The sequence below is a fragment of the Stenotrophomonas sp. GW821-FHT09E08 genome (assembly GCF_059416125.1).
Genome location: NZ_JBWKOO010000002.1, coordinates 1 through 110,787, shown reverse-complemented (window position 1 = coordinate 110,787; position 110,787 = coordinate 1). Strand labels below are relative to the sequence as shown.

The window sequence follows — 110,787 nt, the reverse complement described above, 5'->3', positions numbered from 1 at the left end:
CGGCTTCGTGATCTGGCGGCAGTACTTCAGCCACTTCTTCCCGATCGGGGTGATCCGCTTCTCGGTACTTGCCCATGCGCTGTTCGGCTGGGTGCTGGTGTGCGCGATCGTGGTGCACATCTACGCGGCGATCTGGATCAAGGGCTCGGTGCGGGCGATGACCCAGGGCAAGGTGACCTATGGGTGGGCGTACAAGCACCACCGGCAGTGGTTCCGGGACATCCTGCGCGGGCGACGGGGAGAGGGTTGACGGCAGGGCCTGCGGCCCTGCACCCGCTTCAAGCCAAGTCAACAGCAACAGCGGCTATCCGTGGGATGGCGGGATGGGTCCGGTTGCGGGGGACGCCGTAAACCCTTCCATGGGGGCTTGGCCGCGGCATCCATGCCGCAGACACCCCCGCAACCGGACCCACCCCGCCTTCGACAGAGTTCTGCGATCTGTCGGGACGGCGTTCTGCGTTGCTGTTGGTGGGTGTCGACCTTGGTCGACACAATGAACACGGCAATGATCGAAACCGACTTTTGTAGAGTCAAGCCATGCTCGACTGCTTTGCCTCGAACACGCTGGACGCCAGCGCCGACAACGGCGAGGATGGAGGCTGGTTCTTCCGGCTGGCCCTGCATGGCGCAACGCATCCTTGAACCCGGTGAAATCGAGACGCTGGCCTCGCGCGATGTTCCGCGCATCATCCTGCCCGATGCTGCGTCCCTGTTCGCCGATCGCGCGGCCCGCCTCCGCAGCCTGGCCACGCACAGTGCCATCGGCGGTTACCTGCAGTTGCTGGCGGCGTTGGCCGATGCGCAGCAGGCGCTGCTGGATGAATTGACGCCGCAGCAACGTGAAGCGCTGCAGGTACAGGCGCGCGCGCAACAGTCGAGCGCTGCGGCCGGCGCCGGCATGCCGCTGCGTCCCGCCAACACCCTGCAGCTCGATGACCGCTGGCGCGGTTGGTTGCGCACGCTTTGCCAACACTGTGCCGATGAATCCGGCCTGCCGGCGGAAACTCGCCAGGAACTGCAACGCGTTGCCGCTGCCGATGACGCGTGGCTGGATGCGCAGGCGCACGCGGTACTGGAGCGGGACGACGCGCCGTCGCTTGATGCGGTGGCTGCGCTGCTGGTGATGACGGCACTGCAGGTGTACTGGGCGGTATTGGCCGAGAGCTTCCGCCCGGCCGATCTGAAGCCGCTGGCCGATGCACCCGGGCTGTGCCCGCTGTGCGGCACCCTGCCGGTGGTGAGCGTGGTGCAGGCACGCCCACCCTATGCGTCCTATCGCTACCTGTCGTGCGCGTTGTGCGCCTGCCAGTGGCATTACGTGCGCGTGCAGTGCAGTCAATGCGGCACCGCCGGCAAGGACATCGCCTACCGTGCCTTGGCCGATCTGGATGGCGATGCCGGCCACGCCGTGCGCGAGAGCGCGGTGCGCGCCGAGACCTGCGACCACTGCCACAGTTACCGCAAGATCCTGTACCTGGAAAAAGACCCGATGCTGGAGCCGGTGGCCGACGATCTGGGCACCCTCGCACTGGACCTGCTGCTGGCCGAGGAAGGCTATGCGCGCGCCAGCCAGAACCCGCTGCTGTGGCAATCCGACGGCGACTGACCGATGTCACGCACGCCTCCTGCTCCGGCATCAGCCGCTGCCCTGCCCTCGCTGGATCGACTGCTGCGACTGCCGGCGTTGTCCGAACTGATTGAAAGTCATGGGCGCAGCCGCGTCACCCAGCTGCTGCGCGTGCATCTGCAGGCGCTGCGTGAGCGCATCGGTGCCGCGCAGCTCTCGGTCGAGGCACTGCAGCAGGCCATTGACGGCCCGGTGCTGGTCGCCGCACTCGATGCAGCGCTCGCCACCGATGCGCGGCTGGACCTGCAGCCGATGTACAACCTGACCGGCACCGTGCTGCACACCAATCTGGGCCGCGCCCTGCTGCCCGAGACTGCGGTACAGGCGGTGGCGCGTGCGATGACCGCACCGGTCGATCTGGAATTCGACATCAGCCGGGGCCGCCGCGGCGACCGCGATGCACGGGTGCAGGCGCTTGTCTGCGAATTGACCGGCGCCGAAGCCGCAACCGTGGTCAACAACAATGCGGCGGCGGTCCTGCTGCTGCTCAACAGCCTGGCCAACCGGCGCGACGTGGTGGTGTCGCGCGGCGAACTGGTGGAGATCGGCGGTGCCTTCCGCATTCCCGATGTGATGCGCAGCGCCGGCGCGCGGTTGCTGGAAGTGGGTACCACCAACCGCACTCATCCGGCCGACTTCGCCAACGCCATCGGCGCGCGCACTGCGCTGCTGATGGAGGTTCACGCCAGCAACTACGCGATCACCGGTTTCACCGCCAAGGTCGAGACCGCGAAGATGGCGGCGATCGCGCACGAGCATGGCCTGCCGCTGGTGGTGGACCTGGGCAGCGGCAGCCTGTGTGATCTGGCCCTGTTCGGCCTGCCGCACGAGCCGACCGTACAGGAAACGCTGGCGGCCGGCGCCGACCTGGTCTCGTTCAGCGGTGACAAGCTGCTGGGCGGACCGCAGGCCGGCATCATCGCCGGCCGCGCCGATCTGATCGCACGGATCAACCGCAACCCGCTGAAGCGCGCGCTGCGCATGGACAAGATGGGGCTGGCCGCGCTGGAAGCGGTACTGGCCCTGTACCGCGAGCCGGAGCTGCTGGCGCACAGGCTGCCGACCCTGCGCACCCTGTCGCGCACGCAGGACGACATCGATGCGCAGGCACAGCGTCTGTTGCAACCGATGCGCGACGGGCTGGCCTCGGAGCACAGCCTTGAACGCGCGGCGATGCACAGCCAGATCGGCAGCGGTGCGCAACCGCAGGCACAGCTGGCCAGTGCCGGACTGCGCGTCACCAGTACACGCCGTGGCGGACTGGATCGCCTGGCCAAGCGCCTGCGCCAGCTGCCACAGCCGGTACTGGGCCGCATCGCAGATGACGCATTGTGGCTGGACCTGCGCTGTCTCGAGCCTGCTGACGAAGCCGCCTTCCTCGCGCAATGGAGCACGCTGCAGGCATGATCGTCGGCACCGCCGGGCATATCGACCATGGCAAGACCAGCCTGGTGCGGGCGCTGACCGGCATCGATACCGACCGCCTGCAGGAAGAGCGCACGCGCGGCATATCGATTGAGCTGGGCTACGCCTATGTGCCCGTTGAAGCCGCCGCCGGAGAAGGACCAGCAGCCACGCTTGGCTTCGTCGATGTGCCCGGCCACGAGCGCTTCGTACACACCATGGTGGCCGGCGCCACCGGCATCGACGTCGCATTGCTGGTAATTGCCGCCGACGACGGTGTGATGCCGCAGACCCGCGAACATCTGGCGATCCTGCAGCTGTTGGGCGTAGACCGTGGCGCGGTGGCGCTGACCAAGATCGACCGCGTGGATGCCGCACGCCTCGCTCGGGTCGAAATCGAGATCGCTGCATTGCTGGCCGGCACGCCGCTGCAGGACGCCTCTGTGTTCGCCTGCAACAGCACGTCACCCGAAGACGCAGGCGTCAGCGCGCTGCGTACCCGACTGCACGCATGGGCCGCGGATGGTGCCAGCATGCGCCAGGCCGGGCTGCGCAGCGAACTGTTCCGCATGCCGGTGGATCGCGTGTTCTCACTGGCCGGCCACGGCACGCTGGTGACCGGCGCAGTGCATGGCGGCGTGGCTACTGTTGGCGAACATCTGCAGCTGATGCCGGCCGCCACTGAAGTTCGCGTGCGCAGCATCCACGCGCAGAACCAGGCCAGCGAACAGGCGGTGACTGGGCAGCGCTGCGCGCTGAACCTGGCCGCCATCGCCCGCAACGACATCACGCGCGGCGACTGGATCGCCGACCCGCGCGCGATGCTGGCCACCACCCGTGTCGATGTGCGCCTGCGGCTTTCCGCGCGGGAAGCCCCTCTGCGCGACTGGGCGCCACTGCATATCCACTGGGGCACGATGCACCGGCAGGCCCACGTGGTGCTGCTGGAGGACCATGACCACGGCGATGGTCAGTTGGTGCAGCTGGTGTTCGACGCACCAGTCTGCGCGATGTGCGGCGACCGCTTCATTGCCCGCGATTCGGGCGCGACCCGTACCCTGGGCGGTGGTGTCGTGCTCGATCCAGATCCCCCGCAGCGGCGTCGGCGCAGCCCGGCGCGGCTCGCGTGGCTGGGTGCGCTGGAGCAACTGGCGGCCGCCGCTGGATTTGGCCCGCTGCTGCAGCAGGCACCCGCCGGCATTCCCCTCGGCGCCCTGCAGCGCTACTGCCGGCGTGCCGCCGACCGGATCGACCTGCCCGACGACGCGCGCCGCATCACTACCCGCGAAGACACGGTGATCATTCTTGCCCCGCACTGGCAGGCGCTGCGCGAACAGGTGCTCACCTCGCTGCGCGGCTGGCATGAGCGCCGCCCCGACGAACCCGGCGTCGACAGTGGACGCCTGCAGCGCAGCACCCTGCCTGCGCTGGCAACCAGCCTGTGGAACGCCCTGCTGCAGGACCTGCTCGACGATGGCAGCGTGCAGCGCGCGGGTGCATGGTGGCGCTTGCCCGGCCACGATCACGCACCGCCGGAACGCGAACGCCTGCTGCTCGAACGCGTGCTGCCGCAACTGCACGCGGGCGGTTTCGATCCGCCGTGGGTACGTACCCTGGCGGCCGACATCGGCCTGCCCGAGGATGAGGTCCGCGCGGTCCTGCGCCGCGCTGCCGCGCGTGGTGAACTGTTCCAGGTGGTGCCCGACCTGTTCTATGCACCGGCCCGCATCGCCGAGCTGGCCGCGATCGTCGCGCAGCTGTCACAGGCCAGCGGCACGGTGGATGCGGCGGCGTTCCGCGATGCCATCGGCCTCGGCCGCAAGCGCAGCATCCAGATCTTGGAGTTCTTCAATCGCGTTGGCTACACTCGACGCGTCGGTGACCAGCATCGGCCGCGCGGCGACCTGCAGTGGAATGCAGCCCGCGACTGAGCCCACCGGCATTGCCGTACTTTCGGAAGGCATGCGCATCCGGGCATGCGGCTGGGCTTCAAACCCAGTAGGGGGCGTCGATCGTTCCCTGGTAGGTTCGACTCCTGCTGCCTTCCGCCATTCGTGTTTCCGCAGGAGATGTCGGCATGGCCACGCACGTGCAGTCCCCCGCTCCTTCAACGGCCGATGCCCCGCAACGACTGACGTCTCTCGCGCATGGCGGTGGCTGCGGCTGCAAGATCGCGCCAGGCGTGCTGACCGAGCTGTTGCGTGGGGTTCCCGCACTTCCCGCACCGGCCGAACTGCTGGTCGGCCGCGAGACCAGCGATGATGCCGCGGTGTACCGCCTGGATGACCATCAGGCGATCGTCGCCACCACCGACTTCTTCATGCCGATCGTCGACGACCCGTTCGACTTCGGTCGCATCGCTGCCACCAACGCATTGTCGGATCTGTACGCAATGGGCGCGCGGCCGCTGTTCGCGCTGGCCATCGTCGGCATGCCGATCAATACCCTGCCGCAGGACACCATCCGCGGCATCCTGCAGGGCGGCGAACGCGCCTGCGCCGACGCCGGCATCGTGGTGGCTGGTGGCCACAGCATCGATTCGGTGGAACCCATCTATGGCCTGGCCGCGATCGGCGTGCTCGACCCGCAACGACTCAAGCGCAATGCCGATGCCCGCCCCGGCGATGCGCTGGTGCTGGGCAAGCCGTTGGGCGTGGGCGTGTACTCGTCAGCCCTGAAGAAAGAAGTCCTGGACGCCGACGGCTACCAGCAGATGATCGAGTCGACCACCCGCCTGAACAGCGTGGGCGTGCCCCTTGCCGCGCTGGACGGCGTGCATGCCATGACCGACGTCACCGGTTTCGGCCTGCTCGGCCACCTGCTGGAAGCGTGCCGCGCCAGTGGCGTGGCTGCCGAGGTAGACAGTGCGCAGGTCCCGCTGCTGCCACAGGCGCTGGAGTTGCTGCAGCGTGGCTGCGTGACCGGCGCCTCCAACCGCAACTGGGCCTCGTATGGCGCCGAGGTGCGCTTCGCCGAGGGCCTGGCGGCCCATTGGCAGCCACTGCTGACCGACCCGCAGACCAGCGGCGGCCTGCTGGTGTCCTGTGCCCCGCAAGCGGTGGATGCGGTGCTGGCCTGCTTCCGCGATGCGGGGTTCGGCCAGGCGGCCGTGGTGGGGCGGTTGAGCGAGGGAGCGGCGGGCGTCAGCGTGCGCTGATGCGCTGAAACGACAAGGGCGCCCGAAGGCGCCCCTGCTGTATCACTGGATGCAACATCACTCGATGTTCTGCACCTGTTCGCGGATCTGGTCGATCAGCACCTTCAGCTCCACCGCGGCATTGGACGTGCGGCTGTCCACCGACTTCGAGCCCAGCGTATTGGCTTCGCGGTTGAACTCCTGCAGCAGGAAGTCCAGGCGGCGGCCGACCGGCTCGCGCTGCTTGAGCACGCGGCGGATCTCGACAATGTGGCTGCCCAGCCGGTCCAGTTCTTCATCCACGTCCAGCTTCTGCAGCCACAGCACCAGTTCCTGCTCGGCACGACCCGGGTCGACCGGGTGCGGCAGGTCGGCCAGTCGGGCAGCCAGCTTGGCGCGCTGGCCGTCGCGAATGGCCGGAATCAGGGTGCGCACTTCCGTTGCAATGCGCTCGATGCCGTCCACGCGCTCGCTGATGGCCGCGGACAACTTGCTGCCTTCACGCTCGCGGGCCTCGACGAAGCCGTCCAGCACCTGGTCCAGCAGGGCCAGTGCCTCTGCCTGCAGGGCAGCGGCATCGGTGGCCTCGCCACGGGTGACACCCGGCAGCTGCAGCAGATCGGTAAAGCTGACCTGCAGGTTGGGGAAATCGGAGGTCAGGCGGTGCGCCAGGCGACCCAGCTGGCCCAGGAGGGCCTCGTCCACCTGCAGGTTGGCGGCGGCTTCCGGCGCGCGCAGGCGCATCACCAGATCCAGCTTGCCGCGGCTCAGGCGTGCGGCAATGCGCTCGCGCAGCTGCGGTTCCAGCGCCCGCAGTTCATCGGGCAGGCGCGTGCCGACCTCCAGGAAGCGGTGGTTGACCGAGCGCAGCTCGCAGCCCAGCGTGCCCCACGGGGTGACCCGCTCGCCGCCGGCGTAGGCGGTCATGCTTCGAATCATGGATTGTGTCCGGTGCGTGCAAAGGGGGAATGGTACCCTAGCGCCCTCACCAGAGCCCCCTTGCCCGCCCCGTGAAGGCCGCGGGCGTGGCGGCGTACTCCCTCGCCATTACGGAACCCGCACCATGTCCGATTCCCGCCCCAGCGGCCGCCAGCCCGACCAGCTCCGCCCGGTCGTCATCCAACGCGGCTTCACCCGCCACGCCGAAGGTTCGGTGCTGGTGTGCTTCGGTGAAACCCGCGTGCTGTGCACCGCCAGCGTCGAGAACCGCGTGCCGGGCTTCCTGCGTGGCAAGGGCGAAGGCTGGGTCACCGCCGAATACGGCATGCTGCCGCGCGCCACCCACACCCGCAGTGACCGTGAAGCGGCCCGTGGCAAGCAGGGCGGCCGCACGCTGGAGATCCAGCGCCTGATCGGCCGCAGCCTGCGCGCCTGCGTGGACCGCAACGCGCTGGGCGAACGCACCATCACCCTGGATTGCGATGTGCTGCAGGCCGATGGCGGCACCCGCACCGCCGCCATCACCGGCGCCTACGTGGCCCTGGTCGATGCGGTGAACGTGCTGATGAAGCGCGGCGACATCAAGCGCAACCCGATCCTGGGCGCGGTGGCCGCCGTGTCGGTGGGCGTCTACCGCGGCACCCCGGTGCTGGACCTGGACTACGCTGAAGACAGCGACTGCGACACCGACATGAACGTGGTGATGAACGACGGCGGTGGCTTCATCGAACTGCAGGGCACCGCCGAAGGCCATGCCTTCCGTCGCGATGAACTGGATGCGCTGCTGGGCCTGGCCGAGAAGGGCGTGCGCGAGCTGCTGGACGCGCAGCAGTCGGCACTGTCGGCATGAAGCGGCGCCTTGCCCTGACCACGCTGGTGGTGGCCGACTACGACGAAGCCATCGCCTGGTACACCGGCAAGCTCGGCTTCGCGCTGCTGGAAGACATCGACCAGGGCCACAAGCGCTGGGTGGTGGTCGGTCCGTCCGACGGCAACGCCGCCGCCCTGCTGCTGGCACGCGCCAGCGACGAGGAACAGCGCAGCCGCATCGGCAACCAGACCGGTGGCCGCGTCGCCTTCTTCCTCAACACCGACGACTTCCACCGCGACCACGCGGCAATGCTGGCCGCTGGTGTCGAGTTCCTGGAAGCGCCGCGCGAAGAACCCTATGCAACGGTGGCGGTGTTCCGCGACCTGTATGGCAACACCTGGGACCTGCTGGAGCCACGTCAATGAAGAAACTGGTACTGGCCAGCCACAACGCCGGCAAACTGGTGGAGATGCAGGAGATCCTCGCCGACCTGCCGCTGCAGATCACCTCGGCCGCCGAGCTGGGTCTGGGCGACGTGGAAGAGACCGGCCTGACCTTCGTCGAGAACGCGCTGCTGAAGGCGCGCGCAGCCTGCGAAGCCACCGGCCTGCCGGCGCTGGCCGATGATTCGGGCCTGATCGTCGATGCCCTCGGCGGTGCACCGGGCCTGTACAGCGCGCGCTATGCCGGCCACCCGACCAACGCCGCAGCCAACAATGCCAAGCTGCTGGAGGCAATGGCGGACATTCCCGATGGCCAGCGCGACGCCCGCTTCTATGCGGTGATCGTGCTGCTGCGTCACGCCACCGACCCGCAGCCGTTGATCTGTGAAGGCCGTTGGGAGGGGCAGATCATCCGCGAACTGCGTGGCACGAATGGTTTCGGCTACAACCCGGTGTTCCTGGATACCACCCACGGCCTGACTGCCGCGGAGATGGAGCCGGCCCTGAAAAACGCCATCAGCCACCGTGCCCTCGCCCTGCAGCAGCTCAAGCAGCAGCTGGCCACCTGGCTTTGACGCCTTACTGATTCCCCAGGGAAGCCGGCCAGCGGCCGGCACTACCGAAGAAACCCATGCCGCACGCCCACGACCACTGCAACCACCTGCCCGGCGAAGCCTGCTCCGCTGACCACGACAGCCCGCCGCGACTGGTGCCGCCGCCGCTGTCGCTGTACGTGCACCTGCCGTGGTGCGTGCGCAAATGCCCGTACTGCGATTTCAATTCGCACCAGGCCAAGGGCGAACTGCCGTTCGACGCCTACATCGACGCACTGCTGCGCGATCTCGACCAGGACCTGCCGCTGGTCTGGGGCCGGGTGGTACACAGCGTGTTCTTCGGCGGCGGCACGCCCAGCCTGTTCCCGCCGGAAGCGATCGACCGCTTCCTGCAGCAGGCCAGCGCGCGCCTGCGCTTCGCGCCCAATGCCGAAATCACCCTGGAAACCAACCCGGGCACCGCCGAGCATGGCCGCTTCGACCGTTACCGCGCGGCCGGCGTGAACCGCCTCAGCTTCGGCATCCAGAGTTTCGACGATGCGATGCTCAAGCGCCTGGGCCGCATCCATGACAGCGGCGAGGCCGAACGCGCCGCGAAAATGGCGCAGGACGCGGGCTATGACAACTTCAACATCGACCTGATGTACGCGCTGCCGGAACAGACCCTGGCCGGTGCCGAGGCCGACCTGGAACGTGCGTTCGCGCTGCAGCCGGCGCACATCTCGCATTACCAGCTGACGCTGGAACCGAACACGGTGTTCTTCGCACGACCGCCGCAGGGCATTCCCGACGAAGACAACGCCTGGGACATGCAGGAGCACTGCCAGGCGCTGCTGGCGCAGGCCGGCTTCGGCCAGTACGAGGTGAGCGCCTACGCCCGACCCGGCCGGCAGAGTGCGCACAACCTGAACTACTGGCGCTTCGGCGACTATCTCGGCATCGGTGCCGGCGCGCACGGCAAGATCAGCTCCGGTGCAGAGGAACACGTGCTGCGGCGCTGGAAACTCAAGCATCCGCAGGCCTACCTGGACAGCGCGGGCACGCCAGCCTCGTTCGGCGGTGACGAGGTGATCGCACCCGAGCGGCTGCCCTTCGAATACATGCTGAACCTGCTGCGCCTGCATGAAGGCTTTGGCCTGCGCGATTTCGAGTCGCGCACCGGGCTGCCACGCAGCGTGCTCGATGCACCGCTGGCCGAGGCCGTGCAGCGCGGCTGGCTGGACGTGACCAATGGCCATGTGCAGCCGACCGAACTGGGCCGGCGCTTCACCAACGATGTGGTGAGCCTGTTCCTGGAGGAATGAGCTTCCTGGAGTAATGGGTAGTGCCGGCCGCTGGCCGGCAGTCCGGTAAAGACAGAGTTGCCGGCCAGTGGCCGGCACTACCGTTCATCCGCCGGGCGATGCCTGGCGAACGGGATGCACATTCACCCTAAAGTAGCGCCGACAGCGGCCGACACGGTAGATTCACCAGATCGATCCGCGGGAATCCGGGTACCGCCTGCCGATGTCAGCTGTCTTTTCCATCACCCCTGCCGACAAAGCCCGCCTGGCCGCGAGCGACCTGCCACCGCGGGTGCGCGAACTGCTGGGCGCGTTGATCGGCCTGTGCCGGCAAACGCTGGCCGCGCCGCTGATCCTGACCGTCGAAGCACTGGAGCAGACCCTGCTGCACGACGCCGACCGTGCACGCAATCCGCAGCAGCAATCTGAACTGATGGCCCAGCGCGACCAGCTGCACACCTTCTCCGGTCACTTCGCCGACCGCATGCTCGATGCCGTTGCCGACGCACTGGCACGCCTGCGCGAGCCGCCCACCGGCGCCACGACCAGCGCGGCTCCGCCACCGCTGCCGGGCATGCTGGGGCTGTCACTGGTAGCCGAGCATGATGTCGACCGCGACCTGCTGCTGACCGAGATGGTGCGGCGGGAAACCCTGCGTTCGACCAACACGCTGAACCTGCTGGGCCAACGCCTGGGCGTGCTGGCCGCAGCGCCGGCTTTCGAAGCCGACACCCTGCCACTGGCGCCGCAGGCGCTGTGCGCGATGGTGCGCAGACTGGCCGAACAGGATGCGCTTGGCGCCGAGGTGCAGCTGGCGCTTTACCGCAGCTTTGAACGGCAGGTGCTGGAGCGGCTGGGCGATGTACTCGACCGCGCCAATGCACTGCTGGCCCAGCACGGCGTGCTGCCGGGGCTGGTCTACACCCCCTATCTGGCGCGTTCCTCGAGCACGCGGCGGATCATCACCCAGTCGGTAGGTGGCGGCCGCACCACGCAGCCTGCCAAACGCGCCGCTGCGCCCCTGACCGGCTGGAACGGTTCGGCCCCTTCGGGCTCCTGGTCAAGCCTGGTACAGGACGCCTTCAACGAGGGCGGCGCTGCCGGCCCCGCCGCCACGCCGGGACTGACCTCGTCCACCGGCAGCGCACTGCATGAGCTGTTGCAGCAGGCACGCCATGCCAGCGCCGCACCCGCGGACAGCAATGCCGTATCCAGCGCTGCGGTGGACGCCGTACTCGCGCGCCTGCAGGCCCAGTCCAGTTCCGCCACCGGCGTGGCCGACCTGCAGGCCGCAGTTGTCGCCCAACTGCGCAGCGAACACGGCGCGCAGGCCCAGTTGGGCAGCCACGACCGCGACAACCTCGACCTGCTGCGCATGCTGATGCAGCAGGTGCAGCAGCAACAGCGCCCCGACCCGGTACCCGCTGCCCTGCTGGCGCGCCTGCAGGTACCGCTGGCGCGGGCTGCGATGGCCGACCCGGGCTTCTTCGTACGCGACGAACATCCCGCGCGCGAGCTGCTCAACCAGATCGCCGAAGTCGGTGCCAACTGGCTGGGCGACGATGATGTCGACCCGCAGCTGCTGCAGCGCATGGCGCAGAGCGTGCAGGGCCTGCTTGGACAGGATGCACGCGCGCCGGAAGCCTTCGCCGCTGCCAATGAAGATGTGCAGCAGCACCAGCGTGCCGCCGCGCATCGTGCCGAACTGGCCGAGCGCCGCCACGTGGAAGCCGCACGCGGCAAGGAACGGCTGGAACTGGCCCGGCGCCAGGCCAGCGCCCGCATCGATCAGTGCTGCGATGCGCAGGACCCACCGCGCTTCGTGCAGACCCTGTTGCGCCAGGCCTGGGCCGATGCCCTGACCCTGACCCGGCTGCGCCATGGCGACGACTCACCACAGTGGCAGGAGCGCCTGCAGCAGACCCAACGCATCGCCGCGGTGACCGCACAGCCGGTGGGTGCCGCTGCCGGCACCGATACGGTACTGGCCGCCGAGGTCGAAGCGGCCTTGCTGCAGGTTGGTTACCACGCCGAGGAAGCTGCTGCCGTCGCCCGTCGCCTGGCCACGCCCGGTGGTGAGGATGACAGCACCTCGCGTACCGAACTGAGCGCTCGCCTGAAGGCGCGCGCACGCCTGGGTGAACATGCCGGCACGACTGCCGGTACCGCGGCGACCGCACCGCGCAACAGTGCAGAAGAAGCGGCATACCAGCAGCTGTCGACGCTGCCGTTCGGCAGCTGGTTCGATATCGCCAACGACGACGGCACGCTGCGCCGCCAGCGACTGTCCTGGTACAGCCTGCTGACTGGCCACGCGCTGCTGGTCAACGCACGCGGGCAGAAGATCGCCGACACCGACCTGGATACGCTGGCCCGGCAGATCAGCGCTGGCCATGCGCAACTGGTCACCGAGGACAAGGGCCGGCTGGTCGACCGCGCCTGGCAGGCCAGCCTTGGTGCATTGCGCGCACTGGCCGCTGATCGCACGCAGGAGACCCACGCATGAAACCCGTCCCGCCGCAGGACACGCGCCGCGCACCGCGCCGCCAAGTCTCGGACCTGGTGCCGGTCACCGACCAGATGCGCGAATGCGTGGTCGGCCGGCTCGGCAATGTCTCCGAGACCGGCATGCTGATGCTGGCCAGCGCCCCGCTGCGCGAAGATGCGCTGTACCAGCTGCGCTTCCCGCTGCCGATGGGTGATGGTCGCCAGGAAGCGATCGACGTCGGCGTGCATCTGCTGTGGAGCGAGCCGGCGCACGCGCCCGGGCAGAGCTGGACCGGCTTCCGCTTCCTGACCCTGTCACGCGAACATCGGCAGCTGCTGCGCCAATGGGTAGGCGAGGACAGCGACGAGGGACCGGTTTCGACGGCCTGAGTGCCGGTTCCGGCACAGCGGTTTTTCGCGGTATGCGGCAGAATCTAGGGCCGTTTTCCGTGTCGAGCCACCGCAATGATCCAGCAAGACCCCGGCGCCCTGTATTCCGACCACCTGGCCGTGCTGTGCCGACGCGCCGAACAGGCGCTGGCCCGCGGCAGCCTCGACCATCTGGTGGTGCCCAGCGGCACCCTGCACTACCAGGTGTTCGACGACCGCGACTACCCGTACGCGGTGAACCCGCAGTTCAAGGCCTGGCTGCCGCTGACCCGCGTGCCCAACAGCTGGATCGTGTTCACCCCCGGCAAGCGCCCGGCGGTGATTTTCCACCAGCCGTTCGATTACTGGCACGTGGTACCGGACGCACCCAGCGGCTGGTGGGTGGAGCACTTCGACATCCACATCATCCGCAAGCCCGAAGAGGCGCTGGCGCTGCTGCCGGCCGACCCGTCGCGCTGCGCGATCCTCGGCGAGCCGCAGAGCGCGCTGGGCAGTTACGTGCCGAACAACCCGGCACCGGTGGTGAACTACCTGGAATGGCACCGCGGCAGCAAGACGCCGTATGAAATCGCGTTGATGCGCCGGGCGCAGGTGCTGGGCGTGCGCGGCCATCGCGCCGCCGAAGCCGCGTTCCGCAACGGCGCCGACGAGTTCAGCATCCACATGGCGTACTGCCAGGCCGTGGGCCAGGATGCCACCGAGCTGCCGTACGGCAACATCGTGGCGCTGAACGAACACGCCGCCGTGCTGCATTACACCGAGCTGGGCCGCAAGGCGCCGCAGCCGCTGCGCAGCTTCCTGATCGATGCCGGCGCCAGCGCGCACGGCTATGCCAGCGACATCACCCGTACCTACGCCGCACACGGCCACGACGAGTTCGCGGCGATGATCGCTGCCGTCGATGCCGCGCAGCAGCAGATGTGCGCGGCGGTGCGCCCGGGCTTCGACTACAAGCAGCTGCACGTGGACGCGCATCTTTCGCTGATGGGCGTGCTGAAGGACTTCGGCGTGATCAAGGTCTCGCCGCAGACCGCACTGGAGACCGGCGTCAGCGCCGCGTTCTTCCCGCACGGCATCGGCCACCTGATCGGCCTGCAGGTACACGACGTGGCCGGTTTCGCGGCCAGCGATGAAGGCGGCCGCATCGAGCGCCCGGCCGGCCACCCGTACCTGCGCCTGACCCGCGTGCTGGAACCGGGCATGGTGGTGACCATCGAACCCGGCCTGTACTTCATCGACATGCTGTTGAATGAAGTAAAGGACGCCGGCCATGGCGATGCGATCAACTGGGACCGTGTGGACTTCTTCCGTCCGTACGGCGGCATCCGCATCGAAGACGAAGTGCTCTGCACCGAGGGCGAAGCGGACAATCTGACGCGGCCGGAGTTTGCGGCGGCCAACGGCTGAGCCCCTCGTGGTTGGTCGCTGAAATCAAAAGCCGCGCTTGGCGGGGCGGGGTGGGTTCGCGGGGGACGCCGTGAATCCATCCCTGGAGGCTTGGCCGCGAACCCACCCCGCCCCACCTCTGACAGTTTCCTGCGCGCGTTCACCCACGGAAAAGAAAAAAGAAAAGCAAAAGCGGGTCGCTCGCTGCGCTCGCTCTGTGTCGACCAAGGTCGACACCTACCAATCGTCGTTCGTTCCAGCAACCGCCGTTACCAACAGCCGCAGGAATCTGTCAGAGGTGGGGCGGTGTGGGTGGTCAGGACCGTTGGCGCCATGGATGGCGCCATCGAGCCCCCACGGATGGGTTTACGGCGTGTCCTGACCACCCACACCGCCCCGCCATCCCACGGAATGCCGCTCTGGCATTGGCAGTTGCCGTTGATTGCAGCGGGTGCAGGGCTGCAAGCCCTGCCGAAACCCCTTACCCCGCCATCACCGCTTCGATCTCGTCGGCGCTGCGCGCCAGGCCCTCGGTCAGCACGCGATGGCCGTCATCGGTGATCAGCACATCGTCCTCGGTGCGGATGCCGATACCGCGCCAGCGCGGTTCCACCGTCGTGTCGTCCACGCCGATGTACAGCCCCGGCTCGATGGTGAACGCCATGCCCGGCTCCAGCAGGCGCGAATCGCCGGCCAGGCGGTAGTCGCCCACGTCGTGCACGTCCATGCCGATCCAGTGCCCGGTCTTGTGCCGGTAGAAGCGCTGGTACAGGCCCTCGGACAGGTTCTTTTCCAGCGTGCCCTTCAGCAGGCCCAGCCGCAGCAGGCCTTCGGTCAGGGTCTGCACCGCCGCCAGGTGCCCCATCTCGTAGGCCACGCCCGGCTTGGCCTGGGCCAGTGCCGCGGCCTGTGCATCACCAACCAGGTCGTGCAGCGCGCGCTGTTCGGCACTGAAGCGGCCGTTCACCGGGAAGGTGCGGGTGATGTCGCTGGCATAGCCACGGTACTCGGCACCGGCATCGATCAGCACCAGTTCGCCGTCGCGCGAACGTGCGTTGTTGTCGCGGTAATGCAGGATGCAACCGTTGCGGCCGGCACCGACAATGCTGCAGTACGCCGGCACCGCATCGCTGGCACGGAACACCCGCTCCAGTTCGGCCTGCAGTTCGTACTCGTGGATGCCCGCCCTCGCTGCCTTCATCGCCGCCAGGTGCGCGCGCACGCTGATCTGCGCGGCATGGTGCATCAGCGCCACTTCCGAACCGGACTTGAACAGGCGCTGCTCGTGCAGCAGATGGCCCAGCTCCAGGAACTCATGCGGCGGTTGCGCGCCGTGGCGCACCTGCGAACGAACACGGTTGACCCAGCCGATCAGCTTCAGGTCGAAGTCGGCATCGCGGCCGAAGTGGTAATAGACGCGCGAACGCCCTTCCAGCAGGCCCGGCAGGATCTCGTCCAGATCATCGATCGGATAGGCATCGTCCATGCCGTACTGCGCCACCGCGCCTTCCTGGCCGGCACGGCCACCGTCCCAGGCTTCGCGCTCGGCGTCGCGCTCGCGGCAGAACAGGATCGCCTCGCCATGGCGGCGACCGGGAATCAGCACCAGCACCGCTTCCGGTTCCGGGAAGCCACTCAGGTACTGGAAGTCCGAATCCTGCCGGAACGGGTAATGGGTATCCAGGCTGCGCACCTTCTCGGCCGCGGCGGGCAGCACCAGGATCGCGTCCTCGCCGGCCATGTCCATCAGCTGGCGGCGGCGACGCTTGTACTCGCCGGCCGCGATGCCGGTGCGCTGCTTGATATCCATCAATTCAGCCGCTGCCGGTGGCGCGAGGCCAGCACCACGTCACCGTGCAGCAACAGCACCGCCACGCGGATGAACTCCTCGATCTCCGACAGTGCTTCGTCGTCATCGTCACCACCGGCCTCGAAATCCTCGCTGGAGGCGCGGGCCAGGCTGGCCATGTCGTTCAGCGCTTCCTCGCCCTCTTCCGACAGCGCCGGGCGATGGCCGCCACTGCCCAGGCCGAAGCCGCCGAGGAAGCTGCGGGTCCAGGCGAACATGGCATCGGCCTGCGCGGCCACGTCGTCGTTGTCGGTCAGCAGCAGCTCGAAGGCGAAGTCGCGGTCTTCCAGCTGCTTGATGGTGGCCTGCAGCAGCTGAGCCAGCACGCTGTCGGCGGCCACCGGGGCCAGATTGTCGTCGGCCAGCACTCGCGCCGGCCAGTCATTGCCGGGGGCGCCGCCAGCGGCCAGCCAGCCACACAGCGCACCGTGCAGCTCGGCAGCGGTGGCACCCAGGCCCAGCGCCTGGCTGGCGCGGGAAACGTCGTCGACGGAGGGAAGTTCGGTCATCGTGCGGCTCGTTCGGATAAGGAAACCAGGAGCGCGCACGCGCGCGCCCGTGAGACCGCCTAGTGTAGCAACCTGACGGCCTCCTCCCCGTGGCCGCCGGGCCTTGCTGCGACAGCGCTTGACCGCCCTTGCCCCGCTTGCCTATCGTGCCCGCATGGAACCCGCCGATCCCCTTGCCCAGCTGCAGGACTTCGCCGCCCGCGTGGAAGCGTTGCTTGAACGCAACCAGCGGCTGGCCGAGGAGAACCGCAGCCTGCGCCACCAGCAGGAACAACTGGTGGCCGAGCGCTCCACGCTGCTGGCCAAGAACGAACAGGCGCGCTCGCGGGTGGAAGCAATGATCAGCCGGCTCAAATCCCTGGAGCAGCACACATGAGCGCCGAACCGGTCAGTGTCCGCATCCTCGATCGTGAATACACCGTGGGTGTCGGCGGTGATGAACGCGACAGCCTGATGGCGGCCGCACGCCTGCTCGATGCACGCATGCGCGAGATCCGTGGCAGCAACCGCATGGCTGCGGTGGACCGCGTTGCAGTGCTGGCCGCGCTGAACCTGGCCCACGAACTGCAGCTGCTGCGCGACGAGAACGCCCGCCAGGCGGTGGCGCTGCAGCAGACGCTGGCCGACCTGAACCGGCGCCTGGACCGTGCGATTGACGGCGGTGCGTGAGAAACGCGCATAACGCGTCTTCTCATATCTGAATTGGCACGGACTGTTGCCGACGAACGGCCTATCCAGATCCTGTGTGCTGGCTATAATGGCCACGCGTTCTCTGCGGTACTCGACGGCATGTGCAAACATTCGCCTTGTCCCTTAAGAACGACACCGGGAGCGCGACAGCGCCGGGAGTGCAGGTCCGCCTTGTAGCGGGAAGCCCGATGGTTCTCCAGCGTTCCCACTTGAGCCCCCGGGTTCAAGGTCGTTTCGCATGCATCGACATTGCGGAGAATGCAATATTCCAGCAAGGGCGGCGTCTTCGGGCGTCGCCCTTGTTCTTTCCGGCACAATGACGGCTGATCCTTGCCGCACGCTGCCATGACCGACCCGCGCCAGGCCCTGCGCCACGACCTGCGGCAACGCCGCCGCGACCTTTCCGCCGGTGAGCGCATCGCCGCCGCCGAATCCCTCGCCGATGCCCTGCTGGCCCTGCCCTTCGCCCCGCGCAAAGGTGCGGTGGCCGGCTACTGGGCGCTGGATGGCGAAATCGCCCTGCACCGATGGCAGTTGCAGCTACCCGACACACTGACCTACTGCCTGCCGATTCTGGCAGGCGACACGCTGCGCTTCGCGCCGTGGCGGCCCGGACAACCGCTGACCAGCAACCGTTACGGCATCCCCGAGCCGGATGTAGCCGTGGAAGACACCCTGGAACCGGCGCAGATGGCGCTGGTGGTAACCCCGCTGGTGGGATTCGACACACAGTGCCGACGGCTGGGCATGGGGGGCGGCTGGTATGATCGCAGCTTCGCCTTCCGCCACGACCGGCCGGCGCCGCCTTGGCTGGTCGGCGCGGCGTTCGCGGTGCAGCAGGTCGAGTCCTTGCCGGTGGCGTCGTGGGACGTGCCGGTGGATGCGATCTGCACCGAAGACGGCACCCTGTTCCCCTCCGCTGCCCCCGTGAACGCATGACCGCCCGCAAGCGCTACTGGCTGATGAAGTCCGAACCGGACGCCTTCTCCATCGATGACCTGGCCAAGGTCAAGGTCGAACCCTGGAACGGGGTGCGCAACTACCAGGCGCGCAATTTCATGCGCGATGGCATGCAGGTGGGCGACGGCATCCTGTTCTACCACTCCAACACCAAGGTGCCGGGCATCGTCGGCCTGGCCACGGTGGCCAGCACGGCCTACCCGGACGACACCCAGTTCGACCCGAAATCCGACTACCACGACCCCAAGAGCACGCGCGAGAACCCGCGCTGGATGCTGGTGGACGTGGCCTTCGACCGCAAGCTCAAGCAGGTGATCGCGCTGGACGAGATCAAGCTGCACGCCGAAGCGCTGGGCGAAGGCTTCCCGCTGGTTGCCAAGGGCAACCGCCTGTCGGTGTTCCCGGTGACGGCTGCGCAGTGGAAGCTGCTGCTGTCGCTGGAAAAGAAATCCTGATTCCCTGCCTGAGAGTTCTCCCATGTCCGAAGCCAAGCGCCTGGCCGCCGAGAAAGCCATCGAGTACGTTGAAGACGGCATGATCGTCGGTGTCGGCACCGGTTCCACCGTGGCCTATTTCATCGATGCCCTGGCCCGCATCCAGCACCGCATCAAGGGCGCCGTGTCCAGCTCCGAACAGAGCACCGCGCGCCTGAAGCAGCACGGCATCGAGGTGATCGAGCTGAACCACAGCGGCAACCTGTCGCTGTACGTGGACGGCGCCGATGAGTGCGATGCCAACAAGTGCCTGATCAAGGGCGGCGGTGCCGCGCTGACCCGCGAGAAGATCATCGCCGAGGCCAGCGAGCGCTTCATCTGCATCGTCGACCCGAGCAAGCAGGTGCCGGTGCTGGGCAGATTCCCGCTGCCGGTGGAGGTGATTCCGATGGCGCGCAGCCTGATCGCCCGCCAGATCCGCGACATGACCGGCGGCCAGCCGACCTGGCGCGAAGGCGTGGTGACCGACAACGGCAACCAGATCCTGGACATCCACAACCTGCAGATCACCGATCCGGAAAAGCTGGAGCGCGAGCTCAACCAGCTGCCGGGCGTGGTCTGCGTCGGCCTGTTCGCACGCCGTCGCGCCGATGTGGTGATCGTCGGCGGCGAGCCGCCGGTCGTGCTCTGACCTTTGCAAGGATCCTGACGATGTCGCTGTTGCGTTCGCTGCTGATGCTTCCGCTGCTGGCCCTGGCCGGCTGCGCCACCGATGCGGCCCGCCACTGGGTCGAGCTGGATGGTGCGCGCTACCAGGTAGAGCTGGCCACCAACGATGAAACCCGCGCGCGCGGACTGATGTTCCGCGACCAGATGGCCGCTGACCACGGCATGTTGTTCATCCACGACCGCGAGGAAATGCAGGCGTACTGGATGAAGAACACCAAGCTTGCGCTGGACATCCTGTACTTCGACAGCGAGCGCAAGCTGGTCAGCCAGCAGCGCGATGTGCCGCCGTGCTCGGCCGGGGACATGTGCCCGCCCTACCCCAGCGGAGGCCCGGCGCGCTATGTGCTGGAGCTCAATGCCGGCCAGGCGGAGAAACTCAAGCTGAAGGACGGCACTGAGCTGACCTTCGGCCCGGGCATCGAGTAACAGGGTTCTGCCGGGCTGCGCCCGGCATCCGCCGAATCAACATCAAAGGCAAAAGCTGGCTACCGAGAGATGGCGGGGCGGTGTGGGCCTGCAGGACACGCCGTAAACCCATCCCTGGGGGCTCGTAGGCGCCATCCATGGCGCCTGCGGTCCTGCAAGCCCACAGCGCCCCACCTCTGACAGTTGGCCGGCGGCTGTTGGTAGGTGTCGACCTTGGTCGACACGACAGTTCCAAGACGATGTTCTTTTCACGCGGTACCGCTTGAAACCGCCTGCGAATGACGCCAGTCTGTGGTCATGCAGGACCGGATCTCACTCCCCGACTGGGATGCACTGGCCGACCTCGAAGACGAGGCGCTGCCACTGTTGCCGACCGCGCTGCTGATCGCGCGCGACGAATACCCCGATCTGCAGCCGTCCACCTACGACGCGCTGATCCAGAGCCACGTCGATCACCTCCGCTCGGAAGTGGACAGCATCGACAACAGCCCGCTGAAGATGGCGGCGATCAACCGCCACCTGTTCGACGAGCTGGGCTACAGCGGCGACCACGACGAGTACTACGACCCGCGCAACAGCTACCTCAACCAGGTATTCGAGCGCCGCCTGGGCAACCCGATCTCGCTGGCGCTGGTGCAGATGGAAGTCGCGCGCCGGCTGGGAATCCCGCTCGACGGCGTGTCCTTCCCCGGGCACTTCCTGGTGCGCCTGCCGGTGGACGACGGCGTGCTGGTGATGGACCCGTTCAATGGCGGCCGCCCGCTGGACGTGGACGAACTGCGCGAGCGGGCCAAGTCACACCTGGGTGGGCAGATGCCCGACGACCAGGTGCTGGCGCAGATCCTCGACCCGGCCCCTGCGCGCGCGATCCTGATGCGGATGCTGCGCAACCTGCACGGCGTGTATGCCGAAGCGGGCGAATGGGACCGCGCTGCGCGCAGTGCCGACCGCCTGCTGAAACTGGCCCCGGAGCAGGACGACGCCCTGCGCGACCGTGGCCTGGCCTACCTGCAGCTGGAGTATCTGGCCGGTGCCCGGCACGATCTGGGGCAGTACCTGAAGCGTAATCCCGAGGCCAGCGATGCGCAGTGGCTGCGCGAAAAGCTGATCGACCTGGGTGGGCCGGTGCCGCGGCTGCATTGAGGGTGGCCGATGTGCGGACCAACGGTCCGCACCCACCGGTAGCGCCGGGCCATGCCCGGCGGCCATTGCAATCAATCGACCTCGACCATCTCGAAATCGGCCTTGGTCACCCCGCAGTCCGGGCAGGTCCAGGTCTCGGGAATGTCTTCCCAGCGCGTCCCCGGCGCGATGCCCTCTTCCGGCAAGCCTTCCGCTTCGCTGTAAAGAAAGCCGCAGACCACGCACATCCAGGTACGCAAGGTGGTGGGGGTGGCGTCGCTCATCGGATAATCGGGGCTGGATTCACGGGCCGCCATTGTCCCATCGCGGCCCACTCACCGGTAGCCATCGATGACTTCTGCTTCCCCGGCGCCCCGCGGCGTCTACCTGATCACCCCGGACGAGCCCGATACCGCGCGCCTGCTGGCCCGCACCGCGCCGTTGCTGGCCGCTGGAGCCACCTGGCTGCAGTACCGCAACAAGACCGCCAGCGACGCGCTGCGACTGGAGCAGGCCACCGCCCTGCAGGCGCTGTGCGCGGAACACGGCGTGCCGCTGATCGTCAACGACGACCCGGCGCTGGCCAAGGCGGTCGGCGCCGCCGGCGTGCATCTGGGCGGCACCGATGTCGACATCCCCAGCGCGCGCGCCCTGCTCGGCGCGGACGCCATCATCGGCGCGTCCTGCTACGACCAGCTGGCCAACGCCGAGAAGGCCGTGGCCGCCGGCGCCAGCTACGTGGCCTTCGGCGCGTTCTTCCCGACCACCACCAAGGTCACCAACAGCCGCGCCCATACCGACCTGCTGCGGCAAAGCGCCGCACTGGGCGTGCCACGGGTGGCGATCGGCGGCCTGACGCCGGACAATGTCGGTCCCATCATCGACGCCGGCGCCGATCTGGTCGCCGTGGTCAGCAGCGTGTTCGCCGCCGAAGACCCGGTGGCGACCCAGCGCGCCTACCTCGCCCAGTTCGCGTAATGCCCAGGAAATCCGCATGAACCACGACCAGTCCCACGCCTTGTTCTCCCGCGCCCAGCAGCTGCTGCCGGGCGGCGTCAATTCACCGGTGCGCGCGTTCAAGTCGGTCGGCGGCGAACCCTTCTTCGTCGAACGCGCTGATGGCGCCTACCTGTACGACGTCGACGGCAACCGCTATATCGACTACGTGGGATCGTGGGGCCCGATGATCGTCGGCCACAACCACACCGCCGTACGCCAGGCGGTTAAGAAGGCGATCGACAACGGCCTGTCCTTCGGTGCGCCGTGCGCAGCGGAAGTGACCATGGCCGAGACCATCACCCGCCTGGTGCCGTCCTGCGAGATGGTGCGCATGGTCAACTCCGGCACCGAGGCCACGCTGTCGGCCATCCGCCTGGCCCGTGGCGCCACCGGCCGCAACCGCATCGTCAAGTTCGAGGGCTGCTACCACGGCCATGGCGATTCGTTCCTGGTCAAGGCCGGCAGCGGCATGCTGACCCTGGGCGTGCCAACCTCACCGGGCGTGCCAGCCGGCCTGAGCGAACTGACCCTGACCCTGCCCTACAACGACTTCGAAGCGGCCACTGCCCTGTTCGAGCAGCAGGGTGACGACATTGCCGGCCTGATCATCGAACCGGTGGTCGGCAACGCCAACTGTATTCCGCCACGCGAAGGCTACCTGCAGCACCTGCGCGAACTGTGCACGAAGCACGGCACGCTGCTGATCTTCGACGAAGTGATGACCGGCTTCCGCGTCGCCCTCGGCGGTGCACAGGCGCATTACGGCATCACCCCGGATCTGACCACCTTCGGCAAGATCATCGGCGGCGGCATGCCGGTGGGCGCCTACGGCGGCCGTCGCGAACTGATGCAGCAGATCGCCCCGGCCGGCCCGATCTACCAGGCCGGTACGCTGAGCGGCAACCCGGTGGCGATGGCCGCCGGCCTGGCGATGCTGGAGCTGATCCAGCAACCGGGTTTCCACGCCGACCTGGCCGAGCGCACCGCGCGCCTGTGTGCCGGCCTGGAAGCGGCCGCCGCCGAAGCCGGCGTGGCCGTGACCACCACCTGCGTGGGCGCCATGTTCGGCCTGTTCTTCACCAGCGAGAAGGTGGAGACCTATGCGCAGGCCACCGCCTGTGACATCCCGGCGTTCAACCGCTTCTTCCACGCGATGCTGGACCAGGGCGTGTTCCTCGCACCGTCGGCGTACGAAGCCGGCTTCCTGTCCAGCGCGCACGATGATGCGGTGATCGAAGCGACGCTGGCCGCTGCGCGCGTGGCGTTCAAGGCCGCCAAGGGCTGAGCCTCGCTCTGGCAGGTGCCAACCTTGGTTGGCACTGCCGCATCTGGTAGGTGCCAACCTTGGTTGGCACGGAGCAGTCGAGCATGGCTCGACTCTACATAAGGCATCAACCGAAGACGAACTTGCCCTTCATCATCGCGAAGTGGCCGGGGAACGAGCAGAAGAAGGTGTAGTCGCCCCCCTTCTGCAGCCCCTGGGTAGAGAAGCGCACGCGCGTGGTTTCGCCGCCGCCGATCACCTTGGTGTGTGCCAGCACACGCTTGTCGGCCTTCGGCAGGTAGCTGTCGGCCAAGGTCATGCGCATGCCCGCCATTGCTACCGGCTGGTAGTCGGCGCTGCGGGTCAGCACCCAGTTGTGGCCCATCGCGGTAGTGGCCAGCTTGCCGGTGTGGCGCAGGGTCAGGTCGACGGCGGTGCAGTCGGCCGCCACCTTGATCTCGCGGCTGCTGAAGCTCATCTGGTCGGTGCTGTCGATGCTCACCGCGCACACCCGCGCCATCGCCGACGGCGCCAGCATCAGCGCGCCCAGTCCCACTACCACCATCCAAGCCTTCATCGTTGCATCTCCTGCGGATTCAAGCGCCATTCTAGGCAGGCGCCTGCGGCCCCGTCTGCGACCGTCTGTCGCATGACTGGTCCAGGGTTTCCCGCGTGTTCACTGCAATGGCATGCTCGGCCAATGCGGATCGACCTGTTGCTGCTGGATGTGGATGGCGTGCTGGTGCAATACCAGCGCGCGCAGCGCGTGCTGCATCTGGCGCGGGTGCTGGATGTCGCGCCGGAAACCGTGCAGGCCGCGCTGTACGACAGCGGGCTGGAAGCCGCGCATGACAATGGCACGCTGGACGGTCCGGCCTATCTGGCACGGCTGGGCACGCTGCTGGGCAGCACCGTCGATGTGGCGACATGGACTGCCGCGCGCCAGGCCGCCAGCCATCCGCAGCACGCGGTACTGCAGCGGCTGCAGGCCCTGCAGCTGCCGCTGGCCGTACTGACCAACAATGGCGCGCTGATGGTACAGGCGTTGCCCAGCCTGCTGCCGGAACTGTTCCCGGCCCTGCAGGGCCGCGTGTTCTGCAGCGCGGATTTCGGTCTGCGCAAACCGGCGCCTGCGGTATTCCTGCGCACGCTGGAAGCACTGGACGTGGCGCCTGCGCGCACGCTGTTCGTCGATGATCTGTTCGCCAACGTGCGCGGCGCACGTGCCGCCGGCCTGCACGCGGAAACCGTGCGCGATGGCCGTGGGTTGGGCAAGGTGTTGAAGCGTTACCAGATTGCGTGAACCAATGTAGAGCCGAGCATGGGCTCGGCTCTATAGTTATCGCCGCTGGCTTCAGCGCGCGGCGATGAACGCAGCAATCGCTGCGCGCAGGCGCTTGAGGCCTTCGGCCACTTCTTCGTCGGTGATGTTCAGCGACGGCACGAAGCGCAGCACGTCCGGGCCTGCCTGCAGGGTCAGCAGGCCCTGCTCGGCAGCGTGATCGAGGATCGCACCAGCCTGGCCGGCGAAGTCCTTGCTCAGCACCGCGCCCAGCATCAGGCCCCGGCCACGCACGTCGCTGAACACGCCAAACTCGTCGTTGATGCGGGCGAAGCCATCGCGCAGCGCCTTCGACTGGCGGCTGACGTTGGCGGCGATCTCCGCCGAGGCCAGCTTGCGCAGTGCCACACGCGCGACGGCGGCAGCCAGCGGATTGCCACCGAAGGTGGTGCCGTGCGCGCCAAACTGCATGGTTTCAGCGACCTTGGGGCCGGCCAGCATCGCGCCGATCGGGAAGCCACCGCCCAGCGCCTTGGCCAGGGTGACCATGTCCGGCACCACGTCGTCCTGCCAGTGCGCGAACAGTGTGCCGGTGCGGCCCATGCCGGCCTGGATCTCGTCCAGCACCAGCAGTGCGTTGTGCTGGTCGCACAGTTCGCGCACGCGCTTGAGGAAACCGGACTTGGCCGGCATCACGCCGCCCTCGCCCTGGATCGGTTCCAGCATCACCGCCGCCACGTCGCCGGCGGCCATCGCGGTTTCCAGCTGCACCTCATCGTTGAAATCGATGTAGCGGAAGCCACCGGGCAGCGGCTCGTAACCTTCCTGGTACTTCGGCTGCGCAGTCGCGGTGACCGCGCCCATGGTGCGGCCGTGGAAGCTGCCACGGAAGGTGATGATCACCCGCTTGTCGGCCGGGCGGCCCTGGCTGGAGGCCCATTTGCGGACCATCTTGATCGCCACTTCGTTGGCTTCGGCGCCGGAGTTGCACAGGAACACGCGCTCGGCGAAGCGGCTGGCCTTCACCAGTTCCTCGGCCAGGTGCAGCGGCGGTGCGCTGTAGAACACGTTGCTGGTGTGCCACAGCTTGCCGGCCTGCTCGACCAGTGCGGCGACCAGGTCCGGATCGTTGTGGCCCAGGCCGCACACGGCGATGCCGGCGGCCAGGTCGATGAACTCACGGCCCTGGCTGTCCCACACGCGGGCGCCCTGGCCTCGCTCCAGTACCACCTGGCGGGGCTTGTAGACCGGCAGGTAATAGTGCGAAAGGGAGATCAGCGGATCGGTAGCGGCGGTCATGGCAGTCGGCAGGGTTCAGGAATCCCCATTCTCGCGCCGGAAACCCTGCGGCACAATGCGCCCATGCGACCGTTTTCCGCCCCCCAGCTGAACCCTGCCACCGAGACCGGCTGGCGCCGTCGGTGGTTCGACATCATCTACCGCCACGACACCCGTCCCTCGCGTAATTTCGACCTGATCCTGGTGGTGGCGATCATCGCCAGCATCCTGGTGGTGATGATCGACAGCGTGCAGCACCTGCATGCCGAGTGGTCCACGTGGCTGTACGTGCTTGAGTGGGGCTTCACGATCATCTTCACTGCCGAGTACCTGCTGCGGCTGGCAGTGGTCAAACGGCCGCTGCGCTACGCGACGAGTATCTGGGGCATCATCGACCTGCTGTCGATCCTGCCCGCCTATCTGTCGATGTTCATTCCCGGTGCGCAGAGCCTGCTGGTGGTGCGCGCGCTGCGCATCCTGCGCGTGTTCCGCATCCTCAAGCTGACCCGCTACATCGAGGAAAGCGGCGTCCTGATGACGTCGCTGTGGCGCAGCCGGCGCAAGGTGCTGGTGTTCCTGTTCACGGTGATCACCATCACCATCATCGCAGGTGCGCTGATGTACGTGATCGAGGGGCCGCAGTATGGCTTCACCAGCATCCCCACCAGCATGTACTGGGCGGTGGTGACGATGGCCACGGTCGGCTTCGGCGACATCGTTCCGCAGACCGTGCTCGGCCGCTTCGTCACGTCAGTGCTGATCCTGATCGGTTACAGCATCATCGCCGTGCCCACCGGCATCTACACCGCCGAACTGGCCAGCACCATGCGCGAGGCCGAGCTGGCCGCGCGCCGTGATGCGCGTGGCTGCCCGGACTGCGGACTGGAAGGGCACGAACCGGATGCGCGCCATTGCCGCAAGTGTGGTGGCCAGCTGCCGGATGCGTTCAACCATTGAGGTATTCGCCGGGCATGGCCCGGCGCTACCTGATTACCCGGTAGATCCACGCACTGCGTGGATGCACCGGGCTCAATCCAGGAACAGATCCGGCAACAACGGACGCGACGGATCCACCGCGTAACCCGAAAGATCGGTGATACCGGCCTGCGCCAGCACTTCATCATCGATCAGGAACTGGCCGTGGAAGCCCGTCGCTTCGCGCACCAGCACCGCATGCGCGGCATCGGCCATGATCTGCGGCGTGCGGCAGCCGGCCGCATCCACGCCCGGAATCATATTGATAGCATCGGTGGCGATGACCGTGCGCGGCCACAGCGCATTCACCGCCACGCCCTGCTGACCGAATTCCGCGGCCAGCCCCAGAGTGACGAAGCTCATGCCCATCTTCGCCAACGTGTAGCCGGTATGTGGTGCCCACCACTTTGGGTCCAGGCTCGGCGGCGGTGCGAGGGTGAGGATGTGCGGGTTCGGCGCCTCCAGCAGGTAAGGCAGGCAGGCCTGCGCGCACAGGAAGCTGCCGCGCGAGTTGACCTGCTGCATCAGGTCGAAACGCTTCATTGGCGTATCCAGCGTGCCACGCAGCCAGATCGCACTGGCGTTGTTGATCAGGATGTCGATGCCACCGAAGGTATCGACCGTGGCCGCCACCGCCGCCTGCACCTGCTCTTCCTCGCGGATGTCGCACTTCAGGGCCAGACCCTGGCCACCAGCCGCCGTTACCGCTTCGGCCGCGCTATGGATGGTGCCCGGCAGCTTCGGATTCGGCACCGATGACTTGGCCGCGATGGCGACGTTGGCGCCGTCGCGCGCGGCGCGCAGTGCGATGGCCAGGCCGATGCCACGCGAGGCACCGGTGATGAAAAGCGTTTTGCCCTGCAGACTGCCCACGTTCCACACTCCAGCGTATGCAATGAGTCGCTAGTATGCCGCGCCGACGCGGAGTTCACCCGGCCTTGACGATACTCGGGCCTCCAGACAACGCACGAGGTCCACGCCATGCGCCGTTCCCGCCTGTTGCTGCCTGCCCTGGGGCTTGCCCTGCTGACTGCCTGCCAGGGCCGTTCGCCGGAACCCGGCAAGGAGCCGCCCGCCGGTGACGCGCCCAGTGCGGAGAAGGCCGCCGCCGACGGCAAGATGCGCTGGAGCGAGGCGGTGGTCTGGGATGGCGATCTCAACGCCTGCCGCCAGGGCGAGAATGCGGCCACCCGGGATTGCCTGCGCGATGCGATGCGCGCCGGTGGCGCCAGCGCCGATGCCATTACCGCCGCCGAGCAGTTGTCCACCGGCGGCGAGCTGGCCTATGTGACCGCCTGGCACGAGAACGAAGGACTGGGCATTGCCACGGTCGAGTATCCGTTCCGCGCCAACACCAATGAAGGCACGCGACTGGTCGATGCCGGTGGCAAGCGCATCGACGTGGATGCCGTGCAATTGGACGACACGCTGCGCGCCGATCCTGCCGTACAGGAACTGCTGAAGACCAACCCGCAGGCCACGCCGTTCGCGCCAGCACAGTCGGCCGGTGCTTCGCCGCTGGAGAACGGCGGCATCCGCCTGCTGTACCGCACGCCGCTGCGCGACTGCCACGCCTGCCCGGATGTGGGGCAGTTGCAGATCGCCTACGACTTCGACGCCAAGCGTAACTTCATCGGCCAGCAGGTGGTGCCGGCAACGCCGTAAGCAGGTAGCACCGGGCCATGCCCGGCGGACACAACGCTCAATGCCGCCGGGCATGGCCCTGCGCTACCGATAGGCGCGTACCTGCTTCTGCAGCAGGTGCGGCACGATCAATCGATGTACCGGCGCCACCGGCAGCATGTAGACCCGGCCGAACGCGTTATGGGTATGCACCACGGTGGCCACTTCCAGCACGTCACCCTGCCACTGCAGAGCCAGCTGCACGCGCAGATGGCGGTCGTCGTCTTCCAGCACGATGGCATCGTCATCCATCGACTGCAGGGTGAAGATGCCCAGCCGCTGGCCCGGTTGAGGATCCGCAACAACCTGCACTGCCCGCAACGAACCCAGATGCTTCATGCCGAGCAGACGCATGCCGTGGTTGCGCAGCGCCATCAGCCCGTCGAACCAGCCGGGAATGGTCGTGGCCATATCGCGGTAGGCCTGCAGGGCCGAGCGTCCATCGCGACGGGTCGTCGCCTGGCAGGCGTGCACGAAGTCGGCACCGGCCAGCTGTGAGCGCAGGACGCTGCCCGCACTCGGGGGGCGGGTCAACAGCTGCGCACGGCTCACGGCTTCGGCCCCTGCCCTTCGTTGTCTTCCCAATGCAGGATGCGGCGGGTAACGAAGCGGTAGACCGGCTTGCCGGTGGCGAACCACAGCTCGCGCACCCACGAGGTGCGCTTGAGCACGCGCTTCTCCACCGGGGTGAGCGACTCGCGGCAGTACATGCGCTTGTGCTTGAGCAGGTGGCGCAGATCCTCGCGGGCCAGCAGCCGCATCCAGCGCGAGCGCGGGTTGCCGATCACCGCCAGCTGGAAGTCGATCAACGCCGGCCGACCATCCTCGGTGACCAGCCAGTTGGCTTCCTTGGCCAGGTCGTTGTGGGCAACGCCGTTGCGATGCAGCTGCTGCAGCAGCCGACGCGCCGAGCGGAACCAGGCCAGATCGCCGCGCGGCGGACGCTGGTACATGGCATCGCCGGCCATGAAACTGCGGTCCAGGTGGCGGCCATTCCAGGCCAGCAGCTGCGGCACATCGGCCATGCCGTGGATGTGCTGCAGCGCGCGTGCCTCGCGGCGGGCCAGCCACCAGGCCGGCAGCCGCAGCCACAGCGGTGTGGCGCCCAGATCACGGCGCACGAAGGGGCCATCGGGCCCTTTCACAAGAAGGATCTGGCCGAAACTGTCGGCCTTCAAAGCATGCGGTGGAGCGTCTGGCGTATGCGGCATGGGCCCATTCTAGGCGATGGCGCCGGTTGCAAACGGTCACGAAGCGGCTGGGAACCAGTCACCTTCACGCCCCTATAATCGGGCAATGGACTCTTCATGGATCGACGCCACGCTCGCGTGGATTGCCGCTCACCCCGTGCTGGCGGGTGCCGTTATCTTCCTCATCGCCTTCTGCGATGCGGTCATCATTCTTGGCGCCATCGTGCCGGCGCTGCCGTTGCTGTTCGCGGTGGGCGTGTTCATCGGCCTGGGCCAGATCTCCGGGCCGTACGCGGTTGCGGCTGCAGCCCTGGGCGCCTTTGCCGGCGACGGCATCAGCTACTGGATCGGGCGCCGCTGGGGTGACCGCCTGCGCGGCGTCTGGCCGTTCAGCCGCTACCCGCAGCTACTCGACCGCGGCGAGAACCTGTTCCGCCGCAATGCGTTCAAGAGCATCCTGATCGCACGCTACGTCGGCGCGATCCGCCCGTTCGTGCCAGCCATTGCCGGCATGATGAAGATGCCAGCCAGCCGTTACGTGCAGGCCAGCGGCATCGCCAGCATTTCGTGGGCGGTGCTGTTCCTGGCGCCGGGCTGGATTCTTGGCGAAGCCTATGACGCAGTCGCGGCGGTGGCCGGGCGTCTGGTAGTGGTGGTCGGCCTGCTGGCGGTGATCCTCAGCCTGGTCTGGGCCATTGTGCTGTACGGCTACCGCTGGTCGGCCGCGCGCATGGACAACTGGCTGGCGCGCCTGCTGGACTGGTCCAACCGCCACCCGACCCTGGGCCGCTACACCGTCGGCGTGCTGGATCCCAAGCGCCGTGAATCGGTGCCGCTGGCGATGCTGGCGTTGATGCTGCTGGTGCTGGGCTGGGGCTGGTTCGCGCTGCTCACCGTGGTGGTCGCGCACGGTGAACCGCTGGCGATCGACCTGCTGGTGCACCAGGCCATGCTGGCGCTGCGCAACCCGCTGGCCGACTACCCGATGGCAGCACTGGCTTCGCTGGGCGCCTGGCAGGTACTGCTGCCGGCCACGGCGGCGGCGATGGGCTACCTGATCTGGCGCCGGCGCTGGATGGCAGCCGCGCACTGGCTGGCCGCACTCGCCTTCGGCCTGGCGCTGACCATGCTGCTGGGCGCCACCGTGGATGTGGTGCGCCCGGTCGATGCCAGCAGCGGTTTCGGCTTCCCGTCGGTGTCGGTGACCATGGCCACCATCACCTTCGGTTTCTTCGCGGTGCTGATCGCCCGCGAGATGCCCGGCCGAACCCGCGTCTGGCCGTACCTGGTGTCCGGCATCGTGGTCAGCCTGATCGGCTTCTCGCGCCTGTACCTGGGCGCGCATTGGCTGAGCGATGTGATCGGCGGCATGCTGTTCGGCACGTTCTGGCTGCTGGTGCTGGGCATCGCCTACCGCCGCCGCTTCAACCGCTCGTTCTGGGTAAAGCCGGTGGCCTGGTTGTTCTATGGCGTGTTCGCGGTAGCGGCGATGTGGTACGCGCCGCGCCACATTCCGGTGAAGCTGGAACGCTTCGAGCCGACCCTGCCGGCCCCGCAGGCGATGGATGCGCAGGCCTGGTGGCAGCACGACTGGTCCACGCTGCCGGCGCGCCGCAACGAATTCGACGACGACCAGCGCTGGCCGCTTGACGTGCAGGTGGCCGGGCCGCTGGCACCGCTGCAGGCACAGCTGGAAGCGCGCGGCTGGAAGCGGCAGGAACAGGCCGGCTGGCAGCAGGCGCTGCTGATGCTGGACAAGAACATCGGTGCAGATGAACTGCCGGTGTTGCCGGCAACGCTGGACACCCGCGTGGAAGCACTGCTGATGGTGCGCCAGGGTGCGAAGCCGGATGAGCGCTATGTGCTGCGCCTGTGGCCTGCACCGGCACAGCTGCAGCCGGGCAACACGCCGTTGTGGCTGGGCAGCGCGCAGACCCTGCGCTACGAGCGCCACTTCGAGTGGATCGGCATGTGGCACCCGCTGCGCGGCGTCGACCCGGCGTTGAACGCGGTGAAGGACGCCGTGCAGGACCTGCCGCAGCGCGAAGACGTGCACAGCGAAACCGGGCTGCCGGTGCTGCGGTTGAAGACCACGCCGTGATGGAGCCGCCGGGCATGGCCCGGCGCTACCGCCGCGCCCTGGCAGATGCCAACCTTGGTTGGCGTTTTCCGGTTACGGCATCCAGCCCAGCAACTGCTGCAACCGCTGGTGCGGGTCATCCATCTGCAGCAGCTGCAGGCGCTGCTGCTCGCTCAGCGGAAGCAGTTCGGCCAGCCGCCAGCCGACCCAGCTGGCCTGGTCCAGCAGTGCCGGGCTGGCGGGCGCATAGATCTCGCCCGCCTGTTCGATGATGTGCCCCAGCACCGTGGCCAGCAGCGCATGCTGCGGCTTCAGTTCGTCGTCGGGATCTTCCTCGCACCAATGCACATCGGCCACCACCAGGCCGTTGTCGCGCACGCGGGTGCGCTCGACATGGAAGCGGCGGGTGCCGCGCAGGCGCAGCTGCAACACGCCGTCGGCGCCGACATCGAAGTCTTCGATGCGTACCTGCACGCCATACGCCGCAGGCGTCGCCGGTGCCCCCACTTCCTGGCCATCGAGGATCAGGCAGACACCAAAGCCCTCGCCGCTTCGGCCGCTGTCGCGGACCAGATCCAGGTAGCGGCGCTCGAACACACGCAGGCCCACCGCTGCACCCGGCACCAGCGTGGTGTGCAGCGGAAACAGCGGCAGCGAATCGTCGGCGCTCATCGGGCCTGCAGGGCGGCGAGGAAGCGCCGCGGCGCGCCGTCGAAGCCACCGTTGGACATGAACACCACGTGGTCACCGCTGCGCACGCTGGACTGCAGCTGCGCCAGCAGTGCGTCGGTATCCGGCACCGCATGCGCTTCACCACGCACGGCGGCGATCACTGCCGCCGCGTCCCACGCGAGCTCAGGACGATGCAGGAACACCACTTCATCGGCAAGCGCCAGCGACGGGGCCAGCGCATGCGCATGCGCGCCCAGCCGCATCGAGTTGCTGCGTGGCTCCATCGCGACCACGATGCGCGCATCGCCGACCTTGGCACGCAGGCCTTCCAGCGTGGTGGCGATCGCAGTCGGGTGATGGGCGAAATCATCGTAGACGGTGATGCCATCGTGGCTGCCGATCACTTCCATGCGGCGCTTGACGCTGCGGAAGTGCGCCAGCGCCGGAATCACCTCGGCCGGGGCCACGCCCACCGCATGCGCGGCAGCCAGTGCGGCCAGGCCGTTGAGCACGTTGTGGCGGCCCAGCAATGACCACTGCACATCACCCAGTGCCTGCCCGCGATGGTGCACGCGGAACGCGCTGCCATCGGCGGCCAGCAGTTCGGCGTGCCATTCCAGCGAGGGATCGAAACCAAAACGCTCCACCGGGGTCCAGCAGCCCATGGCCAGTACTTCAGCCAGGTGCTGGTCCTCGCCGTTGACGATCAAGCGGCCGCGAGCCGGCACCGTGCGCACCAGGTGGTGGAACTGGCGCTGGATCGCCGCCACGTCCGGAAAGATGTCGGCGTGGTCGTATTCGAGGTTGTTGAGAATGGCCACCAGCGGCCGGTAGTGCACGAACTTGCTGCGCTTGTCGAAGAAGGCGGTGTCGTATTCATCGGCCTCGACCACGAACTCGCGGCCCTTGCCCAGCCGGGCCGAAACGCCGAAGTCCTCGGCCACGCCGCCGATCAGGAAACCCGGCGAGCGGCCGGCGCTTTCCAGCAGCCAGGTGAGGATGGTGGTGGTGGTGGTCTTGCCGTGGGTGCCGGCGACGGCCAGGGTATCGCGCCCCGGCAGGACCTGCTCGGACAGCCACTGCGCCCCGGAAATGTAGCGCTGGCCGGCATCAAGCACGGCCTCCACGGCCGCGTTGCCGCGCGACAGCGCGTTGCCGATCACCACCTGGCCGGTGCCGGCCGGCACGCTGTCGGCGCGGTAGCCCTGGTCCAGGGTGATGCCCAGCTGCTCGAGCTGGGTCGACATCGGCGGGTAGATGGCCTGGTCACTGCCGCTGACCGTATGGCCCAGTTCCCGCGCCAGGGCGGCCACGCCGCCCATGAAGGTGCCGGCGATTGCAAGGATATGTACGCTGCTCATGACCGAGGATTGTGACTGATGACGGCTGTATAGGGCCAATGTCCGACCGGGGGTAAGACAAGTCCTACACAGGATGTGAGAAAACTCCAATCTTCTGTCAGGGAAATCCCGATAGCGATGTTCTGTGAACCCGGACACAATTCGAACTGCCAGCCGCAGTACCCGAACCGGTCCTACTCCCCAAGAGGCCATCCCCAAGGGAGCTCATGCTGCGGGGCCCTGAGCAAGCCCTCTGCTGGCGCCTATGAAACGACACAGGCCTGATCCTCGCGGACCAGGCCTGTGTTTTATTGCGCCCGGGGCCGGCAAGGTGCCGGCCCGGCCGGTTCAACCCTTGATCGCCGCCAGGATGCGGGCTTCGATCTCGTCCAGCTCACCGACGCCGTCGACGCGGGCCAGGGTGCCACGGGCAGCATAGAAGTCGACCACCGGGGCGGTCTGGTCGTTGTAGACCTGCAGGCGCTGACGCACCGCTTCCGGACTGTCATCGGCGCGGCCCTGCTCCTTGGCACGACCGGCGATGCGGTCGACCAGCAGCTCGGTGGCCACGTCCAGCTGCACCACCGCGTCCAGCGGCTGGCCGATCTTGGCCAGCAGGCCGTCCATCGCATTGGCCTGGGCCACATTGCGCGGGTAGCCATCCAGGATGAAGCCCTTGGCGACATCGGCCTGGGTCAGGCGCGACTCCAGCATGCCCAGCAGGATGTCGTCCGAGACCAGGTTGCCGGCGTCCATCACCGCCTTGGCCTGCTTGCCCAGCTCGGAGCCGGCAGCGATTTCCGCGCGCAGCATGTCACCGGTCGAAATGTGGGCGATACCCAGCTTTTCCTTCAGGCGCGTCGCCTGTGTCCCCTTGCCCGAACCGGGCGGTCCCAACAGAACCAATCGCATTGACCTGACTCCAACGTGTTGAAAATTAAGAAGGTTCGCGTCCCGGACGGTCCGGTATCGCTGCACCGCAATAGCGCCACTTTACCGCATACGGGTAATGTCCCTGCAATGTCCCCTCCCCCGAGCAGGTAGAAGCATGCGCAACGGTACTCTCCTTTATGCCCAGTCCGGCGGTGTCACCGCGGTCATCAATGCCACAGCCGCAGCGGTGATCGAGCAGGCCCGGGCCAAGGGCATCAAGGTCCTGGCTGCTCGCAACGGCATCCTCGGTGCCCTGCGCGAGGAGCTGATCGACACCAGCAAGGAGAGCGCCGCGGCCATCCGCGCGCTGGCCCATACCCCGGGCGGCGCCTTCGGCTCATGCCGGGTCAAGCTGAAATCGCTGGACGCCGACCGCGCCCGCTACGACCGCCTGCTGGAGGTGCTGCGCGCACACGACGTGCGCTGGTTCCTCTACAACGGTGGCAACGACTCGGCCGATACCGCGCTGAAGGTCTCGCAGCTGGCCAAGGCCTCTGGCTACGACCTGACCTGCATCGGTGTGCCCAAGACCATCGACAACGACCTGGCGGTGACCGACACCTGCCCCGGCTTCGGCTCGGCGGCCAAGTACACCGCCGTGTCGGTGCGCGAAGCGGCGCTGGACGTGGCGGCGATGGCCGAGACCTCCACCCGGGTCTTCATCTACGAGGCAATGGGCCGCCACGCTGGCTGGCTGGCTGCGGCCGCTGGCCTGGCCGGCAACGGCGATGACGAAGCACCGCACATCATCCTGCTGCCCGAACGCGCCTATGACGAGGCGGTGTTCCTGGCCAAGGTCAAGGCCGTGGTCGACCGCGTCGGCTACTGCGTGGTGGTGGCCTCGGAAGGCATCGCTACCGCCGATGGTCGCTTCGTCGCCGACGCCGGTGGCGGCAAGGATTCGTTCGGGCACTCGCAGCTGGGCGGCGTGGCCGCGCATCTGGCTGGCCGGGTCAAGGACCAATTGGGCCTGAAGGTGCATTGGGCGCTGCCCGATTACCTGCAGCGCTCGGCCCGCCACCTGGCCAGCAAGACCGACTGGGAGCAAGCGCAGGCAGTGGGCAAGGCCGCGGTGCAGCTGGCACTGAAGGGCCAGAACGGTGTGATGCCGGTGATCGTGCGCAGCAGTGATGCGCCCTACCGCTGGAAGATCGAAGCGGCGCCGCTGTCGAAGATCGCCAACCATGAAAAGAAGATGCCCGCCGGTTTCATCCGCCGCGATGGCTTCGGCATCACCGCCAAGGCACGCGCCTACCTGTCGCCGCTGATCAAGGGCGAAGCGCCGCTGCCGTATGGCACCGATGGCCTGCCGAAGTACGTGACGCTGAAAAACGTGGCGGTGAAGCAGAAGCTGCCGGCCTTCGAGGGCTGAGTCGAAAAAGGGGACGGAGGGGATTAAGTCGCATCTGCCCCTCCGTCATCTCCAACAGCGTCAGCAATGGGCCGGATACGACTTAATCCCCTCCGTCCCCTTTTTATGGAGGCCTGCCATGGCATTGCGTGTTGTTCGACTGGGTACACCGCGTGCGCCCGGTGAGGGGCTGCGCATCGGCACTGTGCGGCGCCCGCCGCGCGGTGTGCCGCGCAGCGAATTTGCCCGGCAGGACTGGTACGACGTGTGGTTCCCGACGCTGTCACCCAGCGCGGAGCTGGTGAAGCAGGCGCATGAGGCGAAGACCGCTGCCGATTGGAATGCGTTCTTCCGCCACTACAAAGCCGAGATGAAGGCGCCTGATGCGGCGCATGCGCTGGATCTGCTGGCCGCACTATCGCAGCACAGCGATATCGCGGTGGGCTGCTATTGCGAGGACGAGGCGCAGTGCCACAGATCGGCACTGCGCGAGCTGCTGGTGGCGCGTGGAGCGAGGCTTGCGGATTGATCGCGGGGTTGCCGGCCAGCGGCCGGCACTACCCCAGGTCTCCCTCCCAGTAGATCCACGCCATGCGTGGATGCTCAGCCTCAATTGCAGGCCTTGCCTTCCATCTGCAGCTGCGCGGCGAACATCGTCACCTGCGGGATCTTGCCGGCGGCGGCCTGCTTCTTGGCTTCTTCCAGATAGATGCGCGACTGTCCCTGCCCATCCAGCGCCTGGGCGTTGTTCACCGGAAGGCGCCATACGCGCACCACCGCCTGCTGTGCCGGGCAGGCGGCATTCGGAACACGGATCACATCATTGAGTTTCCAACCCTTGTCCGCGCTTGGTTGCGCCTTGCTGTAGTCGACAAACCGGGCACGCGGCTGGCACTGCTCGCTGGTACGCACCGCCGAGAAACGATAGGGCTCGGCGGCCTGGCCGGTGAACGCGCCTTCCAGGCGGGCACAGGCTTCGGGAATCTGCCGCAGCGTATGCACGGCGCCGACCGCTTGTGGTGCACCCACCGCTCGCTGCAGTTCCGGTGCTTCCGCCGCGAAGGCAGGCATGGCCGGGGCCAGAACGGCAAGCATCAACAGGGACAGGCGCATGGGGATTCTCCGACGGGACTGCGCGCAGGCTTGCAGAGGCTGGCTTAACGGGGTGCAAAGAAGACCCTGCCGGGCGCCGCTCGACTCCACAGGTGGTGGCACGCATACTGCGGACACCAGGGAATGCTGAACACCGCCATACGTCGGACGACCACCAAGGTCGGTACGGGTTGGTTCCAGGCTGCAGCCCGTCGTCCCCCTCGTGGTGCCGTTCATCGCCACTGGATGCTTGTCCATCCATTCTGCGGAGGGGTCTAATGCTGGAACGTCACGGGCTGTCATTGGCGCTGGGCTGCGCCATTCTCGCGATCCTGTACGGAATCGTCTCGGCGCGCTGGATCCTGCGCCAACCCACCGGCAATGAACGCATGGTCGCCATCGCCACGGCCATCCAGGAAGGTGCGCGCGCCTACCTCAACCGCCAGTACCTGACCATCGGCATCGCCGGCGTCGTGCTGTTCGTGCTGGTCGGCGTCTTCCTGAGCTGGTACACCGCGATCGGCTTCGCGGTCGGTGCGGTGCTGTCCGGTGCTGCGGGCTACATCGGCATGAACGTGTCGGTGCGCGCCAACGTACGCACCGCAGAGGCAGCGCGCCACGGCATCAGCGCGGCAATGGACGTGGCCTTCCGCGGCGGCGCGATCACCGGCATGCTGGTGGTCGGCCTGGGCCTGCTCGGCGTGGCCGGCTACTACGCGCTGCTGCTGCGGCTGGGCCTACCGATGGAACAGGCACTGCATGCGCTGGTCGGCCTGGCCTTTGGTTCATCGCTGATCTCGATCTTCGCGCGCTTGGGCGGCGGCATCTTCACCAAGGGTGCCGATGTCGGCGCCGATCTGGTCGGCAAGGTCGAAGCAGGCATTCCCGAGGACGACCCGCGCAACCCGGCGGTGATCGCCGACAACGTCGGCGACAACGTGGGCGACTGCGCGGGCATGGCCGCCGATCTGTTTGAAACCTATGCCGTCACCGTGATCGCCACCATGTTGCTGGGCAGCCTGATGCTGACCGAAGCTGGTGCCAATGCGGTGCTGTATCCGCTGGTGCTGGGTGGTGTTTCGATCATCGCTTCGATCATCGGCGCGCTGTTTGTGAAGGTGAAGCCCGGTGGTTCGATCATGGGAGCGCTGTACAAGGGGGTGATCGTCTCCGGTGTGCTGGCAGCGATCGCGTTCTACCCCATCACCACCGGACTGATGAGTGACAACGTGCACGGGCCGATGGCGCTGTATGGCTGTGCGCTGATCGGCCTGGTATTGACCGGCCTGATCGTGTGGATCACCGAGTACTACACCGGCACCCAGTACAAGCCGGTGCAGCATGTTGCGCAGGCCTCGACCACCGGCCACGGCACCAACATCATTGCCGGCCTCGGCATCTCGATGAAGTCCACCGCGCTACCCGTGATCGCCGTCTGCGCGGCGATCTGGGGCGCGCACGCACTGGCCGGGTTGTACGGCATCGCCATCGCCGCCACTGCAATGCTGTCAATGGCGGGCATGATTGTCGCACTCGATGCCTACGGGCCGATCACCGACAACGCCGGCGGCATCGCCGAGATGGCCGAATTGCCTTCGGAGATCCGCGACATCACCGATCCGCTCGATGCGGTGGGCAACACCACCAAGGCGGTCACCAAGGGCTATGCCATCGGTTCGGCAGCACTGGCCGCGTTGGTACTGTTCGCCGACTACACCCACAACCTGCAGGCAGCCAATCCCGGCCAGGAGTTCCGCTTCGACCTCAGCGATCACACGGTGATCATCGGCCTGCTGATCGGCGGTCTGATTCCCTATCTGTTCGGTGCGATGGCGATGGAAGCCGTTGGGCGCGCAGCCGGCGCGGTGGTGGAGGAAGTGCGGCGCCAGTTCCGCGAGATCCCCGGCATCATGCAGGGCACTGCCAAGCCGCAGTACGACCGTGCGGTGGACATGCTGACCCGCTCGGCGATCCGCGAAATGATTGTGCCCTCGCTGTTGCCGGTCGCGGTACCGGTGGTGGTCGGCCTGCTGCTGGGGCCACGTGCGCTGGGCGGGTTGCTGATCGGCACGATCGTGACCGGCCTGTTCGTGGCCATTTCGATGACCACCGGCGGTGGTGCCTGGGACAATGCCAAGAAGTACATCGAGGATGGCCACTTCGGCGGCAAGGGCAGCGAAGCGCACAAGGCCGCGGTGACCGGCGATACCGTGGGTGACCCGTACAAGGACACCGCCGGCCCGGCGATCAACCCGCTGATCAAGATCATCAACATCGTGGCGCTGCTGCTGGTGCCGTTGCTGTAGATCCACGCCATGCGTGGATGGCAGGCATGACGGGGTCAGAGCCCTTTCCTGCGGAAAGGGATCCGACCCCGATGGCGGTCACCGCCCGCGCAGGAAGAACGACACCGGCACCATCACTTCCACCGAGTCGCCGGCCACTTCGGCCGGCGGCACCGGCAACGGACTGGCGCGCCGCACGGTGTCCAGCGTCTCCTGGTCGAGCAGTTCGAAGCCGCTGCTGCGGCCCAGCTTCAGGCTGGAAACCGTGCCATCGCGGGCCACTGCGAAGCGCACATAGACCACGCCCTGCTGGCGCAGCCGCTCGGCCTGGCGCGGATAGCGCCGATGCTTCTGCAGATGCCCGAGCAGGCGCCCTTCCCAGGTTGCCTCGGCGCGACTGCGTTCGCCGGCGGTGGTCTGCGCTGCGGTGTAGCGTGCGGAAGCGTCAGCGGCGACCTGCGGCGGTGCGCTGGTCTGAGCGACGTTCGCCTCTGCGGAATCCGGCGATGGTGTCGGCTCCGGCGCACGCGCCGGTGGCAGGTCGCCCTGCGTCTGCACCGGCGCCTTCGGCAGCTCACGCAGGGCCGGTTTCGGCGCCTGCCGCTGCTGTTGCTGCTGCAGTGGCCCGGTGGCGACCTCGCGCGGCGGCACCGGCGGTGCCTGCGCCATCGGCGCCAGTTCCAGCATCAGCGCCGCAGGCGGAGCCACAGCCGTCAGAGCTGGCGCACGGGCCGCCCACCAGCAGGCCGCGCCGATCAACAGCGCATGCACCAGCAGCACGATCGCCAGGCTGGTCGCCCAGCGCCGCAGTCCACTCATCGCGTGCCCTGCTCCAGGCCGACCAGCGCCACCTTCAGGTATCCCGCCGCACGCAATGCATCCAGCGTCGCCATCAGTTCGCCGTAGGGCACACGGGTATCGGCGCGCAGGAAGATGCGCTGCGCGGTGTCATCGTGGGTAGCTGCCTGCAACGCAGCCGCCAGTCCATCACGCGCCACCGCCTGCTCGCCGACGCGCAGAGACAGATCGGCCTGCACGGTCACATACACCGGTGCCTGTTCCAGCGGCGTGGCACTGGCGCTGCTGGCCGGCAGCTGCACCGGAACCGATACGGTGGCCAGCGGTGCAGCCACCATGAAAATGATCAGCAGCACCAGCATCACGTCGATGAAGGGCGTGACGTTGATCTCGTGCGCTTCTTCCGGCGCGTCGTCACGGTCGGACGCGGTCCTGATCGCCATCGTCGCGCCTCAGTGCACCGCACGCAGCGGTGCCGCTGCGTTACGCGGAACGGCACGATCGAGGTCACGCGACACCAGCTGCTGCACCGCCGCCGACAGATCGCCGAGCAGGCCACGCAGGCCGGCCAGCACGCGGCTGAAATGGTTGTAGACCAGTACTGCAGGAATCGCTGCGACCAGACCCAGCGCGGTCGCCAGCAAGGCCTCGGCAATACCGGGTGCAACCACCGCCAGGTTGGTGGTGTTGCTGTGCGCGATGCCGATGAAACTGTTCATGATGCCCCACACCGTGCCGAACAGGCCGACGAACGGCGCCACCGCGCCGATGCTGGCCAGCACGCCGATGCCGCGTCGCTGCATGCGCGCGGTCTCCAGTTCGATGCGGTCCAGGCGCGAGGCAATGCGTTCCTTGATGCCGTCGCGACTATCCAGTTCCTGCGACAGGCGCAATTCGGTGCGCGCTGCGTCCAGCATGGCGAATGCGGTGCCCTGTTGCACACTGGCGTCGGCGCTCTCGCCGGGCAGGCTCGGCGCCTGCAGCAACAGCGCGCGCGCCGCCCGCAGCTGCCGTGCCTGGCGGGCCAGCTCCCAGCCCTTGGCCAACAGGACGGTCCAGGTGGCCAGCGATGCCAGCGCGAGCGCGATCATCACTGTCTTCACCACCACGTCGGCGGCCAGATACATGCCCCAGGGCGTCAGTGCAGGGGCAGCCACGGGGGCCAGGTCAGCAGGCAGCATCGTCTCGTTTTCCATCAGCATCAGGGGTCGCTGCACGGCGGCGGGCCGTGCGCGGATCATTGGCGCCGTCGACTTCCACGACCGGATTGGGCTCCAGCCGTGGTGCCGGGCGGCTGAGCACGTAGCCGGCGCTGACCGCGAAGAACAAGCCCACGCCCAGCAGCAGCCGCCACGACGGGTGCGCGCCCCAGCAGAACAGGGCGAACCCCACTGCCATGCCGGCGCTGGCAAACGCCTTGCCCTTGCGCGATACCGCACCCTGCTCGCGCCACAGACGCAGCGACGGGCCATAACGCGGATGCGCCAGCAGGCGCTGCTCGAACTTCGGTGAACTGCGTGCGAAGCAGCCCACTGCCAGGATCAGGAAGATGGTGGTCGGCATCACCGGCAGCAGCGCGCCGATCACCCCGAGCCCGACCATCACCCAGCCCAGCGCGAACCAGAGCCAGCGCATCAGCCGTGCGCCTGCACGCAGAAGGTGTCCATCAGGCGAATTCCACTTCAACGTGGCCGTGCACGCTGCGGAAGGCGGCGTCCGCCGCATCGATCACCTGCTGCTCCTGCGCGGCGCTCAGCGGCACCGCATCCAGCGCAGCGGTGAACTCACGCCAGTGGCGTGCCGCGCCATCCGGGTGCGCGGCCAGGTGACGGGCGCCGAAATCGCGGTCCAGGCCGAGCTTGGCAGCCATCTTGTACAGCACGGTGCCGCCCAGGTTGGAGCCCTCGGCCACATACAGCCACCCCAATGCAGCGGGCAGCTCCAGATCGGACGGCAACGCGGCGATGTCGGCGCCCGGCAGGCTCTGCTCCAGGTCCTGCAGGTCGCGTGCTACCTGTGTAAGGCGGCGGCGCTCACCGAGGTCGGGCAGCAGTGCGTCCAGCGCAGGGTTGGCATACAGCGCATCGATGCTGCGGTGGAAGCGGTACTGCACGCGCAGGAAACGGGCAAAGTTGCCGCGGTCAGCGAAGATGTCGCCGGCCATGATGCGTTTGTCCAAAGCGCCGTGGCTGTCGCGGGTGGCGGCCTTGAGCCGCAGGCTGCGGCTGTCTTCAGGGGCGATGTGTGCGTTCATGGGGGAATGCCAAGGGGGTCGTCCTGCTGTAGACGTTCGCCACGGGGCTTTCCCCAAGCCCATGTGCACCGATAATGGGCCAGTCCCTTCTTCCACCCGGAACCGATGATGATCACCACCGAACCGCGCATGACCAACCTGTTCCTGCAGCTGGGCCTGGACGCCAGCGCCGAGGGCATCGCCCGCTTCATCCGCGAGCACCAGCTGGCCACCGATGTGGAGGTGGCCGAGGCGACCTACTGGAACGACGCCCAGCGCCAGTTCCTGTCCGAATCGCTGCAGGCCGACGCGGCGTGGAGCACCGTGGTGGATGAGTTGAACGAGTCGCTGCACGAAGATGCAGTGAAGACTGCCACCGGGCTGTAAGCAGACGCCGGGCATGACCCGGCGCTGGCGATTGCACGGCAGAAGCGGTGCGGACTAAGGTCCGCACCCACCGAGGGCGGTCGGGGCCCGATGGGGGCAGAGCCCTTTCCGCAGGAAAGGGATCCGACCCCACCACTCATCCGCGACCGATCAGTACTTCCAGGTCAGCGCCAGCCTCGCGGTACGGCCCGGGGCCGGCATCACGCCCAGCGCCAGCGGATCCAGGTAGTAGCGGTCGGTGACGTTGTCCACGCCCGCTTCCACCGACAGCTGGTCGTTGAAGCTCCAGCTGGCGAACAGGTCGACCAGGGTAGTCGGCCGGTACAGCTGCTGGATCGCCGACAGGCCCACGTTCCAGTCCTTGTCCAGCTTGCTGATCGGGCCGGCGTTGTGGACCACGCGGGTACCGAAGGTCAGGCGTTCGTCGAACAGGCGCGAGCCCAGGGTCAGGTTGACCATGTAGCGCGGCGGGTTCTGGGTGTTGGTATACGAGCCCTCGAAGCCGCCGTCCACGCAGTTGGGCGTATTGGCCAGCTCATCGTTCTTGCGCTGCGCACCATAGGCACGGCGCTCGGCGGCGATGTCCGGTGCGCAGGTCTTGGCCTTGAAGTAGTAGTGCGCGGACAGATCAGCAAACACCTTGCCGCTGTCATAGCTGGACTGGAACTCCATGCCCGAGACCTTGAACTGATCGACGTTGCGGATCAGGCCGGCCGACAGCGTGCGGTAGTCGCGGGTAATCAGGTCATCGATGCGGGTATCGAAGTAGGCCAGCTTCAGCGCCAGGCGGTCGCCGGCGGTGAACAGATCGTAGCGGATGGTACTGGCAACGATTTCCCAGCTGCGCGCACGCTCCGGCTTCAGCTCGCCGACCGGCTTGGCGGCGGTGAACAGGCCCAGCGTGGTCTCGAACAGGCTCGGCAGCTTGGTGCCTTCGGCGTACTTCACGTAGACCATGGTGTCTTCGCTGAAGCGGTAGGCCACGCTGGCGGTCGGCGAGAACGCGGTGTCACGACGGCGGATCGGTTGCGACCAGGTCCAGCTGACCGGCACCTCCAAGTCCTGCGCCTTGCCGGCGTCGTAGAAGTTCCAGCCACCGATGTCGCCCACCGTACCCTTCTTGTACGGTGAAGCCAGCAGCGATGCCTGGGTGAAGTTGCCGTTGGCATCCGGATACCAGTTCAGCAGCGCGATGCGTTTGGCACGCCACGACGGCAGCGCCGGGTTGCCGTTGAGCAGTTCGGTGTAGCGGTACTGGCCCTGCACCTCATAGGCATCGGGCGTGGCCAAGCGATTGCGGTCCTGCACGTCCACCCGGTTCCAGCGGCCGCCGGCCAGCAGTTCCCAGTGCTCATCGGGCTGCCACTTCAGCGAGGCCACGGCACTGTATTCCTTGCGCTCGGCGTTGCGCAGGAAACGGTTGTTGATCAGATCGTCGTGCATGACCGGCCCCGAACTGCCCGGCGCGATGTCTTCGTCGCTGTAGGACAGGCCGTAGTCGAGGGTGAACGCGCCGGCACGAGTGTCGAACTTCGAGGTATTGCTGGCATCCAGGCCGAAGCGCTTCTGTCGCAGCGGATTGCGGTAGGCATCCTTGTAGCCGGGGTCGCCACTGAAGCTGGGCGCGTCGTACCACTCGGTGCGTCGATCGAAGTACCACGGGGTGATGCCGGTGAGGCTGTTGTACATCACGCTGTCGGTGTCGGTGTAGGCGGCATTGACGCGCAGGTCGATCAGCTCGCTGTCCGGGTTGAAGCGGTAACGCAGGGTGTAGCTGTCCATGTCAACGTGGCCCGGATCCCACTGCGGGATGCGGTCGCGATCCACACGGATGATCTGCGACGCCATGATCTCGCCGGCGGTGCCTTCGTAGCGGCGATAGCCTGCTTCCAGCGTCTGTGCATCGTCGATGCGCCAGGTGCCCTTGAGCAGCGCCGACTTCGAGCGCGCCGAGGTATTGAAGACCTCGGTACGCGGCGGATTCAGCGGTGCCAGCGTGCGCCGGGTCTGCGGGAAATCGTCGTAGCCGTGCTTTCCGGAGAAGTAGTTTCCATTGTCACGGTAGGCATAGGCGGCGACCAGATCGAAACGATCCCAATGACCAGCCGCGGCGACGTTGAAGAACTGGCTGCCGGTGGCACTGCGATCGCTGCGCGGCGCGGCACTGTAGGAAGGCAGGTTGTTGGCACTGGCGTTGGCCAGGCCACCACGCACGCGTACGCCGAAGTCACGGCCTTCGCGCAGCACGTCGCCGATCTTCAGCGTTTCCATCTCGACCACGCCGCCGATGCCACCGGAGGCATTGGCCTGCAGACTCGGGCCCTTGGTGATGGTCAGGCTGGAGATCAGGTCCGGATCGAGGTAGCTGCGCTGCGACTGGCCTGCGTAGCCTCGGTAGGTGTCCATGCTCGACTGGCCACCGTCGATGATCACCGGCACGCGGCCCTGGCCCTGGATACCACGGATGTTGACGTCGAAACCGTTGCCCACGCGCGGATCACCGACGGTGACGCCGGCCACGCCCTTGACGATGTCGCCGTTGGAGGTACCGCGGAAGCGCTCCAGATGCGTGCGATTGAGCGTGGTGGTGGAGCCCACGCTGCGGTAGCTGTCGAGCAGCCGCGCCTCGTCGCTGGCCGCGCCACTGTCGACGCGGTCGCCGGCCACGCTCAGCGTGTCGGTGACGATCACGCCGCTGTCGGCCTGCGCTGGGGATGCCGCCTCCAGGGTGACCGCATCGGCGCCGACCCGGCGCACCGCCAGGCCACTGCCCTGCAGCAGGCGGGCCAGGGCCTCATCGGAAGACAGGTTGCCACTGACCGCGTGCGAGCTCACGCCCTGGGCCAGCGTAGCCGGATACACCACCTGCACCCCGGACTGGCGCATGTAGCTGCGCAGCGCTTCATCCAGCGGCTGCGCGGGAATGTCGAAACGCTGCATGGCCGCATGGCCGCTGGCGGCGTCCTGCGCCAATACGGACGATGGTGCGGCGCTGGCGAGGCCGGCAGCCAGCAACGCGATGCACAGGCGGGACGGGCGCAGCACGCGGCCCGGACGATGGGAGTCGAACATGGGGGAACCTGTCAGGTAATCGGAGCCGCAGGCGCGGCGTCATCCGCGGCGGGCGCGGATACGGCGACGTACGTGGCGGCGGCGGGTACGTTCGCGGGGTAAGACGGATGGGGTGGCGACAACCCCAAGAGGGATTTGCAGTTGAAGGTGTATCCCGGGTTGTCGCGGTGGGTGCCTACCGTTGGTCGGCGCACGGGCAATGGCGAGGATCTACGGGTGGACGATGGCGATCCCGAGCGGCAGGCGGGTGACCTGCAAACCTGCCGTTGCCGCCAGCGCGTCCAGCGCCTGTTCCGGACGATCGATGCGCAACGCCGCACTGACCGCCGGCAACCGCGACAGATCACCGCGTACAAAGGTCGGGCCGGCACGATAGCGCCCCACCCCTCGCACCGCGTCGGCGACGCTGGCCTGCTCCAGCAACAGCTCACCCTGCCGCCAGGCGCCGACGCTGTCAGCGGCCACGTCATCGAGCCGCGTCACGCCACTGCGCTCGCCATAGACCGCACGCTGCCCCACCTGCAGATAGGTCCAGCCACCGTCGGCCGGGCTGGCCACACGCACCCTGCCCTGCCCGACCTGGGTTTCCACCCGGTCATCGCCTCGCGCAACGGTGAACGCGGTGGAGATATCCTCAACCACGCCATTGCCGACACGCACGCTGAAACGCCGCTGCGCGTCCGGACTGACCTCGAACCAGGCGCGGCCACGCAGCAGCTCGATCTGGCGCGCATTCGCATCGAAGCGCACGGCGATCGCGCTGTCGGCATCCAGCACCGCGCGACTGCCATCGGGCAGCTGCACGTTCTGTACGACATGCGTGCTTCGATGGTCGGCCTGCGCACGCAGCCAGGCTTCCGGCCACACCACCAGCATCGCCAGCGCAGCAGCGGCGGCCATCGCCCACCGCAGGCGCTGCGGCCGGCGCCGCACGATCGTCGCGGCCTGTGGCGGACGCGGCCCGGCACTGCGCCACAGCACACGCTCGTGCTCGAAGGCACGACGATGCCCCGGCAGTGCCAGCCAGCACTCGAAGTCGCGCATGCGCGCATCACTGATGTCGCCCGACGCCAACCACGCGATCCAGCCCCGGGCCTGTTCGGCCAGGGCATCGTCGTTGGCGGCGGGCAGCGTGTTCGGCGGGCTCATCGGCTGGCAGAGAGGCGCATTCAAGCGCGGGCAGAGGAACTAGACCGCATGCACGGTCCAGTAATCAAGACGTTTCAGCGAAGGCCTGCCCCAAGCCGGGTCGATCATCGGCCGCTGCGCGCCCAGGCCAGGCGTTGCAGCGCGGAGCGCACGTGGTTTTCGACAGTGGTCACCGACACGCCGAGGCGGCGTGCGATCTCGGCCTGGGTCAGGCCCTGCAGGCGGTTGAGGCGGAAAATGGTGCGGGTCGGCTCCGGCAGGTGGCCTGCGGCATCCAGCACCCGCTGCAGTTCGTCCTGTGCCATCGCCTGCTCTTCGGTCGAGATCACCTCGTCCGGCCCCCACAGGTAATGGTCTGCAAGCAGGCGGTTGCGGCGGGTCGATTCACGGCCGTGGTCGGTGGCCAGGTTGGCGGCCAGCCGGTACAGATAGGCCCGTGGGTTGTCGATGGCCTGGCTGTCGTCGACCCCACGCGCCTTGAACCAGACCGCCTGGATCACGTCCTCGGCACCATTGTCTCCGCCGAGGATGCGCTGCACCCTGCGCAGCAGTGCCGGCCGCTCGCGGATCAGCAGTTCGGTGAGGGTGGCGGCATTGGAGGACATGCGCGAGGCCGGGAGGACAGACGGAAGGCGCCGCGCATGCTACTCCGCTAATGCGAATCAGTCACGTTCTCATCAATGGATGCACTCGGTCAGGCCGTCATAGGCGCTCTGCGACGTGCCCGGCAGCGGATCGTGCAGCGGATTGCGAGCCGCCAGCGCGGCATGGAAGGCCTCCACCCCGGTGCCCGGCATGAGCGGCAGCCGGCACAGCCAGGTCGGCTGCCGGGCCACGATCGTGCCATCGTTGCGGGAGACCTCCAGATCACTGGCGGCAAATGCCCACAGGCACTCCTGGATGGTGCCGCGCACCGCATCGACCGAGCAGCGCAGGCGCAGGGCACGGATGTCGCTGTACTCGCCCTCGCAGAAGGTGTCGCCACAGATGGCGTCGAAACCATGCTGCAACCGGCCTTCCAGGGCGAAGAAGCGGTCCCAGTTGGCCTCCTGGTGCGGGTAGTCGATCAGATCGACATAGGGAAACGCCTGTACCGACGGCGCCATCAGCAGCGCGCAGGTCAGGCCGATCGGCAGGGCAGACACTTTCATGCGGGAGCTCCTCGGGAAGAGGGTTCCAGCCTGCCTGCACCCGGCGTCCCGACAACCCCATCGGGCAACACCTCCCGCAAGGGTGGGCCACTGCCGTGCCGTGCTGTCGGCCCCGCCCCCTGCACAGCGCCCGGCAAAGGCATAAAATGGGGGGCTATCCGTCTATATCCCCCACCTGGAGCACGACCATGGGTCTGGAACTCGTCTCGCCCGGCAAGAACCCGCCGGAAGAAATCAACGTCATCATCGAGATCCCGAAGGACTCGGAGCCGGTGAAGTACGAAGTGGACAAGGAAACCGGCGCGATCTTCGTCGACCGTATCCTGTCGACCCCGATGCGCTACCCGTGCAACTACGGCTACGTGCCAAGCACCCTGTGCGGCGACGGCGACCCGGCCGACGTGCTGGTGGTGCTGCCGCTGCCGCTGGTACCGGGCTCGGTCGTGCGCTGCCGTCCGGTCGGCGTGCTGAAGATGAGCGATGAGGCAGGCAGCGACGAGAAGATCCTGGCCGTGCCGGTCTCGAAGATCTTCAGTGGCTACGCCCACGTGGAAGACATCGCCCAGGTGTCCAGCCACTGGCTGGAGCGCATCGGCCACTTCTTCGAGCACTACAAGGACCTGGAGAAGGGCAAGTGGGTCAAGCTGGACGGTTGGGGCGGCGCCGCTGAGGCCAAGCAGATCCTGATCGAGGCGCACCAGCGCCATCTCGACAGCAAGGCCTGAGCCTGAACCGGATCGCTCCGGCGCAGGCCGTCGGAGCGATGCGGGTCACGTTTCATGACTGCGGCACATCACACGTGCCGCCGTATTAGGTAAATTGCGTCACTTCACACGTCGTCGACATCCATCGTCGAGACAGCCAGGGGAATGTGTCGTGCGTATTCTGCTTGTTGGGGATGCAGCCAGCCTGCCGGCCGAGCTGACCGAATTCATTGCCGATCTTGGGGAAGACTGGCAGCCGCTGACCGCCACCGATGGCCAGACCGCGATGACCGCGGTGGCTACGCAGGGCGTGGATGCGGTGATTGTCTGTCCGCAGTTGCCGGACCTCAATGCAACCACGTTGCTCGGCCAGATCCGGACGCTGCGCCCGGAAACCATCCGTATCGCACTGGTGGATGCCCAGCATGGCAACCGTCCGCCGCCGGCGCGCCTGATCGGTGTCGCCCACCGCTTCCTGCCACTGCCGCTGGCGCCGGAAGTGCTGCTGGAGGCACTGACCAGCCTGGAAGAGCTGCGCGAGGTACTGGACAGCCCCCGTCTGCGCGGTGCCATCGGCCGCATCGAGAAGCTGCCGTCGCCGCCGCACCTGTACCTGAGCCTGACCCAGGCGCTGGAACACGACGACGATGCCGACAGCGCCGACGTGGCCAAGCTGGTTGCTGCCGATCCCGCGATTGCCGCCAAGGTGCTGCAGCTTTCGAACTCGGCGTTCTTCAGCCAGGGCCGCACCATTGCCGACCTGCGCACGGCGGTGACACGCCTCGGCCTGTCGACGCTGCGCGACCTGGTATTGGCCAGCGAAGTGTTCTCGGCACCGACGTTGTCCACGGCCGAACGCAACTCGCTGCAGCAACGTGCCCTGCTCGCCTCGCGGCTGGCCGCACGCCTGCTGCCCGAATCCAGTGCCGAACTGGGCGCAACCGCCGCGCTGCTGGCCGATATCGGCCTGCTGCTGCCGGGTGTACGCAACGAGCGCACCGAGCCGTCGCTGGCTGGCGACGCGCGCCCAGGCCACGCCGAAGCCGGCGCCTACCTGCTGGGCCTGTGGGGACTGCCGATGCCGATCATCGAAGCGGTGGCGTTCCATCTGCAGCCACAGCGTGCCAGCACCCGCAGCTTCTGGGTGACCGGCGCGGTGCATGTGGCACTGGCACTGGTCAATGGCGACCCGGTGGACGAGGACTACCTGCAGCGCGCGGGCGTACTCAACAAGCTGCCGCAGTGGCGCGAGCATGCCAATGCGTTGATGGGACTGATTCCAGGAGAGGCCTGAGTCTCTCCATCACACTGGCAGGACCAATAAAAGGCGCGCCTGCAAAGGCGCGCCTTTTATGCATCAACGCGCGCCGCAGGCGTCCTGCACGCAATGACGATACTGCAGATCGCACAGCACCTTCGACTTGCCTGCGGCCAGGCACTGCTGCCGGAACTCTTCGCAGTAGAGTCCACCACCGCAGACGCCACCGGTCTGGGCGAACACCGCCCCCACCAATGTTGCATAGATCAGTGCAGCAGTAGACAGTTTGTGCAACAGCGTGCTCTTCATCGCTCTCTCCATGTGCAGGCGTCCGGAAGTGGACCCCTTAACTGTGTTGATTACGACGCAGCAGGATCGTGACTTCGCTCACCTTCCAACATGCTTCGGAGTTTCCCTACAAAAAAAGAGGGCGGACCTTGCGGCCCGCCCTCCTGTTACTGCGATTGCACTTCGAACTATCAGAAGCGCTGGGTGTACTTCATGTACAGGAAGCGACCGACATCGAAACCGCCGTAGTAAGCGAAGCTCGAGTTCGGTGCCGAGTACATCAGCGGGCCCTTGTGCGCGAACAGGTTGTTCGCACCGAGGGCGATGGTGGCATCCCACGGTGCCTTCCAGCTGACCTGCAGGTCGTGGAAGGTATTGGAACCGGTACGACGCACCGGAGCCTTTTCGCCGTAAGCGTAACGATCCGGATCGGTGCAGCCGATCGAGATGCACGACTCACGCAGGCCCGAGTAGTAACGCGCGGTGTAGTTCACACCGAAATCACCGTACTGCCAGTTGACGCCCAGGTTCGAACGGACACGGAACACGGTGGTGTCGCCGGACTCACCGACGCGGCCCATCATGATGTTGTCGCCGGCGCTGTTCTGGGCCTGCTCGTCGTACTTGGCGGTGTAGCTGGTCTGCCAATCGATGTTGAACTGACCGATGGCCAGTTCCGGCAGGCGGTACTTGACGCCGACGTCGTAACCTTCGGTCTTCATCTTGCCGAGGTTCGCGGTGCCGTAGGTGATGCCGCTGATGTGGCCATCGGCCGCACGGGTCACGCTGCCGCAACGGGCCGAGTTACCCAGCACGTAGCAGTCACGCAGGATGCGGTCGACGCTGTCAGCGATGATCATGTCGCTGATTTCGTACTTGTACCAATCCAGCGACAGGTCCAGGCCCTGCACCCAACGCGGGCTCCACACCACACCGAAGGTGGTGCTCTTGGAGGTTTCCGGCTTCAGGTTCGGGTTGGCACCGGAGACGAACTGGTCGCCCGACTGGCACGGCAGGGTGGCGCACGGCACGTTGCCCTGGCCCAGCTGCACGTAGTTGGCCGGAGCACCGCCGGCCAGGCAGGCCGCGTTGCCAGCAACACTACCCGGAGCACCAACGGCGCACGGATCGATGTAACGCTCGAAGCTCGAGCTCAGGCCACCGTACAGATCGTTGATGGTCGGAGCGCGGAAGCCCTGGGCGTAGGTGCCGCGGACCAGCAGTTCATCCAGCGGACGCCAGGTCAGGCCGAACTTGCTGTTGGTGGTGCCACCGAAGTTGCTGTAGTCCGAATAACGGCTGGCAACGTTCAGGGTCAGTTCCTTGGCGAACGGCTTGTCCGCAAGGATCGGCACGTTCAGTTCCAGGAAGACTTCGTTCAGGTCGTACTGACCCTTGGTCGGCTTCTGGCCCAGGCCGGTGGACATGCCCGACTGCGCGAAGGCGTCCGGCACGTAGTTGCCTTCTTCCTTGCGGTGCTCGACACCCAGAGCAAAGCCCAGGTCGCCGGCCGGCAGGGTCACGATCGAACCGGCCAGGTTGGCGTTGAAGCTGGTGGTCTTGGTCTCACCACGGGTGGTGTAGGTCGGGAACAGGAAGTCCTGCAGTTCCTGGTTGGCCAGCGAGCCCTGACCATTTGCGCCGTACGGCAGCAACGGGTTCCACGGGCGGCAATCGCCCAGGATCGGCTTGGCCGCGGTGCCGCAGCGTGCCACGCCGCCAGCATCGATGAACGAGGTGCCCATCGCCTGCCCGGCGCTGATCAGACTCATGTCACCACGGTTGCGCTTGATGGTCTCGTTGCGGTTCCACAGTGCGCCGACATCCCAGTCGAAGGTCTTGCCGCCGAGCTCGAAGAAGCCGCTGATGGTCGGAGCGAAGCGCAGGGTCTTCATCTGGCTGTCGGTGGTGCGCGGCACTTCCCACAGGCGGCGACGGACATTGACGTCCTGGCCGACCGGGTTGAAGGCGCTGTCACCGGCCAGCGGCTGGTCCCAGGCGCTGGACTGGAACGGATAGCCTGCGATCTGCTGGAACGTCTGGCGCTCGTTGTAGAGCACGTCGGTGTTCAGGCTGATCGAATCGGTGAAGTCGTAGGTACCGTTGATGTACAGCGACTTGCGCTTGACACCGGTCAGCAGGGTCATCTGCTCGTTGGAGTTGGCGTACTCCGCCGGGGTCATGACGTGGTAGTCATTCGGGTTCTTCGGATCGCCACCCGGGTTCAGGGTCTTCCACACGGCGGTCTTGGAGTCGGAGCAATCGACCTGGGTCGGATTGCACCAGCTGCCGAACTGGCTGATCGGGCTGCCATCGGCGGCGACCGAATTCGGGCCCTTGGCGCCATCACGGCTGTACCAACGGTCCTTGGCCCACACCGGGTCCATCTTCGAGTACTCGGCCGACAGGGTCAGGCTGCCGCGCTCCCCGCGGGCGCCGAGGGTCATCGAGTACTGCTGGGTATCGCCGTCGCCGTCGCTGTACTGGCCGACGTAGACATTGGCTTCGCCACCATCGAAGTTCTTGCGGGTGATCACGTTGACCACGGCAGCGATCGCGTCCGAGCCGTAGATCGAGGAAGCGCCGTCCTTCAGGACTTCAATGCGCTCCACGGCCGACATCGGGATCTGGCTCAGATCCTGCAGGCCCGAGGTGGTCGCGCCGAGGCGCTTGCCGTTCATCAGCACCAGGGTACGCGCGGCGCCCAGGTTGCGGATGTCGACGTAGTAGCCGCCCACGTTCTCGCCGGAAGCCAGCGATTCAGAACGCGAGATGGCCGGGGAACCGGCCGAGGTCAGGTTGCCGAGCACGTCTGCGACGCTCGAGAAGCCCTGCTTTTCCAGGGATTCACGGGTCATCGTCAGGATCGGCTGCTGCGTCTCCATGTTGGCGCCACGGATACGCGAGCCGGTGACCGAAATGCGGTCCAGGTCGGTGGTGCCCTTTGCTTCCTGAGCCGAAGCAAAGGCCGGCGCCAGCGCCAGCGCGATGCCGGCCGGCAGCAAGCCGAACCGCACTGCGGGATTACGAACGTTCATCAATCTCTCCAAGGTACGTGTTAGCAGCGTGTTAAAACACCCCAGCACGTTACGATTGCGTTGCAGCGCTGTATTTGCGCGAACCAACCGGAGACTTTGCAGAATGTGGCGGGAGCAAGCCGCCGTTCTCCCTGAAGCGCGAAGCCGACTGGCCGTAGCGGGCACGGAACGCACGCGCGAAGCTGCAGCAGTTGTCGAAACCACTGGCCGCAGCGACCTCACCGACCATCATGTCGGTGTCGCGCAGCAGATCGGCGGCCCGCTCCAGGCGTAGCCGCGCCGACAACGACTGCGGGCTTTCCTCGTACAGGCTCTGGAAGGTCTTGGACAGGTACCAGCTGGAGAAATTGGTCAGCTCGGCCAGCTCGCCGATGCGCACCACCCGGTGGCTGTTGCCTTCCAGGTACAGGCGGGCACGCTGCATGCGGCCGAACACCTGGCGCTTGCGGCTGCGCGAGCGGCCCGGGCAGCGCTGCACGTTGTCGGCCAGTCCGCGCTGCAGGCCCGCCAGGTGCAGCAGCAGCGGGCGCAGCGCCTGGGCCGGCTGGCCGCTGGCCAGCGCATCGCGCCACAGCCGCAGGGCAACACGGGCGTCGCCGCGGTTCATCCGGCCACGACCGGCATACAGTCCGCAGTCGGCCATCTCGGTCAGCACGCGAAGGGCTTCGACGGTCAGGTTCAGGCCAATGCACAACCCGTTGCGACCTGCCTGCACCAGTGGACGCGATTCCTTCTCGAAGGCGATCCACTCGCCCTGGCGCAGGCGGAAACGCCCTTCCTTGGCTTCCACCCAGGAACTGCCACGTACCTGCATCCAGACAGTGAAGCTGCTGCCAGCGGTCTGCAGGCTGCCCAGCCGTGCCACACCGAGGCAGGTCGGGGCGACATCGTCGAGCGAGCGATCCAGGGAGACGGTTTGGCCGCGATCGGCCAGCGAGAGTTGACGCATGGGGGCACCACGGATTTGCCTAGTACAGGACTCCGTTTTGCCAAATCAGGCGGCACCGCGTCAGGAAAGTCCGACGAGATCGCCACGAATTCGCGGCGAGGTCCCGACGAAAAAATTACGAAGGCCCATTTCCCTTGAACAACAGCAACTTGGAGAAAGCCGGGAACAGCGCGGGCGGGCGTTCAGGCAACCGCATCACACCGATGTCGGCACCATCGCTGACCGCCATCGCCACGAACAGGTCACGTCCATCGGTACTGGCGCTGAGCCCGTTGCCGGCACTGAGCCGTTCTGCGTCCAGGCAGCGCTCCGGTTCCTCGCGACCGACCTGGATCCGCACCAGAGTCGTGCCACAGCTGGTCGATGTGCCCAGGTAACCGATGCTGCTGTTGCCGGCCACGGTCCAGGCCCGGTATCGCCAACGGCTGGGCCGGTCATCACTGATCTGCTGCACGCTGGCCGGCGACAGCGCCGCGTCCACCGACCACAGCCCGCCAGCGGCCAACCGCGTGAACAACACCCGGCCACTGTTGCGGTCGAATCGCGCCTGCGAAACACCATCGATGCTGGCCAGCAGGCGCCATGGCTGCACACTGCGATCGAACAGGCTCAGCCGGGTGCGCTGGTCGGTATCGCGCTCGACCACCAGCAGTTGTTCCGGCGTGGCTCCATACAAGGCCTGCAGGGGCTGCTCGGCCGGGACCGGCAAAGGGTGCAGGCGTTCATCACGCGGGGCGATTTCATAGACCACGGTCCGTCCATGCTGGTCGCGGCCGACCACCAGCAATTGCCGACTGTCGGCCGACCAGTCCGGCGCCTGCCGCGCTTCCGGCCGCAGGCCTTCAATGGGTCGCAGCGAATCAGGGCGCTGCATGTCCGCCCACCACAGCGCGAAGCTGCCGGAGCGATCGGAGGTGAAAACCAGCTGCCGCCCATCCGGCGCGGCCATCGGCTGCCCATCGCGGCCACTGGAAGCAAACAGGCGCTCCGGCGCGCCATTGCCCTGCATCGGCACCTTGAACACGCCGAACTGAGCGCGCCGGTGAACGAAGGCCAGCATGCCACCGTGGCGCGACACTGCCGGCCACTGTGCATCGTCCAGACCGGCATCACGCAGCGTATGCCGCTCGACATCCAGGTAGTAAAGCCGCGCTTCGCTGTCGACGCGGCGACCGAACACGATGGTGCGGCCATCGTCCAGCCAGGCCCAGCCACGCAGCTCGGCCGCTTCGTTGGTCAATTGTTCGGGCACACCACCACTGGCCGGCATGCGCCACAGATCACCCAACTGCGGATTGCGCACGAATACCAGCCACTGTCCGTCGGGCGAATAGCGCGGTGCGTAGTCAAAGTCATCCTGGTCGACGCTGTACTCCAGCGCGCGCCACTGGCCGCTGGCCAGATCCAGCACGCGGATGCCGCGATGTGCGTAGCGCCCGACCATGCTGCCAAACACCAGCCCGCGGCCATCGGGGGTCCAGTCGAAACTGAGCAGCTCGGTGCCATCGCAACGCGTGGCCTGGCGCACTGCACCGCCGGTGGCGCTGGCGACCAGCACCTGGCAGCCACCATCGGCAGAGAAACGCGCGAAGGCGATCTCGCGCCCATCCGGCGACCAGTTCGGGAAACGATCGACCGCGCCGGCCGGTGGCACCAGCAACTGCCGTGCCGGTGCGTTGCCGGAGGTCTGCACCTTGATCGCGCCACCGCCAGTGCCATCTTCGTTGGCGCCTTCATAGGCCACCAGCGAGCCATCAGGTGAGAGCGTGGGATAGGTTTCAAAGCCGCTGGTCGCAGTGATCAGCCGATAGGGTCGTTCTGGACTGCCAATCACTCGCGTGCCGTTCTCCACGGCGGCGTCCACCGCCGAACTGCTGGCCGGTGCCCGGCGAAGCAGCAGCGCGGTCAATACCAGCAACGCAACCAGCATCACCACCCCCACTAGCAGCAGCACGCGACGACGGACATGACGCCAACGGCGACGTTTCTCCTGCACATGCGCAGGCACCACGACAATCGCCGCAGTGGCTGGATGCACTTCCACGGGCTCGTCATCGGGCATCAGCGATGAGACCGGCTCGACATCGTCCAGCACCTGCACGGGCACCAGCAGGCGATAGCCGGTCTTGGCGATGGTCTCGATATAGGCCTGACCATTGTCGTCGTCGTTGCTGAAGGCCTTGCGCAGCTGCGTGACGGCCTGGGTCAGCACATCGTTGGTCGGCAGCGTGTCCGGCCACACTTCGGCAAACAGTTCATCGCGGGTGACGACACGACCCGGCTGCCGCAGCAACGCGCGCAGCACGCCCAACGCCTTCGGCGTCAGCCGGCGCGGGCGACGCGCACCGACGACCTCGACTTCGCGCGAGGACAGAGTGACGGTGCACTCTCCTATCCGGATCCGATCGAATCCGGGGGGCTGGAATTCGCTGCTGTTCATTTTCCGCTACACAGTGGAGACAGGTCCCGGGCAGTGTTCGCCTTCGATACCGTCCCGTCCTGGGAACAGCGAAAAGCCAGACTCCGCACAAAGCATCGGCGCATACCGCAAAAACAATGAAGCGCGCGAATACTAGCCTATGCCGGTTACCTCGCCTATCGCGTGGTCGACATCAGGCTCTCTCTCGCCGACGCATTCACATAATTCGCAACACCATTCGCGCCCTTTTGGGCGCGAAATTTTTATCTGGCGTTCATTTTCAAACGCGCCTCAGCATGGTCAATCCGACCAGTCGCGAAACCACCAAAGCCACGTACATCACGCCGGAAAACTGCTCCAGCATGACCAATGCGCGTGCCTGTGGATGCAGCGGCACGACGTCGCTCAAGCCCACCCCTGACAGCAAGCTGAAGCTCAGATAAAGCAACTCCATCCAGGTGCGCTGCGCCCCCCCGCCCGTGCCCTGGAAACTGCCCGGATACCACTGCTGGCACACAGAGAAAGCAAAGGCGAATGCCCAGGCCAGCAACGTGAACGTTGCACCGGCTGCGAACAGTTCATCGCGTGTGACCTTATGGTCCTGGAGCATGTAGGCGATCAACGCCCCGGCCGTGTAGAAGTACAGCAGGCTCTCCAGCAACTGTGCGGTGGTCAGCAGGGCGCTACGGTCCAGCAGCGCGCCAACCAGCGAGAACACCACTGCAGGGATCGCCAACAGCAGCGCCAACCAGGTGCCCAGCGGACTGCGCTGCACCACCCACAACGCCAGGCCGAGCACCGCCATGCCGAACATGCCCAGTGCCGCACGGCCACTGGCGGTGTCATCCAGCGCCGGATACAGCAGCACCGCCAGCAGTTGTGCGCCCAGCAGCCAGGCGGACGGAATGCGGCGGGCGATGGCCAGCCAGCGGGTAGTCAAGGCAACAGGCATGGCGTCCCTTCCCCGGGGTGATGGGCGGAGGATAACCGGGACGGATGTGAGGCTCCGGTAGCGCCGGACCATGCCCGGCGGCTTTCCTGGACCACCGCGTCGACGGGCATGGCCGGGCGCTACCCGCTCGGGATCAGCTCTGGTGGTAGACCTCGGCACCCGCGGCGCGGAACGCCTCCGACTTTTCCTTCATGCCCGACTCGGCGTACTCGCGCACGTCCTGGGTGATCTTCATCGAGCAGAAGTGCGGACCGCACATCGAGCAGAAGTGGGCGAGCTTGTGCGCATCCTTGGGCAGTGTCTCGTCGTGGAACTCCTTGGCTTTCTCAGGATCCAGGCCAAGGTGGAACTGGTCTTCCCAACGGAACTCGAAACGCGCCTTGCTCAGCGCGTTGTCACGCACCTGCGCACCCGGGTGCCCCTTGGCCAGATCGGCCGCATGCGCGGCGATGCGATAGGCCATGATGCCGTCGCGCACATCCTGGCGGTTGGGCAGCCCGAGGTGTTCCTTCGGCGTCACGTAGCAGAGCATGGCGGTACCGAACCAGCCGATCATCGCCGCGCCGATCGCGCTGGTGATGTGGTCGTAGCCGGGTGCGATATCGGTGGTCAGCGGGCCCAGCGTATAGAACGGCGCTTCACCACACTCGCGCAGCTGCTTGTCCATGTTCTCCTTGATCAGCTGCATCGGCACGTGGCCCGGGCCTTCAATCATGGTCTGCACATCATGCTTCCAGGCGATCTTCGTCAGCTCGCCCAGCGTTTCCAGTTCACCGAACTGCGCAGCATCGTTGGCGTCGGCAATGCAGCCCGGGCGCAGGCCATCACCCAGCGAGAAGGTCACATCGTAGGCCTTCATGATTTCGCAGATGTCTTCGAAGTGCGTGTAGAGGAAGTTCTCCTTGTGATGCGCCAGGCACCACTTGGCCATGATCGAGCCACCACGGCTGACGATGCCGGTAACACGCTTGGCAGTGAGCGGCACGTAGCGCAGCAGCACCCCGGCGTGGATGGTGAAGTAGTCCACGCCCTGCTCGGCCTGCTCGATCAGCGTGTCACGGAAGATCTCCCAGGTGAGTGCTTCGGCGCGGCCGTCGACCTTTTCCAGCGCCTGGTAGATCGGCACCGTGCCGATCGCCACCGGCGAATTGCGGATGATCCACTCGCGGGTTTCGTGGATGTGCTTGCCGGTGGACAGGTCCATCACTGTGTCACCACCCCAGCGGATCGCCCACACCAGCTTCTCCACTTCCTCGGCGATGCCCGAGGACACCGCGCTGTTGCCGATGTTGGCGTTGATCTTGGTCAGGAAGTTGCGGCCGATGATCATCGGCTCGCTTTCCGGGTGGTTGATGTTGTTGGGCAGCACAGCGCGGCCGCGTGCGATCTCATCGCGCACGAACTCCGGGGTGATGATCTTCTGGATCGAGGCACCAAACGCTTCGCCCGGGTGCTGCTGCAGCAGGCCGGCATCGCGGATCGCGTCCAGCCGCTGGTTTTCGCGGATGGCGACGAACTCCATCTCCGGCGTGATGATGCCGCGGCGCGCGTAGTGCATCTGGGTGACGTTGGCACCTGCGCGCGCACGGCGTGGCAGGCTGCGCGCGGGGAAGCGCACCGCATCAAGCTTCGGGTCATGCTCGCGGTCGCGGCCGAACGACGAGCTCAGGCCGTCGAGCTGCTCGGTATCACCACGTTCCTCCACCCAACCGCGCCGCAGCGCCGGCAGGCCGGCCGACAGATCGATGCGCACCTCCGGATCGGTGTACGGGCCCGACGTGTCATAGACGGTGACCGGTGCATTTTCTTCGCCACCGAACAGCGTCGGCGTGCGGGTCAGCGCGATCTCGCGCATCGGCACCAGCAGGTCCGGGCGCGAGCCGGGCACGTGAATCTTGCGCGAACCGGGAATCGGCCGGGTCACGGATTCGGAGAGTTGCTGGGCCTGTTGCTGCAGGGCGGAGAGCTGTGCGTTCATCGGGCATCGTCCAGAAAGGTCAGGGACGAAGCGGCGGCGCACTGCTGCCGCGCGCGGACGGTCCTTGGGCAGAGTCCGGGCACGGCTGCACTGCAAAGCTTCCCTACGCCGGTATGAGCCGGATCAGGTTCCAAGGGACTGTCTCAACCGTGGCCACCAGGCCGCGGTACCCCCGCTTCTTGGCGTGCATTAGAGCATAGAAACCACTGCATCTCCTGGCGATTCATCCACGCATGGCATGGCGCTGCTCCATCGGCATTAACAGAACCGTGACATCGCATTCAGTAACGTGCACGCGCATCGTGCCGCTGCGGCCGGTGTTTCCGTTGCCGTCTTCGCGGCCCCTGCCCGGCTCGTGCTGCATGCCGCCGGCCCCCTCGCAGCAAGCTCTGCTCGCTCCCCTCAATCCCTTGATCGGAGAAGCTCCTTCATGGTGTTTCGCGTTTCCATCGCGCTGGTTCTACTGCTGGTGCTGCTTGCCGGTGTTGCACCGGGGCCCTTCAATGCCGTGGTGCAATCGGCGCTGGCCGATGTCATCCGCAGCGTCGGCTGGCTGTACCTGCTGGTCGTATTCCTTGCGCTGACGTTCCTCATGTACCTGGCCTTCGGTCGCTTCGGCAACCTGCGAATCGGTGGCGAGGACGCCGAACCCGAATTCTCCCGCGCCAGCTGGATGTCGATGCTGTTCGCCGCCGGCATGGGCATCGGCCTGGTGTTCTGGGGTGCGGCCGAGCCGATTTCCCACTTCACCAAGCCTCCGGAAGGTCTTGCACCGCAGAGCATGGACGCGGCGCGGGCTTCGATGCGCTATGCGTTCTTCCATTGGGGCCTGCATCCATGGGCAATCTACGCGCTGATTGGCCTGGCGATGGCCTGGTTCCAGTTCAACCGCAATGGCCGTGGACTGGTCAGTGACATGCTGCAACCGATCATCGGCCGCCACCATCGCGGCTGGATCGGACGCGTGGTCAATATCGCCGCGGTCGTGGCCACCGCGATTGGCGTTGCCACCACGCTGGGCTTTGGCACCATCCAGATCGCTGCCGGCATGGAACGCGTGTTCGGCCTGCACGCGGGTGTGCCACTGCAGCTGACCATCATCGCCATCGCGTTCGTGCTGTACATGGCGTCCACAGCCAGCGGTGTCGAGCGCGGCGTGAAGTGGCTGTCCAACTTCAATCTTGCGCTGGCCGCGCTTCTTGCGGCCACCGTACTGGTGCTGGGCCCGACCGGATTCATCTTCGATACGTTCACCACCACTCTGGGGTCGTACCTCAACCAGCTGGTAACGATGAGCCTGCGCATGTCGCCGTTCTCGGGCAGCACATGGGTAGCGGACTGGACCATCTTCTACTGGGCGTGGTGGATTTCCTGGGCGCCGTTCGTCGGCTCGTTCATCGCGCGTATCTCGCGTGGGCGCAGCGTCCGCGAGTTCGTCATCGGCGTCGTACTGGCACCGACGGTGCTGGGCTTCTTCTGGTTCGCCGTGTTTGGTGGTACTGCGCTGTGGGCGCAGATCTTCGGCCATGCCGACCTGGTGCAGGCGCTGGGCAACGGCTATGAAACGGTGCTGTTCACCCTGTTTGACAGCATGCCGCTGCCTTTGCTGCTTTCCTGCATCGCACTGGTGCTGCTGATGATCTTCTTCGTGACATCAGCCGATTCGGCGGTGCTGGTACTGGCCAGCATGTCCACTGACGAGGCAGGCGATCCTCCGTTGAAACGCAAGCTGGCCTGGGGCATCGCGGTGGCGCTGATCGCAGCGGCGTTGCTGCTGGCCGGTGGCCTGGATGCACTGCAGGGCATGATCACGATTGCGGCGTTGCCATTCGCGCTGTTGATGGTGCTGGTGATGGTGTCGCTGTACCGGGTACTGGACCAGGAGTACACGCGCGAGCGGCGGCAGGCGCAGCGCCAGCGGCACATGATCGATGCGTGGATCGCACGCGAGATGGCGGCGCAGGAGGAAACCCAGGCGGAGGCCGCGCGCGCGCACGATCAGGATTGAGGTTGTTTTGCAGCCTGCGGCTGCACCGCTTTTTTCAGGCAAAGGCAACGGCCGAAGCCAAGGCGGCTCTGGGTTGTTGCTGGTTGGGCGGGGCGGTATGGGTGGGCAGGACACGCCGTAAACCCGTCCATGGGGGCTCGATGGCGCCATCCATGGCGCCAACGGTCCTGCCCACCCACACCGCCCCACCGCCGACAGTTTCCGTGTGACGATGGGTTTTCCACGCCATGCGTGGATGAGGTGTATCGGAAAACAGGAAGGGGTCGGATCCGTTTTCCTCTGGAAAACGGATCCGACCCCAACCCAAAGCGCGCGGCTGTTGCCGTTGCCTTTGCTCTTGATCTTCTTTTTTCTTTTCCTGCGGTGATGGGCACGGAAACTGTCAGGGGCCGGGCGGGTGGGCTGGGCGGGGGTGTCCGCGGCATGGATGCCGCGGCCAAGCCTCCAGGGACGGATTCACGGCGTCTCCCGCGAACCCAACCCGCCCGGCCAAGCGCGGCTTTTGCTCATAGCCCCCCGCCACGAGGGGCTCAGCCGTTGGCTGGAATCACAGTTCCGAGCGAATGCGCTCGCGCAGCGCCTGCAGATCCTTGGCAAACGCATCGATACCCGTCGCCAGCTTCTCGGTCGCCATCGGATCGGCGGCCAGGTCGGCTGCGAACTTTGCCGCGTCGATCGGCGTCACCTGCACCGCTTCAGCGGCACCGGCCACCAGCTTGCGCGGCAGCTCGCCGTGGTCGGCGTCGAGCTTCTCCAGCAGGTCCGGCGAAATCGTCAGGCGGTCGCAGCCGGCCAGCGCTTCGATCTGCGCAGTCGAACGGAACGAGGCGCCCATCACCACCGTCGGCGAACCGCGGCGCTTGAATTCGGCGTACACGCCGCGCACGAACACGACGCCCGGATCTTCATCGATGCTGGCCGGGGTCTGGCCGTTGGCCACGTACCAGTCCAGGATGCGGCCCACGAACGGCGAGATCAGGAACGCGCCGGCTTCGCTGCAGGCCAGCGCCTGGGTCGGGTTGAAGATCAGGGTCAGGTTGCAGTCGATGCCTTCGGCCTGCAGCACGCGCGCGGCTTCCACGCCTTCCCAGGTCGCGGCGATCTTGATCAGGATCTTCTCGCGCGGCACGCCTGCATCGGCGTACATTTGGATGAACTGGCGGGCCTTGGCCACGGTGGCAGCGGTGTCGTGGGCCTGGTCGGCGTCCACTTCGGTGGACACGCGGCCCGGCACCAGCGTGCTCAGCAGCGCGCCGACGCCGATGGTCAGGCGGTCGGCCACGGCATGCACCACGGCTTCGCGGTCGCCACCCTGCTGGCGGCCCCAGGCCAGTTCGCGTTCGATCAGCTCGGCGTACACCGGCAGGTCCAGCGCCTTCTTCACCAGGGTCGGGTTGGTGGTGCAGTCCACCGGCTGCAGGCGCTTGATTGCCTCGTAGTCACCGGTATCGGCAACGACCACGGACAGTTCGCGCAGCTGGGACAGTTTGGACGGGGTACTCATTACGGCTCCTGGTGCAGGGGGATCGAATCGCGCGCGGTGCGCAGCGGTAATCAGGGGCGGTCGTTGTGGACCGCAGTCACGCGCAGGCGCAGCTTGCGGCCGCCGGGCGCATTCCAGTCGATGCTCTGGCCGATGGCCAGACCAAGCAGGGCACTGCCGACCGGGGCCAGCACGGAAACCTTGCCTTCATCGACGTTGGCTTCGCGGGGGAAGACCAGAGTCAGGACGTGCTTCTCGCCCGACACTTCATCTTCGCACTCCACGCGCGAATGCATCATGACGATGCCTTCGGGAATCTGGTCCGGTGCCAGCACGGTGGCACGGTTGAGTTCTTCGGCAAGCGCGAGCGCGGCAGGCGTCTGGCTCAGCGCAGGGGATTCGAGCATGGCGTCCAGGCGGTCCATGTCGAAGGTAGAAACGGTGATCGACGGCGGCAGGCCGCTGGCGGTGTTCATGGTGAAGCTCCTTGGTTGAAAGCCATGCAAAAGGCGGCACCTGCTGGCGCCGCCTGTCTGTATTGTGGGGACAAATGCGACCGGAATCGACTCCCACCGATTCCGGGCCGGTGCTGCGGGGGATCAGCCGTTCAGCGCGGGGCCGGGCAAGGCGGTCGCGTCGCTGGTGGCATTCAACGCATCAAGGGTGAACAGCGCCTGTGGCAGGCGCTTGAACTGGTCGGCCAGCTCCATCAGGAAGTCGTTCATGGCCGAGCTGCGGCGCCAGATCATGGCGATGCGGCGGCTGGGGCGGCCTTCGCCGGTGAAGTCGAGCAGGCGGATGTTGTTCGAGCGCGGCACCGGCGGCTGCACCGACAGGCTCGGCAGCAGGGTGATGCCGACGTCGGCAGCGACCATCTGCCGCAGCGTTTCCAGGCTGGTGGCGCGGAACTCGGACTTCTCGTTGGCACCGAACAGGCGGCAGACTTCCAGTGCCTGGTCGCGCAGGCAATGCCCGTCTTCCAGCAGCAGCAGCTTCTGCGTGGCAAGTTCCTGCACGTCCAGATGTTCGCGGCGGGCCAGCGGGTGGCGCCCGGAAACAGCCAGCAGGAACGGTTCCTCGAACAGGAACTCGGCATGCAGCTGGTCGTCGATCACCGGCAGTGCCAGCAGCGCAGCGTCGAGCTTGCCTTCGCGCAGGCGGTCCAGCAGCACATCGCTCTTTTCCTCGACCAACAGCAGTTCCAGCTCCGGGAAGCGATCGCGGATGCGCGGAATCACATGCGGCAGCAGGTACGGACCGAGGGTCGGGAAGATCCCCAGGCGCACCGTACCCGCTTCCGGATCGCGGCTGCGACGTGCGGCTTCCTTCAGTTGTTCCACCTCGGACACGATCACGCGTGCCCGTGCCGCCGCTTCCTGGCCGGCCGGGGTCAGCATCACCTTGCGCGGTGCGCGTTCCACCAGCGGCAGGCCCAGCTCTTCTTCCAGCTTGCGGATCTGCGTGGACAGCGTCGGCTGGCTGACGAAGCAGGAGGCGGCAGCCCGGCCGAAATGCTTGTGGTCGGCCAGGGCTACCAGGTACTTCAGATCACGTAGGTTCATCCTTACACCCCAGGGGTAACGGACCGGCTGACGGCATGGTTACCCGACAGGCAGACAATGTTCCCGGTGATCTGGGAACGATGGATCAGGCAGCTTCAGCAACAGCACCACTGCTGCTGCTCACCGACGAGCGGATCAGGTGGTCGAACGCACTCAATGCGGCGGTCGAACCGGCACCCATGGCAATGATGATCTGCTTGTAGGGTACCGTCGTGCAATCGCCAGCGGCGAACACGCCCGGCAGATTGGTCTGGCCGCGATCATCGATGACCACCTCGCCACGCGGCGACAGCGCCACCACATCCTTCAGCCACTCGGTGTTGGGCAGCAGGCCGATCTGCACGAAGATGCCTTCCAGCTCGACGCGGTGGGCGTCGCCGCCGACGCGGTCCTTGTAGACCAGGCCGGTGACGCGGCTGCCGTCGCCCAGCACTTCGGTGGTCTGTGCGCTGGTCAGCACGGTGACATTGGCCAGGCTGCGCAGCTTCTTCTGCAGCACTTCATCGGCGCGCAGGCTGGAATCGAATTCCAGCAGGGTTACATGCGACACGATGCCAGCCAGATCGATGGCTGCCTCCACGCCGGAGTTGCCGCCGCCGATCACCGCCACGCGCTTGCCCTTGAACAACGGGCCATCGCAGTGCGGGCAGTAGGCCACGCCCTTGTTGCGGTACTGGTCTTCGCCCGGCACGTTCATCTGGCGCCAGCGTGCGCCGGTGGACAGGATCACCGAACGCGACTTCAGCACCGCGCCGTTTTCCAGCTGCACCTGCACCAGGCCGTCTTCACCGGCCGGCACCAGCGCGCTGGCGCGCTGCAGGTTCATGATGTCCACTTCGTACTCGCGCACGTGCTGTTCCAGCGCCGTGGCCAGCTTCGGGCCTTCGGTCTCCTTCACCGAAATGAAGTTCTCGATCGCCATGGTGTCCAGCACCTGGCCACCGAAACGCTCGGCGGCGATGCCGGTACGGATGCCCTTGCGCGCGGCGTAGATCGCCGCTGCGGCGCCGGCCGGGCCACCGCCCACCACCAGAACGTCGAAGGCGTCCTTGGCGGCGATCTTCTCGGCATCGCGCTTGCCGGCGTTGGTGTCCAGCTTGGCCACGATCTGCTCCAGGGTCATGCGGCCCTGGTCGAACACTTCACCGTTGAGGTACACGGTCGGTACCGACATGATCTCGCGCTTCTCGACTTCGTCCTGGAACAGGGCGCCGTCAATGGCTACGTGCTGGATGCGCGGGTTGAGCACCGCGGCCAGGTTCAACGCCTGCACCACGTCCGGGCAGTTCTGGCAGGACAGCGAGAAGTAGGTTTCGAACCTGTAGTCGCCTTCCAGATTCTGCACCTGCTCGATCAACTCGGCGGTGGCCTTGGACGGATGGCCGCCGACCTGCAGCAGTGCCAGCACCAGCGAGGTGAACTCGTGGCCCATCGGCAGGCCGGCGAAGGTCAGGTGGATGTCCTGGCCCGGGGTGCCGAGGTCGAAGGACGGCACGCGGCCCTGGCCATCGCGCAGCACCTGCAGCGAAATCTTGTCCGACAGGCTGTCCAGGGTCTGCAGCAGTTCCAGCATTTCCTGCGACTTGGCGCCGTCATCGGCGTGCGCGGTGATCTGGATCGGGCGGGTCACGCGCTCCAGATAGGTCTTCAGCTGCGACTGCAGGTTGGCGTCCAACATCGGGTCATCTCCTGGCTTCAGGCAAACAGGGGGCGTGGCACCGCTGTAGAAGGTAGCGGACCAGCAGGGGGTAGGGGTGAACCCAAGACAGCGACCGTGGAAGGGGCTGGCTGGCCAAGGCGGGCGAGCGTTGGCTGTCTTGGGTTCACCCCCACGCCGGCGGGGGGACCGGCACGGGGATGAAAGGCGCGCCGTGGCGTGGGGCCACGGCAGGCCGGTACTGCTTTAGATCTTGCCGACCAGGTCCAGCGACGGGGTCAGGGTCTTCTCGCCTTCCTTCCACTTTGCCGGGCACACCTGGTTCGGGTTGGCGGCGGTGAACTGGGCAGCCTTCAGCTTGCGCAGGGTCTCGGAGACGTCACGGGCGATCTCGTTGGAGTGGATCTCCAGGGTCTTGATCACGCCTTCCGGGTTGATGATGAAGGTGCCGCGCAGGGCCAGGCCTTCTTCCGGAATGTGCACGCCGAAGGCGTTGGTCAGCTGGTGGGTCGGATCGCCGACCAGCGGGAACTGGGCCTTGCCGACAGCCGGCGAGGTTTCGTGCCACACCTTGTGCGAGAAGTGGGTGTCGGTGGTGACGATGTAGACCTCGGCGCCGGCCTTCTTGAACTCGGCGTAATGGTCAGCGGCGTCTTCGATCTCGGTCGGGCAGTTGAAGGTGAAGGCGGCCGGCATGAAGATCAGGACCGACCACTGGCCCTTCAGGGTGCTGTCGGAAACCTTGATGAACTCGCCATTCAGGTAAGCATTGGCTTCGAACGGCTGGATCTGGGTGTTGATCAGGGACATCGTTTTTCCTCTGGGTGAAGGGGAGTGGGTGAATCGACAGGACCTAGGTTACCGGCTCGCTATCGATAAGAACAATCCATTGATTGCATCTATTTGATAGGTGCAGTCTATCAAAAGGCCATGAGCTGACACTGAACCTTGCCACCCTCATCCTGCAACTGCCTGTGTGACAAGAGAAATCTTCCCAAGGCATGGAAAGGGGCCGATAGCCCCTCCTTATTCCCTCCGGCGGAACCTGAACGGATCGCAGGTTTTTGTAGCGTCGAGCCACGCTCGGCTGGGTCTACCGCGAACAGCAGCCGAGCATGGGCTCGGCTCTACAATTGCGGAATGCCTTTCCAACCCGAACCCTCCCTGCGCCAGGTCGTGGCCGAGGCCAGTGCCCGCCTCGGCGGCGTAGAGGCCCGCCACGAGGCCGAACTGCTGCTGCTGCACGTGCTGGACCGCCCACGCAGCTGGCTGTTCGCGCATGCCACCGATCCGCTGGCCACCGCCGATCAGGCTGCCTTCGAAGCGTTGCTGGCACGCCGCGTGGCCGGCGAGCCGGTGGCCTATCTGACCGGTCGCCGCGGTTTCTGGACGTTGGATCTGGAAGTCGACCCGGCCACCCTGATTCCGCGACCGGAGACCGAACTGCTGGTCGAGCTGGCGCTGGAGCGCCTGCCGCCGGAACGCACGCTGCAGCTGGCCGACCTCGGTACCGGCAGCGGTGCCATCGCTCTGGCCCTGGCCAGCGAGCGGCCACAGGCCCAGGTGCTGGCCACCGATGCCAGCCCGGGTGCACTGGCTGTGGCTGCGCGCAATGCGGCCCGCCATGAGCTGCGCAACGTCTGCTTCGCCGAGGGCGGGTACGACTGGTATGCGCCGCTGCAGGGCGCGCGCTTCGACCTGATCGCCAGCAATCCCCCGTATATCGCCAGCGATGATCCGCACCTGGAACAGGGCGACCTGCGTTTTGAACCGGCCACCGCACTGTCTTCCGGCGTGGATGGCCTGGACGACATCCGCCGCATCGTCGATGGTGGCCAGGCCCACCTGCTGCCCGGCGGCTGGCTGCTGATCGAGCACGGTTGGGACCAGGGCGCCGCGATCCGCGCGCTGTTCGAGGCGGCGGGTTTCACCGATGTGCAGACAGTGCAGGACCTGGAGCAGCGCGACCGGATCACCCTGGGCCAGCGTCCGGCCTAGAATGGAGGTTCTCCTGCCCCGGCAGGGCATCACCCTGGAGCTGCAAGCATGCGTACGCTGTACCCCGCCATCACCCCCTACGACGTCGGCACCCTGAAGGTCGACGACCGCCACACGCTGTACTTCGAACAGTGCGGCAACCCGGACGGCAAGCCGGTGGTGATGCTGCACGGTGGCCCGGGCGGTGGTTGCAGCGACAAAATGCGCCAGTTCCACGACCCGTCCAAGTACCGCATCATCCTGTTCGACCAGCGCGGCGCCGGTCGTTCCATCCCGCACGCCGACCTGGTGGACAACACCACCTGGGACCTCGTCGCCGATATCGAGAAGCTGCGCGAGCATCTGAAGGTCGATCGCTGGCAGGTGTTCGGCGGCAGCTGGGGCTCGACCCTGGCGCTGGCCTACGCCGAAACCCATCCGCAGCGAGTGACCGAACTGGTCCTGCGCGGCATCTTCATGCTGCGTCGCTGGGAGCTGGAATGGTTCTACCAGGAAGGCGCCAACCGCCTGTTCCCGGATGCGTGGGAGCACTACCTGAAGCCGATCCCGTCGGTGGAACGTCATGACCTGATCTCGGCCTTCCACCGCCGCCTGACCAGTGAAGACGAAACCACTCGCCTGGAAGCGGCAAAGGCGTGGGCGGTGTGGGAAGGCGCGACCAGCTTCCTGCATGTGGACGACGACTTCATCAACAGCCACGAAGACCCGCATTTCGCGCTGGCCTTCGCACGCATCGAGAACCACTACTTCGTCAACGGTGGCTTCTTCGAAGTGGAAGACCAGCTGCTGCGCGACGCGCACCGCATCGCCGACATCCCGGGCGTGATCGTGCATGGCCGCTACGACGTGGTCTGCCCGCTGGCCAACGCCTGGGACCTCACCAAGGTCTGGCCGAAGGCGAAGCTGGAAATCACCCCGGCGTCGGGTCACTCGGCGTTCGAAGCCGAGAACGTGGACGCGCTGGTGCGCGCGACGGACAGCTTCGCCTGATTGCAGGTAGTGCCGGCCGCTGGCCGGCAACGCCTTACCGGTAGCGCCGGGCCATGCCCGGCGGCATTCCATTCCGCCGCCGCAATGCGGCTCGCCGGGCATGGCCCGGCGCTACCAACGCTCATCCACGCAAGGCGTGGATCTACCAATCCCCGGCCAGCAACGCGTCGGCCAGCACCTGCAGTTTCGGTGAATGCTGCCGCGAAGGCGGATAGATCAACGACAGCGCGCGGCTGCGGCCTTCAAACGGCTGCAGCACGCGCTGCAGGCGGCCATCGGCCAACGCGTCGGCCACCGCGAAATCCATCACCTGCACGATGCCGATGCCCGCAATCGCTGCCTCCACCAACGGGTCGCCGCAGTCAAACACCATCCGCGTCGGCGGCGTGACCTCGCGCAGCTGCCCGTCCTGCAGGAACTGCCAGTCCACCAGCCGGCCGCTGCGCAGGTTGCGCACCGCCAGGCAGGCGTGATCCTGTAGCGCCGCCACATCGACCGGCGCGCCGCAGCGGGCCAGGTAACCCGGGCTTGCCACCGTCACCCAGCGCAGTGGCTTCAACGGACGCGCCACCATGCGCTGATCAGCGATGGTGCCGGTGCGCAGGGCGGCGTCGAAGCCTTCCTCCACCAGATCCACCAGGCGGTCGCTGAGTACCGCTTCCACCTGCAGGTGCGGATGCTGCTGCAGCAACGGCCCAAGCAAAGGCACCAGCACCCTGCGCCCGAACATCGACGGCGCGCTGATCTTCAGCGTGCCTGAGGGCGTGCACGGACGGTCGGCCAACTGCCGCTCGGCATCGTCGAGGCCGGCCAGCAGCGGCGACACCTGTTCGACGAATTGGCGGCCGTCCGGAGTCAGTGCCACGTTGCGGGTGTTCCGCTGCAGCAGCTTCACTCCCAGGCTGGCCTCCAGCCGCCCGATCGCGCGCGACAGGCCGGATTGGCTCAGGCCGAGCTGGCCGGCGGCCACGGTGAAGCTGCGGGCTTCGGCCACCTGCACCAGCATGCGCACTGCGTTGAGGTCCATCGATGCTGCATTCATGCTGAAAATCATGACAGATATGGTCGCTTAGGGGTTTATTGATTGGGCTGCATCAATGAGACTGCGTTCCCCCACCGTGCCAGACCGCCGATGCCTCCCCTCAAATACCCGCGCTGGGCGCTGACCCTGCTCGCCACCGCCCAGCTGATCATCGCCCTGGATGCCACCATCATTTTCGTCGCCCTGCATGACATGGGGCGCGCGCTGCAGATCAATGCGCAGCAGCTGCAATGGGTGGTCAGTGCCTACACCGTGGCCTTCGGTGGCAGCCTGCTGCTGGGCGGGCGCGCCGCCGACCTGATTGGCCGCCGTCGCTTCTACCGGCTGGGCATGCTGCTGTTCGCGCTGGCCTCGCTGCTCGGCGCGCTGGCGCCGAATGCCACGCTGTTGATCATCGCGCGCGCCGCGCAAGGCGTCGGGGCGGCGCTGCTGTTCCCGGCCACGCTGGCGCTGATCAACACGCTGTACGCCGAAGGCCCGGTGCGCAATCGTGCGCTGGCGATCTGGAGCATGGCCAGCGCAGTTGGTCTGGCGCTGGGCACGCTGCTTGGTGGCGTGCTGACCCAGGCGTTCGGCTGGCCGGCAGTGCTGGCGGTGATCGTGCCGCTGGCCACCGCCTGCGCGCTTGCTGCCGGTGCGTGGCTGCCGGCCGACGGCCCGCGCGTGCACGGCCGTTCCTTCGACCTGGCCGGTTGCCTCACCGTCACCGCCGGCGGCAGCCTGCTGGTTACCACCTTGGTGCAGGGCCCGGAATGGGGCTGGACTGCGCCGGCCACGCTCATCTGCCTGCTGCTGTCAGCCGTACTGTTGACGGTGTTCGTGCAGATCGAAAAGCGCAGCCGTGACCCGCTGATGCAGTTCGCGCTGCTGCGCTTGCCCGGCCTGCGCGCGGCGCTCGGTCTGACCTTCGCCTTCATGAGCAGCTATGGCGTGCAGTACTACTTCCTGGCGCTCTACTTCCAGGATGGTTATGGCTGGAGCCCGCTGCAGGCCGGCATGGCCTTCCTGCTGCCGACATTGGTGTGCACCTTCGGCATCCGCATTGCCGAACGCATGCTGCGGCGCCGTTCGCCACGGCAGGTGCTGGCCTGGGGCTTCGCCGCCGGTGCCATCGGCATCACCGCGGTGGCGCTGGCGATGCCGCATGGCGCCAGCTACTGGCCGCTGCTGCCGGGCATCGTGGTGCTCAGCGTGGGCCAGGGCATGAGCTGGACGGCGATGTGGATCGTGGCCGGGCACGGCGTGCCGGGGCCGCAGCAGGGTGTGGCGTCCGGCATGGCCGCCACCGCACAGCAGATCGGCGGCGCGTTGGGACTGGCGGTACTGGTGATGGTGGACAACGCCGCGCGCGGCATGCAGGCGGCAACCAGCCCTGATGCGCTGCAGGGCATGGTCAATGCACAGTACGGCGCCGCGCTGTTCGCCGCGTTCGGCGTGGTCATCGCGCTGGGCCTGCGCCCGGCAACAGTAGTGGTAGTGCCGGCCGCTGGCCGGCAAACACAATGACCCAACTACCCTGAGGTTGCCGGCCAGCGGCCGGCACTACCAACCCGGGATGGATCCACGCGCGTTCAACCCAATGCCAGCAACTGCGGCTGCAACGCGCTGAAGATCCGCGCCAGCCGCTGCGCCCACGCCAGCTGCCCGGCGGCATCGGCGATCAGATCCTGGCGGATTTCCAGTTCCACATGCACCAGACCGCGGCCCTCGCCATGCACAGGTACCGCGTAGTCGCTGGTGCTGCTGACCGAATACGGTTCGTTGTCACCCACCACCAGATCGCCTTCCTCGCGCAGTGCCTGCAGCAAGGCATGGGCAAAACGCGTGTCCTGGTGGTACAGCACGCCGGCATGCCACGGTCGCTGTGCGCCGTTCATCGCCGGGGTGAAGCTGTGCATCATGACCAGCAGGGTGGGGCGACCGGCATCGCGGCGTGCGTCCAGTTCCGCGTCGATGCGTGCGTGGTACGGCGCGTGGACAGCATCAATGCGCTGCTGCCGCTGCGCCGCCGACAGCCCGGCGTTGCCCGGTACCACGGTGTGGTCGCTCACTTCCGGAATCAGCGTCGGCGAGGCCAGCGGGCGGTTGCAGTCGATCAGCAGCCGCGAATAGGTCTGTTCGATTGCCCAGGCATCCAGCCGTTCGGCCAGTGCGCGGGTGGTGCCGGCAATGCCGATGTCCCAGCCGATGTGGCGATCCAGTTCGACCTGCGGCAAGCCCAGGCCGGCGAGGGCGCGCGGCACCTGCTGGCCGGCGTGGTCGGCCAGCAGCAGGTACGGCGAAGCGCCCTGCGGCCGGTGGATCGTGTAGATCGCAGGATCACCGGCACCCAGCAGCGCCGGTAGTGAGTGCAGGTCGGCGTCAGCCACGTGGGCGCCCGTCCAGGTGATGCTCGATCATCCACAGGCCGGCCCAGAGCTTGGCGTCCAGCTCGTAGCCTTCGCCCATCTTCTGCACCAGCCACGCCGCCGCCTGTGCACGCGGGATCTCGTGCACGGTGATGTCCTCGCTGTCATCGCCTCCACCTTCGCCGATCCGGCGCAGGCCGGTGGCACGGACGAAGGCGATCTTCTCGCTGCTGGCGCCGGAGGACGTCGGGCCGATCATCAGCACTTCAGCGTGATCGGCGGTCCAGCCGGTTTCTTCTTCCAGTTCGCGTACGGCCGAGACCTCGATCGATTCGCCGGCATCGACGTCGCCGACCAGGCCGGCCGGCATCTCGATGGTGGGCGCCTGCAGCGGCACGCGGAACTGTTCGACGAACAGCATCTTGTCCTCCGGGGTAACGGCGATGATGATCGCCGCCAGGCCACCGGCGTGGGTGCGTTCGCTGTATTCCCAGGTGCCACGCACGACCATGCGCTGGTACTTGCCTTCGTAAACGACGCGCGGTGCTTCGGTGTTTCTCTGGCTCATGCGGGCTCGCTGGAAGTGGGGAAAGGGTCGGACATGCCGGCTGTGGTGGCAGCGCCGGGATCGTTCACGCCTGCGGCGTTGAACAGGCGGCGGCGGGTCAGCGGGCCGAAGCGCAGCGCCTGGCACAGGCCGCCCAGCAGTTCCGGGTCGGCTGACTGCCGCAGCAGGCCGGGCTGGCAGCCTTCCAGCGGCGCGTCCAGGGCAATGGTGGTCAGCTGCCGCCAGAGCTGGGCGTGCTCGCGCTGTTCGCGCAGGCGCACGGCCATCTGGGCGGCGCCGCGCAGGCGCAGGAAGGGCACTTCGTCCAGGCGTTCGTACAACGCGTCCAGGCTGCCGAAATGGGCCAGCAGTACCGCCGCCGACTTGGCGCCCACGCCGCTGATGCCGGGAATGTTGTCCACCGCATCGCCGCACAGCGCGAGGTAATCGGCGATCTGGTGCGCATGCACGCCGTGCCGCGCCTTCACCCCGGCTACGTTCCAGCGCTGGTTGCGTGCGTAATCCCACTGCTCATCGTGGTCCAGCAGCAGCTGCGACAGGTCCTTGTCGGCGGAGATGATCAGGCCGCGATGGCTGTGCCGGTGCTGGTGCAGCGCGCTGCCGATCAGGTCGTCGGCTTCGTAATCGTGGTGTGCCAGCACCACCAGGCCCAGCGCCGCACATAGGGCCTTGCAGTGCACGAACTGGCGCTTCAGCGCTTCCGGCGCCGGGTCGCGGTTGGCCTTGTAGGCCGCATACAGGCGATGGCGGAAGCCACTGTCCAGCGCCTCGTCGAAGGCGATGGCGATGTGCCGGGGGCGTTCGCGCTCGAGCAGGTCCAGCAGGAAGCGGGCGAAGCCGTGCACGGCGTTGGTCGGCCAGCCCTGGCTGTCCTGGAACTCGTCCGGCAGCGAATGCCAGGCGCGGAACACATAGATGCTGGCATCGACCAGATAAAGCGGCGGCGGCACCGGCGGAACACTTACGGCGCTCACTGCCCGGTCCAGTCCTGCAGCAGGGCGGCGGCATCGGGGCGCTCGCGCTCGGGCACTTCGGCCTTCGGCGTGCCGATGTGGATGAAGCCGGCGATGCCCTCGCCCTCGGCCAAGCCCAGATGGGCATGCACGGCTGGATCGAAGGCCATCCAGGCGGTCAGCCATTGCGCACCGAAGCCCAGCGCCTGCGCGGCCTGCAGCAGGGCGAAGCAGACGCAGCCGGCGGTCATCAGCTGTTCCTGCTCGGGCACCTTCGGGTCCGGGCGCGGGCTGGTCACCACCACGATCACCAACGGCGCATGGCTGAAACGCTGGCGGTCTTTCTCGAACACGGCGTCGCCCGCGTGCGGGTCGCGCTGGCGGCTGCGCTCTGCCAGGAAGTCGCCCAGAGTGTGACGTGCATCGCCAGCGATCTTCAGGAAGCGGAACGGCACGCGCTTGCCGTGGTCAGGCACACGCACCGCGGAGACCAGCATCCGCTGCAGAGTAGCCGGGTCCGGTCCAGGCTCGCCCAGTTGCCGCGAGGGCACTGAGCGGCGGGCATCCAGGGCGAGCAGGGCGGCGGGGTCGGGCATGGAGTCTGAACCGGTCATCACGGGTGTTTGATTATAGTCGGGGTGGTCAAAGACGCCGTTTGTGTCGCGTCCGGACCTTGAATATCAAACTGTGATGAACGTCATGCCACTGGCGGGAAAAGGACGGCCGCTTCCCCTCGCCTCGCAGGCCTTGCACGGCTTACGATATCTATCTTGCCGGGCCGCCGGTCATGAGGTTTGAAGTGAGGACTGTTTCACTGTCCGTGATGGGCTGGCCGGCCTACCATCGACGTACCGGTACATGGGGTGTACCGGTCGTCGCGATGTCCATGCTGTCTGTCGAACCAGAGAAGGTGGGGAGCCTTCCCGAATGATGAGCGCGCCCACACCGATGGGATCGCCGGGCCGTGACCCGGCACAGCTCCAGCGTGCCCGGGAGGTGGTCCTGCCTGCCCTGTGCCAGGCCTTCGGGGCCGCACTGGCGCGTTTCGACGATGCCCTGTTCGACCGTGCCGGCAATGCCGGCTCGTCGCAGCTGTTGTTCCTTGATGCGATGCGCGAACTGCGCCGCCGCCGCGAGGACATTGCTGCCGCCTTCGCCAGCCACCTGCAGCTGGCCTGGGATGCGTTGGCCAGCGGTGAGCCGCTGTCGGCCGAGGCGACCCTGTCGGGTCCGGCCGAGGACAGCCTCAGCCTGCTGGATGAACACGTACTGGAATCGCGGCTGGCGGTGCGCAACTTCGCCACCGTGCTGCTGCGCGACTTCAAGCCGGTGCTGGCGCGGCTGGATCGCCGCCTGGGCCGGCTGATCGGTAGACCCGAACTGGATGCCGACCACAACCCGATCAGCCCCGAGCACCTGGGCGTGGCCATCCACGAAGCCTTTGCCGGCTGCGAGCTGGCCCCGGAAGTGCATCTGGTGCTGATCAAGCTGTGCGAGCGCGACCTGCGCGCGCCGGTGGGCCGCATCTACGAGAAGCTGGACGAACAACTGGCTGCTGCCGGGGTGATGTCGCAGATGGGGGCGCAGCAGCGTCCGTTGTCAGCCGCGCCCGAGCCGCGCGTGCCTTCAGGCCTGGACGATCTGGTCGAGCAGCGTCAGGGCGTGGGCTTCGATGCTGAATCCGGCGATGACGAACAGGCCGCACCGGCGTGGGCGCAGCGCTTCGCCGCACGCTGGTCCGAGCGCCGCGGCCACATGCAGCAGCATCTGGCTGGCGAAGACGGCGGAACCGGCGAGGCCTACGTGGGCCAGCAGGGCATGCTGCTGGAAGCGCTGCACGAACTGCTGCAGCAGACCCGCCATGTGCGCGAGGATGCAACGTCGGCCGCACAGGTTGCAGTTGGCCAGCATCGCCCGTTGAGCCAGCGCGAGATGATGTCGGTGTTGTCGCTGCTGCAGGCCACGCCCAGCGCGACCCTGCGCGCAGCCATCGGTGAGGACGGCGAATCGCTGGCGCAGCGGCTGAAGAGCGAAGTCCTGTCCAGCGCCACCCGGCTTGGCGTCGACCCCGGCCAGAGCCGGCTGGATCCGCAGGACGAAGATGCGATCGACCTGGTCGGCATGTTGTTCGACGTGATGCTGGACGAACGCGAGCTGGAGGGCCGCTCGCGCGAACTGATCGGCCGTCTGGTGGTGCCCTTCGTCAAGGTCGCCATGCTTGATCGCCGCATGTTCGTGCAGAAGACCCACCCGGCGCGCAAGCTGCTCAACTCGCTGGCCGAGGCCTGCGAAGGCAACACCGGCGAGAGCCAGGCCGAGCGCATGCTGATGGCCAAGGTCGAGGAAATCATCGAGCGCCTGGTGGCCGAGTTCAACGAGAACCTGGCCATCTTCCTGACCCTGGAAGAAGAGTTCCGCGAATTCCTCGTGCAGCATCGCCGCCGCGTGGAAATTGCCGAGCGTCGCGCCGCCGAAACGCAGCGTGGCCAGGAAAAGCTGGAAATGGCTCGCAGCCGTGCCGGCGCCGAACTGGACCGCCGCATCGGCGATGCTTCCCTGCCGCCGGCCATTGCCGAGTTTCTGCGCCAGCCGTGGCAGCACCACCTGACCCTGGCGCTGCTGCGCGAGGGCGAAGAAGGCGCGTCGGTGGCCGAGGCATTGAGCCTCGGCGACGGCCTCCTGGAGGAAGTGGCCGAGGCACGCCGGCAGATTGTCGGCAAGCCGTGGCTGCAGGCCTGGCAGCCGGTGCTGGCCAAGGTGTTTGCCAGCGTCGGCGTGCACGGCGATGCGGCTACGGGGGCGATCGACGCCTTGCATGACACGTTGCAGGGCATCGCCGAGTCGCGCCCGGAACTGCAGCGCGCGCTGCCGGAGCTGCCGCAGGTCGCATTGCCGGCGCCGCCGGTGGCCGAGTCGCCCGCAGTGGAGTTGAGCGGCCAGATCGACGCCGATGACTTCGACAATGCCGACGCCGATCGCTTCCGTCGCATGGAGATCGGTAACTGGCTGGACTTCGTCGACAAGGACGGCAAGGTCCAGGCCGGCAAGCTGTCCTGGGTCAGCCCGATTTCCTCGCGCCTGTTGTTCGTCAACCGCCGTGGCGTGCGCTTCTGCGTGGCTTCGCCGGAGGAACTGGCGGTGATGGTGCGGTTGGGCCGCCTGCGTGCCCACGTTGACGACGGCGCCTTCGACAGCGCCATGCAGGGCGTGATCGATCGGCTGGACCCGGGCAACGCCACCCTGCACTGAGCAGTGACGGCCTGCTAGGATCGGGAAAACACACCGATCAGCGGGGACCTGCATGGCCGTGGCGTTGCTGGGGATCAAGGAGACCGCGCCGGGCGAACGGCGCGTGGCACTGACGCCGGAAACCGCGCGCAAGCTCGGCGCGCTGGGCGTCAGCGTCTGGTACGAAGCCGGTGCCGGCCTCGCTGCCGGTTTCACCGATGCTGCCTATGACGATGCCGGCGCGCGGGTCTTCGACGCCAGCCGTTGGGGCGAGATCGACATCCTGCTGTGCGTGCAGGCGCCGCCGGCGGCGGTGCTGGAGCAGCTCAAACCCGCCGCCAGCGTGGTCGGACTGCTGACCCCGGCCAGTGATCCGGCGCTTGCAGCATTGGCCGCTGACGACCGCCTGCACCTGTTCCCCCTGCAGCAGCTGCCACGCACCACCCGCGCGCAGGCGATGGACGTACTCAGTTCGCAGGCCGGCATGGCCGGTTACAAGGCCGCGCTGATCGCGGCCGAGCGCGCACCGCGCTTCTTCCCGATGCTGACCACGGCAGCCGGAACCGTGCGTCCGGCCAAGGTTCTGGTAATCGGTGCCGGCGTGGCCGGCCTGCAGGCCATCGCCACCGCGCGCCGGTTGGGTGCGCAGGTGGAAGGTTTCGACGTGCGTCCGGAAACCCGCGAGCAGATACAGTCGCTGGGGGCGCGTTTCCTCGACCTGGGCGTCAGCGCGGCAGGCGAAGGCGGTTACGCGCGTGCGCTGACCGATGAAGAGCGCGCCGAACAGCAGCGCCGGCTGGCCGACCATCTGCGTAGCGTGGATGTGGTGATCTGCACCGCAGCGGTACCGGGGCGACCGGCGCCGACGATCGTGACTGCCGCAATGGTGGAAGGCATGGCCACCGGCAGCGTGATCGTTGATCTGGCCGCCGAAAGTGGCGGCAACTGCGCGCTGACCCGGCCGGGTGAGTGCATCGAGCACCAGGGCGTGACCATCGATGGCCCGCTGGGGCTGGCCAGTCGCGGCGCGACCCAGGCCAGCGAGATGTACGCGCGCAACCTGCTGAATTTCGTCGCGTTGTTCGTGCGTGAGGGGCAGCTGGCGTTCGACTGGGACGACGAGCTGCTGGCGAAGACGCGCTGGCAGGCGTGACCCGGTAGCGCCGGGCCATGCCCGGCGAGCGCAGCGGAAGGCACTGGATCCGCCGGGCATGGCCCGGCGCTACCGTGTTACCGCGGCTTCGCCGGCGGCGGATTTTCCCGCACCCAGTCCTTGCGCTGTTCCGGCGTCATCTGTGACCAGCGCTCGCGCAGGGCGTCGCGCTGCGCAGGTGGCAAATCACGCATCTGGCCGAACAGGGCACGCGCCTGCTCGCGCTGCTCCGGGCTCATGTGTTCGAAGCGGCGTAGCCCACGGCGGGCCTTGTCGCGTTCCTCCGGACTCATCGATTGCCAACGCTGGCCATGCGAGAGCATGCGTTGGCGCTGGCCAGCGTCGGCGCTGTTCCAGCGGTCGCGCAGCGGCGCCAGCAGGGATTCGCGCTGGGCGTCGCTCAGTTGTTCCCATGCCGGCAGCGGTGCGGTCGGCACGGGACGCGGAGCAGGAGCGGGTGCGGCGCTCTGTGCCAGCGCCGGGACGGCCGGCAACAGCGACAGGGCCAGCAAGAGTGGCAGGGTATGCAGTCGGGACATGGGTTCACTCCATCGCCAGGTCGTTGTCGCCCAGCCACAGGTACAGATCAGGATTCTCGTCGTACAGCGCGCTGTTGTCTTCCACTGCCGCCAGCACCGGTGCTGGCGCAGGGCCCGTCAGCGTGCCATGGCCAGTGAACTGCAGGCCGATACCCAGTGCCACCACCAGCGAACAGGCGCTGGCCAGCCACCAGCGCCAGCGCCCGCGATGGGCCGCGCCGGCGCCATGGCGGGCCTGGCGCAGCCGTGCCAGCGTCGCCGGCGACAACGCCTGCAGCGACTGCGCGTGCAGGCTGCGCAGGGTGTCATCGGAAGGCAGGGGGCGGTTCACGGGTGGGTCTCCAGGTAGTCCTGCAGCGCTTGCCGGGCGCGTGCCAGATGGGTTTTTACCGCGCCTTCGCTGCAGCCCATGGCGCGGGCGGTGGTGGCCCCGTCCAGGTCCTGCAGCACGCGCAGGGTGAAGGCCTCGCGCTGGCGGGCGGGCAGGGTGCGCAGTGCCTGCACCAGCTGCTGGTACTGCTGGTGTTGCTCATGCGCCTGCGACGGGTCGGGGCCGGGGTCGGCCCAGTCGATCTCGCCGCCGTCGGCGTCCTGGTTGTCACGCCAGAACGGCAGGCGGAAGCGGCGCCGGCGCTGCAGGTCGATCACCCGCCGGCGCAGGATGCTCCAGAACAGCGGTGCCCATTCGGCGGCCGGCTTGTCGGCGTAGTCCAGCATGCGCAGCAGGGCATCCTGCACCGCGTCCAGCGCATCCTCGCGCTGGCGCAGGCCGGCCTCGGCGAAGCGGAACGCACGCGGGCCGACGCTGGCCAGGAACGCCTCCAGCGATGCCGGCAGGGCATCGGTCTCGGCGCTCGGGGGGAGGTGGCTGCTCACCAGCACAGGGTACGGTTCCTCGCTCGGGGTCACCATTGGCAACGCGTGAGCGCGGCTTTGGTTGACGCCGGGCGCGCGCCGGGTTCAGCCCATGGTTATGATGGGGCGACGAAGACAGAGCGGGAGCGTTGCCAGTGAGTGACGGGTTCGTAGCGCTGTACATCTTCATGCTGGCGGCCATTGCCGGCCACGTGATCATTTCGCGGGTGCCGGTGATCCTGCATACCCCGCTGATGTCGGGGTCCAACTTCATCCACGGCATCGTGCTGATCGGCGCGATGGTGGTGCTGGGTCACGCGCAGACGCCGCTGGAAAAGGCACTGGGCTTCCTGGCCGTGGTGCTCGGTGCCGGCAATGCCGCCGGTGGCTACGTGGTCACCGCACGCATGCTGGAAATGTTCAAGCCGAGTGCGCCCAAGCGCGACAAGGACGAACCGAAGGAGCCGCAGGCTTGAACATCAGCACCATCGAACTGCTCGATTGGCTGGTCAAGGCCAGCTACCTGGTCGCCGCCACGCTGTTCCTGCTCGGCCTTCAACGCATGGCCTCGCCGCTGACTGCACGCAGCGGCATCCGCTGGGCCGGGCTGGGCATGCTGCTGGCCACCGTGGCCACCTTCTTCCTGCCCGAGCTGCACAACGTGCCGCTGATCCTGGTGGCGCTGCTGCTGGGCGCCGGCCTGGCGTGGTGGTCGGCCGGCAAGGTCGCCATCACCGACATGCCGCAGATGGTGGCCCTGTACAACGGCATGGGCGGCGGCTCGGCCGCGGCCATCGGTGCAGTGGAACTGTTGCGCTACGCCTTCCTCGCCAACCGCGATACCAGCCACTGGAGCGCACAGGCGCTGGCCGACCTCGCTGCCCGCCAACCCTCGGGCATGGTGCTGCTGCTGGCGGTGGTCGGCGCGGCCATCGGTGCGGTGTCGCTGTCCGGCTCGGTGATTGCCTGGGCCAAGCTCGACGGTCGCCTCGACAAGCGCGTGACCTGGCCCGGGCAGCAGGTGATGAACCTGGTGGTGGCACTGGCGGTGGTGGTGCTGGCGATCATCGCGGCCAGCACGCTCAACACCTGGGCGATCGTCGCCTTCTTCGTGCTGGCGCTGGCGCTGGGCGTGCTGATGACGCTGCCGATCGGTGGTGCCGACATGCCGGTGGTGATCTCGCTGTACAACGCGTTCACCGGCCTGGCGGTGTCGTTCGAAGGATATGTGCTGGGCAACGAGGCATTGATCATCGCCGGCATGATGGTCGGCGCGGCGGGCATCCTGCTGACCCGGCTGATGGCCAAGGCGATGAACCGGCCGATCCGCAACGTGCTGTTCTCCAACTTCGGCGGCGCTGCGGCGGGCGAGGCGCAGGCGATTTCCGGTTCGCAGAAGCCGATCGAAGCAGCTGACGTGGCGGCGATGATGGCCTTCGCCGAACGCGTGGTGATCGTGCCCGGCTACGGCATGGCCGTCGCCCAGGCCCAGCACAAGATCTGGGAGCTGGCACAGCGGCTGATCGCACGCGGGGTGAAGGTGAAGTTCGCGATCCACCCGGTGGCCGGACGCATGCCGGGGCACATGAACGTGCTGCTGGCCGAGGCCGGCGTGCCCTACGACCTGATCGCCGACATGGATGACATCAACCCGGAATTCGCCAACACCGACGTGGTGCTGGTGATCGGCGCCAACGATGTGGTCAATCCGGTCGCGCGTACCGACCCGGCCAGCCCCATTTACGGCATGCCGGTGCTGGATGTGGTCAACGCCCGCAACGTGGTGGTGATCAAGCGCGGCAAGGGCACTGGCTTTGCAGGCATCGAGAATGCGCTGTTCTACGCTGACAACACCCGCATGCTGTACGGCGATGGTGCAGAAGCCGCGGCCTCGCTGGTCAGTGAGCTGAAGGGGCTCGACGGGGGGCATTGAGGGAACGGGGTCGGATCCCTTTCCGCAGGAAAGGGCTCTGACCCCACATCCAACATCCGCCATCCACGCATGGTGTGGATCTACGCGCTCAGCGTGCCAGCCAGGCGCCCACAGCCACACCCAGGGCCAGCCACAGCCATTCCATCGCGCCATTGGCGAGGGTGATCAGCGTCCAGGCCAGGTGCGGACCCATCCGCGTGGTCGCATCCCACAGGTCCAGCCCGATCGAGCCACCCATCCAGGCGCTGGCGATGGTCCAGTTGGCCACCGCAGCCACCAGCAACGTGCCCAGCACCACCAGGGTGATGCGCAACCGGCCCGGCCCCAGCGTGCCCATGCGCAGCATGAACACCAGCTCCAGTGCGGTCACCACGGCCATCCAGCCGACCTGCCGGCCGGTCATCAGCGCCAGCACCATCCAGGCAAGGGGAGCAACAAGCAGGCCCAGCAGCAGCATGAGGGGCCAGAGCCAGGTCACGGTCCTGGCACGCGCGGCATTGGAGGACATCGAAGCTCCCTGAAAGTCATCCACAGGATACTGTGGTTTGCCGCAGTGCACCGGCGAGGGTAGGGCGGCTGGGCTAGAATGCCGTCTTGCGTGGCCTTGGCCACGGCCCCATATCGGTCCCCATGTATTCCCGTAGCAGCGAACCTGTCCACTTCGAACGCGATTGCGAGGCCGTGATGGTCCCGCAGGGCGACACCGTGACCCTGCCCGCCGGCAGCTATGGGTACATCACCCAAGCGCTGGGCGGCAGCTATTCGGTGTTCGTGGAAGGCAACCTGTTCCGTATCGCCGGCAAGGACGGTGACGCCATCGGCAAGGAGGCGCCGGCACCGCTGGAGCTGCCGGCCGATGCGACCGACGAGCAGGTGGAGCAGTTGGTGTGGCAGCAGCTGCGTACCTGTTTCGATCCGGAAATTCCGGTGAACATCGTCGAACTGGGCCTGGTCTACGAGGTCGAGATCAAGCACCTGGACGAAGGACAGCGCGAGATCGACGTAAAGATGACGTTGACCGCGCCGGCCTGCGGCATGGGCGACATCCTGGTCGACGACGTGCGCAGCAAGCTTGAAATGATCCCGACGGTGGCCGAGGCCGACGTCGAGCTGGTGTTCGACCCGCCGTGGAACCAGCACATGATGTCCGAGGCTGCCCGGCTCGAGACCGGCATGCTTTGACCCACGGCCCGCAGTGACGCGGGCCCGGTACTACCCGCAACCAGAACAGGAAATCTCCGGTGTCCCAGTCCATTCCCAGCTTCGCCGTCACCCGTTCGGACCACCCGCGCAGCGCTGAAGAGCGCGCCCAGATCCTGGAGAAGCCGGGCTTCGGCCTGCACTTCACCGACCACATGGTGGAAGTGCGTTGGGACAAGGACACTGGCTGGCACAACGCCAACGTGCGTGCCTACGGCCCGCTGCAGCTGGACCCGGCCGCCGCGGTGCTGCATTACGGCCAGGAAATCTTCGAAGGCATCAAGGCCTACCGCCATGCCGACGGTTCGATCTGGACCTTCCGCCCGGATGCCAACGGCCGCCGCCTGCAGCGTTCGGCGCAGCGCCTGGCGCTGCCGGAACTGCCGGTGGAGATCTTCGTTGAATCGCTGAAGCAGCTGATCGCCGTCGACAGCGCCTGGGTGCCGTCGGCCGATGAGTCGAGCCTGTACTTCCGTCCGTTCATGATCGGCGACGAAGCCTTCCTCGGCGTGCGCGGCGCGCACAAGGCCGGCTACTACGTGATCGCCAGCCCGGCCGGCCCGTACTTCGCCAAGGGCGTGGCGCCCGTGTCGATCTGGCTGTCCACCGAGTACGCACGTGCGGCCAAGGGCGGCACCGGTGCCGCCAAGTGCGGTGGCAACTACGCCGCCTCGCTGCTGCCGCAGCAGAAGGCGCAGGCGCAGGGTTGCTCGCAGGTGCTGTTCCTCGACCCGGTCGAGGGCAAGTACCTGGAAGAACTGGGTGGCATGAACGTGTTCCTGGTCTACAAGGATGGCACCCTGGTCACCCCACAGCTGTCCGGCAGCATCCTCGAAGGCATCACCCGCGAGAGCATCCTGCAGCTGGCCCGCGACCGCGGCATGAAGGTCGAAGAGCGCAAGGTCAGCATCGACGAGTGGAAGCAGGGCGTGGCCTCCGGCGACATCGCTGAGGTGTTCGCCTGCGGTACCGCCGCAGTGGTCACCCCGATCGGCCAGCTCAAGGGCGAAGGCTTCTCGGTGGGCGACATCAATGCACCGGCTGGCGAAGTGACCATGTCGCTGCGCAAGGAACTGACCGACATCCAGTACGGCCGCCTGCCGGACCGCCACAACTGGCTGGTCAAGCTGGGCTGATCGCCCGCGTTGAACCTGTAGCGCCGGGCCATGCCCGGCGGCTCTTCTTGAAAGCCCGTCCCAGTGACGGGCTTTCTGCGTTGTGGCCCGCCCGTCGACCGCAGCAGACGGGCGCTTGACGCAAATAGGTTTGCAATGCAAACTTAATTCAAGCGACCCCGATGGAGCGTGTCATGCAGCAGCCGTCCGTCATTGATCCTTCCTCGCGCCTGCAGGCGTTGACCCGTGAATACTCGCGTTACTCGCGCAGTGCCGGTGGCCTGTCGGCGATCGCGGGCGGTGTTGCCTGTCTGGCATCCTTCCTTGCGGGCGCGCTGTTGCCGACCACCCTGACGCTGCGCGTCGTGCTGATCGCCGTACCGGTGCTGTGGATCGTCGGCAAGCAGTGGCTGGCGCGTCGCTACTACCAGCGTCTGGGCCAGGTCGAGGAGCAGGTGACGCCGGCCGAGCGCAACTTCCAGCGCTTCTTCATCGCCTTCACCGCCTTGGTGAGCGGGCTGGTGATCGGCAGCGTGCTGACCCGGCTGGCGCCGATGGGCGAACGCCCCTGGGACCTGCGCGCGATTGGCTACCTGGTCGTGGTGGCACTGTTGCCCTGGGTGGTGTGGCGCTGGCTGCGTACGCCGCTGGAGTTCATTGTGGGGGTATTCCTGCTGTGCCAGGCCGCGCTGGCCTTCACCGGGCAGGCGTATGGCTTCGGCGCGAGCACCGTCGTGTTCCCGCTGGCATCCATCGCACTGATCGTGGCCGGCTGGCGTGACCACCAGCGCTTCCAGCGGCTGCAGGTGGAGATGCGCGCGTTCATGGCGGCGCGGACGAACGTCGAATGACCCAGCTGCCTGATTCCCGAGCGCTGCTCCAGCTCGATCGCTTGATCCATGAGCCAGCACGCCTGCTGATCCTGTCGATCCTGGCAGGTGCCGAATCCGCCGAGTTCGGATTTGTCGAACATCTCAGCGGGTTGAGCAAGGGCAACCTCTCCAGCCATCTGAGCAAGCTTGAAGCGGCAGGGTTGGTCGCCATCGACAAGTCGTTCCGCGGCAAGCGCCCACTGACCACCCTGCAGTTGACGCCGATGGGCCGCACTGCCCTGGCCCAGTACCGCACGCAGCTGGCGGCGATCGTTGCCGGCATTCCCGATCCGGATCGAAAGGACTCCTGACATGACATTGCTCCCGCGCCTGTTTGCGGTTCTGGTTGTTTCCTTTTCTGCCCTCACAGGCGTGGCCGCGGCCGCAGATCCGCGCCAACAGGGAGCTGCGCTGACCACGCAGTTCTACGAAGGGCACATCGACGCCCTGTGGGAACGGATGACGCCGCAGATGCGGGCGGGGCTGCAGTCTCCGCAGAACCTGGTGACGCTGCGCGAGCAGGTGCTGGCGGGTTGGGGCGCAGAAACCGAGCTGGTCAGTGAGAAGGTCGAGAAGGTTGATGGATTCGACACCTATCTGCGACAGGCGCGCTTCGCCAGGAGCCCGGCCATCATCCAGGTGCTGTGGGCCATCGATGCCGACGGGCGGATCGGCGGCTTCTACATCCGCCCGCTCCAGGCCACGCCGCCACAGGCCGCGGCGAGCGGGTTCCTCGACTACCAGACCCGCACACGGCTGCAACTGCCGTTCGAGGATGAGTACTTCGTATTCTGGGGCGGGCGTAGCGTCGAACAGAACTACCATGCGGCCCATGCCGGTCAGCGCTTCGCGCTGGATCTGCTGGTGGTCCGCGATGGCCGCTCGCACCGTGGCGATGGCCTGCGCAACGATGACTACTACTGCTTCGGTCGCCCGATCCTTGCGCCGGCTGACGGTACGGTGGTGGACGTGATCGAGGGTGTGGCCGACAACGTGCCGGGTCAGATGAATGCCGCCCAGCTCACCGGCAACCGCGTCATTCTCGATCACGGCAACGAGGAGTACTCGGTGCTGGCGCACCTTCGCCAGGGCAGCGTGCGCGTCGCGCAGGGGCAGGTTGTCCGCAGCGGCGCGCACCTCGGTGACTGTGGCAACAGCGGCAATTCCTCCGAACCGCACCTGCACTACCAGCTGCAGGCCGGGCCGGTGTTCGGTGTCGGCGAAGCGTTGCCGGCACAGTTCTCCGATTACATCGCCGATGGCCAGCCGGTTGCACGCGGCGAGCCGGTCAAAGGGCAGCGCATCCGGCCAGCGGGCGTTCCGCGGGCGAAGTAGCCAGCGCGTCCGACGAGGGCCGGCCGGGGCACCGCCTGGATGCTGCGCGTCGTTGCGGGGGGGGCGTGGACGCCGATGTCGGCAAAGTCATCACAGGACACGTGATGACCCAGTCAGGTGCGTGCAGGGCACGAGAAAGTTCCTTCACCTTCACAAACCCTCGACCCGAAAAGTCTCAGAACGAACATTTCATCTTGCTGAAAAGACGCTGAAAATCTTGTGGTGTCCGGTTTTGGTCATTAGCGTCATCTGCACGGCGGATCGTTAGGGGGATCCGCTGACTCGCCGGACTTCGAACCTCGCCAATGCAAGCCAGCCCATGGTTCGGGCCGGTGCTTCTGCCGATTCCGGCATTCACACCACAAGAAAGGGAAATACGATGTCCCAGGTAACGCAACCGCGTGTGCGTCGAGTGTGGGTGGTCCTTGGTGCGTCCGTTCTGTCATCGCTGCTGCTGGCCACGCCTGCGCTGGCCGGTGACGTCCAGCTCAGCGGCCTGCAGTCCGCGCAGACCCACCAGCGTTTCATCGTGAAGTACCGCGACGGCAGTGCCCCGGTGGCCAATACCACCGCACTGGCCTCTTCACTGAAGAGTGCCGCCGCCGGCCTGGCCAGCAGCCAGGGCCGCGCGCTGGGCCTGCAGCAGGTCCGCAAGTTGGCCGTCGGCCCGACCCTGGTCAAGACCGATCGTCCGCTCGACCAGGCCGAATCCGAGCAGCTGATGCGCAAGCTGGCCGCCGACCCGAACGTGGAATACGTCGAAGTCGACCAGATCATGCGCGCCACGCTGACCCCGAACGACACCCGCTTCAGCGAGCAATGGGGCTTCGGCACCTCCAATGCCGGCATCAACATCCGGCCGGCCTGGGACAAGGCCACCGGCACCGGCGTCATAGTCGCGGTGATCGATACCGGCATCACCAACCATGCCGATCTCAACGCCAACATCCTGCCCGGCTATGACTTCATCAGCGACGCCGCGATGGCGCGCGACGGCAACGGCCGCGACAACAACCCGAACGATGAAGGTGACTGGTACGGCGACAACGAGTGCCAGGCCGGCTATCCGGGTTCCAACTCCAGCTGGCACGGTACCCACGTCGCCGGCACGGTGGCGGCGGTGACCAACAACAGCACCGGCGTGGCCGGTACCGCGTTCAACGCAAAGGTCGTGCCGGTGCGTGTGCTCGGCAAGTGCGGCGGCTACACCTCCGACATCGCCGACGCGATTGTGTGGGCTTCCGGCGGCAGCGTCAGCGGCGTGCCGGCCAATGCCAATCCGGCCGAAGTGATCAACCTCTCGCTCGGCGGTGGCGGCAGCTGCTCGACCACCTACCAGAACGCGATCAATGGCGCTGTCGGCCGTGGCACCACCGTGGTGGTCGCAGCCGGCAACAGCAACACCAACGTGTCCTCGTCGGTGCCGGCCAACTGCCCGAACGTGATCGCGGTGGCAGCCACCACCTCGGCCGGTGCGCGTGCCAGCTTCTCCAATTATGGCAACGGCATCGACATCTCGGCACCGGGCCAGGGCATCCTGTCCACCCTCAACAGCGGCACCACCACCCCGGGCAGCGCCAGCTACGCTTCGTACAACGGCACCTCGATGGCGGCACCGCACGTTGCCGGCGTGGTCGCACTGATGCAGTCCGTTGCCCCGAGCCCGCTGAGCCCGGCGCAGGTGGAGAGCATCATCAAGAGCACTGCACGTCCGCTGCCGGGCGCCTGCTCGGGTGGTTGCGGCGCCGGCATCATCGACGCCGACGCGGCCGTGGCTGCGGCGATCAACGGCGGTGGTCCGAACCCGGGCGGCAACGTGCTGCAGAACAACGTCCCGGTCACCGGCCTGGGCGCTGCCAGTGGCGCCTCATTGAGCTACACGGTCAACGTTCCGGCTGGCAGCACCCAGCTGCGCGTGGCGATCAGTGGCGGCAGCGGTGATGCCGACCTGTACGTGCGCCAGGGCAGTGCCCCGACCGATACCGCGTATACCTGCCGTCCGTACCTGAGTGGCAACAGCGAGACCTGCACCATCAACAGTCCGGCCGCCGGCACCTGGTATGTGCGGGTGAAGGCCTACAGCACCTTCTCGGGCCTGACCCTCAACGCCCAGTACTGAGCCCAAGCCCCTCTCCATGGGCACGCCCCGGCTCCGGCCGGGGCGTTTTCTCTTTGGGTAGGTGCCGACCTTGGTCGGCACGCTGTTCCTCAAACCGATTCGAAGCGGTTCGCGGCCACGTTCTTGCGCACGTGCTGCGGATCGAAGATCCGGCCGTTCATCGCGATGTACACGCCGGTCGGCAGCGACTGCACTGCACCGATCGCACAGCCGATGTTGAACTCGGCATCCGACCCGCGGAAACGTGCCGGGCTCAGCGCACCGGTCATCACGATGGTCTTCTCCGGAATCGTCGCCAGCACCTGGCCGGTCTGCACCATCGAATCGGTGCCGTGGGTCACCAGCACGTGGCGGGTCGGCTGCGCGGCGATGGTGGCGCGGATCAGCTCGCGGTCCTCATCGTTGATGTGCAGCGAATCCTTGCGCAGGATCGGAATCACGTTGAAGCGGAACGTCACGCCCAGCTCGCGCAGGATCATGCCGATCTGGGGGTCGCCGATCTGGTAGTCCGACTTGTCGTCGAAGTAGATCTTGTCGATCGTGCCACCGGTGGTGACGACCAGGAGCTCTTCCATCATGTGCATGCGCGAAACCAGGACAGGTACAGCGGCGCGGGGCCAGGAACATAGATGATACGGCCCGGCGGCCGCAGCGTCAGCGTCGCTTGCCGAAGCGGGCGCGCAGCCCCGGGAGGCTGGCGCTGAAGATCACCAGCAGCGCCAGCGCGATCTCGATCAGCGCCAGCCAGCGCGTCTGCGGGTGGCTCCAGGCGCTCATCACGCCATGGCTGAACCAGCCCAGCGCCAGCACCGAGGCCCAGAAGCCAGCCTTGCGCCAGCCCAGGCGCAGCGCCACGGCCAGTGCCAGCGGGGGGGCGGTGAACACCAGCTGGGTGGCCAGCCAGTGCTTGTCATTGATGAACCAGCCGGCGAACAGCGCCGCCAGCCCCATCAGGGCCAGCAGCAGGACCGTGCGCGGCGGGCGGTTCATCGGGCCAACCGCTGTGCGATGTCAGCCACGCGGCGTCCCAGCGCGCGGGCCAGAACGGCCTCGTCGTCGGTCGGCTGCGGGTCATCGGCCGCGCCGGCCACATGGCTGGCGCCATAGGGCGTGCCACCACTGGTGGTATGGCTCAACGCCGGCTCGGTGAACGGGATGCCGACGATCACGCAGCCGTGGTGCAGCAGCGGTACCTGCATCGACAGCAGGGTCGATTCCTGGCCACCATGCATCGAGGCGGTGGAGGTGAACACGCCGGCCGGCTTGCCGGACAGAGTGCCGTTGACCCATTCGGCGCCCAGCCCATCCAGGAAGTGCTTCACCGGCGCGGCCATGTTGCCGAAGCGGGTCGGGCTGCCCAGCAGCAGGCCCTGGCATTCGACCAGGTCCTGAACGCTAACGTAGGGCGCGCCATCGTCGGGTACCGGCGGCTGCGCGGTCTGGGTGACGGCGGCCACCGGCGGCACCGTGCGCAGCCGCGCTGCCATGCCCGGAACCTCGCCGATGCCCCGCGCGATCTGGCGCGCCAGCCGTGCCACTGAACCGCCCCGGCTGTAGTACAGCACCAGAATCTCGCCCATCGTGACCGCTTCTCCTCGTCGTGTGGCCACCAGTATGGCTATCCTGCGACCATTCCGCATCGGGTACCCTTTCGCCGATGGAACCTTTGGATACGCTCAACCTGTGGATGGAGCGCGCGCGGGATCGCGCACGCGCCATCAGCTTCGGCCGCTTCCTGTGGCATCGCTTCCTCGACGACCGCCTGTTCCAGGCAGCGGCGGCGCTGGCCTACACCACGGTGTTCGCGCTGGTGCCGCTGGCGATCGTGGTGTTCGGCGTGCTCTCGGCCTTCCCCGTCTTCGACCGCTGGAGCGACCAGCTCAGCGATTACGTCTTCTCCAACTTCGTGCCCAACGCCGCGCGCGCCGCCGAGGGCTACCTGCGGCAGTTCTCGGCCAGTGCCGGCCAGCTCACCGCGGCCGGCTTCATCGCGCTGGTGGTGTCGCTGCTGATCACCCTCAACAGCGTTGAGGAGACCTTCAACCAGATCTGGCGCGTGGGCTCGACCCGGCCCAAGCTGACCCGCTTCCTGGTCTACTGGACCGTACTGACCTTGGGCGCGATGCTCGCCGCCGCCTCGCTGGCAGTGTCGGCGCGGGTCTTTGCGATGCCATTGTTCGGGACCCAGGAGGGCCGCTGGCTGGCCGACCTGGCGCTGCGGCTGGCGCCGATCCTGATCGAATTCGTCTGCATCACGCTGATGTTCCGGGTGGTGCCGCACCACACGGTCAAATGGCGGCATGCGGTGCCCGGTGCGATCCTCGCCGCCGTCATCCTGGAACTGGTGAAGTGGGGCATTGGTGCTTACCTGGGCAGCTTCCAGTCGTACCAGAAGCTCTATGGCACGGTGGCCTTCGTACCGATCCTGCTGCTGTGGATCTATCTGTGCTGGGTGGCGGTGCTGCTGGGCGCGTCGTTGTCCTCGTCGATGGCAGCGTTCCGGTACCAGCCGGTCGAGCTGCGCCTGCCGCAGGGCTACGAGTTCTACGGCCTGCTGCGCCTGCTGGGACGCTTCCACCATGCACGCGCGAAGGGCAAAGGCCTGGCCGACGACGAGATCCTGCGGCTGGAGCCGATGCTGACCGATTCGCTGCTGCAGGACCTGGCCTGCAACCTGCAGGAAATCGGCCTGCTGCGCCGTGATGAGCGCGGTGAATGGCTGCTCGCGCGCGATCTGGAGCAGGTCAGCCTGTCTGACCTGTACGAATGCACCCAGCTGCGCATTCCAGTGGCCGAGCAGCACCTGCCGTACCGCGACGACACCCTGGGCCGCGCCGCACTGGCGGCCCTGGACGACCTGCGACTGCCCCTGCGCGAGCGCCTCAAGCGCAAGGTCAGCGACATCTACACCGATTCTGGAGACGCACCATGACCCACAAGACCTCGTTGCCGCTGATGCTCCCGCTGGCCCTGCTGCTGGCGCTGTCGGCCTGCAAGCCGGCGCAGGAGCCGACCCCGGCCAGCAGCCAGCCGCCGGCACAGGCACCAACGCCGACCACGCCGGCGCCAGTGGATGAGACCCCGGCCGAGCGCATCACCGCCGAGTTCCCGACGTTGAAGATGAAGGCGGTGGACGGCAGTGATTACGATCTGGCCGCGCATCGTGGCAAGTGGGTGGTGGTGAATTTCTGGGCGACCTGGTGTGCACCGTGCCGCAAGGAGATGCCGGAGCTGTCGGCGTTGCATGCGATGCGCAGCAACATCGAAGTGGTTGGTCTGGCCTACGAGGACATCGAGGTGCCGGAGATGCAGTCGTTCCTGACCAAGCATCCGGTGACCTATCCGATTGTGATCGTGGATCCGTTCGATCCGCCGGCGGACTTCGCCACGCCGCGAGGCCTGCCGTTGACGCATCTGCTGGATCCGCAGGGCAAGCTGGCCCACACCTTCCTTGGCCCGGTGACCGCCGCCGACATCGAAAAGCAGATCGCGGCGGCCAAGTAGGTTGCGTATCGGCAGGGCTGCGCCCTGCACTCGCCGAAACATTCAAGCAACGGCAACAGCAACAGCCAAAGCGCGATTTCCGTGTGGTGGCGGGGCGGTGTCGGAGTGCGGGGACGCCGCAAGTACGTCCATGTAGGCTTGGCAGCCGCATCCATGCGGCTGACACCCCGCACTCCGACACCGCCCCGCCTACCCACAGGTAACCCGCTTCTGCTTCGGCTGTTGCTGTTGCCTTGGTTCGTAGCAGGTGCAGGGCCGCAGGCCCTGCCGACCCACCCTAATCTTCGACCGGGAAGTCCTCGATCGGCTTCAGTACATCGTAGTGCTCGCGATGCAGCTTGCCCTTCAGCTTCGGCAGCTCCGGCAACGGTGCATCCACCCGGGTGTCCGGCAACCGGTCGAGCAGGTTGCGTACCAGGGTCAGCCGCCCCAGCCGCTGGTCGTTGAAATCCACCAGCGTCCACGGCGCATCCGCGCGATGGGTGGCACGCAGCATCGCCTCGCGCGCTTCGGTGTACGCGCTGTACTTGCTGCGTGATTTCAGATCCACCGGTGACAGCTTCCAGCCCTTCAGTGGATCGACATGGCGCTCGGCGAAGCGCTTCTCCTGCTGCTCCTGATCCACGCACAGCCAGTACTTGAACAGCAGGATGCCGTCATCCACCAGCAGTTGTTCGAACACCGGCGCCTGGCGCAGGAACTGCTGGTACTCGGCCTCGCTGCAATACCCCATCACTCGTTCGACGCCGGCGCGGTTGTACCAGCTGCGATCCATCAGCACGATCTCGCCGGCCGCCGGAAGATGCGAGGCATAACGCTGGAAGTACCACTGCGTGGCTTCGCGGTCGGTAGGCTTGGGCAGCGCCACCACCCGGCACTGGCGTGGGTTGAGGTGCTGGCTGATGGCCTGGATCGCGCCGCCCTTGCCTGCGGTGTCGCGGCCTTCGAACAGCACCAGCAGGCGCTGCCCGCTGTGCTGCACCCAGCGCGCCATCGCGGTCAGCTCCAGCTGCAGTGGCTGCAGCAGTTCGTCGTATTCCTTGCGCTTGAGCTTGGCCATCGTCACACCCTGCGGGGAGGAAGCCCGAGCGTAGCGCAGGGATCGCTCAGGCGATGTCGAGGCTCTGCCACCCATGCTCGCCGGCCAGCCGCTGCAGCAGCGCTGAAAGGTCGTGGGCAAATCCGGCCATGTCGAACAGGCCGCTGCCTTCGCGTGCCTGTGCCAGTTCTGCGCGCAACGCCGCCAGTGCCGCCGGGTCATTGCCCAGCGTGCTGGCGGTAGTGATGAACGCTGCATCGTCGGCGACATTCATCCGTGCCAGCCCCAGATGGTGGTTGAGGCTGCCGGCCACGCGCGAGGCGAAGGTCTCGCCGGGGCAGGTCAGCACCGGGCAGCCGGCCCATAGTGCGTCCGATGCTGTGGTGTGCGCGTTGTACGGGTTGGTGTCCAGGAACAGATCGGCCAGCTGATAACGTGCAAGGTACTGCGGATGCGGCAGCTTGGCCATGAACACCAGGCGTGCCGGGTCCAGGCCAGCGGCCTGTGCGGTGCTGCGCAGGCGGGCATCGGCCTGACCGGGCCCGGACAGCAGCCACAGCACGCTGCCGGGTACCGCCTGCAGCACGGCGAAGGCGCGGCCCATGCTGCGCGGATTGAGCTTGTAGCTGTTGTTGAAGCAGCAGAACACCACGCCGTGCTCGGGCAGGCCGCAGTCCGCACGCGTCGGCGCGGCTTCCAGCGCACGCGTGTTGTCCGAGGGCTGGAACGCACGCGGCAGGCGCAGCACGCGTTCGCTGTAATGCGGTTCCAGCGATGGTGGTAGCGCGAAGTCATCGCCAATCACCACATCCATCCACGGCGCACCCGATGTGCCGGGGTAGGCCAGCCAGTTCAGCTGCAGCGGGGCAGGACGCATCGCCAGCACTTCCGGCGTACCGCCGCCGCCCCAACCACGCAGGTCGAACAACAGGTCGATGCCCTGCGCGCGGATGCGGGTGGCGATGTCGGCATGGCGCAGGCCGGCCACGTCGTGCAGATGCGTCGCCGCCTGCAGGCGCTGGCGGATGCGGCTGCCGTCGTCGCGGTTCAGTGCGAACAGATGCAGTTGCAGCGCCGGGTCAAGGCGCAGTTGCTCCAACAGGGCTACAGTCAGCAGCCCGGTGGGATGGGCGCCAAAACCATTGGAAAGGAAACCGACGCGCAAGGGGCCGTGCCCGCGCGCCTTTACGGCAGGAAGGGGACGCACCCCCGAAGCAACCACCGCAGCACGTGCACGCGCACAGGCCAGCTGTTCGGCGGCGCTGGCGTCCTCGCTGAGGAAGGCGAACGGTTCGACAACACCCTGTCCGGAGGCCAACGCACCGCGCACCTGTGCGGCCAGCGCGTCCACGTCCTGCCAGTCGCACAGGCGGCGCTGCCAGGCCAGCCGCTGGGCGGCGATGTAGGGCTCGGCCGGCATCAGGGTGTGCGCGCGCCGATAGGCGGCCGATGCGCCCTCGGCATCATCGGCATCTTCCAGCGCGTGGCCCAGCCACAGCGCGATGCCTGGATGCTGCGGTGCCAGCGCCGAGGCTTGGCCGAGCAGCGTCGCGGCGTCGGTATGTGCGCCGGCCATCCACGCCACGCGGCCCAATCGCGCCAGCGCTTCGGGATGGTTCGGACGCAGCTGCAACGCGCGGCGCGCGGCCTGTTCGCCAGCAGCGATGTCGCCGGCTTCCAGTTCCAGGTCGGCCAGCATCACCCAGGCGACAAAGTCGCCGGGCTGGCGAGCGATCGCCTGTTGCAGTTGTTGCCGCTGCTGCCAGGCCGTCATCGTGCTCAGCTCGCCGACAGCTGGGCCAGGGCGTCGACCTGGTGTTCGTGGCTGAGCCGCTGCAGCAGCGGATCGAGATCGCCGGCGAGGATGTTCGGCAGGTCATACAGGGTCAGGCCTTCCACGCGGTGGTCGGTGATCCGGCCCTGCGGGAAGTTGTAGGTACGGATGCGCTGGCTGCGGTCGCCACTGCCGACCTGCAGGCGCCGCGACTCGGCCTGTGCCGCATCCTGGCGCTGGCGCTCGGCGTCCAGCAGCTGCGCCTTCAGGCGTTTCATCGCCTTGTCGCGGTTGGCGTGTTGGCTGCGTTCGGTCTGGCATTCCACCACCACGCCGGTTGGCACGTGGGTGATGCGGATGGCCGACTCGGTCTTGTTGACGTGCTGGCCACCGGCGCCGGACGAGCGGAACGTATCCACCCTCAGGTCCGCCGGATTGATGACGATGTCATCGACTTCATCGGCCTCGGGAATGATCGCCACGGTCGCCGCCGAGGTGTGGATGCGGCCCTGCGATTCAGTGGCCGGTACACGCTGCACGCGATGCGTGCCCGATTCGAACTTCAGGCGCGAGAACGCGCCACGGCCGACCACGCGCGCCACCACTTCCTTGTAGCCGCCATGTTCGCCGGGGTTGTCCGATTCGATCTCGACCTTCCAGCCCTGGCGTTCGGCATAGCGGGCGTACATGCGGAACAGGTCGCCGGCGAAGATCGCTGCTTCGTCGCCACCGGTACCGGCACGCACTTCCAGGAACAGGTTGCCTTCGTCGCGTGGGTCGCGCGGCACCAGCAGCAGTGCCAGTTCCTGTTCCAGCTCCTGCAGGCGGGCTTGGGCGGCGGCGATCTCCTCGTCGGCCAGTTCGCGCAGGTCGGGGTCGGCACGCATGCCTTCGGCCGCGGCCAGGTCGGCCTCGGCACGGGCTTCATCGGCGAGGGCGGTGGCGATCGGCTCAAGTTGGGCGAATTCGCGCGAAAGGTCGCGGAAACGGGTGTTGTCGGCGACCACATCGGGTTCGGCGAGCAGGCGTTCCAGTTCTTCGCGGCGCTCGGCCAGCGCTTCCAGCTTACGGCGCAGGGTCGGCGTCATCGGGTCTCACGGGTGGGTGGCGGTAACCCGGCGTGGCCGGGAACAGGCGCTCGGCGGCGCGGGTCAGGTCGGCGTCGCCACTCAGCGCGGCCGCGCGCAGCGCAGCGGTCGGCGGATGCAGCAGGCGGTTGGTCAGGCCATGGGCGAGCAGTTCCAGCACTTCGTCAGCCGGCTTGCCGTTGGCCAGCTGCTGGCGCGCGCGCTCCAGCAGTTCGGTGCGGGTGGCCTCGCCGAACGCGCGCAGCTGCCGCAATGGCGCCTGGTGGGCGCTGGCCTGCTGGGTCTCGACGAAGCGCGACACCTGCAGGTCGATGATCGCCTCGGCCTCGGCGGCGGCCTCGCGGCGGCCACGGCGGTTGTCTTCCACCGCCCGCTCGAGATCGTCCACGGTGTACAGGAAGGCATCGTTGAGCGTGGCGACCTCGGCTTCGATGTCGCGCGGCACGGCCAGGTCGAACAGCAGCATCGGCTTGTGCCGGCGCGTGCGCAGCGCCTTGGCCACCATCTCGCGATGGATCACCGGCTCGCGTGCGGCAGTGGCCGAGAACACCACGTCGGCCTCGCTCAGGTGGCGGTCCAGTTCGGTCAGCGGCAGGGCCACACCGCCGTGGCGGCTGGCCAGCTCCTGCGCATGGGCGAGGGTACGGTTGGCGATCAGCAGCCGCCGCACCTTGCCTTCACTCAGGTGGCGTGCAGCCAGCTCGATGGTCTCGCCGGCGCCGACCAGCAGCACGGTGGAATCGTCCAGGCGCGCGAACGCGTTCTGCGCCAGTCGCACTGCGGCCGATGCCACAGATACGGGGTTGGCGCCCACCTGGGTGTCGGTGCGTGCGCGCTTGGCCACCGAGAAGGTCTGCTGGAACAACCGATCCAGGCGCTGGCCAAGCAGGCCATGATCGCGCGCGGTAGACCAGGCATCCTTCACCTGTCCGAGGATCTGCGGTTCGCCCAGTACCATCGAGTCCAGCCCGGTGGCGACCCGGAACAGGTGGCGTACCGCTTCGGCATCGGCATGTTGGTACAGGTAGCCCTGCAGGTCGCCGGCCTGGGTGTGCAGCCATTGGTCCAGCGCCTGTGCCGAGTCGGCCACCGCGTACAGCTCGGTGCGGTTGCAGGTAGACAGCAGCACCGCCTCGGCGATCTGCGGGGTATCGCGCAGCGAACCGAGCGCGCGCGGCAACGCCTCACCGGCGAAGGCCGCGCGTTCGCGCAGTTCCACCGGTGCGGTCTGGTGATTCAGTCCGAGCACCCACAGGGTCATTGTTCAGTTGCTTGCGATAAGCTGCTGGCCATTGGACGACATTTTAAGGCCCCGATGCCGACGATGCCCGCATTGATTCGCATCCCCAGTGTTCTGCTGCTGTCCCTGGCCTGCGGCCAGGCCCTGGCGGCGGTGCCGGCCAAGGCCCCCGTGCGGGCCCCGGCCACTGAGGAACTGGCGCTGGAACCGGTGATGGCCGGTGAATTCGCGCTGCAGGCCGGCAAGCTGGCCGAGGCTGCGCGCTGGTACCTGCAGGCCGCCCAGCAGACCGACGGCGACGCCGGCCTGGCCGAGCGTGCGACCCGTATTTCCATGCTTGCCAACGATGATGCCAGCGCGGCCAAGGGCTTGGCCCTGTGGCAACAGCGGGCGCCGCGCTCGCTGACCATGCGCAGCGCCGCCGGCGCGCTGGCCATGCGCCAGGGCGACGTGAAGGCGGCCCGCAGCGAACTGCAGGCGCTGCTGGCCGACCCTGACGAGCGTGGCTGGAAGTTCGCCCTTGCGGCCTTGATCGGGGGCGGCCGCGACCCGGCGGTGCCGGCGCAGGTGCTGGGCGAGCTGGTCGACGCCAACGCTATTCCGTCGAAGATCGAGGCCTGGCAGGAGTTCGGTCGTCTCGCCCTGCGCATGGACAAGCCCGAGCTGGCGCGGCGCATGATCGATGAAGTGGTCAAGCGCTTCCCCGAGGAGCCGCGCGTGGCGCTGCTGCGCGCCAGCCAGCTGCAGCAGGCTGGCGAGACCGGCAAGGCGCTGTCGCTGCTGCAGGACGTCGAACCGAAAACCCGCCAGGACCCGGAACTGCGTAACGCGGTGGCCATCGCCTACGACAGCCTTGGCCAGCCGTCGGCCGCCGAGCGTGTGCTGGCGTTCGGGCCGCAGGACGTGCAGACCTGGGGCATGCGCGCTTCGCTGCTGGCCAAGCAGGGCGACAAAGCCGCGCTGTCCAACCTGTACAACGAACTGTCGCGGCAGGCGGCCAAGCCGGACCCGGCGCAGCGCCTGCTGCTGGGCAAGATCGCCGAGTATCTGAAGCGTTATCCCGAGGCGGTGCAGTGGTACCACAGCGTGCCCGGTGGCGATGAGCTGAGCGAAGCGCGCCTGCGCGCGGCCAACGCCCAGGCCCTGGCCGGGCGCCTGCCACTGGCGCTGGATGAAGTGCATGCGATCCAGTCAGATGCGGTGGTCGACGACGACGTGCGCCGCGACGCCTACCTGCTGGAAGCCGAGCTGCGCCAGCGCGCCGACGACAGTGCCGGTGAACTGGATGCGCTGGCCCGCGGTCTGGCAGCGTACCCGGATGACAACGGCCTGCTGTACGCCCGTGCGCTCACCTGGGAGCGCCGTGACGATATCCCGCGTGCCGAGGCCGACCTGCGCAAGATCCTGGTGACCGACCCGGAAAACGTGCCGGCCCTCAACGCGCTCGGCTACACCCTGGCCGACCGTACCGGTCGCCTGCAGGAAGCGTTGGAGCTGATCGACCGCGCCCGCGTCGCCGAGCCGGACAACGCGGCCATCGTCGACAGCTACGGCTGGGTGCTGTATCGCCTGGGCCGCAAGGAAGAGGCGCTGGTGCAGCTGCGCCGTGCCTGGACCCTGGCCAAGGACCCGGAGATCGCTTCCCATGTCGGCGAAGTGCTGTGGGTGCTGGGCAAGCACGATGAGGCCCGCCATTTCTTCGAAGAGGCGGCCAAGCTCGACCCTGAAAACCGCGCGCTGCTGCGCGCCCGCGAGAAATTCAATCCATGAGTGTTTCCCTGATCCGGCCGCTGCTGTTGGCGGTCGCGACCGTGGCGGTCACCGCCTGCACCACCGTGGGCACGCAGAAGACCCCGGCGCCTGCCGTAGTCGAGACGGTGTCGGCTGAAGCTGCGCAGGCCGAGACCGTGCGCGTGGCCGCCCTGCATGCGCAGCCGGACTGGGCCTTCCAGGGCCGGGTCGCGGTCAGCAAGGGCAAGGATGGCGGCAGTGGCCGCATCGACTGGAAGCAGGACGGCCGCCGCTATGTGGTCGAATTGAGCGCGCCGGTGACCCGGCAGAGCTGGAAGCTGACCGGCGATACCCATTCCGAGGCCGGCCGCCTGGAAGGGCTGGCCGGTGGCACCCGTGACGGTGAGGACGCCCAGCAGCTGCTGCTCGAGGCGACCGGCTGGGACATTCCGGTCAACCAGCTGCCGGAGTGGATCCGTGGCCTGGTGGCCGGCGATGCTGCCGGTCCGGAGAAGGTCGAGCGCGACGGTGAAGGCCGGCCGCGCCGCATGCAGCAGATGGGCTGGCAGGTGCAGTACCTGGAATGGTACCCCGCCGAGGCCGGGCGCCCGGCGCTGCCGCGCCGGATCGAGGCCAGCAATGGCGATGCCAAGGTGCGCCTGCTGGTGGACCAGTGGGGGCAGGGCGCGCCATGAGCGGGGCAGTCGACGATGCGGGCTGGTCCTGGTGGCCGGCCCCGGCCAAGCTGAACCTGTTCCTGCACATCATCGGCCGTCGTGCCGACGGTTACCACGAGCTGCAGACCGTGTTCCGCCTGCTGGACTGGGGGGATCGCATTGGCCTGCGCCTGCGTGAAGACGGCCAGGTTCGCCGTGAAGGCGAGGGCCTGGCCGGCGTTTCCGAGGCCGATGATCTGGCAGTACGTGCCGCACGCCTGCTTAAAGATGTGGCGAATGTCGCGCAAGGTGCGGACATAATCGTTGAAAAACATGTTTCTGCGGGTGGTGGTTTTGGCGGCGGTTCGTCCGATGCCGCCACCGTGCTGGTGGTACTGAACCGGCTCTGGCAGGCCGGTCTGGACGAAGACGCGCTGGCCGCGCTGGGGCTGCGCCTGGGTGCCGACGTGCCGGTATTCGTGCGTGGCCACAATGCCTGGGCCGAAGGGGTCGGTGAGCGCTTGCAGCCGATCACGCTGGCGCCGGCCTGGTATGTCATCGCCGAACCTGGGGTTCATGTCCCCACCCCGGCGCTGTTTGCTGATCCGGATTTGACGCGCGACTGCCCACAGGCGAAAATAGACGACTTCGCTTCCGGCGTTCTGGTCGGGAACGTGTTCGAGCCGGTGCTGCGCCGCCGCGAGCCTGCCGTAGAGGCGGTGCTTGCCGCGTTGAGCGGTATTGGCAGGGCACGTTTGACCGGATCCGGAAGTGGTTGTTTCGTCGAGTTCGATTCGCAGGCTGCCGCAGAGCAGGGGCGAGCGGAGTTGCCGAAGGAGTTGCGGGCAAGGGTGGCCGCGGGCGTTGCACGTTCGCCACTGCTGGATGCACTCGAGCAACACTGATTCATCAATGCAGGGGCGTCGCCAAGAGGCCCAAGGCACCAGGTTTTGATCCTGGCATTCGGAGGTTCGAATCCTCCCGCCCCTGCCAATGCGGCTGTGTCCGCGCCATCCAGCGCATCGACCGCGCGGGACGTGGAAACAACCGCGGTGTTGTAAGCAGCAGGGGCCGAAGCGGTCCTTGCCGCTACCGGATCCCCGCCACTCGTCCCCGCCCGAGACAATCATGATGCAAGAGTCCCCGAACCTGCTGGTCTTTTCCGGCAACGCCAACAAACGTCTGGCGCAGAACATCTGCAAGGAACTGGGAGTACGCCCGGGCAAGGCGCTGGTCTCGCACTTCTCCGATGGTGAAGTGCAGGTGGAAATCGAAGAGAACGTCCGCAAGCAGGACGTGTTCGTGATCCAGCCGACCTGTGCGCCGAGCGCGGAAAACCTGATGGAACTGCTGGTGCTGATCGACGCGCTGAAGCGCGCATCGGTGGCCAGCGTGACCGCCGTGGTGCCGTACTTCGGCTACTCGCGCCAGGATCGCCGCATGCGTTCCTCGCGCGTGCCGATCACCGCCAAGCTGGCCGCAAAGATGTTCAGCACCGCTGGCGCTGACCGCGTGCTGACCGTTGACCTGCACGCCGACCAGATCCAGGGCTTCTTCGATATCCCGGTGGACAACGTGTATGCGTCCCCGCTGCTGCTGGCCGACATCTGGCGCGCCTACGGCACCGAGAACCTGATCGTGGTGTCGCCGGACGTGGGTGGCGTGGTCCGCGCCCGTGCGGTGGCCAAGCGTCTGGATGACGCCGACCTGGCGATCATCGACAAGCGCCGCCCGCGCGCCAACGTCTCCACCGTGATGAACATCATCGGTGACGTCGAAGGCAAGACCTGCGTGATGGTCGATGACATCGTCGATACCGCCGGCACCCTGTGCGCCGCTGCCGCTGCCCTGAAGGCGCGCGGTGCGCTCAAGGTCGCCGCCTACTGCACCCACGCGGTGCTGTCGGGCCCGGCGGTGGACAACATCACCAATTCCCAGCTCGACGAGCTGGTGGTGACCGACACCATCCCGCTGAAGGACGCAGCGCGGGTGTGCAGCAAGATCCGCCAGCTGAGCGTGGCGGAAATGCTGGCCGAGACGATGCGCCGCATCGCCTTCGGTGAGTCGGTCAGCTCGCTGTACGTCGACTGACTTTTCGTCCCCGCCGGCAACGGCAGGGACACACCGGGCGCTTCTGGTCGCGGAAGCGCCTTCAACCGCCAAGCCGCAAGGCAAGGCAACAACCTGAGTAGTCGAAAATGTCGAAGACCCATGAAATCAAGGTCACCAAGCGTGAACTGCAGCGTAAGGGTGCGAGCCGCCGCCTGCGTCACGCTGGTGTGATCCCGGCGATCGTGTACGGCGGCAACGCCGAGCCGGTCGCCATCAGCCTGGACCACAACGAAATCTGGCTGGCCCAGCAGAACGAGTGGTTCTATGCCTCGATCCTGGACCTGAACCTGGACGGCCAGGTGCAGAAGGTGCTGCTGCGTGACATGCAGCGCCATCCGTACAAGCAGCTGATCATGCACCTGGACTTCCTGCGCGTGAACGAGAACGAGAAGCTGACCGCTTCGGTTCCGCTGCACTTCATCAACGAAGACACCTCGCCGGCTGGCAAGGCTGCCGACGTCGTGGTCGCCCACGAACTGAAGGAAGTGACCATCAGCTGCCTGCCGAAGGACCTGCCGGAGTCGATTGAAGTCGACCTGGCCGACCTGAACGCTGGCGACGTGGTGTACCTGTCCAACATCAAGCTGCCGAAGGGCGTGGAAATCCCGGCGCTGGCGCTGGGCAAGGACCACGACGACGCCATCGTCACTGCCAAGCACGGCAAGCAGGATGCTGCCGACGCTGAAGAAGCAGCGGCCGAGTAATACCCCGCGGCGCCTGTCCTTCGGGGCAGGCGCCGTATCTGGATGGAACGATGGCAGGATTGCGACTGATCGTCGGTCTGGGCAACCCCGGATCGGAGCACGCCCGGACCCGGCACAATGCCGGGTTTCATTTCGTTGAGGCCCTGGCGGAAAAAGCCGGTGCACGATGGAATGTGGACAGCAAGCTGTTCGGTGAGACCGCCAAGGTCGAGATCGCCGGGCAGACGGTGTGGCTGCTCAAGCCTGCCACCTTCATGAACCTCAGTGGCAAGTCGGTCACCGCCGCACAGCGGTTCTGGAAGATCGAGCCGGAAGAAACCCTGCTGGCACACGACGAACTGGACCTGGCGCCCGGCGTGGCGCGGTTGAAGTTCGACGGCGGCCACGGCGGCCAGAACGGCCTGCGCGACACCATCCGCCTGCTCGGCCACGGCAAGTTCCACCGCCTGCGCGTGGGCATCGGCCATCCCGGCCACAAGGACCGCGTGGTGGGCTGGGTGCTGGGACGCCCTTCCAAGGACGATGAAGTACTGATTTCGCGCGCCATCGACGATGCGATCGACGTGTTGCCGCTGGCGGTGCAGGGCGATTTCAGCGAAGCGATGAAGCGCCTGCACACTCCGAAATAACCGGTGGGTACCGACCGGTGGTCGGCAACGGGCATCAATCGGCCCCGGTAGTTGCCAACCTTGGTTGGCAGATGTTGAACACCGAGATGGATTGGCCAAGCAGCGCGCGCGCTGTTTCACCAATCACTTTCACCCCAGAGAGCTGTCACCCATGGGTATCAAATGCGGCATCGTCGGCCTGCCCAACGTCGGCAAGTCGACCCTGTTCAATGCGCTGACCAAGGCGGGTATCGCCGCGGCGAACTTCCCGTTCTGCACCATCGAGCCGAACGTCGGCATCGTGCCGGTGCCGGATCCGCGCCTGAACGAGCTGGCAGCGATCATCAACCCGCAGAAGGTCATCCCGACCGCGGTCGAGTTCGTCGACATCGCCGGCCTGGTGGCCGGTGCCGCCAGCGGTGAAGGCCTGGGCAACAAGTTCCTGGCACACATCCGTGAAGTCGATGCGATCACCCACGTGGTGCGCTGCTTCGAGAACGCCGACGTCATCCACGTCAACAACAAGGTCGACCCGATCTCGGACATCGAAACCATCGATACCGAACTGGCGCTGGCCGACCTGGACAGTGTCGAGAAGGCGCTGAACCGTGCCGAGCGCGCGGCCAAGGGCGGTGACAAGGACGCAGCGGCGCGCAAGCCGGTGCTGGCCAAGCTGCAGGCTGCGCTGTCGGACGGCAAGTCCGGCCGTTCGGTTGGCCTGGACGAGGAAGAGAGGGCGCTGGTGCGCGACCTGTTCCTGCTGACCCTGAAGCCGGTGATGTACATCGCCAACGTGCTGGAAGACGGGTTCGAGAACAACCCGCACCTGGACGCCGTGCGCGCGCATGCCGCCGCCGAAGGCGCGCAGGTGGTGCCGGTGTCGGCCGCAATCGAAGAAGAGCTGTCCCAGCTCGATGACGAAGACCGCGATACCTTCCTGGCCGATCTGGGCCTGAGCGAGCCGGGCCTGAACCGCGTGATCAACGCGGCCTACAGCCTGCTCGGCCTGCAGACCTACTTCACCGCTGGCGTGAAGGAAGTCCGCGCGTGGACCGTGCGCAAGGGTGCCACCGCCCCGCAGGCTGCCGCGGTCATTCACACCGACTTCGAGAAGGGCTTCATCCGCGCCGAAACCATCGCGTATGACGACTTCATCAAGTACAAGGGCGAAGCCGGTGCCAAGGAAGCTGGTCGCCTGCGCCTGGAAGGCAAGGAATACCGTGTGCAGGAAGGCGACATCCTGCACTTCCGCTTCAACGTCTGATCCAGCTGCATCGGATCGACCCCGGACGCCCCGCCTTGTGCGGGGCGTTCGCGTTTCCGGAGATGGACAAAAAAACACCACGTTGCGAAACGCTTGCTGTGTGATGCTCGCCGGCACTTGTCCACAGCAAACTCCCATCGCTTTCCACGTCGGATGTGGAAAACCGTGGGTCGGATCCCTTTCCACGGGAAAGGGCTCCGACCCCGATCAGTGCAGTCGGACCGTGGACAAAATTTCACCGCGCTTCGAAACGCCTGCGCCGCAATGCTCGCGCCCACTTGTCCACACCAAGTTCCCATCGCTCTCCACGTGTGGTGTGGAAAACCCGCGTGGCCCGCTCTGGTAGTCGCCCACCTTGGTGGGCGCGTGGCAGATCAGTGCCCACCAAGGTGGGCATCTACCAGAGCCAGGTTCCCAAACAACAAGGCCCGCCAATGGCGGGCCTTGTCGTCCCCGTTCTGCAATGCGGCATGCCTTACAGCGCGCTACCGCCGAACTTGTGGGTGTACTGCAGGTTGATCGTGCGGCCGATGCTGTCGAACCAGGACACGTCGTAGTACGGGTACGCCGTGTACGTGGCGTCCTTCGGCGGCATCTTGTTGAACACGTTGACCACCGACAGCGACAGGCGCGAATGATCGTCGAAGCGGTACTGCAGCGACGCGTTGTAGCGGTAGGTCGCCTTGATGTACGGGCTGTCACCGCTGTCCCACTTGAACACCTGGTCGTAGCTGTCCGAGGTCGGCAGCTTGCCCAGGCGCGAACCGTAGACCGTGGCCGACCATGCAGCCTTCTCCCAGGTCACGCTCAGGCTGGTCTTGGTGCGCGGGATGTCGAAGTTGCTGTTGACCGCGAACTGGTCCTGGATCGGATCACCGGGGTAGCGCTGGAAATCGTGCTTCTTCACCCAGGTGTGGGTGCCGTTGAGGATGAAATCACCGATGCCGGTCTGCAGGCGGTAGCGCAGGCCGACGTCGATGCCGGAGGTCGATTCGCGGGCGACGTTGATCGGGGCGACGCGCACGCCGTACAGGCGGCCATCACTGGTGCGGGTGATGCGGTCGAGCGCGTCCACGCAGGTCGGCGAATTGATGTCGACGCTGCCGAGGCGGCAGTTCGCTTCGCTGGCCAGGATCGTGCGCACGTCCATGTCCTGCACCTGCTTGCGCATGTCGATGTCGAACCAATCCAGCGACAGGTCCAGGCCGATCGCCGGCGACCAGACCAGGCCCGCACTCCACGAGGTGCTGGTTTCCGGGTCGAGCTGGCGGTTGCCGGTGCGGCTGCGGATCAGGTTGCGCTCGTAGTCGGAACAGTCGGTGGCGCCGTCGGCGCGGCAGCTGTACAGGTCCTCGGCGCTGGTCTCGTCATTGCCCGGGCCGGCGAATACATAGTGCAGGTCCGGCGCGCGGAAGGCAGTGCCGTATGAACCGCGCACCAGCAGGGTGTCGATCGGGCGCCATTCCAGGCCGCCACTCCAGGTCGCCTTGCCGATGGTGTTGCCGGAATAGCGGTACTGGTCGTAGCGACCGGCCACGCTCAGGTTGACCGTCTCGTGCAGCGGCATGCGCAGCTCGGCGGCGGTGGCCCAGCGGTTGCGTGAGCCCTTGCCGTCCGAATCCTTCCAGCTGTAGTAGTAGTACTGGGTGGCCAGCGGATCGGGGTTCAGCGAATACGCCTGCTGGCCCACTTCCACGGTCGCGGCGAAACCAGCGTCGCCGCCCGGCAGGCCGAACAGTGCGGAGTTGGTCACAGTGAAGGCAGCCGTCTCGGTGCGCGACTTCGGGGTGTAGGTGGTGCGTGCGGCGATCGAATCGTACTCGGCGCGGGTCAGCGGCCGGTACAGGCGTGACGGGTCGGCGTTGTAGATCGGGAAGCCGTCATCGTCCACGCCCAGCTGCGGGCCCAGGAACAGGTCATTGGCCTTGGCGGCGATGATCTGCGCCCAGCTGATCCTCGACTGGTACTGCGAGTGGCTCAGGGCCGCTTCGTAGTCCCAGTTGCCGGCCAGATTGCCCTTGAAGCCGGTGGTCACGCTGAGGGTCTTTTGCGTGCTGCGTACCATCGCATTGCGCAGGCCGCCCATTTCTTCAGGCGAGAACTGGCGCTGCCAGAACTCGACCTCGCCGGTGGCCTGGTTGTTGAAGTAGCCCGACTCATCGCCAGTGGCATCCATGCGGCCCCACTTGGTGACGTCGCGCATCAGCGACATCGTGTGGTAGCCCAGCTGCACATCGGCGAACCACTGCTGGCCGTTGTCGAAGTCGTAGCTCAGCGAGGCGTAGCCATTGGCGCCGCGGCGCTTGCTGAGGATGGTGCCGTAGCCGATCGAGCTGTCGCTGCCGCAGTAGTAACCGTACTTCGGCCGATAGGCACGGTAGGTGCTGCCTTGGTTCTGCCCGGCCAGCGCTTCGCAGGTGGCCGCGCCCGGGTCCAGGTAGTCGTCGTTGTAGTCGGTGCGCAGATATGCGCGGCGGGCGATGCGCGAGCCTTCGGTGGGGCCGTCCTGGGTCGAATCCTGGATGTCGCGCTCGTAGGCCCACAGCGGGGTCTGCGATTGCAGCTCAACGCTGTACACCGCATTGAAGTTGCCGTGGCTGAAGCCGCTGGCGATGCTCACGTCGAACGACTCGCCACCGCCTTCGCTGGTGGTGCCCATGCGCATGTCGACGGTGGTGCCGTCGGCCTTCTTCTTCAGGATGAAGTTGACCACGCCGGCGATTGCATCCGAGCCGTAGATGGCCGAGGCGCTGCCGGTCAGCACTTCGATGCGTTCGATCATCCCCAGCGGGATGTTGGAGACGTCGGTGAAGTTGCTGCGGCCCTTGAACGGCATCGGGAAATCGGCGATGCGGCGGCCGTTGACCAGCACCAGGGTGTGGTTCGGGCCCAGGCCGCGCAGGTCCACCTGCTGGGCGCCCGGCGAGAAGTCGGCGCCACTGGACGACTGCTGGCTCTGCGTCTCGCCGCCGTTCTGGGTCATCGACCGCAGTACGTCGGGCACGGTGGTGAAGCCGCTGGAGCGGATCTGCTCGGCGCTGATCACCGTGATCGGGGCGGGGCCTTCAACCTGGGCGCGCGGAATGCGCGAACCGGTGACCTGCACCGCGTCCAGCTGTTGAACCGGAGAGGAAGCCGGAGCCTGGGCCGCCGCGGAAGCAGCCACGCCCATCAACGCCAGCTGGATCGACCACGCCATCGCCTTTCTACGCATGAGGAATTCTCAGAAATGAAGCCGGCCCGCAGAGGTGGGGCCCTGTCCCCCATTCAGATTTCTGGAATGGGCGCGCGCATTTAACGCCTTTTTTATGTCCTTGACTACTGGGTTCCTATCTGGCAAAGAGTGAAAACGCTTGCAAGTCGATTTTGTTCAGGGAGATCAAGATGCGACGCCTCCACAGAACCCTGCACGGCCCCTTTTCCTGGCTGGCGCTGCTGGTCCTGGCCTGGCCGCTGGCGGCGCCTGCGCAGGACCTGCGGGGCCCCGGTTTCGCCTATTACGAAGTCGGTGATCTGGAAGCCCCCCGGCCTGGTCCGCGCGCGCCAGCGATGATGCTGATGGGGGGCGGCGAGTGGGTGCCCGAGGCCTTCCAGTGGTGGCTGAAGCAGGCCGGCAACGGCCGTGTGCTGATCCTGCGCGCGTCGGGCAGCGATGAGTTGCAGGACCGCCTGTACCGGGACATCGGCGGCACCACCGCCGTGCAGACCCTGGTCTTCGACAATCGCCGTGGCGCCGACGATCCGGCGGTACTGCGCGTGGTCGCCGCGGCCGACGCCATCTTCATTGCCGGCGGCGACCAGTCGCGCTACATCCGCTTCTGGAAAGGCACCGCGCTCAACCGCGCACTCAATGCCCACGTGCGCGCCGGCAAGCCGATTGCCGGCACCAGCGCCGGGCTGGCGATCCTGGGCGGCTATGCCTATGGCGCGTTGGATGGCGGCAGCGTCACCTCCGCCGGTGCGCTGGCCGACCCGAAGGGCAGCGCGGTGACCATGGACAGCGGCTTCCTGCAGATGCCCTATCTGCAGCGCGTGGTCACCGATACCCACTTCGACAAGCGCGACCGCCTCGGCCGCCTGATCGTGTTCGTCGCCCGCGCCGTACAGGACAGTGGCGACCCGGACATCGTCGGCATCGGCGTCGATGAAGACACCGCCCTGTGCGTGGAGCCGGATGGCCAGGCGCAGGTCTACAGCGCTGATGGCGAAGGCAAGGTCTGGGTGGTCAGCCCCGGCCGTGATGCCGATCGCCTGGTCGAAGGCGAGCCGCTGCGCTTCCACGCCGTGCCGGTGACCGTGGTCGCCAGCGGCAGCCGCATGCGCCTGGACGACTTCCAGGCCGAGGCCGGCTATCAGGCGGTGGCCGACATCAGCGACGGCGAGATTGAGTTCACGCTTCGGTAGTGCCGGCCGCTGGCCGGCAACTCACTTCCCTGATACGCCCCTTGCCGGCCAGCGGCCGGCACTACCTTGCAATCCATTCCCTCGTTCTGCTGGAGACGTACCCGATGAAACTGCGCCTGGCGCTGTCCGCACTGTTGTCCCTGCCCATGCTTGCCCAGGCCGCGCCGGCCACCTCACCGCTGCTGGTCATCCACGGTGGCGCCGGTGTCGAGCGCAAGGACCTGTCGCCGGCCGAGGAAAAGGCTGCGCGTGACGCGCTGCGGGCGGCCCTGTTGAAGGGGCATGCGGAGCTGGCCGCCGGCCGTCCGGCGCTGGCAGCGGTCACCGCAGCGATCACCGTGCTGGAGGACGATCCGACCTTCAACGCCGGCAAGGGCGCGGTGTTCACCCACGATGGCCACAACGAGCTGGACGCGGCGGTGATGGATGGCGCGACCCAGGCCGCTGGTGCGGTGGCCGGCGTGCAGCGGGTGCGCAATCCGATCCTGCTGGCACAGACGGTGATGCAGAAGTCCCGGCACGTGATGATGGTCGGGCAGGGCGCCGAGTCCTTCGCGGTGGAGCAGGGCATGACCCTGGTCGATCCCTCGTACTTCCGGACCGACAAGCGCTGGCAGCAGCTACAGCGGGCACTGAAGGAAGAGGCCAGCGGCCAGGCGCATGCCGACCTGGAGACCGCAAAGCACTTTGGTACCGTCGGCGCGGTTGCGCTGGATGCGCAGGGCCATCTCGCCGCCGGCACCTCCACCGGTGGCATGACCAACAAGCGCTACGGCCGTGTCGGCGACTCGCCGATCATTGGTGCCGGTACCTGGGCCGATGCCCGCTGTGCGGTGTCCGGTACCGGTTGGGGCGAGTACTACATCCGTACCGCGGCCGCGCACGAGATCTGCGCGCGCATGCGCTACCAGGGGCAGACGCCGGAGCAGGCCGGCAAGGGCGTGATCAACGAAACGATTCCGCAGATGGGTGGCGACGGTGGTGCCATCGTGCTGGCCGCAGACGGGAAAATGGCGGCGCCGTTCAACACCCAGGGCATGTACCGCGGCTGGATCGGGTCGGACGGAATCCCCCATGTCGCAATTTTCGCCAGCGAGTCCCTGGCAGTGCCCGCGCAATAGCCTTGCGTATCAATGGCTTTGCGACGCATGTGAAAAAAAGTGAAAAAAAGCGTTGACAGGTCTCCGCTTCATCTCCAGAATTGCGGGCTCACCACCACACACCGCAACGCTTCGGCGGCACGGAATGGGGTGGTAAGGAGGGATACCCAAGCGGCCAACGGGGGCAGACTGTAAATCTGCTGGCTTACGCCTTCGGTGGTTCGAATCCACCTCCCTCCACCAGTTTCACGTTGTGACATTCCCGGCGCGGGAGTAGTTCAATGGTAGAACCTCAGCCTTCCAAGCTGATGGTGCGGGTTCGATTCCCGTCTCCCGCTCCATTGAATGAACTTTGAATATTATCGAGTTCATGTCATAATGCAAAACTCGGCTCACGTAGCTCAGTCGGTAGAGCACTTCCTTGGTAAGGAAGAGGTCGAAGGTTCGATTCCTTTCGTGAGCACCATCTTAAGCACCACCTCTCAGACGAATTCGAGATAAGCAGCCATGGCCAAGGGTAAGTTCGAGCGCACCAAGCCGCACGTCAATGTCGGCACCATCGGTCACGTCGACCACGGCAAGACCACGCTGACCGCCGCACTGACCAAGATCGGTGCCGAGCGCTT

Annotated in this window: 107 protein-coding genes, 5 tRNA genes, 1 other RNA gene and 1 riboswitch (1 of these 114 only partly in view); of the genes, 63 read left to right on the top strand and 50 right to left on the bottom strand. The window is 66.8% G+C overall.

What is annotated here, in order from left to right; genetic code table 11:
- The 6 genes from AC07M7_RS03005 to selD all read left to right on the top strand — a co-directional run.
- Positions 1–250, top strand: partial view of a formate dehydrogenase subunit gamma gene (locus AC07M7_RS03005; RefSeq protein WP_046987320.1) — the end only. The gene continues 398 nt to the left of window position 1, outside the view; the window shows 250 of its 648 coding nt (coding positions 399–648); its start codon lies off the left edge, out of view; it ends in the stop codon at positions 248–250.
- Between the two features lie 372 nt (positions 251–622).
- Positions 623–1,606 carry a formate dehydrogenase accessory protein FdhE gene (gene fdhE, locus AC07M7_RS03000; protein ID WP_495206692.1) on the top strand — a complete coding sequence of 328 codons (984 nt, stop codon included), beginning with the start codon at positions 623–625 and terminating at the stop codon, positions 1,604–1,606.
- 3 nt (positions 1,607–1,609) lie between these two features.
- The gene (gene selA / locus AC07M7_RS02995) at positions 1,610–3,034 is read left to right on the top strand and encodes an L-seryl-tRNA(Sec) selenium transferase (protein ID WP_295380240.1); all 1,425 of its coding nucleotides are present in this window, start codon (positions 1,610–1,612) and stop codon (positions 3,032–3,034) included.
- The gene (gene selB / locus AC07M7_RS02990) at positions 3,031–4,962 is read left to right on the top strand and encodes a selenocysteine-specific translation elongation factor (RefSeq protein WP_495206691.1); all 1,932 of its coding nucleotides are present in this window, start codon (positions 3,031–3,033) and stop codon (positions 4,960–4,962) included. The genes selA and selB overlap by 4 nt, the downstream gene beginning before the upstream one ends.
- Before the next feature lie 24 nt (positions 4,963–4,986).
- Positions 4,987–5,082 (top strand) — tRNA-Sec (locus AC07M7_RS02985).
- Between the two features lie 26 nt (positions 5,083–5,108).
- The gene (gene selD, locus AC07M7_RS02980; protein ID WP_495206690.1) at positions 5,109–6,188 is read left to right on the top strand and encodes a selenide, water dikinase SelD; all 1,080 of its coding nucleotides are present in this window, start codon (positions 5,109–5,111) and stop codon (positions 6,186–6,188) included.
- A 57-nt stretch (positions 6,189–6,245) separates the two neighbouring features.
- On the opposite strand, the gene AC07M7_RS02975 is transcribed toward selD, so the two are convergent.
- The gene (locus AC07M7_RS02975; RefSeq protein ID WP_046986673.1) at positions 6,246–7,106 is read right to left on the bottom strand and encodes a YicC/YloC family endoribonuclease; all 861 of its coding nucleotides are present in this window, start codon (positions 7,104–7,106) and stop codon (positions 6,246–6,248) included.
- 124 nt (positions 7,107–7,230) lie between these two features.
- On the opposite strand from AC07M7_RS02975, the gene rph reads away from it, so the two are divergent.
- The 7 genes from rph to pepQ all read left to right on the top strand — a co-directional run bounded on the left by rph (position 7,231) and on the right by pepQ (position 14,481).
- Positions 7,231–7,956: a ribonuclease PH gene (gene rph / locus AC07M7_RS02970; RefSeq protein WP_428709399.1), complete on the top strand. Its 726-nt coding sequence runs from the start codon at positions 7,231–7,233 to the stop codon at positions 7,954–7,956.
- Positions 7,953–8,342: a VOC family protein gene (locus AC07M7_RS02965; RefSeq protein WP_046986671.1), complete on the top strand. Its 390-nt coding sequence runs from the start codon at positions 7,953–7,955 to the stop codon at positions 8,340–8,342. Before rph ends, AC07M7_RS02965 begins: the two co-directional genes overlap by 4 nt.
- The gene (gene rdgB / locus AC07M7_RS02960; RefSeq protein WP_337302873.1) at positions 8,339–8,935 is read left to right on the top strand and encodes an RdgB/HAM1 family non-canonical purine NTP pyrophosphatase; all 597 of its coding nucleotides are present in this window, start codon (positions 8,339–8,341) and stop codon (positions 8,933–8,935) included. The genes AC07M7_RS02965 and rdgB overlap by 4 nt, the downstream gene beginning before the upstream one ends.
- A 56-nt stretch (positions 8,936–8,991) precedes the next feature.
- Positions 8,992–10,218, top strand: a complete 1,227-nt coding sequence (gene hemW, locus AC07M7_RS02955; protein WP_495206689.1) for a radical SAM family heme chaperone HemW — start codon at positions 8,992–8,994, stop codon at positions 10,216–10,218.
- A gap of 202 nt (positions 10,219–10,420) precedes the next feature.
- Positions 10,421–12,703 carry a DUF1631 family protein gene (locus AC07M7_RS02950; protein ID WP_495206688.1) on the top strand — a complete coding sequence of 761 codons (2,283 nt, stop codon included), beginning with the start codon at positions 10,421–10,423 and terminating at the stop codon, positions 12,701–12,703.
- Positions 12,700–13,074 (top strand): PilZ domain-containing protein, encoded by a 375-nt coding sequence (locus tag AC07M7_RS02945; protein WP_046986667.1) that lies wholly within the window; start codon positions 12,700–12,702, stop codon positions 13,072–13,074. The genes AC07M7_RS02950 and AC07M7_RS02945 overlap by 4 nt, the downstream gene beginning before the upstream one ends.
- A 75-nt stretch (positions 13,075–13,149) precedes the next feature.
- A complete protein-coding gene (gene pepQ / locus AC07M7_RS02940; RefSeq protein WP_482998416.1) occupies positions 13,150–14,481 on the top strand; it encodes a Xaa-Pro dipeptidase in 1,332 nt (443 codons plus the stop codon).
- 460 nt (positions 14,482–14,941) lie between these two features.
- Here pepQ and AC07M7_RS02935 read toward each other — a convergent pair whose 3' ends face one another.
- Entirely contained in the window at positions 14,942–16,264 is a 1,323-nt protein-coding gene (locus tag AC07M7_RS02935) for an aminopeptidase P N-terminal domain-containing protein (protein ID WP_495206835.1), read from the bottom strand.
- Between the two features lie 5 nt (positions 16,265–16,269).
- Positions 16,270–16,818: a YecA/YgfB family protein gene (locus AC07M7_RS02930; protein WP_046988283.1), complete on the bottom strand. Its 549-nt coding sequence runs from the start codon at positions 16,816–16,818 to the stop codon at positions 16,270–16,272.
- Between the two features lie 154 nt (positions 16,819–16,972).
- Here AC07M7_RS02930 and AC07M7_RS02925 point away from each other — a divergent pair, with 154 nt between their 5' ends.
- The 8 genes from AC07M7_RS02925 (at position 16,973) to AC07M7_RS02890 (ending at position 21,200) form a co-directional block, all read left to right on the top strand.
- Positions 16,973–17,194, top strand: a complete 222-nt coding sequence (locus AC07M7_RS02925; RefSeq protein ID WP_005410898.1) for a TIGR02449 family protein — start codon at positions 16,973–16,975, stop codon at positions 17,192–17,194.
- On the top strand, positions 17,191–17,487 hold the full coding sequence (locus AC07M7_RS02920; RefSeq protein WP_006467013.1) for a cell division protein ZapA: 297 nt from the start codon (positions 17,191–17,193) through the stop codon (positions 17,485–17,487). The genes AC07M7_RS02925 and AC07M7_RS02920 overlap by 4 nt, the downstream gene beginning before the upstream one ends.
- Positions 17,488–17,584: 97 nt before the next feature.
- A non-coding RNA gene (ssrS, locus tag AC07M7_RS02915) (6S RNA) lies at positions 17,585–17,770 on the top strand.
- An 83-nt stretch (positions 17,771–17,853) separates the two neighbouring features.
- The gene (locus AC07M7_RS02910; protein WP_495206687.1) at positions 17,854–18,447 is read left to right on the top strand and encodes a 5-formyltetrahydrofolate cyclo-ligase; all 594 of its coding nucleotides are present in this window, start codon (positions 17,854–17,856) and stop codon (positions 18,445–18,447) included.
- Positions 18,444–18,923, top strand: coding sequence for an EVE domain-containing protein (locus AC07M7_RS02905; RefSeq protein WP_012512007.1), 480 nt, complete (start codon positions 18,444–18,446; stop codon positions 18,921–18,923). The genes AC07M7_RS02910 and AC07M7_RS02905 overlap by 4 nt, the downstream gene beginning before the upstream one ends.
- Positions 18,924–18,945: 22 nt before the next feature.
- The gene (gene rpiA, locus AC07M7_RS02900; protein ID WP_046988281.1) at positions 18,946–19,593 is read left to right on the top strand and encodes a ribose-5-phosphate isomerase RpiA; all 648 of its coding nucleotides are present in this window, start codon (positions 18,946–18,948) and stop codon (positions 19,591–19,593) included.
- Between the two features lie 20 nt (positions 19,594–19,613).
- The gene (locus AC07M7_RS02895) at positions 19,614–20,057 is read left to right on the top strand and encodes a DUF192 domain-containing protein (RefSeq protein ID WP_046988280.1); all 444 of its coding nucleotides are present in this window, start codon (positions 19,614–19,616) and stop codon (positions 20,055–20,057) included.
- A gap of 297 nt (positions 20,058–20,354) precedes the next feature.
- On the top strand, positions 20,355–21,200 hold the full coding sequence (locus AC07M7_RS02890; RefSeq protein ID WP_010484022.1) for a SirB1 family protein: 846 nt from the start codon (positions 20,355–20,357) through the stop codon (positions 21,198–21,200).
- A 71-nt stretch (positions 21,201–21,271) separates the two neighbouring features.
- On the opposite strand, the gene AC07M7_RS02885 is transcribed toward AC07M7_RS02890, so the two are convergent.
- Positions 21,272–21,496, bottom strand: coding sequence for a rubredoxin (locus AC07M7_RS02885; protein WP_014038358.1), 225 nt, complete (start codon positions 21,494–21,496; stop codon positions 21,272–21,274).
- Between the two features lie 34 nt (positions 21,497–21,530).
- Between AC07M7_RS02885 and thiE the strand changes: the two genes are divergently transcribed.
- Positions 21,531–22,157: a thiamine phosphate synthase gene (gene thiE / locus AC07M7_RS02880; RefSeq protein WP_495206686.1), complete on the top strand. Its 627-nt coding sequence runs from the start codon at positions 21,531–21,533 to the stop codon at positions 22,155–22,157.
- Between the two features lie 16 nt (positions 22,158–22,173).
- Positions 22,174–23,463, top strand: a complete 1,290-nt coding sequence (gene hemL / locus AC07M7_RS02875; RefSeq protein WP_495206685.1) for a glutamate-1-semialdehyde 2,1-aminomutase — start codon at positions 22,174–22,176, stop codon at positions 23,461–23,463.
- Between the two features lie 106 nt (positions 23,464–23,569).
- Here hemL and azu read toward each other — a convergent pair whose 3' ends face one another.
- A complete protein-coding gene (gene azu / locus AC07M7_RS02870; protein WP_495206684.1) occupies positions 23,570–24,019 on the bottom strand; it encodes an azurin in 450 nt (149 codons plus the stop codon).
- A gap of 123 nt (positions 24,020–24,142) precedes the next feature.
- Between azu and AC07M7_RS02865 the strand changes: the two genes are divergently transcribed.
- Entirely contained in the window at positions 24,143–24,745 is a 603-nt protein-coding gene (locus AC07M7_RS02865) for an HAD-IA family hydrolase (protein WP_495206683.1), read from the top strand.
- A gap of 51 nt (positions 24,746–24,796) precedes the next feature.
- Here AC07M7_RS02865 and AC07M7_RS02860 read toward each other — a convergent pair whose 3' ends face one another.
- Entirely contained in the window at positions 24,797–26,023 is a 1,227-nt protein-coding gene (locus AC07M7_RS02860) for an acetylornithine transaminase (protein ID WP_006467246.1), read from the bottom strand.
- Between the two features lie 63 nt (positions 26,024–26,086).
- Here AC07M7_RS02860 and AC07M7_RS02855 point away from each other — a divergent pair, with 63 nt between their 5' ends.
- Positions 26,087–26,959 (top strand): ion transporter, encoded by an 873-nt coding sequence (locus tag AC07M7_RS02855; protein ID WP_046983021.1) that lies wholly within the window; start codon positions 26,087–26,089, stop codon positions 26,957–26,959.
- Between the two features lie 72 nt (positions 26,960–27,031).
- On the opposite strand, the gene AC07M7_RS02850 is transcribed toward AC07M7_RS02855, so the two are convergent.
- Positions 27,032–27,850 carry an SDR family oxidoreductase gene (locus tag AC07M7_RS02850; protein ID WP_253078738.1) on the bottom strand — a complete coding sequence of 273 codons (819 nt, stop codon included), beginning with the start codon at positions 27,848–27,850 and terminating at the stop codon, positions 27,032–27,034.
- A 108-nt stretch (positions 27,851–27,958) separates the two neighbouring features.
- Here AC07M7_RS02850 and AC07M7_RS02845 point away from each other — a divergent pair, with 108 nt between their 5' ends.
- Positions 27,959–28,642, top strand: coding sequence for a hypothetical protein (locus tag AC07M7_RS02845; RefSeq protein WP_100469489.1), 684 nt, complete (start codon positions 27,959–27,961; stop codon positions 28,640–28,642).
- A 63-nt stretch (positions 28,643–28,705) separates the two neighbouring features.
- Here AC07M7_RS02845 and AC07M7_RS02840 read toward each other — a convergent pair whose 3' ends face one another.
- Entirely contained in the window at positions 28,706–29,212 is a 507-nt protein-coding gene (locus AC07M7_RS02840) for a DUF2867 domain-containing protein (RefSeq protein ID WP_430767102.1), read from the bottom strand.
- Positions 29,209–29,871 carry a serine/threonine-protein kinase gene (locus AC07M7_RS02835; RefSeq protein ID WP_006389922.1) on the bottom strand — a complete coding sequence of 221 codons (663 nt, stop codon included), beginning with the start codon at positions 29,869–29,871 and terminating at the stop codon, positions 29,209–29,211. The genes AC07M7_RS02840 and AC07M7_RS02835 overlap by 4 nt, the downstream gene beginning before the upstream one ends.
- An 85-nt stretch (positions 29,872–29,956) precedes the next feature.
- Here AC07M7_RS02835 and AC07M7_RS02830 point away from each other — a divergent pair, with 85 nt between their 5' ends.
- On the top strand, positions 29,957–31,951 hold the full coding sequence (locus tag AC07M7_RS02830) for a bifunctional DedA family/phosphatase PAP2 family protein (protein ID WP_046983027.1): 1,995 nt from the start codon (positions 29,957–29,959) through the stop codon (positions 31,949–31,951).
- A gap of 72 nt (positions 31,952–32,023) precedes the next feature.
- On the opposite strand, the gene AC07M7_RS02825 is transcribed toward AC07M7_RS02830, so the two are convergent.
- From AC07M7_RS02825 to AC07M7_RS02815, 3 genes are all read right to left on the bottom strand, one after another.
- Positions 32,024–32,602, bottom strand: a complete 579-nt coding sequence (locus AC07M7_RS02825) for an LON peptidase substrate-binding domain-containing protein (protein ID WP_495206682.1) — start codon at positions 32,600–32,602, stop codon at positions 32,024–32,026.
- Positions 32,599–33,963: a UDP-N-acetylmuramate:L-alanyl-gamma-D-glutamyl-meso-diaminopimelate ligase gene (gene mpl / locus AC07M7_RS02820; RefSeq protein ID WP_482998408.1), complete on the bottom strand. Its 1,365-nt coding sequence runs from the start codon at positions 33,961–33,963 to the stop codon at positions 32,599–32,601. Before mpl ends, AC07M7_RS02825 begins: the two co-directional genes overlap by 4 nt.
- A 327-nt stretch (positions 33,964–34,290) precedes the next feature.
- On the bottom strand, positions 34,291–34,854 hold the full coding sequence (locus AC07M7_RS02815; protein ID WP_012512023.1) for an adenylate kinase: 564 nt from the start codon (positions 34,852–34,854) through the stop codon (positions 34,291–34,293).
- Between the two features lie 136 nt (positions 34,855–34,990).
- Here AC07M7_RS02815 and AC07M7_RS02810 point away from each other — a divergent pair, with 136 nt between their 5' ends.
- Both AC07M7_RS02810 and AC07M7_RS02805 read left to right on the top strand, forming a co-directional pair.
- Positions 34,991–36,247, top strand: a complete 1,257-nt coding sequence (locus AC07M7_RS02810) for a 6-phosphofructokinase (RefSeq protein WP_482998407.1) — start codon at positions 34,991–34,993, stop codon at positions 36,245–36,247.
- Positions 36,248–36,365: 118 nt separating this feature from the next.
- Positions 36,366–36,755 carry a DUF488 domain-containing protein gene (locus tag AC07M7_RS02805; RefSeq protein WP_495206681.1) on the top strand — a complete coding sequence of 130 codons (390 nt, stop codon included), beginning with the start codon at positions 36,366–36,368 and terminating at the stop codon, positions 36,753–36,755.
- Positions 36,756–36,835: 80 nt separating this feature from the next.
- Here AC07M7_RS02805 and AC07M7_RS02800 read toward each other — a convergent pair whose 3' ends face one another.
- On the bottom strand, positions 36,836–37,339 hold the full coding sequence (locus tag AC07M7_RS02800) for a hypothetical protein (RefSeq protein ID WP_223496440.1): 504 nt from the start codon (positions 37,337–37,339) through the stop codon (positions 36,836–36,838).
- Positions 37,340–37,596: 257 nt separating this feature from the next.
- Here AC07M7_RS02800 and AC07M7_RS02795 point away from each other — a divergent pair, with 257 nt between their 5' ends.
- A complete protein-coding gene (locus AC07M7_RS02795) occupies positions 37,597–39,624 on the top strand; it encodes a sodium-translocating pyrophosphatase (RefSeq protein ID WP_253078743.1) in 2,028 nt (675 codons plus the stop codon).
- Between the two features lie 78 nt (positions 39,625–39,702).
- Here the strand turns inward: AC07M7_RS02795 and AC07M7_RS02790 are convergent, their stop codons facing one another.
- The 5 genes from AC07M7_RS02790 to AC07M7_RS02770 are packed head-to-tail and all read right to left on the bottom strand — an operon-like array spanning position 39,703 to position 42,655.
- Positions 39,703–40,422 carry an energy transducer TonB gene (locus AC07M7_RS02790; RefSeq protein ID WP_495206680.1) on the bottom strand — a complete coding sequence of 240 codons (720 nt, stop codon included), beginning with the start codon at positions 40,420–40,422 and terminating at the stop codon, positions 39,703–39,705.
- Positions 40,419–40,844, bottom strand: coding sequence for a TonB system transport protein ExbD (gene exbD / locus AC07M7_RS02785; protein ID WP_495206679.1), 426 nt, complete (start codon positions 40,842–40,844; stop codon positions 40,419–40,421). Before exbD ends, AC07M7_RS02790 begins: the two co-directional genes overlap by 4 nt.
- 9 nt (positions 40,845–40,853) lie before the next feature.
- A complete protein-coding gene (gene exbB, locus AC07M7_RS02780) occupies positions 40,854–41,582 on the bottom strand; it encodes a tonB-system energizer ExbB (protein ID WP_428710246.1) in 729 nt (242 codons plus the stop codon).
- Entirely contained in the window at positions 41,569–42,036 is a 468-nt protein-coding gene (locus AC07M7_RS02775; RefSeq protein WP_495206678.1) for a YbaN family protein, read from the bottom strand. The genes exbB and AC07M7_RS02775 overlap by 14 nt, the downstream gene beginning before the upstream one ends.
- A gap of 31 nt (positions 42,037–42,067) precedes the next feature.
- Positions 42,068–42,655: a biliverdin-producing heme oxygenase gene (locus AC07M7_RS02770; protein WP_495206677.1), complete on the bottom strand. Its 588-nt coding sequence runs from the start codon at positions 42,653–42,655 to the stop codon at positions 42,068–42,070.
- Positions 42,656–42,763: 108 nt separating this feature from the next.
- Here AC07M7_RS02770 and AC07M7_RS02765 point away from each other — a divergent pair, with 108 nt between their 5' ends.
- On the top strand, positions 42,764–43,021 hold the full coding sequence (locus tag AC07M7_RS02765) for a DUF2789 domain-containing protein (protein WP_495206676.1): 258 nt from the start codon (positions 42,764–42,766) through the stop codon (positions 43,019–43,021).
- Between the two features lie 150 nt (positions 43,022–43,171).
- On the opposite strand, the gene AC07M7_RS02760 is transcribed toward AC07M7_RS02765, so the two are convergent.
- The 4 genes from AC07M7_RS02760 to AC07M7_RS02745 form a co-directional block, all read right to left on the bottom strand.
- Complete coding sequence (locus tag AC07M7_RS02760) at positions 43,172–46,093, bottom strand: TonB-dependent receptor (protein ID WP_495206675.1); 2,922 nt, start codon at positions 46,091–46,093, stop codon at positions 43,172–43,174.
- Between the two features lie 210 nt (positions 46,094–46,303).
- Entirely contained in the window at positions 46,304–47,242 is a 939-nt protein-coding gene (locus tag AC07M7_RS02755) for a FecR family protein (protein WP_495206674.1), read from the bottom strand.
- Positions 47,243–47,346: 104 nt separating this feature from the next.
- Positions 47,347–47,847, bottom strand: coding sequence for an RNA polymerase sigma factor (locus AC07M7_RS02750; RefSeq protein ID WP_046983041.1), 501 nt, complete (start codon positions 47,845–47,847; stop codon positions 47,347–47,349).
- A gap of 72 nt (positions 47,848–47,919) precedes the next feature.
- Positions 47,920–48,393, bottom strand: a complete 474-nt coding sequence (locus AC07M7_RS02745; RefSeq protein ID WP_046983042.1) for a hypothetical protein — start codon at positions 48,391–48,393, stop codon at positions 47,920–47,922.
- A 188-nt stretch (positions 48,394–48,581) separates the two neighbouring features.
- On the opposite strand from AC07M7_RS02745, the gene ppa reads away from it, so the two are divergent.
- Both ppa and AC07M7_RS02735 read left to right on the top strand, forming a co-directional pair.
- Entirely contained in the window at positions 48,582–49,118 is a 537-nt protein-coding gene (gene ppa / locus AC07M7_RS02740; protein ID WP_005410935.1) for an inorganic diphosphatase, read from the top strand.
- A gap of 151 nt (positions 49,119–49,269) precedes the next feature.
- On the top strand, positions 49,270–50,391 hold the full coding sequence (locus AC07M7_RS02735) for an HDOD domain-containing protein (RefSeq protein ID WP_046983043.1): 1,122 nt from the start codon (positions 49,270–49,272) through the stop codon (positions 50,389–50,391).
- Between the two features lie 63 nt (positions 50,392–50,454).
- On the opposite strand, the gene AC07M7_RS02730 is transcribed toward AC07M7_RS02735, so the two are convergent.
- From AC07M7_RS02730 to thiC, 6 genes are all read right to left on the bottom strand, one after another.
- Positions 50,455–50,664, bottom strand: a complete 210-nt coding sequence (locus AC07M7_RS02730) for a hypothetical protein (RefSeq protein WP_426355237.1) — start codon at positions 50,662–50,664, stop codon at positions 50,455–50,457.
- Between the two features lie 170 nt (positions 50,665–50,834).
- Positions 50,835–53,681 (bottom strand): TonB-dependent receptor plug domain-containing protein, encoded by a 2,847-nt coding sequence (locus tag AC07M7_RS02725; protein WP_046983045.1) that lies wholly within the window; start codon positions 53,679–53,681, stop codon positions 50,835–50,837.
- Between the two features lie 49 nt (positions 53,682–53,730).
- On the bottom strand, positions 53,731–54,630 hold the full coding sequence (locus AC07M7_RS02720; protein WP_046983046.1) for a helix-turn-helix transcriptional regulator: 900 nt from the start codon (positions 54,628–54,630) through the stop codon (positions 53,731–53,733).
- Between the two features lie 115 nt (positions 54,631–54,745).
- Positions 54,746–57,070: a winged helix-turn-helix domain-containing protein gene (locus AC07M7_RS02715; RefSeq protein ID WP_495206673.1), complete on the bottom strand. Its 2,325-nt coding sequence runs from the start codon at positions 57,068–57,070 to the stop codon at positions 54,746–54,748.
- Between the two features lie 259 nt (positions 57,071–57,329).
- A complete protein-coding gene (locus AC07M7_RS02710) occupies positions 57,330–58,001 on the bottom strand; it encodes an ion channel (protein ID WP_495206672.1) in 672 nt (223 codons plus the stop codon).
- A gap of 133 nt (positions 58,002–58,134) precedes the next feature.
- Complete coding sequence (gene thiC / locus AC07M7_RS02705) at positions 58,135–59,979, bottom strand: phosphomethylpyrimidine synthase ThiC (protein ID WP_046983048.1); 1,845 nt, start codon at positions 59,977–59,979, stop codon at positions 58,135–58,137.
- Between the two features lie 82 nt (positions 59,980–60,061).
- Positions 60,062–60,163: riboswitch (TPP riboswitch) on the bottom strand.
- A 246-nt stretch (positions 60,164–60,409) separates the two neighbouring features.
- On the opposite strand from thiC, the gene AC07M7_RS02700 reads away from it, so the two are divergent.
- Positions 60,410–61,987 carry a BCCT family transporter gene (locus AC07M7_RS02700; RefSeq protein ID WP_253078756.1) on the top strand — a complete coding sequence of 526 codons (1,578 nt, stop codon included), beginning with the start codon at positions 60,410–60,412 and terminating at the stop codon, positions 61,985–61,987.
- Positions 61,988–62,534: 547 nt separating this feature from the next.
- On the opposite strand, the gene AC07M7_RS02695 is transcribed toward AC07M7_RS02700, so the two are convergent.
- The 5 genes from AC07M7_RS02695 to ahpC form a co-directional block, all read right to left on the bottom strand.
- Positions 62,535–63,491, bottom strand: coding sequence for a transaldolase (locus AC07M7_RS02695; protein WP_495206671.1), 957 nt, complete (start codon positions 63,489–63,491; stop codon positions 62,535–62,537).
- Positions 63,492–63,541: 50 nt separating this feature from the next.
- Positions 63,542–63,946 (bottom strand): nucleoside diphosphate kinase regulator, encoded by a 405-nt coding sequence (rnk, locus tag AC07M7_RS02690; RefSeq protein ID WP_014036052.1) that lies wholly within the window; start codon positions 63,944–63,946, stop codon positions 63,542–63,544.
- 123 nt (positions 63,947–64,069) lie between these two features.
- Complete coding sequence (locus AC07M7_RS02685) at positions 64,070–65,032, bottom strand: LysR substrate-binding domain-containing protein (protein ID WP_046985201.1); 963 nt, start codon at positions 65,030–65,032, stop codon at positions 64,070–64,072.
- An 85-nt stretch (positions 65,033–65,117) separates the two neighbouring features.
- Positions 65,118–66,710 (bottom strand): alkyl hydroperoxide reductase subunit F, encoded by a 1,593-nt coding sequence (ahpF, locus tag AC07M7_RS02680; protein WP_136639796.1) that lies wholly within the window; start codon positions 66,708–66,710, stop codon positions 65,118–65,120.
- A 225-nt stretch (positions 66,711–66,935) separates the two neighbouring features.
- Complete coding sequence (gene ahpC / locus AC07M7_RS02675; protein WP_004144811.1) at positions 66,936–67,499, bottom strand: alkyl hydroperoxide reductase subunit C; 564 nt, start codon at positions 67,497–67,499, stop codon at positions 66,936–66,938.
- 330 nt (positions 67,500–67,829) lie between these two features.
- Here ahpC and prmC point away from each other — a divergent pair, with 330 nt between their 5' ends.
- Positions 67,830–68,687, top strand: coding sequence for a peptide chain release factor N(5)-glutamine methyltransferase (prmC, locus tag AC07M7_RS02670; protein WP_495206670.1), 858 nt, complete (start codon positions 67,830–67,832; stop codon positions 68,685–68,687).
- Between the two features lie 48 nt (positions 68,688–68,735).
- Complete coding sequence (pip, locus tag AC07M7_RS02665; protein ID WP_046985204.1) at positions 68,736–69,677, top strand: prolyl aminopeptidase; 942 nt, start codon at positions 68,736–68,738, stop codon at positions 69,675–69,677.
- Positions 69,678–69,819: 142 nt separating this feature from the next.
- Here the strand turns inward: pip and AC07M7_RS02660 are convergent, their stop codons facing one another.
- Positions 69,820–70,704 carry a LysR family transcriptional regulator gene (locus AC07M7_RS02660; protein ID WP_295380496.1) on the bottom strand — a complete coding sequence of 295 codons (885 nt, stop codon included), beginning with the start codon at positions 70,702–70,704 and terminating at the stop codon, positions 69,820–69,822.
- Between the two features lie 105 nt (positions 70,705–70,809).
- Here AC07M7_RS02660 and AC07M7_RS02655 point away from each other — a divergent pair, with 105 nt between their 5' ends.
- Entirely contained in the window at positions 70,810–72,225 is a 1,416-nt protein-coding gene (locus AC07M7_RS02655; RefSeq protein WP_495206669.1) for an MFS transporter, read from the top strand.
- A 65-nt stretch (positions 72,226–72,290) separates the two neighbouring features.
- Here AC07M7_RS02655 and AC07M7_RS02650 read toward each other — a convergent pair whose 3' ends face one another.
- The 4 genes from AC07M7_RS02650 to AC07M7_RS02635 are packed head-to-tail and all read right to left on the bottom strand — an operon-like array spanning position 72,291 to position 75,184.
- The gene (locus AC07M7_RS02650; protein ID WP_295380489.1) at positions 72,291–73,088 is read right to left on the bottom strand and encodes an N-formylglutamate amidohydrolase; all 798 of its coding nucleotides are present in this window, start codon (positions 73,086–73,088) and stop codon (positions 72,291–72,293) included.
- Positions 73,081–73,635, bottom strand: a complete 555-nt coding sequence (locus tag AC07M7_RS02645) for an NUDIX hydrolase (protein WP_495206668.1) — start codon at positions 73,633–73,635, stop codon at positions 73,081–73,083. The genes AC07M7_RS02650 and AC07M7_RS02645 overlap by 8 nt, the downstream gene beginning before the upstream one ends.
- Positions 73,632–74,609, bottom strand: coding sequence for a 5'-3' exonuclease (locus AC07M7_RS02640; protein ID WP_248298516.1), 978 nt, complete (start codon positions 74,607–74,609; stop codon positions 73,632–73,634). The genes AC07M7_RS02645 and AC07M7_RS02640 overlap by 4 nt, the downstream gene beginning before the upstream one ends.
- The gene (locus tag AC07M7_RS02635; RefSeq protein ID WP_046985227.1) at positions 74,606–75,184 is read right to left on the bottom strand and encodes a nitroreductase family protein; all 579 of its coding nucleotides are present in this window, start codon (positions 75,182–75,184) and stop codon (positions 74,606–74,608) included. Before AC07M7_RS02635 ends, AC07M7_RS02640 begins: the two co-directional genes overlap by 4 nt.
- 331 nt (positions 75,185–75,515) lie before the next feature.
- Here AC07M7_RS02635 and pacR point away from each other — a divergent pair, with 331 nt between their 5' ends.
- Positions 75,516–77,837, top strand: a complete 2,322-nt coding sequence (pacR, locus tag AC07M7_RS02630; protein WP_495206667.1) for a PacR family protein — start codon at positions 75,516–75,518, stop codon at positions 77,835–77,837.
- A 52-nt stretch (positions 77,838–77,889) separates the two neighbouring features.
- Positions 77,890–78,969 (top strand): NAD(P) transhydrogenase subunit alpha, encoded by a 1,080-nt coding sequence (locus tag AC07M7_RS02625; protein ID WP_046985209.1) that lies wholly within the window; start codon positions 77,890–77,892, stop codon positions 78,967–78,969.
- Positions 78,970–79,046: 77 nt separating this feature from the next.
- Here AC07M7_RS02625 and AC07M7_RS02620 read toward each other — a convergent pair whose 3' ends face one another.
- Genes AC07M7_RS02620 through AC07M7_RS02610 form a run of 3 tightly spaced genes read right to left on the bottom strand, consistent with a single transcriptional unit; the run spans position 79,047 to position 80,420 of the window.
- The gene (locus tag AC07M7_RS02620) at positions 79,047–79,508 is read right to left on the bottom strand and encodes a DUF3106 domain-containing protein (RefSeq protein WP_136639801.1); all 462 of its coding nucleotides are present in this window, start codon (positions 79,506–79,508) and stop codon (positions 79,047–79,049) included.
- 4 nt (positions 79,509–79,512) lie between these two features.
- Complete coding sequence (locus tag AC07M7_RS02615) at positions 79,513–79,839, bottom strand: DUF3379 domain-containing protein (protein ID WP_136639802.1); 327 nt, start codon at positions 79,837–79,839, stop codon at positions 79,513–79,515.
- Complete coding sequence (locus tag AC07M7_RS02610; RefSeq protein ID WP_495206666.1) at positions 79,836–80,420, bottom strand: RNA polymerase sigma factor; 585 nt, start codon at positions 80,418–80,420, stop codon at positions 79,836–79,838. Before AC07M7_RS02610 ends, AC07M7_RS02615 begins: the two co-directional genes overlap by 4 nt.
- A gap of 98 nt (positions 80,421–80,518) precedes the next feature.
- On the opposite strand from AC07M7_RS02610, the gene AC07M7_RS02605 reads away from it, so the two are divergent.
- Entirely contained in the window at positions 80,519–80,839 is a 321-nt protein-coding gene (locus AC07M7_RS02605; protein ID WP_046985213.1) for an NAD(P) transhydrogenase subunit alpha part 2, read from the top strand.
- Entirely contained in the window at positions 80,836–82,296 is a 1,461-nt protein-coding gene (locus AC07M7_RS02600; protein ID WP_046985214.1) for an NAD(P)(+) transhydrogenase (Re/Si-specific) subunit beta, read from the top strand. The genes AC07M7_RS02605 and AC07M7_RS02600 overlap by 4 nt, the downstream gene beginning before the upstream one ends.
- A gap of 88 nt (positions 82,297–82,384) precedes the next feature.
- On the opposite strand, the gene AC07M7_RS02595 is transcribed toward AC07M7_RS02600, so the two are convergent.
- A complete protein-coding gene (locus AC07M7_RS02595) occupies positions 82,385–82,804 on the bottom strand; it encodes a hypothetical protein (RefSeq protein ID WP_295380482.1) in 420 nt (139 codons plus the stop codon).
- A gap of 122 nt (positions 82,805–82,926) precedes the next feature.
- Here AC07M7_RS02595 and sufT point away from each other — a divergent pair, with 122 nt between their 5' ends.
- From sufT to AC07M7_RS02565, 6 genes are all read left to right on the top strand, one after another.
- Positions 82,927–83,478: a putative Fe-S cluster assembly protein SufT gene (gene sufT, locus AC07M7_RS02590; RefSeq protein WP_004144911.1), complete on the top strand. Its 552-nt coding sequence runs from the start codon at positions 82,927–82,929 to the stop codon at positions 83,476–83,478.
- Between the two features lie 59 nt (positions 83,479–83,537).
- Positions 83,538–84,632 carry a branched-chain amino acid aminotransferase gene (locus AC07M7_RS02585; RefSeq protein WP_046985216.1) on the top strand — a complete coding sequence of 365 codons (1,095 nt, stop codon included), beginning with the start codon at positions 83,538–83,540 and terminating at the stop codon, positions 84,630–84,632.
- Positions 84,633–84,805: 173 nt separating this feature from the next.
- On the top strand, positions 84,806–85,462 hold the full coding sequence (locus AC07M7_RS02580) for a hypothetical protein (RefSeq protein WP_495206665.1): 657 nt from the start codon (positions 84,806–84,808) through the stop codon (positions 85,460–85,462).
- Positions 85,459–85,794, top strand: a complete 336-nt coding sequence (locus AC07M7_RS02575; RefSeq protein WP_253078072.1) for a transcriptional regulator — start codon at positions 85,459–85,461, stop codon at positions 85,792–85,794. The genes AC07M7_RS02580 and AC07M7_RS02575 overlap by 4 nt, the downstream gene beginning before the upstream one ends.
- Position 85,795: 1 nt before the next feature.
- On the top strand, positions 85,796–86,818 hold the full coding sequence (locus AC07M7_RS02570; protein ID WP_337303135.1) for a M23 family metallopeptidase: 1,023 nt from the start codon (positions 85,796–85,798) through the stop codon (positions 86,816–86,818).
- 379 nt (positions 86,819–87,197) lie between these two features.
- Positions 87,198–88,937: a S8 family peptidase gene (locus AC07M7_RS02565; RefSeq protein ID WP_495206664.1), complete on the top strand. Its 1,740-nt coding sequence runs from the start codon at positions 87,198–87,200 to the stop codon at positions 88,935–88,937.
- An 89-nt stretch (positions 88,938–89,026) separates the two neighbouring features.
- Here AC07M7_RS02565 and AC07M7_RS02560 read toward each other — a convergent pair whose 3' ends face one another.
- The 3 genes from AC07M7_RS02560 to wrbA form a co-directional block, all read right to left on the bottom strand.
- Positions 89,027–89,512, bottom strand: coding sequence for an asparaginase domain-containing protein (locus AC07M7_RS02560; protein WP_046985220.1), 486 nt, complete (start codon positions 89,510–89,512; stop codon positions 89,027–89,029).
- Positions 89,513–89,591: 79 nt separating this feature from the next.
- Entirely contained in the window at positions 89,592–89,927 is a 336-nt protein-coding gene (locus AC07M7_RS02555; RefSeq protein ID WP_046985221.1) for a DUF2069 domain-containing protein, read from the bottom strand.
- A complete protein-coding gene (wrbA, locus tag AC07M7_RS02550) occupies positions 89,924–90,517 on the bottom strand; it encodes an NAD(P)H:quinone oxidoreductase (RefSeq protein WP_046985222.1) in 594 nt (197 codons plus the stop codon). Before wrbA ends, AC07M7_RS02555 begins: the two co-directional genes overlap by 4 nt.
- A 77-nt stretch (positions 90,518–90,594) precedes the next feature.
- Here wrbA and AC07M7_RS02545 point away from each other — a divergent pair, with 77 nt between their 5' ends.
- Positions 90,595–91,869, top strand: a complete 1,275-nt coding sequence (locus AC07M7_RS02545; RefSeq protein ID WP_046985223.1) for a YihY family inner membrane protein — start codon at positions 90,595–90,597, stop codon at positions 91,867–91,869.
- Positions 91,866–92,441, top strand: a complete 576-nt coding sequence (locus AC07M7_RS02540; RefSeq protein WP_253078074.1) for a TlpA family protein disulfide reductase — start codon at positions 91,866–91,868, stop codon at positions 92,439–92,441. The genes AC07M7_RS02545 and AC07M7_RS02540 overlap by 4 nt, the downstream gene beginning before the upstream one ends.
- Before the next feature lie 277 nt (positions 92,442–92,718).
- Here the strand turns inward: AC07M7_RS02540 and ppk2 are convergent, their stop codons facing one another.
- From ppk2 to hemA, 4 genes are read right to left on the bottom strand one after another with little or no spacing between them, the layout of a single operon-like run.
- Positions 92,719–93,501, bottom strand: a complete 783-nt coding sequence (ppk2, locus tag AC07M7_RS02535; protein WP_065722832.1) for a polyphosphate kinase 2 — start codon at positions 93,499–93,501, stop codon at positions 92,719–92,721.
- Between the two features lie 46 nt (positions 93,502–93,547).
- Positions 93,548–95,254, bottom strand: a complete 1,707-nt coding sequence (locus AC07M7_RS02530; RefSeq protein ID WP_495206663.1) for an O-linked N-acetylglucosamine transferase, SPINDLY family protein — start codon at positions 95,252–95,254, stop codon at positions 93,548–93,550.
- A gap of 5 nt (positions 95,255–95,259) precedes the next feature.
- Complete coding sequence (gene prfA, locus AC07M7_RS02525; protein WP_495206662.1) at positions 95,260–96,342, bottom strand: peptide chain release factor 1; 1,083 nt, start codon at positions 96,340–96,342, stop codon at positions 95,260–95,262.
- Entirely contained in the window at positions 96,320–97,603 is a 1,284-nt protein-coding gene (gene hemA, locus AC07M7_RS02520) for a glutamyl-tRNA reductase (protein ID WP_046983103.1), read from the bottom strand. Before hemA ends, prfA begins: the two co-directional genes overlap by 23 nt.
- A gap of 63 nt (positions 97,604–97,666) precedes the next feature.
- Here hemA and AC07M7_RS02515 point away from each other — a divergent pair, with 63 nt between their 5' ends.
- From AC07M7_RS02515 to ychF, 8 genes are all read left to right on the top strand, one after another.
- On the top strand, positions 97,667–99,352 hold the full coding sequence (locus AC07M7_RS02515; protein WP_253079247.1) for a tetratricopeptide repeat protein: 1,686 nt from the start codon (positions 97,667–97,669) through the stop codon (positions 99,350–99,352).
- Positions 99,349–100,008: a lipoprotein insertase outer membrane protein LolB gene (gene lolB, locus AC07M7_RS02510; RefSeq protein WP_046983101.1), complete on the top strand. Its 660-nt coding sequence runs from the start codon at positions 99,349–99,351 to the stop codon at positions 100,006–100,008. The genes AC07M7_RS02515 and lolB overlap by 4 nt, the downstream gene beginning before the upstream one ends.
- The gene (gene ispE, locus AC07M7_RS02505; RefSeq protein WP_495206834.1) at positions 100,005–100,874 is read left to right on the top strand and encodes a 4-(cytidine 5'-diphospho)-2-C-methyl-D-erythritol kinase; all 870 of its coding nucleotides are present in this window, start codon (positions 100,005–100,007) and stop codon (positions 100,872–100,874) included. Before lolB ends, ispE begins: the two co-directional genes overlap by 4 nt.
- An 11-nt stretch (positions 100,875–100,885) precedes the next feature.
- Positions 100,886–100,962: transfer RNA gene (locus AC07M7_RS02500), tRNA-Gln, on the top strand.
- A gap of 138 nt (positions 100,963–101,100) precedes the next feature.
- Positions 101,101–102,060, top strand: a complete 960-nt coding sequence (locus tag AC07M7_RS02495; RefSeq protein WP_005415400.1) for a ribose-phosphate diphosphokinase — start codon at positions 101,101–101,103, stop codon at positions 102,058–102,060.
- 107 nt (positions 102,061–102,167) lie between these two features.
- Positions 102,168–102,785, top strand: a complete 618-nt coding sequence (locus AC07M7_RS02490; RefSeq protein WP_046983099.1) for a 50S ribosomal protein L25/general stress protein Ctc — start codon at positions 102,168–102,170, stop codon at positions 102,783–102,785.
- A gap of 50 nt (positions 102,786–102,835) precedes the next feature.
- Positions 102,836–103,414, top strand: a complete 579-nt coding sequence (pth, locus tag AC07M7_RS02485) for an aminoacyl-tRNA hydrolase (protein WP_004144977.1) — start codon at positions 102,836–102,838, stop codon at positions 103,412–103,414.
- A 151-nt stretch (positions 103,415–103,565) separates the two neighbouring features.
- Positions 103,566–104,657 carry a redox-regulated ATPase YchF gene (gene ychF / locus AC07M7_RS02480; protein ID WP_046983098.1) on the top strand — a complete coding sequence of 364 codons (1,092 nt, stop codon included), beginning with the start codon at positions 103,566–103,568 and terminating at the stop codon, positions 104,655–104,657.
- Positions 104,658–105,132: 475 nt separating this feature from the next.
- Here the strand turns inward: ychF and AC07M7_RS02475 are convergent, their stop codons facing one another.
- Positions 105,133–107,871 carry a TonB-dependent receptor plug domain-containing protein gene (locus AC07M7_RS02475; RefSeq protein WP_430767068.1) on the bottom strand — a complete coding sequence of 913 codons (2,739 nt, stop codon included), beginning with the start codon at positions 107,869–107,871 and terminating at the stop codon, positions 105,133–105,135.
- 170 nt (positions 107,872–108,041) lie between these two features.
- On the opposite strand from AC07M7_RS02475, the gene AC07M7_RS02470 reads away from it, so the two are divergent.
- The 6 genes from AC07M7_RS02470 to AC07M7_RS02445 form a co-directional block, all read left to right on the top strand.
- Positions 108,042–109,061, top strand: coding sequence for a cyanophycinase (locus tag AC07M7_RS02470; RefSeq protein ID WP_495206661.1), 1,020 nt, complete (start codon positions 108,042–108,044; stop codon positions 109,059–109,061).
- A gap of 104 nt (positions 109,062–109,165) precedes the next feature.
- Positions 109,166–110,182 (top strand): isoaspartyl peptidase/L-asparaginase family protein, encoded by a 1,017-nt coding sequence (locus AC07M7_RS02465; protein WP_046983096.1) that lies wholly within the window; start codon positions 109,166–109,168, stop codon positions 110,180–110,182.
- 136 nt (positions 110,183–110,318) lie between these two features.
- Positions 110,319–110,404 (top strand) — tRNA-Tyr (locus AC07M7_RS02460).
- Between the two features lie 24 nt (positions 110,405–110,428).
- Positions 110,429–110,502, top strand: a tRNA-Gly gene (locus AC07M7_RS02455).
- Between the two features lie 49 nt (positions 110,503–110,551).
- Positions 110,552–110,627 (top strand) — tRNA-Thr (locus tag AC07M7_RS02450).
- A gap of 41 nt (positions 110,628–110,668) precedes the next feature.
- A partial coding sequence (locus AC07M7_RS02445) for a GTP-binding protein (RefSeq protein ID WP_049420184.1) occupies positions 110,669–110,787 on the top strand: 119 nt, incomplete at its 3' end.

Excerpts from the sequence above, each read along its gene's own strand:
- fdhE (WP_495206692.1), top strand. The coding sequence starts at position 623 with ATGGCGCAACGCATCCTTGAACCCGGTGAAATCGAGACGCTGGCCTCG.
- selA (WP_295380240.1), top strand. The coding sequence starts at position 1,610 with ATGTCACGCACGCCTCCTGCTCCGGCATCAGCCGCTGCCCTGCCCTCG.
- selB (WP_495206691.1), top strand. The coding sequence starts at position 3,031 with ATGATCGTCGGCACCGCCGGGCATATCGACCATGGCAAGACCAGCCTG.
- selD (WP_495206690.1), top strand. The coding sequence starts at position 5,109 with ATGGCCACGCACGTGCAGTCCCCCGCTCCTTCAACGGCCGATGCCCCG.
- AC07M7_RS02975 (WP_046986673.1), bottom strand. The coding sequence starts at position 7,106 with ATGATTCGAAGCATGACCGCCTACGCCGGCGGCGAGCGGGTCACCCCG.
- rph (WP_428709399.1), top strand. The coding sequence starts at position 7,231 with ATGTCCGATTCCCGCCCCAGCGGCCGCCAGCCCGACCAGCTCCGCCCG.
- AC07M7_RS02965 (WP_046986671.1), top strand. The coding sequence starts at position 7,953 with ATGAAGCGGCGCCTTGCCCTGACCACGCTGGTGGTGGCCGACTACGAC.
- rdgB (WP_337302873.1), top strand. The coding sequence starts at position 8,339 with ATGAAGAAACTGGTACTGGCCAGCCACAACGCCGGCAAACTGGTGGAG.
- hemW (WP_495206689.1), top strand. The coding sequence starts at position 8,992 with ATGCCGCACGCCCACGACCACTGCAACCACCTGCCCGGCGAAGCCTGC.
- AC07M7_RS02950 (WP_495206688.1), top strand. The coding sequence starts at position 10,421 with ATGTCAGCTGTCTTTTCCATCACCCCTGCCGACAAAGCCCGCCTGGCC.
- AC07M7_RS02945 (WP_046986667.1), top strand. The coding sequence starts at position 12,700 with ATGAAACCCGTCCCGCCGCAGGACACGCGCCGCGCACCGCGCCGCCAA.
- pepQ (WP_482998416.1), top strand. The coding sequence starts at position 13,150 with ATGATCCAGCAAGACCCCGGCGCCCTGTATTCCGACCACCTGGCCGTG.
- AC07M7_RS02930 (WP_046988283.1), bottom strand. The coding sequence starts at position 16,818 with ATGACCGAACTTCCCTCCGTCGACGACGTTTCCCGCGCCAGCCAGGCG.
- AC07M7_RS02925 (WP_005410898.1), top strand. The coding sequence starts at position 16,973 with ATGGAACCCGCCGATCCCCTTGCCCAGCTGCAGGACTTCGCCGCCCGC.
- AC07M7_RS02920 (WP_006467013.1), top strand. The coding sequence starts at position 17,191 with ATGAGCGCCGAACCGGTCAGTGTCCGCATCCTCGATCGTGAATACACC.
- AC07M7_RS02910 (WP_495206687.1), top strand. The coding sequence starts at position 17,854 with ATGACCGACCCGCGCCAGGCCCTGCGCCACGACCTGCGGCAACGCCGC.
- AC07M7_RS02905 (WP_012512007.1), top strand. The coding sequence starts at position 18,444 with ATGACCGCCCGCAAGCGCTACTGGCTGATGAAGTCCGAACCGGACGCC.
- rpiA (WP_046988281.1), top strand. The coding sequence starts at position 18,946 with ATGTCCGAAGCCAAGCGCCTGGCCGCCGAGAAAGCCATCGAGTACGTT.
- AC07M7_RS02895 (WP_046988280.1), top strand. The coding sequence starts at position 19,614 with ATGTCGCTGTTGCGTTCGCTGCTGATGCTTCCGCTGCTGGCCCTGGCC.
- AC07M7_RS02890 (WP_010484022.1), top strand. The coding sequence starts at position 20,355 with ATGCAGGACCGGATCTCACTCCCCGACTGGGATGCACTGGCCGACCTC.
- AC07M7_RS02885 (WP_014038358.1), bottom strand. The coding sequence starts at position 21,496 with ATGGCGGCCCGTGAATCCAGCCCCGATTATCCGATGAGCGACGCCACC.
- thiE (WP_495206686.1), top strand. The coding sequence starts at position 21,531 with ATGACTTCTGCTTCCCCGGCGCCCCGCGGCGTCTACCTGATCACCCCG.
- hemL (WP_495206685.1), top strand. The coding sequence starts at position 22,174 with ATGAACCACGACCAGTCCCACGCCTTGTTCTCCCGCGCCCAGCAGCTG.
- azu (WP_495206684.1), bottom strand. The coding sequence starts at position 24,019 with ATGAAGGCTTGGATGGTGGTAGTGGGACTGGGCGCGCTGATGCTGGCG.
- AC07M7_RS02865 (WP_495206683.1), top strand. The coding sequence starts at position 24,143 with ATGCGGATCGACCTGTTGCTGCTGGATGTGGATGGCGTGCTGGTGCAA.
- AC07M7_RS02860 (WP_006467246.1), bottom strand. The coding sequence starts at position 26,023 with ATGACCGCCGCTACCGATCCGCTGATCTCCCTTTCGCACTATTACCTG.
- AC07M7_RS02855 (WP_046983021.1), top strand. The coding sequence starts at position 26,087 with ATGCGACCGTTTTCCGCCCCCCAGCTGAACCCTGCCACCGAGACCGGC.
- AC07M7_RS02845 (WP_100469489.1), top strand. The coding sequence starts at position 27,959 with ATGCGCCGTTCCCGCCTGTTGCTGCCTGCCCTGGGGCTTGCCCTGCTG.
- AC07M7_RS02835 (WP_006389922.1), bottom strand. The coding sequence starts at position 29,871 with ATGCCGCATACGCCAGACGCTCCACCGCATGCTTTGAAGGCCGACAGT.
- AC07M7_RS02830 (WP_046983027.1), top strand. The coding sequence starts at position 29,957 with ATGGACTCTTCATGGATCGACGCCACGCTCGCGTGGATTGCCGCTCAC.
- AC07M7_RS02825 (WP_495206682.1), bottom strand. The coding sequence starts at position 32,602 with ATGAGCGCCGACGATTCGCTGCCGCTGTTTCCGCTGCACACCACGCTG.
- mpl (WP_482998408.1), bottom strand. The coding sequence starts at position 33,963 with ATGAGCAGCGTACATATCCTTGCAATCGCCGGCACCTTCATGGGCGGC.
- AC07M7_RS02815 (WP_012512023.1), bottom strand. The coding sequence starts at position 34,854 with ATGCGATTGGTTCTGTTGGGACCGCCCGGTTCGGGCAAGGGGACACAG.
- AC07M7_RS02810 (WP_482998407.1), top strand. The coding sequence starts at position 34,991 with ATGCGCAACGGTACTCTCCTTTATGCCCAGTCCGGCGGTGTCACCGCG.
- AC07M7_RS02805 (WP_495206681.1), top strand. The coding sequence starts at position 36,366 with ATGGCATTGCGTGTTGTTCGACTGGGTACACCGCGTGCGCCCGGTGAG.
- AC07M7_RS02800 (WP_223496440.1), bottom strand. The coding sequence starts at position 37,339 with ATGCGCCTGTCCCTGTTGATGCTTGCCGTTCTGGCCCCGGCCATGCCT.
- AC07M7_RS02795 (WP_253078743.1), top strand. The coding sequence starts at position 37,597 with ATGCTGGAACGTCACGGGCTGTCATTGGCGCTGGGCTGCGCCATTCTC.
- AC07M7_RS02790 (WP_495206680.1), bottom strand. The coding sequence starts at position 40,422 with ATGAGTGGACTGCGGCGCTGGGCGACCAGCCTGGCGATCGTGCTGCTG.
- exbD (WP_495206679.1), bottom strand. The coding sequence starts at position 40,844 with ATGGCGATCAGGACCGCGTCCGACCGTGACGACGCGCCGGAAGAAGCG.
- exbB (WP_428710246.1), bottom strand. The coding sequence starts at position 41,582 with ATGCTGCCTGCTGACCTGGCCCCCGTGGCTGCCCCTGCACTGACGCCC.
- AC07M7_RS02775 (WP_495206678.1), bottom strand. The coding sequence starts at position 42,036 with ATGCGCTGGCTCTGGTTCGCGCTGGGCTGGGTGATGGTCGGGCTCGGG.
- AC07M7_RS02770 (WP_495206677.1), bottom strand. The coding sequence starts at position 42,655 with ATGAACGCACACATCGCCCCTGAAGACAGCCGCAGCCTGCGGCTCAAG.
- AC07M7_RS02765 (WP_495206676.1), top strand. The coding sequence starts at position 42,764 with ATGATCACCACCGAACCGCGCATGACCAACCTGTTCCTGCAGCTGGGC.
- AC07M7_RS02760 (WP_495206675.1), bottom strand. The coding sequence starts at position 46,093 with ATGTTCGACTCCCATCGTCCGGGCCGCGTGCTGCGCCCGTCCCGCCTG.
- AC07M7_RS02755 (WP_495206674.1), bottom strand. The coding sequence starts at position 47,242 with ATGAGCCCGCCGAACACGCTGCCCGCCGCCAACGACGATGCCCTGGCC.
- AC07M7_RS02750 (WP_046983041.1), bottom strand. The coding sequence starts at position 47,847 with ATGTCCTCCAATGCCGCCACCCTCACCGAACTGCTGATCCGCGAGCGG.
- AC07M7_RS02745 (WP_046983042.1), bottom strand. The coding sequence starts at position 48,393 with ATGAAAGTGTCTGCCCTGCCGATCGGCCTGACCTGCGCGCTGCTGATG.
- ppa (WP_005410935.1), top strand. The coding sequence starts at position 48,582 with ATGGGTCTGGAACTCGTCTCGCCCGGCAAGAACCCGCCGGAAGAAATC.
- AC07M7_RS02730 (WP_426355237.1), bottom strand. The coding sequence starts at position 50,664 with ATGAAGAGCACGCTGTTGCACAAACTGTCTACTGCTGCACTGATCTAT.
- AC07M7_RS02725 (WP_046983045.1), bottom strand. The coding sequence starts at position 53,681 with ATGAACGTTCGTAATCCCGCAGTGCGGTTCGGCTTGCTGCCGGCCGGC.
- AC07M7_RS02720 (WP_046983046.1), bottom strand. The coding sequence starts at position 54,630 with ATGCGTCAACTCTCGCTGGCCGATCGCGGCCAAACCGTCTCCCTGGAT.
- AC07M7_RS02715 (WP_495206673.1), bottom strand. The coding sequence starts at position 57,070 with ATGAACAGCAGCGAATTCCAGCCCCCCGGATTCGATCGGATCCGGATA.
- AC07M7_RS02710 (WP_495206672.1), bottom strand. The coding sequence starts at position 58,001 with ATGCCTGTTGCCTTGACTACCCGCTGGCTGGCCATCGCCCGCCGCATT.
- thiC (WP_046983048.1), bottom strand. The coding sequence starts at position 59,979 with ATGAACGCACAGCTCTCCGCCCTGCAGCAACAGGCCCAGCAACTCTCC.
- AC07M7_RS02700 (WP_253078756.1), top strand. The coding sequence starts at position 60,410 with ATGGTGTTTCGCGTTTCCATCGCGCTGGTTCTACTGCTGGTGCTGCTT.
- AC07M7_RS02695 (WP_495206671.1), bottom strand. The coding sequence starts at position 63,491 with ATGAGTACCCCGTCCAAACTGTCCCAGCTGCGCGAACTGTCCGTGGTC.
- rnk (WP_014036052.1), bottom strand. The coding sequence starts at position 63,946 with ATGAACACCGCCAGCGGCCTGCCGCCGTCGATCACCGTTTCTACCTTC.
- AC07M7_RS02685 (WP_046985201.1), bottom strand. The coding sequence starts at position 65,032 with ATGAACCTACGTGATCTGAAGTACCTGGTAGCCCTGGCCGACCACAAG.
- ahpF (WP_136639796.1), bottom strand. The coding sequence starts at position 66,710 with ATGTTGGACGCCAACCTGCAGTCGCAGCTGAAGACCTATCTGGAGCGC.
- ahpC (WP_004144811.1), bottom strand. The coding sequence starts at position 67,499 with ATGTCCCTGATCAACACCCAGATCCAGCCGTTCGAAGCCAATGCTTAC.
- prmC (WP_495206670.1), top strand. The coding sequence starts at position 67,830 with ATGCCTTTCCAACCCGAACCCTCCCTGCGCCAGGTCGTGGCCGAGGCC.
- pip (WP_046985204.1), top strand. The coding sequence starts at position 68,736 with ATGCGTACGCTGTACCCCGCCATCACCCCCTACGACGTCGGCACCCTG.
- AC07M7_RS02660 (WP_295380496.1), bottom strand. The coding sequence starts at position 70,704 with ATGGACCTCAACGCAGTGCGCATGCTGGTGCAGGTGGCCGAAGCCCGC.
- AC07M7_RS02655 (WP_495206669.1), top strand. The coding sequence starts at position 70,810 with ATGCCTCCCCTCAAATACCCGCGCTGGGCGCTGACCCTGCTCGCCACC.
- AC07M7_RS02645 (WP_495206668.1), bottom strand. The coding sequence starts at position 73,635 with ATGAGCCAGAGAAACACCGAAGCACCGCGCGTCGTTTACGAAGGCAAG.
- AC07M7_RS02635 (WP_046985227.1), bottom strand. The coding sequence starts at position 75,184 with ATGCCCGACCCCGCCGCCCTGCTCGCCCTGGATGCCCGCCGCTCAGTG.
- pacR (WP_495206667.1), top strand. The coding sequence starts at position 75,516 with ATGATGAGCGCGCCCACACCGATGGGATCGCCGGGCCGTGACCCGGCA.
- AC07M7_RS02625 (WP_046985209.1), top strand. The coding sequence starts at position 77,890 with ATGGCCGTGGCGTTGCTGGGGATCAAGGAGACCGCGCCGGGCGAACGG.
- AC07M7_RS02620 (WP_136639801.1), bottom strand. The coding sequence starts at position 79,508 with ATGTCCCGACTGCATACCCTGCCACTCTTGCTGGCCCTGTCGCTGTTG.
- AC07M7_RS02610 (WP_495206666.1), bottom strand. The coding sequence starts at position 80,420 with ATGGTGACCCCGAGCGAGGAACCGTACCCTGTGCTGGTGAGCAGCCAC.
- AC07M7_RS02595 (WP_295380482.1), bottom strand. The coding sequence starts at position 82,804 with ATGTCCTCCAATGCCGCGCGTGCCAGGACCGTGACCTGGCTCTGGCCC.
- sufT (WP_004144911.1), top strand. The coding sequence starts at position 82,927 with ATGTATTCCCGTAGCAGCGAACCTGTCCACTTCGAACGCGATTGCGAG.
- AC07M7_RS02580 (WP_495206665.1), top strand. The coding sequence starts at position 84,806 with ATGCAGCAGCCGTCCGTCATTGATCCTTCCTCGCGCCTGCAGGCGTTG.
- AC07M7_RS02575 (WP_253078072.1), top strand. The coding sequence starts at position 85,459 with ATGACCCAGCTGCCTGATTCCCGAGCGCTGCTCCAGCTCGATCGCTTG.
- AC07M7_RS02570 (WP_337303135.1), top strand. The coding sequence starts at position 85,796 with ATGACATTGCTCCCGCGCCTGTTTGCGGTTCTGGTTGTTTCCTTTTCT.
- AC07M7_RS02565 (WP_495206664.1), top strand. The coding sequence starts at position 87,198 with ATGTCCCAGGTAACGCAACCGCGTGTGCGTCGAGTGTGGGTGGTCCTT.
- AC07M7_RS02560 (WP_046985220.1), bottom strand. The coding sequence starts at position 89,512 with ATGGAAGAGCTCCTGGTCGTCACCACCGGTGGCACGATCGACAAGATC.
- AC07M7_RS02555 (WP_046985221.1), bottom strand. The coding sequence starts at position 89,927 with ATGAACCGCCCGCCGCGCACGGTCCTGCTGCTGGCCCTGATGGGGCTG.
- wrbA (WP_046985222.1), bottom strand. The coding sequence starts at position 90,517 with ATGGGCGAGATTCTGGTGCTGTACTACAGCCGGGGCGGTTCAGTGGCA.
- AC07M7_RS02545 (WP_046985223.1), top strand. The coding sequence starts at position 90,595 with ATGGAACCTTTGGATACGCTCAACCTGTGGATGGAGCGCGCGCGGGAT.
- AC07M7_RS02540 (WP_253078074.1), top strand. The coding sequence starts at position 91,866 with ATGACCCACAAGACCTCGTTGCCGCTGATGCTCCCGCTGGCCCTGCTG.
- ppk2 (WP_065722832.1), bottom strand. The coding sequence starts at position 93,501 with ATGGCCAAGCTCAAGCGCAAGGAATACGACGAACTGCTGCAGCCACTG.
- AC07M7_RS02530 (WP_495206663.1), bottom strand. The coding sequence starts at position 95,254 with ATGACGGCCTGGCAGCAGCGGCAACAACTGCAACAGGCGATCGCTCGC.
- prfA (WP_495206662.1), bottom strand. The coding sequence starts at position 96,342 with ATGACGCCGACCCTGCGCCGTAAGCTGGAAGCGCTGGCCGAGCGCCGC.
- hemA (WP_046983103.1), bottom strand. The coding sequence starts at position 97,603 with ATGACCCTGTGGGTGCTCGGACTGAATCACCAGACCGCACCGGTGGAA.
- AC07M7_RS02515 (WP_253079247.1), top strand. The coding sequence starts at position 97,667 with ATGCCCGCATTGATTCGCATCCCCAGTGTTCTGCTGCTGTCCCTGGCC.
- lolB (WP_046983101.1), top strand. The coding sequence starts at position 99,349 with ATGAGTGTTTCCCTGATCCGGCCGCTGCTGTTGGCGGTCGCGACCGTG.
- ispE (WP_495206834.1), top strand. The coding sequence starts at position 100,005 with ATGAGCGGGGCAGTCGACGATGCGGGCTGGTCCTGGTGGCCGGCCCCG.
- AC07M7_RS02495 (WP_005415400.1), top strand. The coding sequence starts at position 101,101 with ATGCAAGAGTCCCCGAACCTGCTGGTCTTTTCCGGCAACGCCAACAAA.
- AC07M7_RS02490 (WP_046983099.1), top strand. The coding sequence starts at position 102,168 with ATGTCGAAGACCCATGAAATCAAGGTCACCAAGCGTGAACTGCAGCGT.
- pth (WP_004144977.1), top strand. The coding sequence starts at position 102,836 with ATGGCAGGATTGCGACTGATCGTCGGTCTGGGCAACCCCGGATCGGAG.
- ychF (WP_046983098.1), top strand. The coding sequence starts at position 103,566 with ATGGGTATCAAATGCGGCATCGTCGGCCTGCCCAACGTCGGCAAGTCG.
- AC07M7_RS02475 (WP_430767068.1), bottom strand. The coding sequence starts at position 107,871 with ATGCGTAGAAAGGCGATGGCGTGGTCGATCCAGCTGGCGTTGATGGGC.
- AC07M7_RS02470 (WP_495206661.1), top strand. The coding sequence starts at position 108,042 with ATGCGACGCCTCCACAGAACCCTGCACGGCCCCTTTTCCTGGCTGGCG.
- AC07M7_RS02465 (WP_046983096.1), top strand. The coding sequence starts at position 109,166 with ATGAAACTGCGCCTGGCGCTGTCCGCACTGTTGTCCCTGCCCATGCTT.